Origin of the sequence: Microbacterium sp. HMH0099 (assembly GCF_049384025.1) — a bacterium.
Classification (GTDB): domain Bacteria; phylum Actinomycetota; class Actinomycetes; order Actinomycetales; family Microbacteriaceae; genus Microbacterium.
Map to the genome: position 1 here is coordinate 582,626 of NZ_JBMRJR010000001.1, position 113,603 is coordinate 696,228.

General features: G+C 71.6%; 106 protein-coding genes (2 of these 106 running past the window's edge). 60 read left to right on the top strand and 46 right to left on the bottom strand.

Translation table 11 applies throughout. The annotated features are described in order from the left end of the window. The 4 genes from ACO03V_RS02565 to ACO03V_RS02580 all read right to left on the bottom strand — a co-directional run. Positions 1 to 1,713, bottom strand: the 5' portion of a protein-coding gene (locus ACO03V_RS02565; protein ID WP_423136497.1) for a dipeptide ABC transporter ATP-binding protein. Its footprint begins 756 nt before the window's first position; 1,713 of the gene's 2,469 nt are visible here — the first part of the coding sequence; its start codon is at positions 1,711 to 1,713; the stop codon falls past the left edge of the window. Then, entirely contained in the window at positions 1,710 to 2,726 is a 1,017-nt protein-coding gene (locus tag ACO03V_RS02570; RefSeq protein WP_423136498.1) for an ABC transporter permease, read from the bottom strand. The genes ACO03V_RS02565 and ACO03V_RS02570 overlap by 4 nt, the downstream gene beginning before the upstream one ends. A 91-nt stretch (positions 2,727 to 2,817) precedes the next feature. Beyond that, positions 2,818 to 4,464: an ABC transporter substrate-binding protein gene (locus tag ACO03V_RS02575; protein WP_423136499.1), complete on the bottom strand. Its 1,647-nt coding sequence runs from the start codon at positions 4,462 to 4,464 to the stop codon at positions 2,818 to 2,820. Between the two features lie 21 nt (positions 4,465 to 4,485). Further along, positions 4,486 to 5,901, bottom strand: coding sequence for an FAD-binding oxidoreductase (locus ACO03V_RS02580; protein ID WP_423136500.1), 1,416 nt, complete (start codon positions 5,899 to 5,901; stop codon positions 4,486 to 4,488). A 310-nt stretch (positions 5,902 to 6,211) separates the two neighbouring features. Here ACO03V_RS02580 and ACO03V_RS02585 point away from each other — a divergent pair, with 310 nt between their 5' ends. From ACO03V_RS02585 to ACO03V_RS02595, 3 genes are read left to right on the top strand one after another with little or no spacing between them, the layout of a single operon-like run. Further along, the gene (locus tag ACO03V_RS02585; protein ID WP_423136501.1) at positions 6,212 to 7,393 is read left to right on the top strand and encodes an LLM class flavin-dependent oxidoreductase; all 1,182 of its coding nucleotides are present in this window, start codon (positions 6,212 to 6,214) and stop codon (positions 7,391 to 7,393) included. Further along, positions 7,390 to 8,742: an NtaA/DmoA family FMN-dependent monooxygenase gene (locus ACO03V_RS02590; RefSeq protein ID WP_423136502.1), complete on the top strand. Its 1,353-nt coding sequence runs from the start codon at positions 7,390 to 7,392 to the stop codon at positions 8,740 to 8,742. Before ACO03V_RS02585 ends, ACO03V_RS02590 begins: the two co-directional genes overlap by 4 nt. After that, a complete protein-coding gene (locus ACO03V_RS02595) occupies positions 8,739 to 10,622 on the top strand; it encodes an FAD/NAD(P)-binding protein (RefSeq protein WP_423136503.1) in 1,884 nt (627 codons plus the stop codon). Before ACO03V_RS02590 ends, ACO03V_RS02595 begins: the two co-directional genes overlap by 4 nt. 24 nt (positions 10,623 to 10,646) lie before the next feature. Here the strand turns inward: ACO03V_RS02595 and ACO03V_RS02600 are convergent, their stop codons facing one another. Then, on the bottom strand, positions 10,647 to 11,042 hold the full coding sequence (locus ACO03V_RS02600; RefSeq protein ID WP_423136504.1) for a hypothetical protein: 396 nt from the start codon (positions 11,040 to 11,042) through the stop codon (positions 10,647 to 10,649). 488 nt (positions 11,043 to 11,530) lie between these two features. Further along, complete coding sequence (locus tag ACO03V_RS02605; protein WP_423136505.1) at positions 11,531 to 12,052, bottom strand: adenine phosphoribosyltransferase; 522 nt, start codon at positions 12,050 to 12,052, stop codon at positions 11,531 to 11,533. A gap of 379 nt (positions 12,053 to 12,431) precedes the next feature. Here ACO03V_RS02605 and ACO03V_RS02610 point away from each other — a divergent pair, with 379 nt between their 5' ends. Together ACO03V_RS02610 and ACO03V_RS02615 are read left to right on the top strand one after the other, a co-directional pair. Further along, entirely contained in the window at positions 12,432 to 14,111 is a 1,680-nt protein-coding gene (locus ACO03V_RS02610) for a glycoside hydrolase family 13 protein (RefSeq protein ID WP_423136506.1), read from the top strand. A 34-nt stretch (positions 14,112 to 14,145) separates the two neighbouring features. Then, the gene (locus tag ACO03V_RS02615; RefSeq protein ID WP_423136507.1) at positions 14,146 to 15,141 is read left to right on the top strand and encodes a LacI family DNA-binding transcriptional regulator; all 996 of its coding nucleotides are present in this window, start codon (positions 14,146 to 14,148) and stop codon (positions 15,139 to 15,141) included. 102 nt (positions 15,142 to 15,243) lie between these two features. Here ACO03V_RS02615 and ACO03V_RS02620 read toward each other — a convergent pair whose 3' ends face one another. Continuing rightward, positions 15,244 to 16,446 carry an NAD(P)/FAD-dependent oxidoreductase gene (locus ACO03V_RS02620; protein ID WP_423136508.1) on the bottom strand — a complete coding sequence of 401 codons (1,203 nt, stop codon included), beginning with the start codon at positions 16,444 to 16,446 and terminating at the stop codon, positions 15,244 to 15,246. A gap of 182 nt (positions 16,447 to 16,628) precedes the next feature. Here ACO03V_RS02620 and ACO03V_RS02625 point away from each other — a divergent pair, with 182 nt between their 5' ends. After that, entirely contained in the window at positions 16,629 to 17,843 is a 1,215-nt protein-coding gene (locus ACO03V_RS02625) for an amidohydrolase (protein ID WP_423136509.1), read from the top strand. 453 nt (positions 17,844 to 18,296) lie between these two features. Here the strand turns inward: ACO03V_RS02625 and ACO03V_RS02630 are convergent, their stop codons facing one another. Beyond that, complete coding sequence (locus tag ACO03V_RS02630) at positions 18,297 to 19,394, bottom strand: hypothetical protein (protein WP_423136510.1); 1,098 nt, start codon at positions 19,392 to 19,394, stop codon at positions 18,297 to 18,299. A gap of 83 nt (positions 19,395 to 19,477) precedes the next feature. Then, on the bottom strand, positions 19,478 to 19,687 hold the full coding sequence (locus ACO03V_RS02635) for a hypothetical protein (protein WP_423136673.1): 210 nt from the start codon (positions 19,685 to 19,687) through the stop codon (positions 19,478 to 19,480). 146 nt (positions 19,688 to 19,833) lie between these two features. On the opposite strand from ACO03V_RS02635, the gene ACO03V_RS02640 reads away from it, so the two are divergent. From ACO03V_RS02640 to ACO03V_RS02650, 3 genes are all read left to right on the top strand, one after another. After that, positions 19,834 to 20,424, top strand: coding sequence for a hypothetical protein (locus ACO03V_RS02640; RefSeq protein ID WP_423136511.1), 591 nt, complete (start codon positions 19,834 to 19,836; stop codon positions 20,422 to 20,424). A gap of 481 nt (positions 20,425 to 20,905) precedes the next feature. Next, positions 20,906 to 21,541 carry a hypothetical protein gene (locus ACO03V_RS02645; protein ID WP_423136512.1) on the top strand — a complete coding sequence of 212 codons (636 nt, stop codon included), beginning with the start codon at positions 20,906 to 20,908 and terminating at the stop codon, positions 21,539 to 21,541. Positions 21,542 to 21,817: 276 nt separating this feature from the next. Beyond that, positions 21,818 to 22,315, top strand: a complete 498-nt coding sequence (locus ACO03V_RS02650) for a hypothetical protein (protein WP_423136513.1) — start codon at positions 21,818 to 21,820, stop codon at positions 22,313 to 22,315. A 33-nt stretch (positions 22,316 to 22,348) separates the two neighbouring features. Here the strand turns inward: ACO03V_RS02650 and ACO03V_RS02655 are convergent, their stop codons facing one another. From ACO03V_RS02655 to ACO03V_RS02665, 3 genes are read right to left on the bottom strand one after another with little or no spacing between them, the layout of a single operon-like run. Then, positions 22,349 to 23,254, bottom strand: coding sequence for a carbohydrate ABC transporter permease (locus ACO03V_RS02655; protein ID WP_367734060.1), 906 nt, complete (start codon positions 23,252 to 23,254; stop codon positions 22,349 to 22,351). Continuing rightward, positions 23,251 to 24,207: a carbohydrate ABC transporter permease gene (locus ACO03V_RS02660; protein WP_423136514.1), complete on the bottom strand. Its 957-nt coding sequence runs from the start codon at positions 24,205 to 24,207 to the stop codon at positions 23,251 to 23,253. Before ACO03V_RS02660 ends, ACO03V_RS02655 begins: the two co-directional genes overlap by 4 nt. Then, a complete protein-coding gene (locus ACO03V_RS02665; RefSeq protein WP_423136515.1) occupies positions 24,200 to 25,501 on the bottom strand; it encodes an ABC transporter substrate-binding protein in 1,302 nt (433 codons plus the stop codon). The genes ACO03V_RS02660 and ACO03V_RS02665 overlap by 8 nt, the downstream gene beginning before the upstream one ends. Before the next feature lie 175 nt (positions 25,502 to 25,676). Here ACO03V_RS02665 and ypfJ point away from each other — a divergent pair, with 175 nt between their 5' ends. Beyond that, positions 25,677 to 26,552, top strand: coding sequence for a KPN_02809 family neutral zinc metallopeptidase (gene ypfJ, locus ACO03V_RS02670; protein WP_423136516.1), 876 nt, complete (start codon positions 25,677 to 25,679; stop codon positions 26,550 to 26,552). Between the two features lie 54 nt (positions 26,553 to 26,606). On the opposite strand, the gene ACO03V_RS02675 is transcribed toward ypfJ, so the two are convergent. Continuing rightward, positions 26,607 to 27,674 (bottom strand): VanZ family protein, encoded by a 1,068-nt coding sequence (locus ACO03V_RS02675; protein WP_423136517.1) that lies wholly within the window; start codon positions 27,672 to 27,674, stop codon positions 26,607 to 26,609. Between the two features lie 118 nt (positions 27,675 to 27,792). Here ACO03V_RS02675 and ACO03V_RS02680 point away from each other — a divergent pair, with 118 nt between their 5' ends. From ACO03V_RS02680 to ACO03V_RS02690, 3 genes are all read left to right on the top strand, one after another. After that, positions 27,793 to 28,659, top strand: coding sequence for a serine hydrolase domain-containing protein (locus ACO03V_RS02680; RefSeq protein WP_423136518.1), 867 nt, complete (start codon positions 27,793 to 27,795; stop codon positions 28,657 to 28,659). A gap of 145 nt (positions 28,660 to 28,804) precedes the next feature. Further along, positions 28,805 to 30,904, top strand: a complete 2,100-nt coding sequence (locus tag ACO03V_RS02685; RefSeq protein WP_367734048.1) for an APC family permease — start codon at positions 28,805 to 28,807, stop codon at positions 30,902 to 30,904. A gap of 178 nt (positions 30,905 to 31,082) precedes the next feature. After that, on the top strand, positions 31,083 to 31,460 hold the full coding sequence (locus tag ACO03V_RS02690) for a hypothetical protein (RefSeq protein ID WP_367734046.1): 378 nt from the start codon (positions 31,083 to 31,085) through the stop codon (positions 31,458 to 31,460). An 82-nt stretch (positions 31,461 to 31,542) separates the two neighbouring features. Here the strand turns inward: ACO03V_RS02690 and ACO03V_RS02695 are convergent, their stop codons facing one another. Continuing rightward, positions 31,543 to 32,472, bottom strand: a complete 930-nt coding sequence (locus tag ACO03V_RS02695; protein WP_367734044.1) for an NADP-dependent oxidoreductase — start codon at positions 32,470 to 32,472, stop codon at positions 31,543 to 31,545. Positions 32,473 to 32,562: 90 nt separating this feature from the next. On the opposite strand from ACO03V_RS02695, the gene ACO03V_RS02700 reads away from it, so the two are divergent. The 9 genes from ACO03V_RS02700 (at position 32,563) to ACO03V_RS02740 (ending at position 42,663) form a co-directional block, all read left to right on the top strand. Next, positions 32,563 to 33,057 carry a MarR family winged helix-turn-helix transcriptional regulator gene (locus ACO03V_RS02700; protein ID WP_423136519.1) on the top strand — a complete coding sequence of 165 codons (495 nt, stop codon included), beginning with the start codon at positions 32,563 to 32,565 and terminating at the stop codon, positions 33,055 to 33,057. A gap of 154 nt (positions 33,058 to 33,211) precedes the next feature. After that, a complete protein-coding gene (locus ACO03V_RS02705; protein WP_423136520.1) occupies positions 33,212 to 34,471 on the top strand; it encodes an erythromycin esterase family protein in 1,260 nt (419 codons plus the stop codon). Between the two features lie 240 nt (positions 34,472 to 34,711). Continuing rightward, complete coding sequence (locus ACO03V_RS02710; RefSeq protein ID WP_367734038.1) at positions 34,712 to 34,843, top strand: hypothetical protein; 132 nt, start codon at positions 34,712 to 34,714, stop codon at positions 34,841 to 34,843. Further along, positions 34,843 to 34,929, top strand: a complete 87-nt coding sequence (locus ACO03V_RS02715) for a potassium-transporting ATPase subunit F (protein WP_423136674.1) — start codon at positions 34,843 to 34,845, stop codon at positions 34,927 to 34,929. The genes ACO03V_RS02710 and ACO03V_RS02715 overlap by 1 nt, the downstream gene beginning before the upstream one ends. Before the next feature lie 16 nt (positions 34,930 to 34,945). Further along, a complete protein-coding gene (gene kdpA / locus ACO03V_RS02720; RefSeq protein ID WP_423136675.1) occupies positions 34,946 to 36,613 on the top strand; it encodes a potassium-transporting ATPase subunit KdpA in 1,668 nt (555 codons plus the stop codon). Between the two features lie 2 nt (positions 36,614 to 36,615). Next, entirely contained in the window at positions 36,616 to 38,778 is a 2,163-nt protein-coding gene (kdpB, locus tag ACO03V_RS02725; protein ID WP_423136521.1) for a potassium-transporting ATPase subunit KdpB, read from the top strand. An 11-nt stretch (positions 38,779 to 38,789) separates the two neighbouring features. Next, positions 38,790 to 39,380: a K(+)-transporting ATPase subunit C gene (kdpC, locus tag ACO03V_RS02730; protein ID WP_423136522.1), complete on the top strand. Its 591-nt coding sequence runs from the start codon at positions 38,790 to 38,792 to the stop codon at positions 39,378 to 39,380. Positions 39,381 to 39,472: 92 nt separating this feature from the next. Beyond that, positions 39,473 to 41,995 (top strand): DUF4118 domain-containing protein, encoded by a 2,523-nt coding sequence (locus tag ACO03V_RS02735; RefSeq protein WP_387055108.1) that lies wholly within the window; start codon positions 39,473 to 39,475, stop codon positions 41,993 to 41,995. Next, positions 41,992 to 42,663: a response regulator gene (locus ACO03V_RS02740; protein ID WP_367734025.1), complete on the top strand. Its 672-nt coding sequence runs from the start codon at positions 41,992 to 41,994 to the stop codon at positions 42,661 to 42,663. The genes ACO03V_RS02735 and ACO03V_RS02740 overlap by 4 nt, the downstream gene beginning before the upstream one ends. 233 nt (positions 42,664 to 42,896) lie before the next feature. Here ACO03V_RS02740 and ACO03V_RS02745 read toward each other — a convergent pair whose 3' ends face one another. The 3 genes from ACO03V_RS02745 to ACO03V_RS02755 form a co-directional block, all read right to left on the bottom strand. Next, a complete protein-coding gene (locus tag ACO03V_RS02745) occupies positions 42,897 to 43,373 on the bottom strand; it encodes a hypothetical protein (protein WP_423136523.1) in 477 nt (158 codons plus the stop codon). Between the two features lie 106 nt (positions 43,374 to 43,479). Further along, positions 43,480 to 43,905, bottom strand: a complete 426-nt coding sequence (locus tag ACO03V_RS02750) for a cytidine deaminase (RefSeq protein WP_423136524.1) — start codon at positions 43,903 to 43,905, stop codon at positions 43,480 to 43,482. A 26-nt stretch (positions 43,906 to 43,931) separates the two neighbouring features. Next, complete coding sequence (locus ACO03V_RS02755) at positions 43,932 to 45,152, bottom strand: amidohydrolase family protein (RefSeq protein WP_423136525.1); 1,221 nt, start codon at positions 45,150 to 45,152, stop codon at positions 43,932 to 43,934. Between the two features lie 85 nt (positions 45,153 to 45,237). Between ACO03V_RS02755 and ACO03V_RS02760 the strand changes: the two genes are divergently transcribed. Next, complete coding sequence (locus tag ACO03V_RS02760) at positions 45,238 to 45,897, top strand: GntR family transcriptional regulator (RefSeq protein ID WP_367734017.1); 660 nt, start codon at positions 45,238 to 45,240, stop codon at positions 45,895 to 45,897. Positions 45,898 to 46,031: 134 nt separating this feature from the next. Continuing rightward, entirely contained in the window at positions 46,032 to 47,018 is a 987-nt protein-coding gene (locus ACO03V_RS02765) for an isopenicillin N synthase family dioxygenase (RefSeq protein WP_367734015.1), read from the top strand. Positions 47,019 to 47,065: 47 nt separating this feature from the next. Here ACO03V_RS02765 and ACO03V_RS02770 read toward each other — a convergent pair whose 3' ends face one another. Continuing rightward, positions 47,066 to 48,556 (bottom strand): GMC oxidoreductase, encoded by a 1,491-nt coding sequence (locus ACO03V_RS02770; protein ID WP_423136526.1) that lies wholly within the window; start codon positions 48,554 to 48,556, stop codon positions 47,066 to 47,068. Positions 48,557 to 48,808: 252 nt separating this feature from the next. On the opposite strand from ACO03V_RS02770, the gene ACO03V_RS02775 reads away from it, so the two are divergent. The 7 genes from ACO03V_RS02775 to ACO03V_RS02805 all read left to right on the top strand — a co-directional run bounded on the left by ACO03V_RS02775 (position 48,809) and on the right by ACO03V_RS02805 (position 55,254). Beyond that, positions 48,809 to 50,110: an extracellular solute-binding protein gene (locus ACO03V_RS02775; RefSeq protein WP_367734011.1), complete on the top strand. Its 1,302-nt coding sequence runs from the start codon at positions 48,809 to 48,811 to the stop codon at positions 50,108 to 50,110. A gap of 2 nt (positions 50,111 to 50,112) precedes the next feature. Then, entirely contained in the window at positions 50,113 to 51,078 is a 966-nt protein-coding gene (locus ACO03V_RS02780; protein ID WP_423136527.1) for a carbohydrate ABC transporter permease, read from the top strand. Continuing rightward, positions 51,078 to 51,902 carry a carbohydrate ABC transporter permease gene (locus ACO03V_RS02785; protein ID WP_423136528.1) on the top strand — a complete coding sequence of 275 codons (825 nt, stop codon included), beginning with the start codon at positions 51,078 to 51,080 and terminating at the stop codon, positions 51,900 to 51,902. Before ACO03V_RS02780 ends, ACO03V_RS02785 begins: the two co-directional genes overlap by 1 nt. A gap of 22 nt (positions 51,903 to 51,924) precedes the next feature. Then, positions 51,925 to 52,872 carry a sugar phosphate isomerase/epimerase family protein gene (locus ACO03V_RS02790; RefSeq protein WP_423136529.1) on the top strand — a complete coding sequence of 316 codons (948 nt, stop codon included), beginning with the start codon at positions 51,925 to 51,927 and terminating at the stop codon, positions 52,870 to 52,872. 63 nt (positions 52,873 to 52,935) lie between these two features. Continuing rightward, the gene (locus ACO03V_RS02795; RefSeq protein WP_423136530.1) at positions 52,936 to 54,183 is read left to right on the top strand and encodes an aminotransferase class V-fold PLP-dependent enzyme; all 1,248 of its coding nucleotides are present in this window, start codon (positions 52,936 to 52,938) and stop codon (positions 54,181 to 54,183) included. Further along, positions 54,180 to 54,635 carry a Fe-S cluster assembly sulfur transfer protein SufU gene (gene sufU, locus ACO03V_RS02800; protein WP_423136531.1) on the top strand — a complete coding sequence of 152 codons (456 nt, stop codon included), beginning with the start codon at positions 54,180 to 54,182 and terminating at the stop codon, positions 54,633 to 54,635. Before ACO03V_RS02795 ends, sufU begins: the two co-directional genes overlap by 4 nt. Before the next feature lie 175 nt (positions 54,636 to 54,810). After that, a complete protein-coding gene (locus ACO03V_RS02805) occupies positions 54,811 to 55,254 on the top strand; it encodes a hypothetical protein (RefSeq protein WP_367733993.1) in 444 nt (147 codons plus the stop codon). A gap of 58 nt (positions 55,255 to 55,312) precedes the next feature. Here the strand turns inward: ACO03V_RS02805 and ACO03V_RS02810 are convergent, their stop codons facing one another. From ACO03V_RS02810 to ACO03V_RS02820, 3 genes are all read right to left on the bottom strand, one after another. After that, positions 55,313 to 56,290, bottom strand: a complete 978-nt coding sequence (locus ACO03V_RS02810) for an SRPBCC family protein (protein ID WP_423136532.1) — start codon at positions 56,288 to 56,290, stop codon at positions 55,313 to 55,315. 80 nt (positions 56,291 to 56,370) lie between these two features. Next, complete coding sequence (locus tag ACO03V_RS02815; protein ID WP_423136533.1) at positions 56,371 to 56,730, bottom strand: ArsR/SmtB family transcription factor; 360 nt, start codon at positions 56,728 to 56,730, stop codon at positions 56,371 to 56,373. A gap of 47 nt (positions 56,731 to 56,777) precedes the next feature. Then, on the bottom strand, positions 56,778 to 57,587 hold the full coding sequence (locus ACO03V_RS02820) for an SDR family NAD(P)-dependent oxidoreductase (protein ID WP_423136534.1): 810 nt from the start codon (positions 57,585 to 57,587) through the stop codon (positions 56,778 to 56,780). A 106-nt stretch (positions 57,588 to 57,693) separates the two neighbouring features. On the opposite strand from ACO03V_RS02820, the gene ACO03V_RS02825 reads away from it, so the two are divergent. Further along, a complete protein-coding gene (locus tag ACO03V_RS02825) occupies positions 57,694 to 58,614 on the top strand; it encodes a LysR family transcriptional regulator (RefSeq protein ID WP_423136535.1) in 921 nt (306 codons plus the stop codon). A gap of 43 nt (positions 58,615 to 58,657) precedes the next feature. Here the strand turns inward: ACO03V_RS02825 and ACO03V_RS02830 are convergent, their stop codons facing one another. Next, a complete protein-coding gene (locus ACO03V_RS02830; RefSeq protein ID WP_423136536.1) occupies positions 58,658 to 59,038 on the bottom strand; it encodes a winged helix-turn-helix transcriptional regulator in 381 nt (126 codons plus the stop codon). Positions 59,039 to 59,108: 70 nt separating this feature from the next. Here ACO03V_RS02830 and ACO03V_RS02835 point away from each other — a divergent pair, with 70 nt between their 5' ends. The 3 genes from ACO03V_RS02835 to ACO03V_RS02845 all read left to right on the top strand — a co-directional run bounded on the left by ACO03V_RS02835 (position 59,109) and on the right by ACO03V_RS02845 (position 60,788). Beyond that, on the top strand, positions 59,109 to 59,519 hold the full coding sequence (locus tag ACO03V_RS02835; protein WP_423136537.1) for a Rid family hydrolase: 411 nt from the start codon (positions 59,109 to 59,111) through the stop codon (positions 59,517 to 59,519). Between the two features lie 109 nt (positions 59,520 to 59,628). Next, positions 59,629 to 59,937: a putative quinol monooxygenase gene (locus ACO03V_RS02840; protein ID WP_423136538.1), complete on the top strand. Its 309-nt coding sequence runs from the start codon at positions 59,629 to 59,631 to the stop codon at positions 59,935 to 59,937. An 11-nt stretch (positions 59,938 to 59,948) separates the two neighbouring features. Next, on the top strand, positions 59,949 to 60,788 hold the full coding sequence (locus tag ACO03V_RS02845) for an aldo/keto reductase (protein WP_423136539.1): 840 nt from the start codon (positions 59,949 to 59,951) through the stop codon (positions 60,786 to 60,788). A 400-nt stretch (positions 60,789 to 61,188) separates the two neighbouring features. On the opposite strand, the gene ACO03V_RS02850 is transcribed toward ACO03V_RS02845, so the two are convergent. From ACO03V_RS02850 to ACO03V_RS02860, 3 genes are all read right to left on the bottom strand, one after another. After that, a complete protein-coding gene (locus tag ACO03V_RS02850; protein ID WP_423136540.1) occupies positions 61,189 to 61,965 on the bottom strand; it encodes a DUF429 domain-containing protein in 777 nt (258 codons plus the stop codon). A gap of 179 nt (positions 61,966 to 62,144) precedes the next feature. Continuing rightward, positions 62,145 to 63,488, bottom strand: a complete 1,344-nt coding sequence (locus ACO03V_RS02855) for an SLC13 family permease (protein ID WP_423136541.1) — start codon at positions 63,486 to 63,488, stop codon at positions 62,145 to 62,147. Between the two features lie 82 nt (positions 63,489 to 63,570). Next, a complete protein-coding gene (locus ACO03V_RS02860; protein ID WP_423136542.1) occupies positions 63,571 to 64,932 on the bottom strand; it encodes a homoserine dehydrogenase in 1,362 nt (453 codons plus the stop codon). 170 nt (positions 64,933 to 65,102) lie between these two features. Here ACO03V_RS02860 and otnK point away from each other — a divergent pair, with 170 nt between their 5' ends. The 4 genes from otnK to ACO03V_RS02880 all read left to right on the top strand — a co-directional run bounded on the left by otnK (position 65,103) and on the right by ACO03V_RS02880 (position 68,278). Continuing rightward, complete coding sequence (gene otnK / locus ACO03V_RS02865) at positions 65,103 to 66,323, top strand: 3-oxo-tetronate kinase (protein WP_423136543.1); 1,221 nt, start codon at positions 65,103 to 65,105, stop codon at positions 66,321 to 66,323. Beyond that, on the top strand, positions 66,320 to 66,970 hold the full coding sequence (locus ACO03V_RS02870; RefSeq protein WP_423136544.1) for a class II aldolase/adducin family protein: 651 nt from the start codon (positions 66,320 to 66,322) through the stop codon (positions 66,968 to 66,970). Before otnK ends, ACO03V_RS02870 begins: the two co-directional genes overlap by 4 nt. A 19-nt stretch (positions 66,971 to 66,989) precedes the next feature. Then, positions 66,990 to 67,769: a DeoR/GlpR family DNA-binding transcription regulator gene (locus ACO03V_RS02875; RefSeq protein WP_367733975.1), complete on the top strand. Its 780-nt coding sequence runs from the start codon at positions 66,990 to 66,992 to the stop codon at positions 67,767 to 67,769. A 137-nt stretch (positions 67,770 to 67,906) separates the two neighbouring features. Continuing rightward, a complete protein-coding gene (locus ACO03V_RS02880; RefSeq protein ID WP_423136545.1) occupies positions 67,907 to 68,278 on the top strand; it encodes a hypothetical protein in 372 nt (123 codons plus the stop codon). Between the two features lie 134 nt (positions 68,279 to 68,412). Here ACO03V_RS02880 and ACO03V_RS02885 read toward each other — a convergent pair whose 3' ends face one another. Then, positions 68,413 to 69,375 (bottom strand): alpha/beta hydrolase, encoded by a 963-nt coding sequence (locus ACO03V_RS02885; protein WP_423136546.1) that lies wholly within the window; start codon positions 69,373 to 69,375, stop codon positions 68,413 to 68,415. A gap of 102 nt (positions 69,376 to 69,477) precedes the next feature. Here ACO03V_RS02885 and ACO03V_RS02890 point away from each other — a divergent pair, with 102 nt between their 5' ends. Continuing rightward, positions 69,478 to 70,038, top strand: a complete 561-nt coding sequence (locus ACO03V_RS02890; protein WP_423136547.1) for a TetR/AcrR family transcriptional regulator — start codon at positions 69,478 to 69,480, stop codon at positions 70,036 to 70,038. A 151-nt stretch (positions 70,039 to 70,189) separates the two neighbouring features. Here the strand turns inward: ACO03V_RS02890 and ACO03V_RS02895 are convergent, their stop codons facing one another. Together ACO03V_RS02895 and glp are read right to left on the bottom strand one after the other, a co-directional pair. Continuing rightward, a complete protein-coding gene (locus tag ACO03V_RS02895) occupies positions 70,190 to 71,029 on the bottom strand; it encodes a DUF6457 domain-containing protein (protein WP_423136548.1) in 840 nt (279 codons plus the stop codon). Positions 71,030 to 71,117: 88 nt separating this feature from the next. After that, positions 71,118 to 72,344: a gephyrin-like molybdotransferase Glp gene (glp, locus tag ACO03V_RS02900; protein WP_423136549.1), complete on the bottom strand. Its 1,227-nt coding sequence runs from the start codon at positions 72,342 to 72,344 to the stop codon at positions 71,118 to 71,120. Between the two features lie 134 nt (positions 72,345 to 72,478). On the opposite strand from glp, the gene ACO03V_RS02905 reads away from it, so the two are divergent. The 5 genes from ACO03V_RS02905 to ACO03V_RS02925 all read left to right on the top strand — a co-directional run bounded on the left by ACO03V_RS02905 (position 72,479) and on the right by ACO03V_RS02925 (position 79,034). Further along, the gene (locus ACO03V_RS02905; protein WP_423136550.1) at positions 72,479 to 72,967 is read left to right on the top strand and encodes a DUF1990 family protein; all 489 of its coding nucleotides are present in this window, start codon (positions 72,479 to 72,481) and stop codon (positions 72,965 to 72,967) included. A gap of 74 nt (positions 72,968 to 73,041) precedes the next feature. After that, the gene (gene fdhD / locus ACO03V_RS02910) at positions 73,042 to 73,929 is read left to right on the top strand and encodes a formate dehydrogenase accessory sulfurtransferase FdhD (RefSeq protein WP_367733954.1); all 888 of its coding nucleotides are present in this window, start codon (positions 73,042 to 73,044) and stop codon (positions 73,927 to 73,929) included. 58 nt (positions 73,930 to 73,987) lie between these two features. Next, on the top strand, positions 73,988 to 76,309 hold the full coding sequence (locus tag ACO03V_RS02915; protein ID WP_423136551.1) for an FdhF/YdeP family oxidoreductase: 2,322 nt from the start codon (positions 73,988 to 73,990) through the stop codon (positions 76,307 to 76,309). A gap of 201 nt (positions 76,310 to 76,510) precedes the next feature. Then, positions 76,511 to 78,862 carry a phosphoribosylformylglycinamidine synthase subunit PurL gene (purL, locus tag ACO03V_RS02920; protein ID WP_423136552.1) on the top strand — a complete coding sequence of 784 codons (2,352 nt, stop codon included), beginning with the start codon at positions 76,511 to 76,513 and terminating at the stop codon, positions 78,860 to 78,862. A gap of 31 nt (positions 78,863 to 78,893) precedes the next feature. After that, positions 78,894 to 79,034, top strand: a complete 141-nt coding sequence (locus ACO03V_RS02925) for a hypothetical protein (protein WP_367733950.1) — start codon at positions 78,894 to 78,896, stop codon at positions 79,032 to 79,034. Positions 79,035 to 79,171: 137 nt separating this feature from the next. Here ACO03V_RS02925 and ACO03V_RS02930 read toward each other — a convergent pair whose 3' ends face one another. Next, positions 79,172 to 79,492 carry a YciI family protein gene (locus tag ACO03V_RS02930; protein ID WP_423136553.1) on the bottom strand — a complete coding sequence of 107 codons (321 nt, stop codon included), beginning with the start codon at positions 79,490 to 79,492 and terminating at the stop codon, positions 79,172 to 79,174. Positions 79,493 to 79,616: 124 nt separating this feature from the next. Between ACO03V_RS02930 and ACO03V_RS02935 the strand changes: the two genes are divergently transcribed. Together ACO03V_RS02935 and ACO03V_RS02940 are read left to right on the top strand one after the other, a co-directional pair. Beyond that, on the top strand, positions 79,617 to 80,612 hold the full coding sequence (locus ACO03V_RS02935; RefSeq protein WP_423136554.1) for a hypothetical protein: 996 nt from the start codon (positions 79,617 to 79,619) through the stop codon (positions 80,610 to 80,612). A 23-nt stretch (positions 80,613 to 80,635) separates the two neighbouring features. Beyond that, on the top strand, positions 80,636 to 81,361 hold the full coding sequence (locus ACO03V_RS02940) for a hypothetical protein (RefSeq protein WP_367733946.1): 726 nt from the start codon (positions 80,636 to 80,638) through the stop codon (positions 81,359 to 81,361). A 184-nt stretch (positions 81,362 to 81,545) separates the two neighbouring features. Here the strand turns inward: ACO03V_RS02940 and ACO03V_RS02945 are convergent, their stop codons facing one another. Then, the gene (locus ACO03V_RS02945) at positions 81,546 to 81,806 is read right to left on the bottom strand and encodes a DUF3253 domain-containing protein (RefSeq protein WP_423136555.1); all 261 of its coding nucleotides are present in this window, start codon (positions 81,804 to 81,806) and stop codon (positions 81,546 to 81,548) included. A 47-nt stretch (positions 81,807 to 81,853) separates the two neighbouring features. On the opposite strand from ACO03V_RS02945, the gene ACO03V_RS02950 reads away from it, so the two are divergent. Beyond that, a complete protein-coding gene (locus ACO03V_RS02950) occupies positions 81,854 to 82,597 on the top strand; it encodes a YqjF family protein (RefSeq protein WP_423136556.1) in 744 nt (247 codons plus the stop codon). 65 nt (positions 82,598 to 82,662) lie between these two features. Here ACO03V_RS02950 and ACO03V_RS02955 read toward each other — a convergent pair whose 3' ends face one another. From ACO03V_RS02955 to ACO03V_RS02970, 4 genes are all read right to left on the bottom strand, one after another. Continuing rightward, entirely contained in the window at positions 82,663 to 83,568 is a 906-nt protein-coding gene (locus ACO03V_RS02955; protein WP_423136557.1) for a glycine betaine ABC transporter substrate-binding protein, read from the bottom strand. Positions 83,569 to 83,699: 131 nt separating this feature from the next. Next, positions 83,700 to 84,701, bottom strand: coding sequence for an ABC transporter permease (locus ACO03V_RS02960; RefSeq protein ID WP_423136558.1), 1,002 nt, complete (start codon positions 84,699 to 84,701; stop codon positions 83,700 to 83,702). Beyond that, a complete protein-coding gene (locus ACO03V_RS02965) occupies positions 84,701 to 85,990 on the bottom strand; it encodes a quaternary amine ABC transporter ATP-binding protein (protein ID WP_367733939.1) in 1,290 nt (429 codons plus the stop codon). The genes ACO03V_RS02960 and ACO03V_RS02965 overlap by 1 nt, the downstream gene beginning before the upstream one ends. A gap of 440 nt (positions 85,991 to 86,430) precedes the next feature. Continuing rightward, complete coding sequence (locus ACO03V_RS02970; RefSeq protein WP_367733938.1) at positions 86,431 to 86,736, bottom strand: chorismate mutase; 306 nt, start codon at positions 86,734 to 86,736, stop codon at positions 86,431 to 86,433. 82 nt (positions 86,737 to 86,818) lie between these two features. On the opposite strand from ACO03V_RS02970, the gene ACO03V_RS02975 reads away from it, so the two are divergent. Beyond that, a complete protein-coding gene (locus tag ACO03V_RS02975) occupies positions 86,819 to 87,943 on the top strand; it encodes an AI-2E family transporter (RefSeq protein ID WP_423136559.1) in 1,125 nt (374 codons plus the stop codon). A 15-nt stretch (positions 87,944 to 87,958) separates the two neighbouring features. On the opposite strand, the gene ACO03V_RS02980 is transcribed toward ACO03V_RS02975, so the two are convergent. Both ACO03V_RS02980 and ACO03V_RS02985 read right to left on the bottom strand, forming a co-directional pair. Continuing rightward, positions 87,959 to 89,161 (bottom strand): lactonase family protein, encoded by a 1,203-nt coding sequence (locus ACO03V_RS02980; RefSeq protein ID WP_423136560.1) that lies wholly within the window; start codon positions 89,159 to 89,161, stop codon positions 87,959 to 87,961. A gap of 1 nt (position 89,162) precedes the next feature. Continuing rightward, positions 89,163 to 90,449 carry an adenylosuccinate synthase gene (locus ACO03V_RS02985; protein ID WP_387055041.1) on the bottom strand — a complete coding sequence of 429 codons (1,287 nt, stop codon included), beginning with the start codon at positions 90,447 to 90,449 and terminating at the stop codon, positions 89,163 to 89,165. 109 nt (positions 90,450 to 90,558) lie between these two features. Here ACO03V_RS02985 and ACO03V_RS02990 point away from each other — a divergent pair, with 109 nt between their 5' ends. Beyond that, a complete protein-coding gene (locus tag ACO03V_RS02990; protein WP_423136561.1) occupies positions 90,559 to 91,275 on the top strand; it encodes a Pr6Pr family membrane protein in 717 nt (238 codons plus the stop codon). Positions 91,276 to 91,379: 104 nt separating this feature from the next. Next, the gene (locus tag ACO03V_RS02995; RefSeq protein ID WP_423136562.1) at positions 91,380 to 91,655 is read left to right on the top strand and encodes a hypothetical protein; all 276 of its coding nucleotides are present in this window, start codon (positions 91,380 to 91,382) and stop codon (positions 91,653 to 91,655) included. 46 nt (positions 91,656 to 91,701) lie between these two features. Here ACO03V_RS02995 and ACO03V_RS03000 read toward each other — a convergent pair whose 3' ends face one another. Then, a complete protein-coding gene (locus ACO03V_RS03000; protein ID WP_423136563.1) occupies positions 91,702 to 94,563 on the bottom strand; it encodes an immunoglobulin-like domain-containing protein in 2,862 nt (953 codons plus the stop codon). A 160-nt stretch (positions 94,564 to 94,723) separates the two neighbouring features. Between ACO03V_RS03000 and ACO03V_RS03005 the strand changes: the two genes are divergently transcribed. The 5 genes from ACO03V_RS03005 (at position 94,724) to ACO03V_RS03025 (ending at position 100,267) form a co-directional block, all read left to right on the top strand. Then, positions 94,724 to 95,392 carry a peptidylprolyl isomerase gene (locus ACO03V_RS03005; RefSeq protein WP_367733931.1) on the top strand — a complete coding sequence of 223 codons (669 nt, stop codon included), beginning with the start codon at positions 94,724 to 94,726 and terminating at the stop codon, positions 95,390 to 95,392. A gap of 71 nt (positions 95,393 to 95,463) precedes the next feature. Further along, positions 95,464 to 96,906: an argininosuccinate synthase gene (gene argG, locus ACO03V_RS03010; protein WP_367733930.1), complete on the top strand. Its 1,443-nt coding sequence runs from the start codon at positions 95,464 to 95,466 to the stop codon at positions 96,904 to 96,906. A gap of 213 nt (positions 96,907 to 97,119) precedes the next feature. Next, positions 97,120 to 97,722, top strand: a complete 603-nt coding sequence (locus ACO03V_RS03015; RefSeq protein WP_367733929.1) for a TetR/AcrR family transcriptional regulator — start codon at positions 97,120 to 97,122, stop codon at positions 97,720 to 97,722. Beyond that, positions 97,722 to 98,333 (top strand): hypothetical protein, encoded by a 612-nt coding sequence (locus ACO03V_RS03020; RefSeq protein ID WP_367734215.1) that lies wholly within the window; start codon positions 97,722 to 97,724, stop codon positions 98,331 to 98,333. Before ACO03V_RS03015 ends, ACO03V_RS03020 begins: the two co-directional genes overlap by 1 nt. After that, complete coding sequence (locus ACO03V_RS03025) at positions 98,330 to 100,267, top strand: YhgE/Pip family protein (RefSeq protein WP_423136564.1); 1,938 nt, start codon at positions 98,330 to 98,332, stop codon at positions 100,265 to 100,267. The genes ACO03V_RS03020 and ACO03V_RS03025 overlap by 4 nt, the downstream gene beginning before the upstream one ends. A gap of 124 nt (positions 100,268 to 100,391) precedes the next feature. On the opposite strand, the gene ACO03V_RS03030 is transcribed toward ACO03V_RS03025, so the two are convergent. Beyond that, complete coding sequence (locus tag ACO03V_RS03030; RefSeq protein WP_423136565.1) at positions 100,392 to 101,834, bottom strand: sensor histidine kinase; 1,443 nt, start codon at positions 101,832 to 101,834, stop codon at positions 100,392 to 100,394. Beyond that, entirely contained in the window at positions 101,831 to 102,553 is a 723-nt protein-coding gene (locus ACO03V_RS03035; RefSeq protein WP_367733926.1) for a response regulator transcription factor, read from the bottom strand. Before ACO03V_RS03035 ends, ACO03V_RS03030 begins: the two co-directional genes overlap by 4 nt. 133 nt (positions 102,554 to 102,686) lie before the next feature. Between ACO03V_RS03035 and ACO03V_RS03040 the strand changes: the two genes are divergently transcribed. The 3 genes from ACO03V_RS03040 to ACO03V_RS03050 all read left to right on the top strand — a co-directional run bounded on the left by ACO03V_RS03040 (position 102,687) and on the right by ACO03V_RS03050 (position 105,553). Next, entirely contained in the window at positions 102,687 to 104,156 is a 1,470-nt protein-coding gene (locus ACO03V_RS03040; RefSeq protein ID WP_423136566.1) for an ABC transporter permease, read from the top strand. A gap of 29 nt (positions 104,157 to 104,185) precedes the next feature. Further along, entirely contained in the window at positions 104,186 to 104,893 is a 708-nt protein-coding gene (locus ACO03V_RS03045; protein WP_423136567.1) for an ABC transporter ATP-binding protein, read from the top strand. Positions 104,894 to 105,010: 117 nt separating this feature from the next. After that, positions 105,011 to 105,553: an SRPBCC family protein gene (locus tag ACO03V_RS03050; protein ID WP_423136568.1), complete on the top strand. Its 543-nt coding sequence runs from the start codon at positions 105,011 to 105,013 to the stop codon at positions 105,551 to 105,553. Between the two features lie 206 nt (positions 105,554 to 105,759). Here ACO03V_RS03050 and mnhG read toward each other — a convergent pair whose 3' ends face one another. The 7 genes from mnhG to ACO03V_RS03085 all read right to left on the bottom strand — a co-directional run bounded on the left by mnhG (position 105,760) and on the right by ACO03V_RS03085 (position 113,264). Beyond that, positions 105,760 to 106,134 carry a monovalent cation/H(+) antiporter subunit G gene (gene mnhG, locus ACO03V_RS03055; RefSeq protein WP_387055265.1) on the bottom strand — a complete coding sequence of 125 codons (375 nt, stop codon included), beginning with the start codon at positions 106,132 to 106,134 and terminating at the stop codon, positions 105,760 to 105,762. Positions 106,135 to 106,139: 5 nt separating this feature from the next. Further along, on the bottom strand, positions 106,140 to 106,406 hold the full coding sequence (locus ACO03V_RS03060; protein WP_367733918.1) for a monovalent cation/H+ antiporter complex subunit F: 267 nt from the start codon (positions 106,404 to 106,406) through the stop codon (positions 106,140 to 106,142). Next, the gene (locus ACO03V_RS03065; RefSeq protein ID WP_423136569.1) at positions 106,403 to 107,017 is read right to left on the bottom strand and encodes a Na+/H+ antiporter subunit E; all 615 of its coding nucleotides are present in this window, start codon (positions 107,015 to 107,017) and stop codon (positions 106,403 to 106,405) included. Before ACO03V_RS03065 ends, ACO03V_RS03060 begins: the two co-directional genes overlap by 4 nt. Further along, positions 107,014 to 108,567, bottom strand: a complete 1,554-nt coding sequence (locus ACO03V_RS03070; protein WP_423136570.1) for a Na+/H+ antiporter subunit D — start codon at positions 108,565 to 108,567, stop codon at positions 107,014 to 107,016. The genes ACO03V_RS03065 and ACO03V_RS03070 overlap by 4 nt, the downstream gene beginning before the upstream one ends. After that, the gene (locus ACO03V_RS03075; protein ID WP_423136571.1) at positions 108,564 to 109,196 is read right to left on the bottom strand and encodes a Na(+)/H(+) antiporter subunit C; all 633 of its coding nucleotides are present in this window, start codon (positions 109,194 to 109,196) and stop codon (positions 108,564 to 108,566) included. The genes ACO03V_RS03070 and ACO03V_RS03075 overlap by 4 nt, the downstream gene beginning before the upstream one ends. Further along, positions 109,193 to 112,120: a Na+/H+ antiporter subunit A gene (locus ACO03V_RS03080; protein ID WP_423136572.1), complete on the bottom strand. Its 2,928-nt coding sequence runs from the start codon at positions 112,118 to 112,120 to the stop codon at positions 109,193 to 109,195. The genes ACO03V_RS03075 and ACO03V_RS03080 overlap by 4 nt, the downstream gene beginning before the upstream one ends. Positions 112,121 to 112,214: 94 nt before the next feature. Continuing rightward, positions 112,215 to 113,264: a LacI family DNA-binding transcriptional regulator gene (locus tag ACO03V_RS03085; protein ID WP_423136573.1), complete on the bottom strand. Its 1,050-nt coding sequence runs from the start codon at positions 113,262 to 113,264 to the stop codon at positions 112,215 to 112,217. A 77-nt stretch (positions 113,265 to 113,341) separates the two neighbouring features. Between ACO03V_RS03085 and ACO03V_RS03090 the strand changes: the two genes are divergently transcribed. Further along, positions 113,342 to 113,603 carry the 5' portion of an MFS transporter gene (locus ACO03V_RS03090; RefSeq protein ID WP_423136574.1) on the top strand. The gene runs 980 nt beyond the window's last position, so 262 of the gene's 1,242 nt are visible here — the first part of the coding sequence; its start codon is at positions 113,342 to 113,344; the stop codon falls past the right edge of the window.

Below are 113,603 nucleotides of genomic sequence, written 5' to 3' on the forward strand. Positions count from 1 at the left end.
CCCGCGGACCTCAACGCGGGCGGCGGTGGTGTCGGTGGTCCACGCGTCGACTCCGCGCTCGTCCAGGTCGCGGCGGTAGCGGTCGGGGTTCAGGGCGGGGGCGTCGGCCTGCAGCTGGACGGTGTACGCCGACGCGGGCGCGGCGAACACCTCGCGGGTGGGTCCCGCCTCCTGCACCCGCCCGTCCTTCAGCACGACGATCTCCTCGGTGCGCTCGGCCGCAATAGCCAGGTCGTGCGTGATGAGCAGCAGGCCGATCCCGAGGTCGCGACGCAGCTCGTCGAGCAGGTCGAGGATGCGCTTCTGGATCGTGACGTCGAGGGCGCTCGTCGGCTCGTCGGCGACGAGCAGCTCGGGCCGCGGGAGCACCGCCAACCCGATCAGCACCCGCTGGAGCATGCCGCCCGACAGCTGGTGCGGATACGAGTCGTACACGCGCCGCGGGTCCGGCAGCCCGACGCGCGCGAGCACGTCGAGCACGGCCGCGCGCGCGGCCGCGTCATCCGTGAGGCCGGCGAGCGCAGCGGCCTCGTGCGCCTGCGAGCCGATCGTGCGCACCGGGTTCAGAGCGTGGGCGGGGTCCTGCGGGACGAAACCGATCCGGCGTCCGCGGAAGGGGCGGAACCGCGCCTCGGCGAGGCCGAGCACCTCGGTGCCGTCCAGTTCGACGCGCCCGGTCGCCCGGCCCGCGGCGCGTGGCAGCAGCCGCAGCACGGACCGCGCGATCGTCGACTTGCCCGAACCCGATTCGCCGATGAGCGCGAGGCTCCCCCCGCGCGGGATCGCGAACGAGACGTCGTGCACCACCGGGGTGCGCCCGTAGGCGACCGGGAGGTCCTCGACGCGCAGAAGGGGGTGAGCGGTCATGACGTCCTCCGGAGCCAGCGGCTGATGCGGTTGATCGAGAGCACGGTGGCCACGGTGACGAGCGCGGGCCACACGACGAGCCAGGGCGCGCGCGGGTAGTCCTTGCCCCGCGGAGATGAGCAGGCCCCAGTCGGATGCCGGCGGCGGGTCCCCGTAGCCGAGGAACGCGAGCCCGGCGATGACGAGGATCGACAGCCCGAACTGCAGGACCGCCAGCGGGATGAGGGAGCGCGAAGCGTTGGGCAGCACGTGACGGAACAGCACGTGCAGGGTCGAGCCGCCCTGGAGGCGTGCGGCCTCGACGAACACCGACGACCGCACCCGGAGCACCTCGGACCGCATGACGCGGGCGAACACGGCCACGGCCGACACCCCGGTCGCGATCGCGGCGTTGATGGTCTGGAACCCGAGGGAGCTGACGATCACGACGGCGAGCAGGAACGCCGGGATGGCCAGCAGCACGTCGACGAACCGCGCCAGCACCACGTCGGTCCATGCGCCGAGGAAACCCGCGAGCAGTCCGATGAGACCGCCCACGACGACCCCGATGGCCACCGCCACCAGAGCGCTGGTCACCGAGGACTGCGAGCCGTACACGATGCGCGCGAACAGGTCGCGGCCGAGATGGTCCGTCCCCAGCAGGTGGGCCGCGCTGGGCGCCTGGAGCTTGTCGGCCGGCACTCCCTGAGCGGGGTCCTGGGCGGTGAACAGGCCCGGCGCGAGCGAGAACACCAGCACGACGCCCACGACGACGAACGACACGACGACGCCGACGGGGACGGACCACCGGATGCCGCGGACCCGCGCCCCCGCCGAGCGCGGCGCCGAGGTGAGCAGGGCGGTCATACGACGCTCACCTCCTCCCGCGCGAGAGGGACGGGGCGGGTCCGGGGGACAGCCGCCGCGGCCCGGCCGGTGCGCCCCACGGAGACCCGCGGGTCGAGCAGCGGGTAGGCGAGGTCGGCGAGGAGGTTCACGACGACGAAGACGATCGCGGCGAGCGAGACCACCGCCTGCAGCACCGGCAGGTCCTGGCTCGCAACGGCCGACTCGACCAGCGTGCCGATCCCCACTCGACCGAAGATGGCCTCGGTGATGAGCGCCCCGCCCAGCAGCTCCCCCACGATGAGGGCGAGCACCGTCACCGTCGGCAGCGCCGACGGCTTCACCAGGTGGCGGAGGAACAGCGCCCCCGATCGCAGGCCGCGCGAGCGGGCGACCGCGACGTACTCCTGGCGGGACTCGTGATCGAGCGACGAGATCAGCACCTCCGCCAGTTGAGCGGACACCGGGATGCCGAGGGCCACCGCCGCGAAGAAGGTGCCCCAGGGCGTCTCCGTGTCGATCATGCTGAACAGCCCGAGACCGAACGCGAAGACGTGGATGAGCAGCAGGCCGATCACGAAGTTGGGCACCGAGAGGAACAGCGACGGCAGCGCGCGCAGCACCCCCTGCCCGAACCGCGCCGGCAGGAACTGCGTGCCGTAGGCGATGGCGACGGCCAGCACCACGGCGACGGACAGGGCCGCGGCCGCGAGGCTCAGGGTGGACCCGAGCGCATCGAGAACGAGGGTGCCGACGGGGAGGTTCGACCGGAGCGAGACCCCGAGGTCGCCGGTGACGAAACGCCCGAGCGACGACCCGAGCTGCACCCACCAGGGCTGATCGAGACCGTAGTACGCCACGATGCGGGCGATGTCGTCCTCCGTGAAGCCGTTATCGGGGTTGCGCAGCGTGCTGGTGACGGGGTCGCCGGGCAGGATGCTGATCACGATGAACGTGAACAGGTACGCCAGCAGCACGACGACGGCCGCCTGGCCCGTGCGCCGCAGCGCGAACCGGCCGTAGGTCCGGAGCACGTCGTCCTCCTCTCGGTGCGGGAATGGAGGTCGCCCGCGGATGCGGCGACCGGGCCGGGGGAGGGAGGCCGTGGCATCCCTCCCCCGGTGTTCAGTCGTTGAGCCAGGCGTCCAGGTAGTACGCGTAGGCCAGGCCGTTGTAGCTGACACCGCTGACCTCCGGCGCCTGGACGTACACGCGCTGCACGATCTGCGTGAGGGGCACGAAGTAGCCCTGGTCGAGCACGTACCCCTGGAGCTCGTCGGCGACCTGCGCGCGGGAGTCGCGGTCGGTGGCCGTCGCGATCCTGGTCGACAGGTCGTTCAGGGTGGCGTCCGAGGTGCCGACCTTGAACCAGTCCTCGTCGCCCTTCTTCTGTGCAGTGAGCACACCCGCGACCGTTCCGACGTCGACGAAGCTGCGCGTGATCTCGGTCGCTGGGATCGCGGCGTTGCCGATGACCTTCTGCCCGTAGGTGGGCACGTCGTAGGTCTCGAGGTTCACCTCGAAGCCGAGGGCCGTCAGCTGCTGGTCGACGAGCTCATCGACCGCCTGGGAGGCCTGCAGATACGGGTTCGGATACAGCGTGAACGAGAGCTTCTCACCGTCCTTCGTGCGCACCCCGTCGGCGCCCGGCGTCCAGCCGGCCTCGTCGAGGAGGGATGCCGCCTCCTCGGGGTCGTAGGCGAACTCGGCGCTGTGGTCGGTCGCCTCGGGCACCGTGCTCTGGATGAACGACTCGGCCGCGTGCCAGTCCTCGGTGTAGACGGTCGAGAGGATCTCGTCGCGGTCGATGCCGTGCTGCACGGCCCGCCGCACCGCGATGTCGTCGAAGGGCGCGACGGTGGTGTTCAGGGCGTAGCCGTTCACGAAGCCGAGGTAGCGCGGCGTCTCGACGGTCAGCCCCTCCTCCTTCAGGGCTTCCAGGTCCTGGGGGCTGGCGTTGTAGGCGACCTGCGCCTGCCCCGACTCGACCGAGGCGGTGCGCAGCGACGGCTCGGCGACCTGCTTGTAGGTGATGGTGTCGAGGTAGGCGGCACCCTCGTGCCCGACCGCCTCCGGACCCCAGTCGTAGTCGTCGCGCTTCTTGAGCACGACGCTGTCGCCTTCGGCGACCTTCTCGACGACGAACGGGCCGCTGCCGATGTCCTGGGTGAGGTCGGCCTGCTGCTCGGCGGGCAGGGCGAGGGTCTCGGGCGACAGGAGGATCGACCCGTGGTACGCCAGCGTCGGGATGAAGCTGAGGGTGGGGGCCGAGAACGAGACCTTCACGGTCGTGGCATCCACCGCCTCCGCCCCGACGTAGTTCGCGGACGGGAACAGACCGATGCGGTTGATGCCCTCGTCGGGTCGTCCCTTCGCCCAGATCTCGATGTTCGCCACGACCGCCGCCGCGTCGAGCGCGCTGCCGTCCGAGAACGTCACACCCTCCATGAGGTGCAGGGTGAACTCCGTCTTGTCGGCGTTCTCGTCCCAGCTTTCCGCGATCCACGGGCTGAGGTTCCCCTCGGCGTCGACGTAGACGAGCTTGTCAGTGACATTGCCCCAGATGTGGCCCTGGTAGCTGGAGATCGAGCTGTTGTTGGGGATCCAGGTCGCCCCGAGCGAGTCGATGAGGAAGACGAGGTCCCCGCCGGGCTGCGGGACGGCGTCCACGGCCGGGGCGGAGGTCGCTCCGGCGCCGCACCCGCTGAGGAGGACGGCTCCGACGGTGAGGGCGGAGGCGGCACCGATGAGGCGCCGGAATCGAATGGTCATGAGGGTCCTTGGGAGGTCGGGTCAGAGGGCTTTGCCGGGGTTGAGGAGACCGGCGGGATCGAGGGCGTCCTTGACGGCGAGCTGAGCCGCGCGGACGCGGGCGGTCAGCTCCTCGGCGGCGAGCGCGCGCTTGACGGTGCCGATGCCGTGCTCGCCGCTGGCCGTGCCACCCAGTCCGAGTGCGAGACGCACGAGCTCGTCCGCGGCGTCGTGCAGGGCCGGGGGCACCGCGGACGGGTCGGCGCCGGCGGGGATCTCGCGCGTGATGACCGGGTGCAGGTTGCCGTCCCCGGCGTGGGCGACGGCGCTCACGGCCACGCCGTGCCGGGCCGCGATCGCGGGGAACCGGTCGAAGACCTCGGCGATGTGCGACTTGGGGACGGCGACGTCGCCGCCGGCGAACCACGACCCCTCGTCGAAGCGGCGGCCGGATCGCCGCAGCTCCCAGAGGGTCTCGGCATCCGTCTCGCTCTCCACCCGCACGTGCGCGCCGACGGCCTCCAGCGCCGCGGTCAGCTCGGTCGTCTGCTCCTCGATGCCGAAGCCGTCGAGCTCGATGAGAAGGAGCGAGGCGCCCCGGGCGCGCAGACCGGCGTCCTGAGCCGCGTCGATGCCCGCGAGCGTGGGTTCGTCGAGGAACTCGATGACGCTCGGGCGCACGCGCGATGCCGTGATCGCGCCGATCGCCGCGGCGCCCGCGGCGGTGGAGGCGAAGAACGCCGTCACGGTGCGGCGGGCGACCGGCAGCGGCCGGATGCGCACGGTGGCGCCGACGACGATGCCGAGCACCCCCTCGGATCCGACGAAGAGCGAGACGAGGTCGAGGCCGGTGACGCCCTTGATCGAGCGGTACCCGACCGAGACGAGGCTGCCGTCGGCGAGGACGACGTCGAGGGCGAGCACGGACTCGCGGGTCACGCCGTACTTCGCGCACCGCAGGCCCCCGGCGTTGGTGGCGATGTTGCCGCCGATGGTCGAGATACGCCAGCTCGCGGGGTCGGGGGCGTAGAAGAGACCGAGCGGGGCGAGACGCTCGTTCAGCGCCGCGTTCAGGACCCCGGGCTCGACGACGGCGACCTCGTCGGCGGGGGCGATCTCCACGATCCGGTCGAGGCGGTCCGTCGAGATAACGAGCTGGCCGGTGTGCGCCGTGGCGCCGCCCGACAGGCCCGTGCCCGCACCCCGCGGGACGACGCTCACGCCGTGCCGGGCGGCGAGGCGCACGAGACGCTGCACCTCGGCGACCGTGGCGGGGAAGGCCACCGCGGGACCGTCGGTCACCGCCGCCCCTCGACGCGGGGCGGTGCCGGCGTCGTGGGAGAACTCCGCCGTCGCGGCGGAGGGCGGGCGCACCTCGATGTCGGGCGCTTCGCGGCGCACGTCGTCGAGCAGGGCGGACAGCCCCGTCGTCGGGGCGATCGCGGTGGGAACGCTCATAGAGGGACCTCTCTCGGTCGGTCGGCGGATCGGATGGCGCTCCGGCCGAACGTAGGCGGGCCGGTCGCCGCCCTCACCTCGGGCGACACGGTCCGTAGCGACGGGTCACGGTCGGACACGGTGCGTCGCGGAGCGTCATATCGGAGGACGAGGCGTGCATCCGGGCGGCGTCGGCGCTCGGTTCCGCGCCGTCCCCTCCGTCGGCACGCTTCGAGGCGCTGCGTTACGCCGGGGATTGAGACCGCCGGGACACCCGACGACAGTGATCAGCACGTCGCCCGACGGACGTGCCCGGAGAGAAGGAGTCCCGATGCCCGACCGCATCCCCCTCGCTGTCGCCCTGGACGGCGCCGGTTGGCACCCGGCCGCCTGGCGCGAGCCCTCGGCCCGGCCGACCGCGCTGACCTCGGCCGCCTACTGGCGCGGTCTCGCCCGCACCGCCGACCAGGCCGGCCTGCTCTTCGCGACGATCGAGGACGCCCTGAGCCTCGGCGGCCGATCCCCGGAACCGGATGCCGAGACCCGACGCGACCGTGTCCGCGGACGCCTCGACGCGGTGCTGCTCGCCTCGTTCCTGGCCCCGGCGACGCGTCGCCTGGGTCTCATCCCGACGGCGACGACGACGCACCCCGAGCCCTTCCATCTCGCGACCGGCCTGCAGACCCTCGACCACGTGAGCCGCGGTCGCGCGGGGGTGCGCCTGGTCGCGGGGTCCACGGCGCAGGAACGCGCCAACTTCGGACGCCGCCTCGAGGGGCCGGACGGACTCCCGGCATCCGGTCGCGTCGAGGACGACCCCGCCCTGCTGGCCGCGTTCCGGGAGGCCGGGGAAGTGGCCGACGTCATCCGTCTCCTTGCGGACTCGTGGGAGGACGACGCGATCGTGCGCGACCTCGAGACGGGGAAGTTCCTCGACCGCGACCGCGTGCACAACGTCGAGTTCGCGGGCGAGTTCTTCTCGATCACCGGGGCGTCGATCGTGCCGCGGTCCCCGCAGGGCGCGCCGCTCATCACGGCCCTCGCGCACCAGACGGTGCCCTACCGCTTCGCCGCGGAGCACGCCGACCTCGTGTTCGTCACTCCTCGTGATGCGGCCGCGGTCCGCGGCATCCTGAGCGAACTCGACGGCAGCGATGACCTCCGCGTGTTCGCCGATCTGCTCGTGCTCGTCGAGGACACCGCTCCCGCCGCCCGGGCGACCTGGGAACGGCTCCAGGAGCGCGCCCTCCTCACCACCGACGCCCGCGTCGTCGTGGGGACCGCCGACGACGTCGTCGAGGAGATCCGCGCGCTCGCGGAGGCCGGAGTCGACGGCATCCGCCTGCGCCCCGCCCGACTCCCCGCCGACCTCGACGCGATCGCCGCGCACGTCGTGCCCCGCGCGGCGGCCGCCGGACTGCTGCGCCCCGACGACGGTGCGCCCACACTCCGCGAGCGCGTCGGACTCCCCCGCCTCGCCAGCCGTTACGCCCGTCAGGAGGTCGGCGCATGACCCGCCGTCGGATCCATCTCGCCGCGCACTTCCCCGGGGTGAACAACACCACCGTGTGGACCGATCCGAGCGCGGGTAGCCAGATCGACTTCTCGTCGTTCGAGTACTTCGCCCGCACGGCCGAACGCGGCCTGTTCGACTACCTCTTCCTCGCCGAGGGACTGCGGCTGCGCGAGCACCGCGGGCAGCTGCACGACCTCGACGTCGCCGGGCGGCCGAACACCCTTGCGATCCTCACCGCCCTGGCTGCGGTCACCGAGCACATCGGCCTCGTCGGCACGCTCAACACCACCTTCAACGAGCCCTACGAGCTCGCCCGCCAGCTCGGCACCCTCGACCTGCTGTCGAACGGCCGCGCCGGGTGGAACGCCGTGACGAGCTCCGACGCGTTCCACGGCGCGAACTTCCGCCGCGGCGGCTATCTCGACCACGCCGACCGCTACGTGCGGGCGTCCGAGTTCGCCGCCCTGTCGAAGGCGCTGTGGTCGTCGTGGCGGGAGGACGCGATCGAGGCGGATGCCGAGACCGGCGCGTTCCTGCGCGACGATGCCGTCGCGCGCGTGCGGCACGAAACCCGCCTCTTCGATGTCGACGCGGTGTTCGACGTGCCGCGCTCCCCCCAGGGCCGGCCCGTGATCGTGCAGGCCGGCGACTCCCCCGACGGCCGCGACTTCGCCACGCAGCACGCCGACGTGATCTTCTCGCTGCACACCGCCTTCGACGACGCGCAGCAGTTCTACCGCGACGTGAAGGGACGCCTCGCCGCGAACGGCCGCGACGAGGACTCGCTCAAGATCCTCCCGGCGGCCACTTTCGTGCTCGGCGACACCGCGAGCGAGGCGCGGGAGCGCTCGCGCGAGATCGCCCTGGCCCAGGTGCGCCCGCAGACGGCCATCACCTACCTCGAGCAGATCTGGAACCGCGACCTCAGCGGATACGACGCGGACGGCCCGCTCCCCGACATCGAGCCCGACACCGGCGTCGAGACCGCGCAGGGCTTCGCCGGACGCCACGCCGCGATCCGCGCCCGCGTCGGCCAGCTCCGCGCGCAGGCCACCGCCGAGAACCTCAGCATCCGCGAGCTCGTCATCCGCCTCACCGCGAACCACACCTTCGTCGGGACCCCGGAGCACGTGGCATCCGAGATCGACCGGTACGTGCAGGAGCGGGCCACGGACGGGTTCACCGTCGTGGGCCACGTCACCCCGCACGGCCTCGACGAGTTCGCCGACCGGGTCGTCCCGTTGCTGCAGGAGCGCGGCTCGTACCGGCGGTTCTACGACGAGGGCGCGACCCTGCACGACCTGCTGGGCCTTCCGCCCGTCCTCCCGAGCGTCGCGGTGCGATGACCGATCTCGTCGTCGTCGGGGCGGGCCCGCGCGCGGTGATGCTCGTCGAGCGTCTCCTCGCCCGGCGCACCCCCGCGTCGGTGACCCCGCTGCGCCTCACCCTCGTCGACCCTTACCCGCCGGGGGCCGGACGGATCTGGCGCCGCGAGCAGTCGTCCCTCCTGAAGCTGAACTCGATAGCCCGCGACGTGACCGTCTTCACCGACGAGACCTCCACCATCGCGGGGCCGGTGCGCTCCGGTCCGTCGCTCATCGAGTGGGCCGAGCGGGTCCGCGTCGGAGCGATCCCCGACGCGCGCATCGACGATCCCGATCTGGATGCCGAGCTCCGCGCGCTGCGCGGAGACAGCTTCCCCACCCGGCGGCTGCAGAGCGCCTACCTGGACTGGTTCTGGCGCCGCACGGTCGCCATCGCCCCGCCCGGGGTGGAGGTGCGCTGGCAGGAGGGGACGGTGCAGTGGGTCGACGAGTCGCTCGACGGCTACGAGGTGGCCCTGGCCGACGGCATCCGTCTGCCCGCCGACGTCGTCGTGTACGCGCTCGGCCACAACGGGCGCGACCCGGAGGGCGAGACCCGCGAGCTGCTCGCCGCGGCCGCCCGCCACGACCTGGTCTACATCCCCCCGGCGTTCACCGCCGACGCGGACCTCCGCGGGCTGACCCCGGGCGCGGACGTCATCGTGCGCGGCATGGGACTGGCCTCGGTGGATGCCGTCGTGCTCCTCACCCACGGGCGGGGAGGACGCTTCGAGCGGCTCCCCGACGGCGGCCTCCGCTACGTCCCGTCAGGAGACGAGCCGCGGCTGCACCTGGGGTCGCGGCGCGGCGTGCCGTACCGGTCGAAGGTGTCCTCCGTCCTGCGCGGTGCGCCCGTCGCGCGCGAAGTGCTCACCCCCGCGGCGATCGCGGACCTGCTGGCGCGACCGGGGGCGGTCGACTTCGTCGACGACGTCTGGCCCCTCATCGCGCGCGAGCTCGTGTGGGGCCACTACCGCGAGCTGTTCACCGCCTTCCCCGAGCGCGTGCGGACCTCCTGGGACGACTTCCGGTCCACGCTGCGCGCCGTCGACGGCGACACCGAGGCCCTCCGCCGCGAGGTCGCCGCGGTCGTGCCCGATCCGCTGGACCGGTTCGACGTGGCATCCCTCGACCTGCCCCTCGGCGCGGAGACCTTCGCCGACGCGACCGCGGTGCACGAGCGCGTGCGCCGGCACATCGGCGAGGACCTGCATCTGCGGACCGCCCCGGAGCGCAGCACGGCGCAGGCGCTGTTCCTGACTGTGCTGGGGTCGTTCCTCGCGCTGGCCGACATCCCCACGCAGCGCTGGAGCGCCCGCTCGCGCGCCGTCGACTTGCCCGTCACGTGGCACACCTTCTTCAGCTACGTCGCGTCGGGTCCGCCCGGGCACCGGCTCGAGGAGCTGTTGGCCCTCGCCGACGCCGGCGTGGTCCGCTTCGCCGGTCCGGAGCTGTCCGTCCGCGTGGAGGCGGGGCGGTTCGTCGCGTCATCGCCCCGGGTCGGCGGGGAGATCGCGGCCGACGCGCTCGTGGACGCCTGGCTGCCGCGCACCGCCGCGGCATCCAGCGACAATCCCGCGTTGCGCGAGCTCGCCACCCGGCACGGGCGAGAAGTCAGCGTCAGCGACGCGACCTTCAGCGGCTCGCTGGGCCGCGTCGAGGTCGACGCCGACGGGCGGGTCGTCGCCCGCGACGGCGTCCCGCACTCCCGCCTGTTCGCCCTCGGGCCGTTCACGTCGAGCACCGAGGCGGGAGCGTTCACCCGCCCGAAGTCGGACTCGCTCTCGCTGCGCCAGACCGACCGCGTCGCCGAGGCCGTCGCCGCGGCTCTGGCGCAGACGGCCGCCCGCCTCCGCCTCTGACCCGCGGTGACCGACCGTCCGGCGTCACGGGTGCAGCCCGGCGATTTGCGCGTTCACGACGGCGGGGATACTGAACAAGGCGAGCGCGAAGACCACGGAAGTGACGGCCAGAACCATCGCCCCCGAGCGACCGCCTCGATACGCCCGGTTCGCGGCGAAAAAGGCCATGACGAGCAGCGCGACAGGAGCGACGAGCCACAGCAGCAGAAGCCAAGGAGCGAAGAGGCCGATCCAGAAGAGAAACCAGAGCGGCACCGCCCCCAACAGGACGCCGAAGATGACCAGGACCGACAGCCCGATGCCGAGGATTGTGCTGTCGGCGCGCTGCTCCGGAGTCAATGACTCGGCTCGCCGAGAGCTTCGGTCCACCTGCACATAGCGGCCGGGGACCGACGAGTTGACCGGTGCGTCATCGTCCACGCCGCCACGCTAGGGGCACGTCTCGCGGGTGTGGCGGGCATTCACCCGTCCGACCGCGGCATTTCATACGTCCCGCCACAGACGGCCCCGGCCGCCCGTCCCGCTCTCGCGCAACTCCTGAGTCTCGAGCGGCGGGGGTTCGGCGCTTCGGCGGAAGAGCGGCCGTTGCGCGCTGAGGCCGGTGCGGCAGCGCAGAACTCAGGAGTTGCGCGAGCGCCCCGCCGCCGCCCGCGTCGCGCTCCGGAGAAAAGCATCCAGGTGGGCGTTCCGGCCGCCGATCGGGCCGGTTCCGCGGGCGGAGCGCCGGAGCCCGGCACACCCGGCCGGGCACCCGCCGTCGGTCCGAGCACGGGAGCACGGCACACCCGGCGTCCGTCCGAGCGCCGGAGCACGAAACACCCGGCATCGGTCCGAGCACGGGAGCACGGCACACCCGGCGTCGGTCCGAGCGCCGGAGCCCGGCACACCCGGCCGGCGCACCCGCGGGGTCAGACGTGGAAGACCGTGTGCACGTCGCCGCCGAGCACCGCGCGCCCGCCGAGCGCGTCGATCTCCAACAGCACCGCCGTGCCCGTGACCTCGCCGCCGAGCTGCGCGACGAGCTCGCGCCCCGCCTCGAGCGTGCCGCCGGTCGCGAGCACGTCGTCGAGCAGCAGCACGCGCGTGCCGCGGGGGATGTCGTCGTGCATCTCGATCTCGGCGGTGCCGTACTCGAGCGCGTACGACACCGCGGCGGCGGGGCGGGGGAGCTTTCCGGCCTTGCGGATCGGGACGAGTCCCACCCCGGCGGCGATCGCCGCGGCCCCGGCCAGGAGGAAGCCACGCGCCTCGATCCCCGCCACGACGTCGAACCGGCCGGCGAACGGCTCGATCAGCGCATCGATGGTCGCGCGCAGCGCGGCGGCATCCGCCAGCAACGGTGAGATGTCGCGGAACACCACCCCCGCCTCGGGGTAGTCGGGGATGCTGCCGATGAGCGATTCGGCACGGTCGAGCGCGGGGTTCGTCACCGCCCCACCCTAATCGCGCGCCCTCGCGGCCCGCGAAGGGAGGAGATGTCGCGAACGGAGGACCCCCGCGGCATCCCTCCTCCTCCCCCGGCCACATCCCCTCCCCCCGCCACATCACCTCCGCGGCCCGCGAAGGGAGGAGATGTCGCGAACGGAGGACCCCCGCGGCATCCCTCCTCCTCCCCCGGCCACATCCCCTCCCCCCGCCACATCACCTCCGCCGCCCGCGAGGGAGGAGACCCGCGAAGGGAGGAGATGTCGCGAAGGGAGGACCCCCGCGGCATCCCTCCTCCTCCCCCGGCCACATCCCCTCCCCCCGCCGACGCCCCACCGCCCCGGGGGTTGACCGCACTGCAAGCGCTTGCACTAGCGTGGGCGCATGACTTTCACGCAGCAGGACGCGCGCGCCGACCTCGAGTCCGCGCCCGGCTCGGAGTGGTGGCGCACCGCCGTCATCTACCAGATCTATCCCCGCTCCTTCGCGGACGCCTCCGGCGACGGCCTCGGCGACCTCGCGGGCGTCACCGCGCACCTCGACGACCTGCAGGACCTGGGAGTGGATGCCATCTGGCTGAGCCCCTTCCAGACGTCGCCGCAGAAGGACGCGGGGTACGACGTCGCCGACTACCGCGACGTGGACCCGATCTTCGGCACCCTCGACGACTTCGACGAGATGCTGTCCGCGGCCCACGACCGCGGCATCCGGGTCATCGTCGACCTCGTCCCGAACCACTCTAGCGACCAGCACGTCTGGTTCCAGGAGGCGCTGAAGGCCGCGCCCGGGAGCCCGGAGCGGGCGCGCTACATCTTCCGCGACGGCAAGGGCGAGAACGGCGAGCTCCCGCCGAACAACTGGGAGTCCGTCTTCGGCGGCGGCATGTGGAAGCGCGTCACCGAGGCCGACGGCACCCCCGGGCAGTGGTACCTGCACATCTTCGACGAGAGCCAGCCGGACTTCGACTGGACCAACGAGGAGGTGCGCGCGGAGTTCCGCGACATCCTGCGCTTCTGGCTCGACCGCGGCGTCGACGGTTTCCGCGTCGACGTTGCGCACGGCCTCATCAAGGCCGACGGGCTGCCCGACTTCACGCCCGACCCCGAGGGCGGCTCCATGGGCGGCGACGCGGCGGAGGTCCCGTACTGGGGTCAGCCCGGCGTCCACGACGTGTGGCGCGAGTGGCACGAGGTGCTCGCCGCGTACGACGGCGACCGCGCGCTGTGCGCCGAGGCGTGGCTTCCGACCGTCGAGCAGACGGCCCTCTGGGTCCGCCCCGACGAGATGCACCAGGCCTTCAACTTCCACTACCTGGAGACGAAATGGGATGCCGCGGCCCTGCGCGACGTCATCACCGACTCGCTCGAGGAGTACGGTGCCGTCGGCGCTCCGAGCACCTGGGTCCTGTCGAACCACGACGTCGTCCGCCACGCCTCGCGGCTCGCGCTCACGGCGGAGAACCCGCAGGGCGCCGGCATCGGCCCGAAGTCGCCCGGCCAGCCCGACCCGGTCGTGGGCCTGCGCCGCGCCCGCGCCGCGACGTCGATGATGCTGGCGCTGCCCGGCTCGTCGTACCTCTACCAGGGCGAGGAGCTCGGACTCCCCGAGGTCATCGACCTGCCCGACGACGCCCGCCAGGACCCGACCTGGTTCCGCACCGAGGGCGAGCGCTACGGGCGGGACGGATGCCGCGTGCCCATTCCGTGGACGGCTGACGCGCCCGCGTACGGCTTCAACACCACGGGCGAGTCATGGCTGCCGCAGCCGGCGGAGTGGGCCGAGCTGGCGCACGACGTCCAGGTCGACGACCCGTCGTCGACGCTGACGCTGTACCGGTCGCTCCTCGCCGAGCGCCGCGCGCGCGACCTCGGCGCGGGGCACCTCGAGTGGCTCGACGGGTACGGCGACGACGTGGTGGCGTTCCGCAACGGCTCCCTGCTCGTGGTCGCCAACCTCGGCGCGGACGCCGTCGAGCTGCCTGCGGGCGAGGTGCTCATCACGAGCGGCCCGCTCGACGGCGATCGGCTGCCGACCGACACGACCGTGTGGATCGCCGCGGCCTGAGCCGTGGCATCCCTCCCCCGCTGAGAACGAGACCGTGGCCGGAATCGACGACGTCGCCCAGCGCGCGGGCGTCTCGACGGCCACGGTCTCGCGGGCGTTGAGCGGGCGCGGCCCGGTGTCGGCGCGCACCCGAGAACGTGTCGTCGCGGCGGCCGACGAGCTCGGTTACGTCGTCTCGGCGGCGGCATCCAGTCTGGCCACCGGACGCACGCGCGCCATCGGCGTGGTCGTGCCGTTCCTCGACCGCTGGTTCTTCAGCACGGTGCTGGCCGGGATCTCCGACGGTCTCGTCCGGCACGGCTACGACATCACCCTCTACAGCGTGACGTCCGACCGCGACGAGCGTCGACGCGTCTTCGGTGACAACCTGCGGCGGCGGCGCATCGACGCGGTCATCACGATCGCGCTGGACCTGGATGCCGAGGAGTCCGCGCTCGTTCGCGGTCTCGGCATCCCGGTGGTGTCGATCGGCGGCCCGAACCCCCTGCTGACGACCCTCACCGTGGACGACCGGGCCGTCGGGCGCCTCGCCACGACGCACCTGCTCGACCTCGGTCACCGGCGCATCGCGCACATCGGCGCGGATCTCGCGTCCGACGCGTCCGTCCCCGCGCTCCGTCGGCGCGGCTTCGACGAGGTGATGAGGGATGCCGCCGGCGCCGAGCCCCGTTTCGAGCCGGCCGACTTCACGATCGAGGGCGGTTCGGCCGCGGCGACACGACTGCTGACGGGGCGGACGCGCCCCACGGCCGTGTTCGCCGCGTCGGACGAGATGGCGATCGGCGCGATCCTCGCCGCACGGGAGGCCGGTCTGCGGGTGCCCGAGGACGTGTCGGTGATCGGCGTCGACGGGCACGAGCTGGGGCGCTGGTTCGGGCTGACGACGGTCGACCAGTTCGCGCGCGGGCAGGGCGGGCGGGCCGCCGAGGCCGTCCTCGCGGAGATCGACGGCGCCGAGCCCAAACGCCGGCGCGGCACCCTCCCGTTCGAGCTGCACGATCGCGGCTCGACGGCGCCGCCCCCGGTCTGACCGGCCGTCGGTGCGCGGGCGGGAGCCCGGCGGACCGGGGCCCGGGCACGCAGAGGGGCCGGGGCCCGGACGGGCAGGCGGGCAGGCGAGAGGCCGCTGACGTCAGGCCGGGCGGATGCGGCCGATCAGGTCGTCGCGCGTGAGCGTGTCGCCCTCGGCGAGGACGGCGCGCGCCGCGTCGCGGGCGTCCTCGACGGCCCACAGCAGGACGCCGACGACTCGTCCGTCGTCGAGGTAGTAGACGACGCCGCGGTCGGCGTCGGCCCAGTCCTCGACGGTCTCGAGCGACGAGTCGAGCGTGCCGACCGCCTCGTACCGGACCCCGAAGACGGCCGAGTAGTAGTAAGGAGTGTGCGTGTAGGGCTCCCGCGCACCGGCGAGGTTGCGGCCGGCGGCCTTGCCCATCTCGTTCGCGTTGTCGACGTGCTCCACGCGCCGGCGCCCGAGGACCCGGTCGGGGTAGCTCGCGACGTCCCCCGCGGCGAAGACGTCGTCGACCGAGGTGCGCAGCTGCGCGTCCACGACCACGCCGTCCCCGACGTCGAGTCCGGCGTGCTCCGCGAGGTCGCTGGCGACCTGGATGCCGAGACCGCTGACGACCGCGTCGGCCCGCACCTCGTCGCCGTTCTCCAGCTCGAGCCGTGCGCCGGTGGCATCCACCTCTCCCCCGGTCACCTTGGAGCCCGCCACGATCTCGACGCCGTGGTCGCGGAAGAGGGCCTCGAAACGTTCAGCGAGAGCGGGCGGGAAGACCGCGTCGCCGAGCACCGAACCGGTGTGGATGAGCACGGTGTGCACATCGTTCTGGGTGAGGGCGGCCGCCAGCTCGGAGCCGATGTATCCGCCGCCGACGACGGCGATGCGGTCGACGTCCTTCGCGAGCGCGCGCAGGCGGCGGTAGTCCTCGGCGGTGCGGAAGCTCAGCGCCCGCTCGCCGTCGGTCCGGTCGTCCACGGGGAGCGGGATCGGGGTGCCACCGGTCGCGAGGAGCAGGCGCGTGTAGGTGATCGTGTCGCCGGCGTCGGTGTCGACCTCGTGCGCGTCCGGTCGCACGGCCATGACCCGGGTGCGGAGCATGATCTGCGCGCCGGTGTCGTCCGCGGTGCCCAGCGGGACCTGGTCCCAGGTGAACTCGTCGTCGGTCCACAGCTTCTTGCTGAGCGCGGGACGCGTGTACGGCTCGTCGACGTCGTCGCTGACGATGCCGATGGTCCCGGCGGCATCCACCTCCCGGATCCCCCGAGCGGCGGTGTCGGCGACCATTCCGCCGCCGACGATGAGGTAGTCGAAGTGTGTGCTGGACATGGCGTCAGCCTCCCGGCCGAGCCTGAACACGAAGGACGGCTTTACAGCGGCGGCCCCATCCGGTAGTCGGAGGGAAGTTCGCTCTCGGGGCGCGGATCCTGCGCCCCGGCCGCGGGAACGCGTCCCGGACCGCCCACCGGCGACCCCGGACGCCACCCGCCCGGGCGAACTAGGCTCGGAGTATGAGCGTCGATCTCGAGAGCCTGTACACCGACCTCCACAAGCACCCCGAGCTGTCCTTCCAGGAGACACGGACGGCCGGCGTCGTCGCCCGCCACCTGACCGACCTCGGACTCGAGGTCGAGGAGGGTGTGGGCCGCACGGGCCTCGTCACGACGATCCGCAACGGCGACGGGCCCGTCGTCTGGCTGCGCGCCGACATGGACGGCCTCCCCGTCGAGGAGCAGACCGGCCTGGAGTACGCCAGCACCGCCCGCGGCGTCGACCCCGCCGGCAATGCCGTCCCGGTCATGCACGCGTGCGGGCACGACATGCACGTGACCGCCCTCATCGGCGCCCTCGAGCGCCTCGCCGCCACGACCGACGAGTGGTCGGGCACGATCGTCGCGGTCTTCCAGCCCGCGGAGGAGTACGGCGCCGGGTCGCAGGCGATGATCGCGGACGGCGTGCTGGACCGCTACCCGCGTCCCGACATCGTCCTCGGCCAGCACGTCACCCCGCTGCCGACCGGCACGATCGGCGTCCGGCCCGGGACGCAGATGGCCGCGTCGGACGGGCTGACCGTCGTCCTCCACGGTCGCGGCGGCCACGGCTCGCGCCCGCACTCGACGATCGACCCGGTCGTCATGGCCGCGGCCACCGTCATGCGCCTGCAGACCGTCGTCTCGCGCGAGGTCGACCCCCGCGACGTCGCCGTCGTCACGGTCGGCTCCATTCACGCCGGCCTGAAGAACAACATCATCCCCGCCGAGGCCAAGCTCGAGCTCAGCCTCCGCTACCCCGACGACGCCGCCCGCGAGCGCGTGATGGCCAAGGTCGAGCGCATCGTCCGCGCCGAGGCGCAGGCCTCGGGCGCCGAGCAGACCCCGACGATCTCGACCGACCACACCCTGCCGCCGACGATCAACGACCCCGACGCCACCGCCCGCCTCACCGGGGCCTTCCGCCGGGCGTTCGGCGAGACCAGCGTGGTCGACCCCGGCATGTTCACCGGCAGCGAGGACGTCTCGTGGTTCGCCCGCGAGTCCGGCGCCCCGCTGGTGTTCTGGTTCTGGGGCGGGGTCGACCCGCAGACGTTCGCGGCCGCGATGGCCGGAGGGACGATCGAGCGGGACATCCCGACCAACCACTCCCCCTACTTCGCGCCGGTGATGCAGCCCACCCTCGACCGCGGTGTCGAGAACCTCGTCGTCGCCGCCCGGGAGTTCCTCGCCTGATCGGCCCGGATGGATGCCACCCCGTGGCATCCACCCCTCCCCCCGTCCTGGAGGCCGGTTCGCCGCCGCCGTCCGGCGGAGTCTGGGGCCGACACGACGCCTCGATGGCCCCACCACCCGGCGTGTCGACCGAAACTCCGCACGACGGCAATGACCCACCCTTCCCGGCGACGCCCCGGGCGGATGCCACCCTGTGGCATCCCCCCTCCCCCGTCCTGCGACGTGGGCGCGCGTAGAGGGGCAGACGTCGGGTGCGTTCGCGGCATGGTCCAACGCGGTCGAGGTCGTTCCCGGGACGCCGACGAGTAGCTGATGGCGCTCGAGAGTTGACTACGTTACGAACAAACTGACATAACGTAGAGTAGCGTCAAGACCCAGCTCGTCAGCCCCAGCGCAGATGCAACGAGCCTCGGGCCGGGGTCTCGCGGCACAATCGAGCCCAGCTAGCTCAATCTAGGGCGCTGAGACGACGACCGGAATCAATACGAGTCGCGCTAGGCGGTGATCGTCGTCACCTGCGAGCACCTCGAAGTCGCTACGTTCAGTCGCGTTCCTCACGTCGCGAACATGCTGCGTACGTGAATGGTGGGCCAACGCATCCGTAGCCGTCTGAATGATGCGCGTGCCGTCATTGGGTTCGCGAATGAACAAGATCAGAGCCAAACGGGTGTGTCGCCACAGCGCGTACCGCGACAGGAGCTGTTCGACTCCGTTTTCGAAGGCGGCACGACCTTTCCAGATCTTGCACTCAGCAACGAAGGCGTCCCGGTCCTTCCAACGAAGTAAGACGTCAGCCTTGCCGCGTCCGATGAAGGTTTCGCCCGTGACTTGACCCTGGAAGTTCGCGTTGAGGACGAAGAGCAGGGTGTCCCTCATGGCCTCTTCATCGTGGTCGAGCATGCTGTTTGCTGTAGCGGGCAGCCGTTCCAGTGCCCGCGAGAAGGCCGTAATTGTCTCGATGATCATTTCAGCCATCGAATCGGCCAATATCCAGTCCTCAGTTCGTTGCTGTGACGCTCCGGCAGCGAGCGATCGCACGGAAAGCGGAGAGGGTGTCAATGGGACGTGCACCCGGTCGGAATCACGCGGCCCAAGCGGCACATGGAGACGATGCAGGGAGCCGCGCATCAACCTCGTCAAACGCGACCTGGGCGCGAGTGCGGCCCTTAGGGCAGACCCCATCTCATCCCGTCGCTTCGCGATCGCAAGGTTCGACTTACGAACCCCCTCCAACATGGCCGTGTCGACCTCTTCGAGGGCAGCCTCTAGGTTCTGATCCCAATCCGTCTCGGAGTCAGAGAGCTGGTTGAGGTCCGGTGTAATGCGGAGCTCTACGAATCCGGAGCTACCGGACCACTGCCCGCCCAGCCGCGTGATGTGGAGGAAAGTGTCGATGTCGCCCGACAGGGGATAGCGGAGCATGAAGTGCTCGCCCTGCTGCTCTACATAACGATCACCGGGATCGAGGGTGACGAATTTGGCCGCGTGTGCATCTACGAGAGAAGCGACCACTTCATCAAGCGTGAATGTCGCCAATGAGTCGTCGGGCACTGACTCCGCGAGGGTCCTTATCCGTCTAGCAAGCGGGTTCTCGTCTGCCTCCGAACCCACAGTCATGACGGGGAGCATATCCGTTATCCTCTCGGATCGCGGTGGAGAACTACCGGGTCCCAAGACCGCGGCTCATAGGTCGACAGCCATGGGCCGGCCGTCTCCGTCGACGGCGACGAAGACGAGGATGCAGTGCATGGTGTCGCCGGGCTGGCGGTGTGGACGTCGCCGGCGTGGACAGTACCGTGCACGTGCATGCTCGAGCGGCCTGTGAGGACGATGCGAGCGTGCACCTCGACCAGGGCGCCGGGGCGAATGGGGCGGGTGAAGTGGACGTTGCCGACGCGCTCGCGCAAAGCGAGGACACAGGGGAAGCTTGAGACTGCTCTGAAGGTCGGCGGCTCCGGGGAACGTCCGTCCCTCAACGTAATGTTGAAAGGTGCCGCTGAGTCCTTTCCGAGCGTTTGTCGACGAGTCGTCAGCAGTTCGTTCCACGACGCGGCAGGAGTACCTCATCGGCGCTGCCCTCATTCCGCTCGAGGCGTGTGATGAAATCCGGGAGCAGCTTCGTTCCCTTGCTCTGCCCGGTCAGGTCAAGCTGCACTGGACCGACGAGAGCGAATCGCGGCGCCGCGCCATCGTCTCGCGCATCTCAGAACTCGCCCCAATGACCGTCGTGGTCACGCACCTCAGCGAGAGGGTGAAGAAGAACGAGCGCTGCCGACGCAAATGTCTCGAAGCTCTCTACTACGACATGGTCGAGATGGAGGTGTTCGATCTCCTACTCGAGGACCGCTCCCCCAGCCAGAACAGCCGGGATCGCGCACACATCGTGTCACTGCAAGGTCAGGGCCTCGACCGTCGCGTCCGGATCGCCCACCAACGCGGTGGCGACGAACCGCTCCTGTGGATTGCCGACGTCCTTCTGGGAGCGATCAACTCCGCGAAGCTCGGCCAGCCGGCCCACCTAGAGACGCTGCAGGATACTCTCATGCTCCGGCACCGCACCGTGGAGTCGTTGGAGTCCTGAAAAGCGAAGGGCCCCAGATCCAGTCGTCCGGCTGGGGTTCTGAGGCCTTCTTCCGATCCCGTCGTAACGGGTGGCAGGTTCTATTGTGACACGTATTTGGTCGGCAAGCCACGGCCGCTCAGCCTCAGCCCCGCCAGGATGATCGAGCCAAGCCGCTGGGCGGCCTCGTCACCGTAGTCGCACGGGGACCCATCGAGCGTGCGGCCGAGTCCGCACGCGCCGAGGCCGGCCCTGAGTGCGACTCAGTAGCGCCGCGACGCCGACGCGAACAAGCTCGAAGCCAGGGGCATCGACAGCTGTGAGCGCCAAGATGAGCGCTGACGTCGGCAACGCCAAGCCGGCCACCGAGGCCGTCAAGGGCTCGCCGGCGGCGGCAACCGGGACGAAGCCGGCACGCTCAGCCGAGATGCGTGTGCACCGTTCCGAGTTGGGACGCTAAGCGTCCCTCTCCTGGGTATTTGACCCCGATATCGTCGGGCATATGTCACAGCCCGAAGATGAACCGCCCTTTCCCACAATGGCCACCGGTTCCTTGAACCCCGCGGAAGCCGACCAGGAAGGTGCTGCACTCGGAGGGGCCACCAAGTCCCCTAACCCAGCAGGAAAGCCGAAAAGGTTCGAAAAAGGCGGCAGCGGGTGGACTATCTTCGCGGCAGCTCTGGGAATCGTTGTGATGCTGATCGCGACGTGCGCGGTGGCAGCGAACGGCGGTGTGAGAGGTGATGCCTTCCTCAACGCCCTCGCGGTGACCTCAGTCTCTATCGCTGGCGTCGGGACCGTGCTTCGAGCAATGGCACACGGGGCAAACACCCCGTTCGAAAGACAAGTCGACCATGCCGGCAAGCTGTTGACAGTAGTCGCGCTCTCATCGGGGTTCACAGGTGCGATTGCGCGCTTGAACGCCACACCGGAAACGCTGTCGGGAGGCATGGTTGTGGCGCTCATTGTGAGCGGCTTGGTTGTGGCCGCGGGCATCGTCCTCGAAGTGCACAAGCGGCGTTCGCATCGCCATCAAATTGCAAAGGCGGCGTCCGCACCGTTAAACGTCGATGGAACGGCGCGAGTCGAAGTGGGAGTCGCTGACGAAGCTAAGCCCGACGCGACATCGAACGCGTGACCGCAAGTATGGCGAAAATCTCGCCCTTGCGGGTGCTCAGCGCCCCTCCTGGCGCACGAGAGAGGGACCGGGCCAGTCAGCTCTCGTCGTGTGGTGGCGGCTGCGTACCGTAGCCGGCGAGCCCGGTCGCCATGCGAGCGACTGCCGTGGACGGCACCCCACCACCCGGCGCGTCGGCCGAAACTCCGCACGACGCCCCGGCCCAGGCGCTCTCGACGTGAACCGCGAACCGTGTGAGGGTGGAGGTTCGCCCGCCCCCTTCCCCCGGAGGACGCCGTGACCACCACCACCGAGAGCACCACACCGCTCCTGCCCGGTTCGGCGATCATCGTCGGCATCCGCTCGCTCCTGGTCTGGGCCATCGTCGCCTCGGCCCTGCTGGCGACCTTCCTGCGCGGCACGCACTCGAGCTGCTCCGGCGGCCTGTCGTCCGACGGCCGCGGCTTCCTCGGCCCCGACGGCGCCCCGACCGACGTCGAGCCGCGCTGCGGCACGGTGACCCTCAGCCCCAGCCCGCTCCTGTTCCTGCTGCTCGCGCTGATCGTGATCGGCACGATCACGCGCATCCTCCGCCGGGCCGAGGACGAGGACCACGCCTTCCGCATCCTCAACAACGCCCGGATGGCGATCGTCGTCCTCAGCCTGGTCGCGCTGGCCGTCGGCTGGATCGCGATCATGACGCTCCGCGTCGACGACTGGAGCTCGTTCTCGGTGTTCTCGCCGATGCCGTTCGGCCAGTTCGACGTCGAGACCTCGCTCTTCACCGAGAGATGAGGGATGGATGCCACCCGGTGGCATCCACCGCCCCTACTTGATCCCGCTGCGCGCGAACCCGGCCACGAAGTACCGCTGGAACACCAGGAAGACGATCGCGATCGGCACGACGTTCAGCAGGGCGTAGGCCATCGTGGCGCCGTAGTCGCTGCCGAACTGGCCCTGCAGGTAGAGCAGGCCGATCGGCAGTGTGAACAGCCGGTTCTCGCGCAGGGCGATGAGCGGCCAGGCGAAGTCGTTCCACGACGACAGCAGGCTCATGAAGACGAGCACCGCGATGAGCGGCTTCGACAGGGGCAGCACGACGCGGGTGAAGGTCTGCAGGTGACCGGCCCCGTCGAGGCGGGCGGCCTCGATGAGCTCGCGCGGGATGCCGAGCATGAACTGCCGCGCGAGGAACAGACCGAACGCCGACGCCGACACCGGGAGGATCACGGCCCAGTACGTGCCGTAGAGCCCGGTCATCGTGACGATGCGGAACAGCGACACCATGATCACCTGGACCGGCAGCACGAGGGTCGCCAGCGCCAGGAAGAACAACGTCGTCGACCCGCGGAACCGCAGCTGCGCGAAGGCGTAGCCGGCGAGGAGGCTCGTCGTCACCGAGATCAGCGTCACGACCACGGCGATCGCGACGGAGTTGCCGAACCAGGTCGCGACAGGGAACGAGGCGAACACCCGCGCGAAGTTCTCGAACGTCACCTCGCGGGGCCACAGCCGCAGATCGCGTCCGCCGAGCAGCTCCGCACGCGTCGAGAAGGCCACGGCGAGCATCCAGTAGAGCGGCGACACCGCGGCGAGGCCGATGACGGCCACGATGATCGTCCGCACGAGGACTCCCCCGCGCCGCGACCGGTCGCGGGCCCGTCGACCCGGGCTCGGCGCCGGCGGGGCGAGGGGCGCCGCCCGAGCGGCATCCCGTCGTTCGTCGATGCTCACTCGACCACGTCCTTCGTCCGGGAGGCACGGTACTGCGCCGCGGCGAACACGAGGGCGAAGAGGAACAGCACCATGCCGATCGCCGCGGCGTACCCCTGGTCGCGCGTGACGAAGCCGGTCTCGTACGCGTACGTCACCAGCACCGACGTCGCCCCCGCGGGGCCGCCCCCGGTGAGGACGAAGACGATGTCGAACACCTGGAACGAGAAGATGACGTTCAGCACGACCAGGAAGAACGTCGTCGGCCCGAGCAGCGGCACGGTCACGTGCCGGAACCGTTGGGGGCGGTTCGCCCCGTCGAGGGTGGCCGCCTCGTACAGGTCGGGGCCGATGCCCTGCAGCCCCGCCAGGTAGATGAGCATGTTGAAGCCCGTCCGCCACCAGACCGTCGCCAGCACGATCGTCGCGAAGGCGGGCACCGCGTCGGACTGCCACGTGACCGGCGACAGGCCGACCGCGGTGAGGATGCGATTCAGGATGCCGCTGTTCTGGTCGAACACGAGCACCCCGATGAGCGCGGTGGCCACGCCCGACACCGCCATGGGCAGGATGAGCAGCGACCGCCACAGCGGGCGCGCGGGCAGCGCCGCGTTCAGCAGGGTGGCCGCGACGAGACCGAGCAGCATCGACAGGGGTGTGACGAGAACGGTGAAGAGCACCGTGTTGCCGAGCGCCCGCCAGAACAGCGGGTCGCTCGCGAGCCGCGCGTAGTTGTCGAGACCGGCGAAGGTGCCGTCGCCGAAGCCGTCCGTCCGCTGCAGGCTCACGACGAAGGCGCCGACCAGCGGCACGAGCACGAACACCAGCAGCAGCAGGTAATTCGGTGCGAGGAACCCGTACGCCGCGATGGTCTCGCGGCGGGCGCCCGGGCGGCGGCTGCGCAGACGCTCCCCCGACGCCGGACGATCGGGCCGGACGGCGGTCCGCGCCGGCGCCACCGCGGTGTCAGGCACCGGTGGCTGCCCCGATGCCGGACTGCAGGTTGGTCACGGTGGTGGCCGTGTCCTGGGCGCCGGTGAAGGCGAGGTCGAGCTGCTCCTTCAGCACCGGGATGATCGCCGACATCGACGGGCTGGCCACCTGGGCCACGTCCTGCGGCTGCACGACGGACGCCTGCGCGGCGAACACCGGCGCGAGGTCCGACCGCACGTCGAACTCGAGGTCGTCGTTGAGGAGGTCCGCGCGGGTGGGGAGGAGGGATGCCGCGCGGCAGAAGTCGCGCATCGGCTGTGCGTCCGTGACGAACTCGAGGAACGCGGCGGCCAGCTCGGGCTGCGTCGTGTTCGCGGTGGCCACGAGCGCGTTCCCGCCGAAGTCGCCGCCCGCCCGGACGTTGCGGGGGGCGTAGGTCGCCGTCCACTCGAAGTCCGCGGTGCTGTCCGCGTCGGGAAGCTGGAACGCGCCCGACCACACCATGGCGACGGACTGCGAGAACCACGACTCGGCTGCGTAGCTCGACGAGGCGATGGTGTTGTTGGCGGGCACGTAGTCCTTGGTGAAGAACGAGCGGGAGAACTCCACGGCCTCGCGGGCGGCGTCGGAGTCGATCGCGGGGGTCCGCTGGTCGGACTCGAGGAACGCCCCGTCGGACTGGAACAGCAGGCTGAGCCAGCGCGTGACGCCGTTGCCCTGCCAGTTGTACGCCCACGGCCACCGGTCGGCGGGCAGCCCGGCACGCAGCCGCTCGCCGAGGGCGTCCAACTCCTCCCACGTCCAGGCGTCGTCCGGCGAGGTCGGGATCTCGGAGGCGTCGATCCCCGCCTGCCGGAGCAGGTCGAGGTTGACGAGGATCGCCGAGGTGTCGGTGTGGTGCGGCAGGCCGAACGTGCCGTCGCCGTTCTGGACGGCCGCCCACGCCTGGGGCGTGAACTGACTCTCCCGGTCGGCCGACAGCAGCGGACCGAGGTCGAGCAGCTGCCCGCGCCCGGCATAGGCGCCGAACGTGTAGTACGGCACGCGGAAGATGTCCGGCGGGTTCCCCGCCTGCAGCTGCGCGTCGATGTTCGTGAACATCTGCTCGTAGGGCACGGCGTTGAGCTCGACGGTGACGCCGTCGTTCTCGGCCTCGAAGGCGGCGATCGCGGCGCGGAAGCCGGCGAGCTCCGCGTCCGTGCCCCACGTGGTGAAGGTGAGCGTGCCGGTGCGCCGTTCGGCCGGCGCGGACTGCACGAAACCGCAGCCGGCGAGGACGACGGGCAGAGCGAGGGCCCCCGCTCCGACGAGGAAGGTACGACGAGTGACGGGCATAGCGGACTCCGATCGTTTTTCAACGAAAGCGGACGCCGGGGCATGCGTTGCTCTCCCCGCGCACGATACCGAGCAGTCAAGCGGCGACGGGGGGCTTGCGCGGAAACGGTGGAGTGGATCCGCGGCGGATTTCCACCCCCTCGTCGCCCCGTTTCGACGGCCCTACGGTGAGTCCGTGACGTTCAACGACAATGCCCGCGTCGGCGGGAACTCCGCACGCCGCCGGGGCGGCACCGTCGCCGCCGTCGGCGGTGGCGCCATCGGCCTCGGCGGGATCGCGGTCCTGCTCATCTCCCTCTTCACCGGCACCGACCTCACGGGCCTCCTCGGCGACGGCGGAGGGCAGGCGGGCCCGCAGAGCGGGGGCGAGGCGATCGCGAACTGCGACACCGGCAGCGACGCGAACCGCAGCGACGACTGCCGGCTCGCCGCGGCCTCGCTCAACATCGACCAGTTCTGGCAGCAGCGTCTCGAGGGGTACCGCGAACCGCAGCTGATCATCGTCGACGGCGCCACGTCGACATCGTGCGGCACGGCCTCGAACGCGACCGGTCCGTTCTACTGCCCGCCCGACGAGACCGTGTACGTCGACCCGACGTTCTTCGCCCTCCTGCGCGAGCAGTACGACACCACGGCGGGGCCGCTGGCCCAGCTCTACGTCCTCGCCCACGAGTACGGTCATCACGTCCAGCAGCTGACGGGCGTCTTCGACCAGTACCCGCGCGACGGCAGCGGCCCGGCCAGCAACGGCGTGCGGACCGAGCTGCAGGCCGACTGCTTCGCCGGCGCGTGGGTGGCCGCCGCCGAGGAGCAGGTCGACGAGGCCGGCACACCGTACCTGCAGACCCCGACCGCGCAGCAGATCAGCGACGCCCTCGGCGCCGCCGCCGCCGTGGGCGACGACCACATCCAGGAGGAGGCGGGCCGCCCGATCACCCCGGAGAGCTGGACCCACGGTTCCAGCGAGCAGCGTCAGCGCTGGTTCGACGAGGGACGCGCGGGCGGCGTGAACGCCTGCGACACGCTGACGATCCCGGCCACGAGCCTCTGACCGCGGCCGTCTCGGGAGGATGGATGCCACCCCGGTGGCATCCATCCCCCGGGCTCACACGCGACTCGGGGAGTCCACCGTCGCGGCGCGGTCGTCGACGAGCCGGCGGCCGCCGATCCAGCCCAGCAGCCCTCGGCCGTCGGGCCAGACGGGCAGCAGCACGAGGAGCGCGAGCGCGAGCGTGAAGCCGAGCACGGCGATCGGCAGCCCCAGTGCCAGGAGGAGGCTGACCCCGCCCACCCCCAGCACGAACCTCAGCGGGCGGGCGAGCCAGGCCGGCAGGAGACCGTCGGTGTACCGGACGCGGGTGGCGAGGTCGCCGATCGATCGTCCCGTCGCGAGGACGACGAGGAGCCAGAGCACGACGGGGGCGCTGATGCTGAGGATCCCCGCCACGGCGTGCCCACGACCGGACTCCGGGAACACCGTCCTGAAGACCATCTCGGCGGTGACCCACGCGGCCAGCGACACGAGCGAGAAGCCGAGCACGTCGCACGCGATGCCGAGGAAGCGCCGACGGCGGGTGACCGGGCGGGGCTTGTCGGCATCGGCGGGGCGCTCGGCCCCGCGGTGCTCGGGCGGGACGATGAGGGCGATGGCCGACCCGATCACGGCGCCGGCGGTGTTGGCCATCAGGTCGTCGACGTCGAAGACGCGGTACGGGCAGGGGAAGACGCCCCACACGGCCGTGAGCTGCGACATCTCGACGACGCCGCTCACGGCGAGCCCGGTCAGACCGGCCACCACCACGCCGCGGCCGCCGAGCACGCGGAGGAGGAAGCCGAGGGGCAGGAACAGCACGATGTTGAAGACCACCTGCAGCACCGCGGCGAGTCCCCGGTTCGGGGATTTCGCGAGCTCGGTGACGATGTCGTCGATGAAGTGGAAGGGCTGGAGGTTGAGCCCGGCGCAGGCGTACTGGTCCTCGAGGGGGAACGGCCACAGCGTGTAGCTCCAGATCGCCCAAAGGTACACGGCCGCCGCGACCCAGAGCAGGGTGCGCGGCACCGACAGCCCGCCCCGCCGGCGGTAGCTGACGGCGACGAAGGGGACGAAGGCGAAAACCGCCACGACGCCGCCCGCGACGACGGCGATGAGGCCGGAGCCCAGGATGTTGTTCACGCCGCGATGCTAGGGAGCGGCCGAGCTCCTCACCTTCTCAGCGGCCCATAAATCACCCGATCTCTCACCCATTCCGCTGCCCAGAGTCCTTGCGGAGGGCGGCGCGTAGCCTGGAGGGATGCCACGCGCCGCCGACCTCCGCGACCGACTCGCGGACGAGATCGACCGCACCGGGTTCGGAGCCCACGGCATCCATGTCCGGGTCGGCGACGAGACCGCGCAGCGACGGTGGACGCCGGACGTCCGGGAGGAGATCCACTCGGTCGCCAAGGCGGTGTGCGTCCTCGCCGCCGGCATCGCGGTGGACGAGGGCGCGGTGTCGCTCGACGAGCCGATGCGCGACATCCTCGGCGACGCTCCCCTCGGACCGGGGGTGGAGCGGATCACCCTGCGGCATCTGCTGTCGATGACGAGCGGGATCGACCTGCCCTGGTCGCCCACGATGATGACCGACTGGCCGGATCTCGCGGCCGAGTTCCTGTCCCGTCCCACCCGCGGACGCGTCTTCCAATACTCCAACGCGAGCACGTACACCGCCATGCACGTGCTCGCCCGTCGGGTGGGCGACATCGAGGAGTACATCCGTCCGCGGCTGCTCGACCACCTGGGCCTCGGGGACGTGACATGGGCCCGCTGCCCCAACGGGCGCGTGCTCGCCGGGGAGGGACTGGCTCTGCGCACCGAGGAGATGGCCCGTCTCGGGCACCTCGTCCGCGACGGGGGCGTCGTCGACGGTCGGCGGCTGGTGTCGGCCGCCGGTGCGGCCGCGCTGCACTCCGGGTGGGTCGAGACGGGCAGCACCGGCGAGGGCTACCGCCGCTACGCGATGGCCGGCTGGGACGGTCCCGGCGACGCCTGGCGGCTCCACGGCGCCCACGGCCAGCTGGTCGTCTTCGCGGCGGGCGCCGTCGTCACGGTCACCGCGGACGACCACGCCGGGGCGGACGCCGTGGCGGCGTTCGCCGCGCGAGCGGCCTGCGCCTGAGGCGGCGTTCGCCGCGCGAGCAGCCCGCGCCGGAGCCGGGGACGCGGGCCGCGGAGACCTGCGCGCGGGGGCCGGGAGGTCTCGATCCGTCAACCGTGGAGTGAACGCCGGGGCGTCACGTTGCGCCGAACGTCCCGCAGGCGTAATGTCGCGCGCCGTGACTGACGAAAGTCGCGAGCCCGGCGTGGAGACGCCGATGGCCAAGCGCATCCTCCTCGGCGAGCCGTTGACGTCGGAGAAACTCGACGAACAGCTCCTCCCCAAGAAGATGGCGCTCCCCATCTTCGCGTCCGACGCCCTCTCCTCCGTGGCCTATGCGCCACAGGAGCTGCTGATGATCCTGCTGATCGGCGGGACGGCGCTGCTGACGCTGAGCCCCTGGGTGGCGGTGGCCGTCGTGGTCCTCCTGATCGTCGTGGTGCTGAGCTACCGTCAGCTGATCAAGGCGTACCCGTCCGGCGGCGGCGACTACGAGGTCGCGAGCAAGAACCTCGGCGAGGTGCCGGGCGTCGTGGTGGCCGCCGCGCTGCTGGTCGACTACGTCCTCACGGTCGCGGTGTCGGTGGCATCCGGAGTCGACAACATCATCTCGGCCATCCCCGAGCTGAACCCGCTCCGGGTGGAGCTCGCCGTCGGGTTCGTCATCCTCATCGTCATCGTGAACCTCCGTGGCGTGCGCGAGGCGTCGTCGGTGTTCGCGATCCCGACGTACGTCTTCATCGGCTCGGTCGCACTGATGATCGTCGTGGGTCTCGGGCGCACCCTGCTCGGCGACGCGCCCGTCGCATCGAGCGCCGGGTTCGGCGTGGAGGCCGAGTCGCTGACCCAGGTGGCGCTGATCCTGCTCGTGCTCCGCGCGTTCTCGAGCGGCTGCTCCGCGCTCACCGGTGTCGAGGCCGTCTCGAACGGCGTGCCCGCGTTCCGCAAGCCGAAGATCCGCAACGCGCAGACCACGCTCACGCTCATGGGCACCATCGCGATCCTGCTGTTCTCGGGTCTGACCGCGCTCGCGCTCATCGCGAACGTGCACTACGCCGAGAACCCCTGCAACCTCATCGGCTTCGACTGCGCCAACAACCCGCAGCCGAGCCTCATGGCGCAGGTCGCGGCGGCCACCTTCGGGTCGGGCAGCATCATGTTCTTCGTCATCCAGGCGGCCACCGCGTGCGTGCTGCTCCTGGCGGCCAACACGGCCTTCAACGGGTTCCCCCTGCTGGGCTCGGTCCTGGCGCGCGACGGATACGCGCCGAAGGCGCTGAACACCCGCGGCGACCGGCTCGTGTACTCCAACGGAATGGTCATCCTCGGCATCGTCGCCATCGGCGTGCTGATCGTCTACCAGGCCAACCTCACGACGCTGATCCAGCTGTACATCATCGGCGTCTTCGTCTCCTTCTCGCTCGGGCAGATCGGGATGGTCCGTCACTGGCGCCGGGCGCTCCGCGACATGCAGAAGCTCCCGGAGGAGGCCCGCCGGCAGCAGTCGGCGCAGTACGAGCGCCGTTCGGCGATCTCCGGCCTGTGGATCAACTCGGTCGGCGCGAGCCTCACGGTCGTGGTGCTGCTGATCGTCACGGTGACGAAGTTCGTCCACGGGGCCTGGCTGATCTTCATCGCCATCCCGATCCTCGCCGTCCTCATGATCGGCGTGAACCGGTACTACCGCGACGTCGAGCACGAGATCCGCATGGATGACAGCGTGCACTTCGGCTCGTCGGGCGACGTGGCGATCATCCTCGTGAACCGCCTGCAGAAGCCCGTCATGAAGGCCATCGACTACGCCCTCGCCGCCAACCACGAGAAGACGCTCGCCGTCCATGTGGCGATCACGGAGGAGGAGTCGACGGCGCTGCAGAAGGACTGGGCGGCGCGCGACATGCCCATTCCGCTCGTCATCATCGAGTCGCCGTACCGCGCCTACACGTCGCCGGTGACCGCCTTCATCAAGAAGTACCGCGAGAAGCACGGCGCCTCGGTCGTCACCGTCTACCTGCCGCAGTACATCGTGGGCCACTGGTGGGAGTCGATCCTGCACAACCGCCGCTCGCGGCGCCTCGCCCACCAGCTGATGCTCGTGCACGGCGTCTCGATCACGCTCGTCCCGTGGCTGCTGGACTCGTCCGAGCTCATCTACGGCCGTCGCTCCCGCCCGCTCCCGGGCCAGCAGCGCGGAGGACAGCCGGTCGCCGAGGTGCCGGCGCATCGTCCGCGGAAGTCCGCGGGGAGCGAGTCGCCCTCGTCCTAGGCCTCGAGCGATGCCCCCGCCCCGCCTGCGGGGGCATCGCTGCGTGCGCAGGAGCCGCCGCACGGGGGTGGCCGTCAGGCCGGCGCACGGGGGTGTCCGTCAGGCCGGCGCACGGGTGATGCGCAGGTCCGTCCGTGCGACAATTCATCGCTGCACCCGAACGCCGTGAGGACCCCCGATGCCTTTCCACAGCAAGCGCACACTCGAGCACTGGATCGCCGAGTTCGTCGACGCCCGTAGCGGCGGCGAGGAGATCCGCGTGGCCGTGCAGGACGGCGATGGCGGGCAGGACACCGGTCTGGTGGTGGTCCCCCTCGAGAACGCGCCCAACACCGTGTGGATCGAGCCGCGCGCCACGGGCGACGACCTCACCTGGCACGTGCTCATCGAGCCGTCGACCGAGACGCTGGAGCTCACGAGCTTCGAGCTCAACGGGCTCACGCACGAGCTGCAGATCGCGGCCGAGGTGTGCGCGTTCCTGCAGGAGAAGTCGCTCGGGCATTTCGAGCCCACGAGCTCGCCCGAGTCCTCCCCCGAGGCGTCCGCCGCCGGCTGAGCCGCGGATCATGCGGCTCAGCCGGGTTCGCTGCGCTGACGCGCAGGCGCGGGACACACGCGGCTCCGTGTGAACGGTGCACTCACGGGAGGACGATGACCTTCCCCGCGATGCGGCCCGCCGCGGCTTCGGCGTGGAGCGCCGGCAGGTCGATGAGCGAGATGCGCCGACCGACCTCAACCGTGAGACTCCCGTCGTCGACGAGGGAGACGAGCTCGGACAGACGCTCGCGGTTCGGAAGAACGAAGACGGTCGCCGCACGCACTCCGCGGGAGTCATCGCCGGGAGTGGCGATGAACGCCGTGGTGCTGACGACGGCCCCGCCGTCGCGCACCGCGGCGACGTACGACGCGAACTGATCGGGATCGAGGGGGGCCAGATTCAGGAGCACGTCGACCCGCGCGTCGAGGGTTGTCAGGAGGTCCGTCTCGGTGTGGTCGATGATCTCGTCGGCTCCGGCGTCACGGACGGCGTCCCTGCTGCGGGGACTGGCCGTCGCGATGACGTGGCTGCCGGCGCGCTTCGCGAGTTGGATCGCGTACTTGCCGACGACCCCGCCCGCACCGACGATGAGGACCCGCTGGCCGGCTTCGAGCCGCCCCTCGTCGAAGAGCGCCTGCCAGGCGGTCAGAGCGACCGACGGCAGAGCGGCCGCGTCGGCGAGAGGAATCGTCGTCGGAGCGGCGACGACGGCGTCGGCGGGAGCCAGCACGTACTCGGCGGCGCCCCCGTCGCGCACCATGGGCAGGAACGCGACGATGGCATCACCGATGGCGAGCCCGTCGACCCCCTCACCCACCGCGTCGATCGTGCCGGAGACGTCGTAGCCCGGAATGTGAGGGAGCTCGACCGGGATCGGGATCGTCCCGCCCCTCATACCGGCGTCGGCCGCGTTGAACGCGGACGCCGCGACGCGCACCCGCACCTGCCCTGCCGCCGGAACGGGCTTCTCGACGTCGCGGTAGTGGAGGACCTCGGGTCCGCCGATCTCGGAGTACTGCACAGCCTTCATGGTCTCGCCTTTCGTCATTGCTTCAAATTCGAAGCATCTGCGGTGACGGTAGCACTGCTTCGAACTCGAAGCAACTGATATGGTCGGAGCATGTCCGATGCACCCGCGGCTCTGACGCCGACGCAGCTCAGCGCCTACCTCTCTTTCACGGAGGTGGGCAGCCTGCTGCGTCCCGCGGTCGAGAAGCAGCTGCGCGACGCCGGAGACCTCAGCTACATCCAGTTCCAGCTCCTCGCCCGCCTCGGCGACACCCCTGATGGCCGTCTCCGAATGACCGACCTCGCCGACGGCGTCGTCTACAGCCGCAGCGGACTCACCTATCAGGCGCAGCTGCTCGAGCAACGCGGCCTCATCACCCGTTCACCGTCACCGGACGACGAGCGCAGCACCGTCGCGTCGATCACCGACGCCGGTCGCGGCATCCTCCGGACCGTGTTCCCCGGCCACATCGCCACGGTTCACGGGCTCCTCTTCGCGACCCTCGACGACGAGGACGCAGACGACCTCGCCCGCATCCTCGGACGCGTCACCACCCACCTCCGCGCATCCCCGCCGCGGTCGGCGACCCGTCGACGCGCGACGTGACGGCCGACGCGCCGTCCGGCCCGGCCGGAGAACGAGTGGCTACGATCGAGGGGTGATCGCAAGCATCCTTCTCTGACTCGGCATCGCGTCGTCCTCGACCGGCTCGTCCGGTCTTCTTCGCATGCCGTTTCTGTTTTGAAGGAGTGCTTTCCGCATGTCTCACCACGTTCACCCCGCCGCGCCCGCGGCACCACATTCCACCGTCGCGGTCTGGGACGCGCGACACCGAAGCGCAGACACGACGCTGCGCGAGATCGTTTCCCGCGCCCGCGTCATCGCCGTCGGCGAGTCGGCTCATTTCATCGCCGAGCTCAACGCCGGTCGCGCCACCCTCGTCGAAGCCCTCATCCGCGATGCCGATGTCCGCAGTCTCGCTCTCGAGATCGGCCACGACGAGGCGCCTCTCGTCGAGCAATGGCTCGCGGGACGGCGGCCCGGGGCGCTGCGGGCGGTCGTCGGACCGCTCACCGCGGCGCTGTACGGAACCTTCCTCGAGGATCTTCGAGCTCGACTGGCCCCCGACCACCACATCCGCGTGCTGGGCGTGGATCTGCCGAACTCCCTCACGATCGAACCGAGCATCGCCCCGCTGGCCGACGTGCTCGCCGTGGTCGACCCCGCGGCCGCCGAGCTCGTGCAGTCGGCGAGAGAGCTGGCACGACGGATCGTCGGGGGCTCCGCTGCGGCCAGCGCCGCGTCGTGGCTCGCCCTCGACCGCTCGGACCAGGACTCTCTCACGGTGGCGATGACTCGCCTCCGAGCCCGCGTCGACGCACTCCGTGCCGTTCACGAACGGGGCGGTGACGCGGAGCTATGGCGAGAAGCCGGCGCGCTGGTCGATGCGGCTGTCACGACCGACGTCATGCTCCGAGCGATGGCCGACCTGTTCTCCGGCGTCGGGCGCATCGACGATACGACGATCCGCGAGGCCTTCGTGGCTCGGCGGATCGTCGACGAAGTCCGCGCGCTTCCCGCCGGCGGGCGGATCGCGTACGTCGCGCACAACAACCACATCCAGAAGACGCCGGTCGTGTTCGACGGGGTGCTGACCGCGTACCCTGCCGGCAGTCTTCTGGCCGGATCTCTCGGCTCCGACTATCGAGCCGTGGCCCTGACGCACGTCGACGGTCAGGTGCCCGAGATGATCTTTCCCGCCACCACGGACGTCGGATTCCGGGTGGAGCGCGTGACGGCCGCGGACGTCGACGAGTGCTGTGTCGAGGCCGCGGCCGGCGGCGTGCTGCGGTCGGCCGACGCGGCCATCGTGCGCTGGGAGGCGGAGGAGGACACCGCAACGCTCCGCATCCGATCGCGGAGTGCGCTCACGGACGTCGGGACGGCGGCGTTCGACGCCGCCCTTGTCTTCGCCTCCGCGACGACCGATGCGGCAGTGACCGCCCTCGGCCTGGACTGACTCCCCTCCGACGCGTGCTGACCGTCGTCCACCCGACGGCGGTCAGCACGTCGGCGCATGGTCGACGATCGGGGTGCCTCCACCGCCGTCGGCCTGCGTAAGGGCACCGTATGCGTCCGTCAGGGAGCCGTAGGGAAAGCGTGAGGACGCCGCAGCGAAGACCTCCCCGGGAGTTGGATCGACAGACGTGCCGCCCCGCGGCGCCCGCCCCGTGCGGACCGTTCCGAATCTGGAGTCGTCGTGCTCGATGTCGTCTTCCTCGCCGCGATCGGCGCGCTGTTCGCGCTCATCGTCCTCGTCGCCAAGGGAGTGGAGAAGCTGGACGTCCAGCCCTCCGCCACCCGTGAGAGCGCCGGGAGGAACCGCCCGTGATGGTCCTCTCCGTCGTCGCCGCGATCCTCGCGATCGCCGCCGTGGCCTACCTCGTCGTCGCGCTCGTCCGACCCGAGAAGTTCTGACGTGGACGCGGCATCCATCTGGTCCATCGTCCTGACCAGCCTCACGCTCGTCGCCGCCCTCGCGCTGGCGCACCGCCCGCTCGGCGACTACATCGCCCGCATCTACACCGGCGAGCGCGACCTCGCCCTGGAGCGGGGCGTCTACCGTCTCATCGGCGTCGACCCGCGGGGCGCGCAGACCTGGCAGGCCTACCTGCGCTCGGTCCTGCTCTTCTCGGTCGTGGGGGTCGTGTTCGTCTACGCGATCATGCGCCTGCAGCCCCTGCTGCCGTTCTCGCTCGGCCTGACCGCCCCGGGTGAGGCGCTGTCGTTCAACACCGCCGTCTCGTTCGTCACGAACACCAACTGGCAGTCCTACTCGGGTGAGACCACGCTCGGCTACACCGTGCAGTTCCTCGCACTGACGGTGCAGAACTTCGTCTCCGCCGCGGTGGGCATCGCCATCGCGATCGCCCTGGTCCGGGGCTTCGCGTACCGCCGCAGCGGTGTCATCGGCAACTTCTGGGTCGACCTCGTCCGGGGCACGTTCCGCCTGCTCCTGCCGTTCGCCGTGGTCGTGGCCGTGGTCCTCGTCGCCGGCGGCGTCATCCAGAACCTGAACGGATTCACGGATGCCACCACCCTGGCCGGCGCGACCCAGTCGCTGCCCGGCGGGCCGGTCGCCTCGCAGGAGGCGATCAAGATGATCGGCACCAATGGCGGCGGCTTCTTCAACACGAACTCGGCACACCCGTTCGAGAACCCCGCTCCCTGGACGAACCTGCTCTCGATCTTCCTGATGCTGGCGATCCCGTTCTCTCTGCCCCGCACCTTCGGCCGCATCGTCGGCGACACCCGTCAGGGGTACACGATCCTCGCCGTCATGGCCGTGATCTTCGTGGCATCCACTGCCCTTCTCACCTGGGCGGAGCTCGCCGGCGCCGGGACCGCGCCGCAGCTGGCCGGCGCGTCGATGGAGGGCAAGGAGGTCCGGTTCGGGATCTTCGGCTCCACTCTCTTCGGGTCGACCAGCACGCTGACCTCGACGGGCGCGGTCAACTCGATGCACGACAGCTACACGGCGCTCGGCGGCATGATGCCGATGATCAACATGATGCTCGGCGAGGTGGCGCCCGGCGGTGTCGGCTCGGGCTTGTACGGCATGCTGATCCTCGCGATCATCGCCGTCTTCGTCGGCGGGCTGCTCATCGGCCGGACGCCGGAGTACCTGGGCAAGAAGATCGGTCCGCGCGAGATCAAACTCGCGAGCCTGTACATCCTCGTCACGCCCACGCTGGTGCTCGCGGGGACCGCGCTGAGCTTCGCGCTCCCCGGCATCCGGGAGGACGTGGAGTCCACCTCGATCTGGAACCCGGGCGTGCATGGCCTGAGCGAGGTGCTGTACGCGTTCACGTCGGCCGCGAACAACAACGGCTCCGCCTTCGCGGGCCTGACCGCCAACACCCCGTGGTTCAACACCGCGCTCGGCGTGGCGATGCTGCTCGGACGCTTCCTGCCGATCGTGTTCGTGCTCGCCCTGGCCGGCTCGCTCGCCGCGCAGGACGCGGTGCCCGCCACCTCCGGGACCCTGCCGACGCACCGCCCGCAGTTCGCGGGCCTGCTCGCCGGCGTCGCCGTGATCGTCACGGCTCTCACCTATTTCCCGGTCCTCACCCTGGGACCCCTTGCCGAAGGACTCGTCTGACCATGTCCACGCTGACCCACGCCCCGGCCGCCGCCGAGGAGGCCCCCGCCGCCCCCCGCCGCGCGTTCAGCACCGCGCAGATCGTCGCGGCCCTGCCCGGCGCCGCGAAGAAGCTGAACCCCGCCGCGCAGTGGCGGAACCCCGTCATGTTCCTCGTCTGGATCGGCGCCGCCCTGACCACGGTCATCGCGATCGCCGAGCCGTTCCTGGAGACGACCGAGACCGCCACCCCGCTCCCCTTCGGCTTCACCTGGGCCATTGCGGCCTGGCTGTGGCTGACGGTGTTCTTCGCGAACATCGCCGAGGCGGTGGCAGAAGGCCGCGGCAAGGCGCAGGCCGCGACCCTGCGGCAGACGCGCTCGACGACGACGGCCCGCCGGGTGGGCGGATACGACGAGAAGACGGATGCCGCCGCCCACGGCGCCGCGATCGAGGAGGTGTCCTCCGGTGATCTGCGTCTGGGCGACGTGGTCCTCGTCGAGGCCGGGGAGCTGATCCCGGGCGACGGCGACATCGTCCACGGCATCGCGACCGTCGACGAGTCGGCGATCACGGGCGAGTCCGCCCCGGTCGTCCGCGAGTCGGGCGGCGACCGCAGCGCCGTCACCGGCGGGACGCGCGTGCTGAGCGACCGCATCGTGGTGAAGATCACGTCCAAGCCCGGCGAGACGTTCGTCGACCGCATGATCGCGCTCGTCGAGGGTGCGGCGCGGCAGCGCACGCCGAACGAGATCGCGCTGAACATCCTGCTCGCGAGCCTGTCGATCGTGTTCGTGGTCGTCGTGCTGGCGCTGAACCCCATCGCCTCGTACGCCGCGACCCCGGTGTCTATCCCCGTGCTGATCGCGTTGCTCGTGTGCCTCATCCCCACGACGATCGGCGCACTGCTGAGCGCGATCGGCATCGCGGGCATGGACCGTCTCGTGCAGCGGAACGTCCTCGCGATGTCGGGCCGCGCGGTGGAGGCCGCGGGAGACGTCACCACCCTGCTGCTCGACAAGACCGGCACCATCACCTACGGCAACCGCCGTGCGTCGGCGTTCGTCGCGATGCCCGGGGTCGGTGCCCCGCTGCTCGCCGAGGCGGCGTCGATGTCGTCGCAGGCCGACCCCACACCCGAGGGCACCTCGGTGGTCGAGCTGGCCGCCGCCCAGGGCATCGTGGCCGAGATGCCCCGTGGTGCGGAGCCGGTGCCGTTCACGGCGCAGACCCGCATGAGCGGGCTCGACCTCGCCGACGGCACCCAGGTGCGCAAGGGAGCGGCATCCGCCATCCTGGCCTGGCTCGACGACTCCCGCGCGGCGGTGCCCGAGGCCACCCGCGCCGAACTCCTGCGTTCCGCGAACGCGATCGCCGAGTCCGGCGGAACTCCGCTGGTCGTCGCGACGTCGACCCCCGATCCCTCCGGAGTTACGCGAGGGACGGCACAGGTGCTCGGCGTCATCCACCTCAAGGACATCGTCAAGGACGGACTGCGCGAACGCTTCGGCGAGCTGCGAGCCATGGGCATCCGCACGGTCATGATCACCGGCGACAACCCCCTGACGGCCAAGGCCATCGCCGCCGAGGCCGGCGTCGACGACTTCCTCGCCGAGGCCACGCCGGAGGACAAGCTCGCGCTCATCCAGCGGGAGCAGCAGGGCGGCAACCTCGTCGCCATGACCGGCGACGGCACGAACGACGCCCCGGCGCTGGCCCAGGCCGATGTGGGCGTGGCGATGAACACGGGCACGTCGGCGGCGAAGGAGGCCGGCAACATGGTCGACCTCGACTCCGACCCGACCAAGCTCATCGACATCGTCCGCATCGGCAAGCAGCTGCTCATCACGCGCGGCGCCCTCACGACGTTCTCGCTCGCCAACGACATCGCGAAGTACTTCGCGATCATCCCGGCGATGTTCATGGGGGTGTTCCCGGGGCTGGCGGTGCTGAACATCATGCAGCTGTCGTCGCCGGCCTCGGCCGTGCTCAGCGCGATCATCTTCAACGCGATCGTGATCATCGTGCTCATCCCCCTCGCCCTGCGCGGGGTGAAGTACCGCGCGGCGAGCGCGTCGAGCATCCTCAGCCGCAACCTGCTCGTCTACGGGCTCGGCGGCGTCCTCGTCCCCTTCATCGGCATCAAGCTCATCGACCTCGTCGTGAGCCTGCTCCCCGGCTTCTGAAAGGCCCCGTCATGCGCACCACCCTGCGTACCGCCGGCGTCGCCGTCCGCGCGATGCTCGTCTTCACCGCCGTCCTCGGCGTCGGCTACATGCTGCTCATCACGGCCATCGGGCAGGTGGCGATGCCATTCCAGGCGGACGGGTCGCTGATCCGGTCCTCCGACGGCGAGGTCGTCGGGTCCGAGCTGGTCGGCCAGTCGTTCCAGGACGCGTCCGGCGCGGCGCTGCCCGAGTACTTCCAGTCCCGGCCGTCCGCGGCCGGCGACGGGTACGACGCCGCCGCGTCCAGCGGCTCCAACCTCGGTCCCGAGAACGGGGACCTCGTCGCCGCCATCGAGGAGCGCCAGGCCGCGTCGCGCGAGCTCGACGGCACGGGGGACATCCCCGCGGACGCCGTCACGGCCTCGGGCTCGGGCCTGGACCCGGACATCTCCGTCGCGAACGCGGAGCGCCAGGCGGCGCGGGTCGCGGAGGCCCGCGGCATCCCGGTGTCCGACGTCGACGCGCTGATCGTGGAGCACGCCGTGCCGCGCGACCTCGGCTTCCTCGGGGAGCCGCGGGTGAACGTCCTCGAGCTCAACCGCGCGCTCGACGCGTCATGAGCGACGAGAATCGCTGACATGCACTTCGTCCGCTCCTCCGCCGCCGTGCCCCGTGCGCGGCGGCGGTCGGCCGAGTCGGCGGGAGCCCTCTCGTGAGGCGTGGGCGCCTGCGGGTGCTGCTCGGAGCCGCACCCGGTGTGGGCAAGACGTACGAGATGCTCGAGGAGGGCCGGCGCCTCTCCGCCGAGGGCCGCGACGTCGTCATCGCCGTCGTCGAGACGCACGGGCGGGCCGCGACCGCCGCGCAGGCCGAGGGCCTCGAGGTGGTCCCCCGCCGCGCGATCGCGCACCGTGGGGTGGCGCTCGACGAGATGGACCTGGATGCCGTCCTCTCGCGGCATCCGCGGATCGCCCTCGTCGACGAGCTCGCGCACACCAACGCGCCCGGCTCGCGCCACGACAAGCGGTGGCAGGACGTCGAGGAGCTCCTCGCGGCCGGGATCGACGTCATCACGACGGTCAACGTGCAGCACATCGCGTCGCTCAACGACGTGGTCGAGAAGATCACCGGCGTCGTCCAGCGCGAGACCGTGCCCGACGCGGTCGTCCGCGCCGCCGACCAGATCGAGGTCGTCGACCTCGCCCCTCAGTCGCTGCGGGACCGCCTGTCGGCCGGCTTCGTCTACCCGGCGGAACGCATCGACGCCGCCCTGTCGAACTACTTCCGGCTCGGGAACCTCACCGCGTTGCGCGAGCTGGCCCTGCTGTGGCTGGCCGACGAGGTGGACTCGGCACTGCGCACCTACCGGACCGAGCACGGGATCGAGGGGTCGTGGCAGGCGCGCGAGCGCGTCGTCGTCGCCTTGACCGGCGGCGCCGAGGGCGAGACGCTGCTGCGCCGCGGGGCGCGCATCGCCGCGCGCTCGGCCGGCGGCGAGCTGCTGGCGGTGCACGTGTCCAGCCAGGACGGGCTGCGGGCGACCGCGCCGGGTGCCCTGGCCGAACAGCGCGCCCTCGTCGACCAGCTCGGCGGCAGCTACCACCAGGTGGTCGGCGACGACGTCGGCACCGCCCTCGTCGACTTCGCCCGGTCCGTCAACGCCTCGCAGCTCGTCATCGGCGTCAGCCGCCGCGGCCGCGTCGCCGCGGCCCTCACCGGCCCCGGCATCGGCGCGACCGTGATCCGCGCGTCCGGCGACATCGACGTGCACATCGTGAACCACGCTCGCGCGGGCGGGCGTTTCGCCCTGCCCCGCCTCGCCGGCCCCGCGCTGAGCGCGAAGCGGCGCATCCTCGGCTTCGTCACGGCGCTCACGGGCGGACCGCTGCTGTCGTGGCTGCTCTTCGCGACGAGCTCCGCCGACTCGATCACCACCGACGTCCTCGCGTACCAGCTGCTCGTGGTCGTGGTGGCGCTCATCGGCGGCATCTGGCCGGCGGTGTTCGCCGCCGTCCTGTCGGGGCTCACCCTCGACTTCCTCTTCATCGACCCGCTCTTCACCGTCACGATCGACGATCCGGACCACGCCCTGTCGCTCGTCCTGTACGTCGTCATCGCCGTGCTCGTGAGCGTCGTCGTCGACCAGGCGGCCCGCCGCGCTCGGGCCGGTCGCCGCGCCGCCGCCGAGTCCGAGCTGCTGGCCACGGTCGCGGGCAGCATCCTGCGCGGCGAGACCGCTGTCCCCGCCCTCGTCAGCCGCGCGCGGGAGGCGTTCGGCCTGGCCGGCGTCCGGCTCGTCGCCGCCGACGGCTCGGTGCTCGCGACCGACGGCGAACCGGTCCGCGACGACCGGCGCGTCTCCATCCCGGTCGGCGACGGACGCGCGGTCCTCGAGCTGCACGGGAGCGACCTGGACGCCTCCGAGCGTCGCCTCCTCGACGTCGTCGTGACGCAGCTCGCGGCCGCCCTCGAACGCACCGACCTCGTCGAGACGGCCGCCGAGGCGGGGGCGCTGGCCGAGACCGACCAGGTGCGCTCCGCCCTGCTCTCGGCGGTCAGCCATGACCTGCGCCGTCCCCTCGCCGCGGCCGTCGCCGCCCTCGGCGGGCTGCGCGCGGCGGGCGACCAGCTGTCGGCGGACGACCGCCGCGAGCTGCTCGAGACCGCCGACGAGAGCCTCGCGACGCTGTCCGTGCTCGTCACCGACCTGCTCGACGTCAGCCGGGTGCAGGCCGGGGTGCTGGCCGTCTCCCTCGCCCCGGTGGACGCCGCGGGCGTCGTGCTCGCCGCGCTCGACGAGCTGTCGCTCGGGCCGGACGACGTCGAGCTGGCCCTCGACCCGGACCTGCCGGCGCTCAGCGCGGACCCCGTCCTGCTGCAGCGCGTGCTGGTGAACGTGCTCACCAACGCGGAGCGGTACACCCCCGACGGGGTGCGGGTCCGCGTCGCGACGAGCCGCCTGGGCGGTACGGCCGAGATCCGCGTCATCGACCACGGCCCCGGGATCGCGCCCGAGCGGCGGGTCGACATGTTCTCGCCGTTCCAGCGTCTCGGCGACACCGACAACACCGCGGGGCTCGGCCTCGGGCTCGCTCTGTCGCGCGGCTTCGCGGAGGGCATGGGCGGGACCCTCACCCCCGAGGACACCCCCGGCGGCGGGCTCACGATGGTGATCGCGCTCCCCGTCGTCGGCAGTGAGGCCGTGGCATCCGGAATCGACAGGAGGACGACGTGAAGGTCCTGATCGCCGACGACGACCCGCAGCTGGTGCGGGCGCTGCGGATCACCCTCGCCGCGCACGGCTACGACGTGGTGGCCGCGGCCGACGGCGCCGCCGCCATCACGCTCGCCGCGCAGGCCCACCCGGACATCGTGCTGCTCGACCTCGGGATGCCGCACCTCGACGGCGTGCAGGTGATCGAGGCGCTGCGCGGGTGGACGTCGGCGCCCATCATCGTCGTGTCCGGTCGCACCGGATCGGCCGACAAGGTCGAGGCCCTCGACGCGGGAGCCGACGACTACGTCACCAAGCCGTTCCAGATCGACGAGCTGCTCGCACGCCTGCGGGTGCACGCGCGCCGGTCCGTCCCCGCCTCGGGCGACGTCGTCGTGCGCTTCGGCGACGTCGAGGTCGACCTGGCGGCCAAGGCCGTCTCGCGCGACGGCGCCCGCGTGCACCTCACGCCGACGGAGTGGCGGATGCTGGAATTCCTCGCCCGCAACCCCGGCTCGCTCGTGACGCGGCAGACGCTGCTGAAGGAGATCTGGGCCAGCGAGCAGGTGGCCGACAGCGGCTACCTGCGGCTGTACATGTCGCAGCTGCGGAAGAAGCTCGAGGCCGACCCCTCCGCCCCGGTGCACCTGCTGACCGAGCAGGGAATGGGCTACCGGCTGGTGGTCTAACCCCCGGGGCCCCCTGCGGGCCTGACTTGCCGCAAACCCGTGGGCCGATCTCTCTGCGCTGACTTGCCGCAAACGTACGCGCGAGGGCACCTGCGCTGTACGTTTGCGGCAAGTCAGCGCCCGAGGCCGGGGTCAGGACGGGCCGCGGGGTCAGGACTCCTCGTCGGCGCAGGCGTCGACCTCGGCCTGTACCCGGGCGCAGCGGCCGGCGAAGACGATCGAGTGCAGGAGCATCAGCGGACCTCCCCGACCGTGTGGCATCCGGGGCACGGCACGGCGATCCGGTCCCCCGGTCGCACGTCGCCGGGCAGCACCACCCGGCCGCACACCTCGGCCCCGTGCGCGTCGAGGACGGCGAACGGCTCGTCGTACGCGTGCGACACCCGGCCGAGCAGCCGCGCCTCCCGCCACAGCACGCCCAGGTCGCCGAGGCTCGCGTCGATCCGGAGCGCGTCGGGGGTGGCATCCATCACCGTCGTCACCACCACGGTGGTCGAGAGGACTCCGGATGCCACCCCGCCCGACGCCGGGATCACGGCCGGGCCCGTGCAGACGCAGGGCGTGCCGCAGAGGTCGGCGTATCGGCCGATCGACATCGCGCGCACGGTGACGTCGTCGAGAGTGGGGACCGAGCCGGCGGGCCAGGCCGTCGCGTCGAAGGGCGCGGGGATGCTGGCGCGCAGTGTCGGGAGGAGTGCGGTGAGGGTCATGCGTCCGGTCTACGCCGCGGGGCGAGGCGGATGCGGTCCGCTCACGGTTCCCGTACGGCGGCGAACGCGTTCCTCACGGAACCGCGGCGGGCGGACGCGGCGGCGCTCAGTTCCAGAGCTCGGGCAGCAGCTCCTCGAGGAGGACGGTGCGGTCGGCGCCGAGGACGATCTCGGTGCGACGGTTGCGGTGGTCGATCTGGTACAGGAACTCGCGACACCGGCCGCACGGCGGATACACGACGACCTCGCCGTCGGCGCCGAAGGCGACTGCGACCGCCTGGGCGATCTCGGACTGCCGAGCCGTGATCATCGCCCCGATGGCCCCCGCCTCGGCGCAGAAGCCCATGCTGCAGGGCACGTCGATGCTGAGCCCGAAGAAGTGCGTGCCCTCCGCGGTGACGAGGAGAGCGGCGACGTCGCCCGAGCCGCGGGAGTCGCGGCGCTCGGGGTTCAGGTACGGCGTCGCGAGATCGATGAGGGTCTGAGCGCTCAGACGCGCGGGGGATGAGGTGGTGGCGTTTTCCTGGGTCATGAGGGGCCTTTCATGGGGGGAGGCGGTCAGGAGAGGACGGAGTGCTCGGTGACGACGCGGCGCGAGACGACGCGCCCGCGCGAGAGGACCGTCCGGTCGTAGGGGCCGCCCGCGACGGCCGCGGCGAGGGAGGGGGCGCGGATCGCGAGCAGGTCCGCGACCCGCCCCGGCTCGACCCCGGCGGGTTCGAGTCCCATGGCCGCGCGGGCGTCATCGGTCACGGCGATGTGGGCTTCCTCGATGGTGAGGTGCGAGGCGGCGACGAGCAGCCCCGCGGTGACGAGATGGTCCGCCGCGCCGAGCGGGTTGAGCGGGTCGCGCACGTTGTCCCCGGCCGCGCACACGCGGACACCGGCGGCCCGGAGCGCGCGCACCGGGGCGATCGCCCGCGGAACGGGTCCGGTGAGGCGGTCCTTCGCCTGCAGGTAGAGGTTCGTCAGCGGGGCAGCGGCGACGGACACACCGGCCTCGCGCAGGTCGTCCGCGACGGGCCCCAGGGCCGTGGCATCCAGGAGTCCCAGGCTCACGCAGTGCCCCGCCATGGCCGTGGCGCCCGCCGCGAGGGGCTGTGCCCGCAGCGCCTTCGCCATCCGCCACATCGTCAGCGACGACGCGTCGAGCCGTTCGTCTGCATGGATGTCGATTCCCACGCCACGGCGCCGCGCGAGAGCGAGCAGACGGTCGAGCTCGGCATCGGGGTCGGGTGCGGTGTGGGGCGAGCCCCCGACGATGTCCGCGCCGGCGTCGAGGGCGGCCTCCACCACGTCGTCGCCGATGTCGCCCTTCGGCAGGACCACCACCTGAAGATCCATGACGTCGGCGAGACGCGCGCGGACCCGGGCGAGCGCCCGCACGCACCGCAGCGGATCGCCGGACGGGAAGATCTCCGCGTGCGTACGCACCGCGGTCACGCCGTTGCCGAGGAACATGCGCGAGAGCGCCATCGCCCGGTCGACGAAGTCGTCCTCGGCCAGGTCGCGTGCGTGCTCCTGCCACTGCCGCATGCCGGACAGGAGGTCGCCGTACGCGGGTCGGAGACGGTCGAAGACGAGCGCCTTGTCCAGGTGCGTGTGCGGTTCGGCGCCCGCGGTCACGAGGAGGGCTCCCTCGAGGTCGAGTTCTCCTCGGCCCGCGCGACCGGCCGCCGGCGAGACGTCGTCCACCCGTCCCTGCTCCAGTCGGACGTCGACGGCCCTCCCGTCCGCGAGGGTCGCGTTCCTCAAGACCGTGGGCGAGTTCTCCGACATGTCAGCCTCCGACGGGGGATTCCGGCGCCCCGGCGGGGGCGGTTAGCGTATCGTTCGAGCGGCCGCCGCCGTCGAGAGGGGACACGTGACGACGACCGAGGATCCGCTGCTCGCGGAGCAGGTGTACCAGCGACTTCAGGAGCGCGTCCTGACCGGCAGCATCCCGCCGGGAGCCGCCCTGAGCGTCCCCCGGCTGGCGACCGATCTGGGCGTGAGCCGCAGCCCCGTGCGAGAAGCCGTGCAGCAGCTCATCGCGATGGGACTGGCCGTGCATGTGCCGTACGCCGGCGCACGGGTCCGCGCCCTCGACGAGGACCTCGTCGACGACGTCTTCGAACTGCGCGAGAGCCTCGACGCCCTCGCCGCGCGCCGTGCGACGACGCGTGTGAGTCCCACCGTCATGGACGACCTCGAACGCGCAGTCGCCGACGCGCACCGTGCCCGTGAGGAGGGAGCGGATGCCGCGCGCATGGCCGCGCTCGACGTACGGTTCCATGCGCTTCTGCGCGACACCGCCGGCAGCGAGCCGTTGACGATGGCGCTGGTGCGCCTCGAGGCTCTGGGGCATCTCATCTCCGCGGACATGTGGGGGAAGCCGGAGAACAGCGCCCCGGCGATCGAGGAACACGAGCAGATCCTCGCCGCGGTGCGGCGGGGTGACGCGCAGGCTGCCGGGGAGCTGGCCGCGGCCCATGTCCGCTCGCTGGCAGTCCGACGTCGGCGCTCGGTTCAAATTAACATGTAATTCACGCAGCAGAAGCTCAAATTCACCTCTGACCGACGAAGATCGTCCATGCGGGCGTCGAATTACATGCATTCGCGCCGGGCGCGCTCGAGGAGCGCGTCGATTCCTCCGCCTTCGGGCAGAAACGGATCATCATGAGCGAGACCTCTTCCCTCATCGAGCTGGACAAAGAGCGCCGCATGGGCGGCGACGGCACGATCGACCGCACGCGCGAACTGCGCCGTATTGACCTCGGCGACTTCGACGCGCGCCGTGACGAGATCACCGACCAGCTCTGGGCCGCCGCCACCGACATCGGCTTCTTCCAGATCGTCAACCACGACATCCCCACCGACGTCATCGATCGGGCGTTCGAGATGTCGCAGCGGTTCTTCGCGCTTCCTCGCGAGGTCAAGGACCAGTACCCGCTCCGGAAGCAGGACAATGCCGGCTACGAGTTCCGCTCCCAGGTGCGCCCCTCCATCGGCGTTCCCGACCAGAAGGAGTCGTATCAGGTGACCCTCCCCCACATGGGGGACCTGTGGCCGACGGAGGAAGAGCTCCCCGGCTTCCGCGACGCCATCCTCGACTTCGAGCGGCGGTCCTGGGCGCTCGCGATGAAGGTGCTCTCGTGCTTCGCGCAGAAGCTCGCGTTCGACACCGACTTCTTCGAGCGCGCGCACGACCCCGCGTCGCCGAACTACCAGAGCACGCTCCGACTGCTGCACTACTTCGCTGTCCCGCCGGAGGCGCGCAGCGAGGACGCCCCCTGGCGTGCGGGCGCGCACACCGATTTCGACGTGCTCACGCTGCTGTATCAGCGCGACGGTCAGGGCGGGCTCGAAGTGCTGCCCGGCCGGGAGATGTCGACCGAGTCGTGGACCCCGGTCGAGCCGACCAGCGACTCGATCACGTGCAACATCGGCGACATGCTCATGCGCTGGAGCGACGACGCGCTGCCGTCGAACTTCCATCGCGTGCGCGGTCCGCGCGCCGGCGACAACCAGGACGCCCGGTACAGCATCGCCTACTTCGCGCAGGCGAACCGCGACGTGATGATGGAGAGCCCCAGCGGGGCCTGGGAGCCGATCACGGCTCGCGATTACCTGCTGGAGCGCATCCGCGCCAATTACGGCAGGTGAGCTGACGCCCCTCGGCGCCCCCGCACCTCGTGCGGGGGCGCCGTCGTTCACGCGTCCAGATCGCGGACGAGGGCACGGGCCGCCCGCACCGCGGTCACCGCGCCCGCGGACGTGACGTTCCCCACGACCGCGGTCGGCAGCACCCCGTTGCCCGCGACGTACACGCCGTCGACGCCCCGGACCCGACCGTCCGGGTCGACCACCGCGGTCTCGTCGTCCGCGGCGCCCGACCGGACGGTACCGGAGTAGTGCAGCGAGGAGCCCGGCGGGAGCAGCAAGGTGTTGCCCACGGCATCCGGTCCGGCGATCGCCTCGAAGGCCGCGCGCTGCGCCCGGGTCGCCTGCTCGATGAGCGCACGGTCTGCGTCCGTGTAGTCGTAGTGGATGGTCGCCCGCGGCATCCCCAGGGCGTCCGCGTCGGCGTCGGAGAAGCTGATGCGCGAGGCGGCCCGCACCTCGGTGGGGACGTAGACGCTGATCCCCACCGACATCGCCTCGGCGCGGGAGAGGTCTTCGGAGTACATCGGGCCGATGCCGATCTGCCAGTGGAACGGCTGCGCGTCTCCGCTGTGCGGGATCCACAGGGAATCGCTCATCCACTCCCCCTCGCCCGGTATCGGCACCTCGACGTCGCCGAGGCGCTGCGGCTCGACGAACACGCGGCCCGTCACGAACGCATGCTCGTTCAGGTAGCGGCCGAGGGCGGGCGGACGGATGCCGGAGGCGAAGAGCAGCTGCGGCGAGCGCAGGGCGTCCGCGGCCACGACGACACGATCAGCGAGGACGACACGTCGTTCGCCGGTGCGCAGATCCTCCGTCTCCACCCCGGACGCCCGTCCGTCCTCGTGCACGATGCGACGGACGAGCGTGTCCGCGAGAAGGGTGACGGGGCTCTCCGGCGTGCCGAGCCCCGGGAGGATCGTCGAGGGATCGGTGCGCCGCCGGTCGGCGTCATGAGAGGCGAAGACCCCCATCGGCATGACCTGCGGGTGGCGCCCCGGTGCGCAGACCGGACCGAAGGCCTCGTCGAGCGCCTCCAGGACCGCCGTGCCCGCCGGGGTGGGGCCGAACCGGTCGGTCGTGATGTGCAGGAGCTCGCGGACGCGGCTGTAGTCGGCATCCCAGTCCTCCGCGGCGGCCGCGGGGATCTCCGTCCCCCACGGCGTCGGGCAGGCGGCGGTCCAGTGCGATCCCATCCCGCCGACGTTCCATGCGCTGGCCGCAGCGGGCATCTCGGCAGCGTCGTTACCGAGCGCGGAGAAGGTGTACAGCCCCGGGGTGGCGGAGGCGGCACTCTCGAACGCCCCCGCGGTGGCCGCCCCCACGTACATCGACTGCACGCCCGCGGCGACATGTTCTCGATAGGAGTTCCGCGTGCCGGGATCACTGGCGCTGTGCAGGTGGCGGCCGGGCTCCTCCCCGCCGAGAGGGCCGGCCTCGATCACGGTGACGCGCGTTCCCGGTCGCCGCCGCAGGACCTCCCGGGCGACGATCGCCCCCATGATTCCGCTTCCGACGATGGCTACTTCGGTGCGCATGCGCCTCTCCTGTACGTGTCGATTCCGGACTGCGATCGACATTGTCACGGACGCCACCGGGGCTCGCGGCACCGAGGTTTCCGAGGTGTAACGGATGCCGCGCCGCGATGTCGTGAATGTAAATTCTATCAACAATCGAGGTTTTGCCTCTGAGTTGCATGCATACCCTGGTCACGCACGGCGCTCTGCCGCTGCCGACCCGACTGAGCTCCACCCGGCCCGCCCCCTCTTGCCCCGCTGGAAAGGTTCCTCATGCCCCCTGCTCTCCGCGCACGACGCGCACTGCTGACGACCGGCGCCGTCCTCACGGCCGCCGTCGTCCTCGCCGGCTGCGGCCGCTCCGCCGACACCGGATCCGCCGCTGCCGCCGACGTGACGATCGACGACTCCCCCGCGACCGGAACCATCGAGTTCTGGGCCGGTGGGGCCGACGGCGAGGCCCTCAAGGGCTTCCTCACCGCCTTCACCGACGACAACCCCGACGTGACCGTCAACATCACCTCGGTGCCCGACTCCGAGATCGACACCAAGATCACGGCGGCCATCGCCTCCGGCAGCGTCCCGGACATGACCTTCCTGTACTCGCAGACCCAGGCGAGCATGCTGGCGACGGACGCGTTCGCGGCCGTCCCGAGCGACCTGGTGGACGGCGACGACTTCTTCGACAACATGTGGGAGGCCGCCCAGTACGACGGCGCCGCGCACGCCGTGCCGTGGTACACGTACGCGCAGGCCCTCTACTACCGCAAGGATCTCGCCGAGGCCGCCGGCATCGAGGCGCCCGCCACGTGGGCGGACTACGCCGCGTTCTCCCAGGGCGTCCAGGGGCAGGGCGCCACCTGGGGCATCGGCCTGTCGGCCGAGTGGAACCAGTACAGCGCACAGCAGTTCAACGACTTCAGCATCCAGGGAGGCGGCGCTCTCATCTCGGACGACCAGAAGAGCTGGACGCTGGACACCCCCGAGAACGTCGAAGCGATGGAGACCCTGATGGGGCTCGTCGCCGACGGGTACGCCTCGGCCGACGGCCCCACCTTCCTCGACACCACGCCGTGGTTCAGCTCCGGTCAGATGGCGTCGTACGTCACCGGACCCTGGTTCCCGGGCTGGCTCGACGAGGCCAACGGCGAGGGCTGGTCGGCCGACCACGTGGGCGTCGCCCTCCTGCCCGCCGGCCCCGGCGGCTCCACGTCCGCGCTCGGCGGTGGCAGCCTCGTGGTCCTCGACGACGCCGAGAACGCGGATGCCGCCTGGAAGCTCGTCCGCTGGATGTCCGAGCCCGAGACGCAGCTGGCCTGGTACGACACCTTCGGCAACCTCCCCGCCGTGGAGTCCGCCTGGGAGGACCCGGCGATCGCGGACGACCCGCTGCTGACGACCATCAAGGAGGCCATCCCGCTGGCATCCTCCGTTCCGGCCGTCCCCGGCTGGAGCCAGGTCGCCGCGATGCTCGGCGCCGAGATGGAGCGGGTCGCGCGCGGCCAGGCGACCGCCGCAGAGGTGCTCGCCGACGCGCAGGCCAAGGCCGATCAGATCGGGACGGGCGTGGAGTAGGAATGGTCACCGCCCTTCCGGTGCGGGTCGAGGCGGTCACCGGCCGCCTCGACCCGGACCCCGGTCCCCCCGTCACCCGTCGCAGCCGTCGCCTCGGGGCGGCCAAGGAGTCGCTCACAGCGTGGGCGTTCCTCACGCCGACCCTCGTCGTCGTCGCTCTCTTCACCGTCATCCCGGTGATCGCGGCCCTCGCCTTCAGCTTCACCGACGTCGGGTTGCGCGACCTGCGCGACCCTCTCGGCGTCGACGTCGTCGGCTTCGACAACTTCGCCGCGGTCCTCGCCGCCCCCGACTTCCAGCGTTCGGTCCTGAACACCGCGCTCTTCGTCGTCATCGGCGTCCCGGCGACGATGGCCTGCGGCCTCGCCCTGGCGATCCTGCTCAACACCGGCATCCGGCGCCTGCGACCCGTCTTCCGCGCGGCAATCTACCTCCCGGTGATCGCGAACATCGTCGCCGCGTCCATCATCTGGAAGTACGCCCTCTCGCTGGACGGGCCCATAAACGAGGCCCTGTCGAGCATCGGGCTGGCCGGCCCCAACTGGCTGGGCGACCCCGCCTGGGGGGTCACGAGCGTCATGCTGCTGACGGTGTGGCGCAACGTGGGAACGGCGATGGTCCTCTTCCTCGCCGGACTGCAGGCGATCCCGGAGGAGGTCTACGAGGCCGCGGCGATCGACGGGGCCGGAGCCTGGCGGCGTATCGTCCACATGACGCTGCCGCTGCTGCGCCCGACGACCCTGCTCGTCTCGGTGCTCATCACCGTCATGTACATGAACATCTTCGAGGAGCCGTACCTCCTCACCGGCGGCGGTCCGCTCGGGTCCACCCGATCGATCTCGCTCTGGGTGTACCAGCAGTTCGGGTTCGGCAACATCGCGGCCAGCATGGCCGGGTCGTTCGTCCTGATCCTCCTGGTGGCCGTGGTGAGCGTCGTGCAGTTCCGGATCCTGAGGCCGAAGCACTGATGCGTACCCGACACCTCACCAGCGCGCTCCTCTACACGGCGATCTCGATCGTCTGCGCGCTCATGCTCATCCCGTTCGCCCTGGTGCTCTTCGGCGCGTTCAAGAGCCAGGGCGAGTTCACCTCCGACCCGGGGGCCTGGCTGCCGCGCTCCTTCGGCAACGTCGACAACTTCGTCGCGCTCTTCGACCGCGGCTTCGGCACGTACCTGGCGAACGGCGTCATCGTCGCGGTGATCGTCGTCCTCGCCAACCTGCTGTTCGGCTCGATGGCCGGCTACGCCCTCGCGAAGCTGCGCTTCCGCGGACGCGGGTTCGTGTTCGTGATGGTGCTGGCGACGATGATGGTGCCGATCGTCGCGGTGTTCGTGCCGCAGTTCCTCGTCGCGGTGCAGCTCGGACTCGTGGACACCCTCATCGGGATCGCCTTCCCGATGCTGGTCCTGCCCATCTCGGTGTTCATCATCCGCCAGTTCGCCCACTCCATCCCCGAGGAGCTCTTCGAGGCGGCCCGGCTGGACGGCGCGGGGGACGTCCGCGTCTTCGCGACGATCTTCCTCCCGCTCCTCACCCCCGCCCTGGCGACCGTCAGCGTGCTCACCTTCCTCAGCGCATGGAACGCGTTCGTCTGGCCGCTCGTGATCGCGCAGTCCCAGTCGACGTACACACTGCCCGTGGGGCTCGCCATCGCCGCGCAGGCGAATCAGACGACCGAGTACGGAGTGCTGCTGGCCGGCGCGGTGGTCGTTCTCCTGCCGGTTCTCGTCCTCTTCCTGTTCCTGCAGAAGTACTTCGTCCAGGGCATCGCCGCGACCGGCATCAAGTGACCCCTCCCCCGAAAGGACCCGCATGATCTCCCGCTCCCGCGTCGCCCTCAACCCCATCCAGTGGACGAGCCTCCCGCCCGACCCCGCCGTGCCGGGCAGCAAGAGCCGCTGGCGCTACGGCGAGCCCTCGTTCCGCTCGGAGTACCCGGACGTGCTGCGGGCGGTCGCGGCAGCCGGCTTCGACGCGACCATGATGGAGGTCCTGGACACCCAGACCCTCCAGGAGTACGCGCGCATGATCGCCGACGCCGGACTGCGACCGGCCCCGGGATACGCATCGATCGGCCTGCCCGAGGACCACGGCCTCGATCTCCGGCCGGGCACGGCGGAATGGATCCGCTGGTTCACCCCCATCCGCCGGAAGGCCGAGGAGTCGAACTTCTTCGGGCTCGACTCCGTCTTCCTCGCGCCGGAGGTGAACTACGTCCTGCCGCGATGGTCGGAGCGGGCGGCGGTCGGACACCGGTCGGACCCCGATCGTCTCAAGCGGCAGATCGACGTCCTCGCCGAGGCCGCCGGCATCCTGCAGGAGGAGGGCGTGCGCGCCGGCCTCCACAATCACGTGGGCACGTGGATCGAGACGGAGGACGAGATCGAGACCGTGCTCGACGCGATCGGGCCCGACCTGCTCGGCGCGTCCTTCGACATCGGGCACCTCGCCTGGGCGGGAATGGATGCCGTCGAGATGACGCGCCGTCACGCCGATCGCATCCTCGACCTGCACGTGAAGGACCTGCCCGCCGAGGCCGTGGAGCGGTGGCGGCGGGAGCCCCGGCCCTACACCGACGTGGCCCTGGAGGACTTCTTCCGCGAGCCGGGCCGCGGCGACCTCGACGTCGACGGCGTCATCGCCGCGCTTCCCGAGGATTTCGGCGGCTGGATCATCATCGAGGTCGACCAGGTGCACGGGGATCCGGATGCCAGTGCTCGCGCCAGCCGCGAATGGGTCGGACGCACGTTCGGTCCCTGAGCGACGCCCGGCGGCCGGCCCACCCCGGGCGCCACCCCTCCCGCCGCGCCGTAGCCTGGGAGGGTGACACTCCCCTTCGACGTCGACGCCGTCCGCGCCGACTTCCCGATCCTCGAGACCGAGGTCGACGGCCACCCGCTCGTCTACCTCGACTCCGGCGCGACGAGCCAGAAGCCCCGCGCCGTCCTCGATGCCGAGCGCGACTTCCTGTCCCGGGCGAATGCGGCGGTCCACCGGGGCGCGCACACCCTCGCGGCCGAGGCGACGGAGCTGTTCGAAGACGCCCGCGTCACCGTCGCCGAGTTCGTCGGCGCCGAGCCGGAGCAGATCGTCTGGACCTCGGGTGCCACCGGCGGTCTCAACCTCGTCGCCGGGTCGCTCGGGTACGCCGGTCGCCTGCGCGAGGGCGACGAGATCGTCGTGACCGAGGCGGAGCACCACGCGAACCTCATCCCTTGGCAGGAGCTGGCCCGCCGCACCGGCGCGCGCCTGCGTCACATCCCCGTCCGCGAGGACGGCACCCTCGACATGGATGCCGCCGACTCCCTCATCGGCGCTCGGACCAAGGTCCTCGCCTTCCCGCACGTCTCGAACGTCCTCGGCATCGTGAACCCCGTCGCCGATCTGGCCGCGCGGGCACAGGCGGTCGGCGCGCTGACCGTGCTCGACGCCTGCCAGTCCGCACCTCACCTGGCCCTCGACCTTCCGGCATCCGGAGTCGACCTCGCCGTGTTCTCGGGCCACAAGGTCTACGGGCCGTACGGCATCGGCGCGCTGTGGGGCCGCGACGAGGTCCTCGACGCCCTGCCGCCGTTCACGACCGGCGGCTCGATGATCACGACGGTCACCCTGGACGAGGCCGAGTACCTGCCGCCGCCGCAGCGCTTCGAGGCCGGCACGCAGCCGGTGTCGCAGGCCGTCGGGTTCGCCGCCGCCCTCCGCTGGCTCGGCGCGCAGGACCTCGCCGCCGCGCACGCGCACGAGGCCGCGCTCGAGAGGCGCATGCGGGAGGGGCTGCGGTCGATCCCCGGCATCCGTCTCCTCGGAGACACGGATGCCGCCGAGCGCGTCGCCCTGCAGGCCTTCGCCGTCGACGGGGTGCATGCCCACGACGTGGGGCAGTTCCTCGACAGCCGCGGCGTCGCCGTGCGAGTCGGACACCACTGCGCGCAGCCGCTGCACCGCCGGTTCGGCCTCACGGCGTCGGTCCGCGCGAGCGCGGCGATCCACACCACGGCGGACGAGGTCGACACGTTCCTCGACGCGGTCTCCGGCGTGCGGTCCTTCTTCGGGGCGGAGGTCGCCGCATGAGCGGGCTCGACGCGCTGTATCAGGAGCTCATCCTCGACCACGCCAAGAACCGGCGCGGCTTCGGCCTCGACGAGCCCGGCGCGCACAGCGCGACCGTTCACCAGCGCAACCCGATCTGCGGCGACGAGATCACCCTCCGCGTCACCACCGAGGACGACCGTGTCGCCTCCGTCACCTGGGAGGGCGCCGGCTGCTCGATCTCGCAGGCGTCGGCGTCGATGCTCGTCGCGCTGCTCCGCGAGGACGGAGGGGACGACGGGATGCCGCTCCCCGACGCCCAGGCGCTGATCGACCGGTTCCGCGAGGCGCTGCGTTCCCGCGGGAAGATCCCGCTCGACGAGGAGACGTTCGGCGACGCGTCCGCGCTGTCGGGCGTCTCGAAGTACACCGCGCGGGTGAAGTGCGCGATGCTCGCGTGGGTCGCGCTCGAAGAGGGCCTCCGCCAGGCCTGACCCGCGAGCCCCCGCCGCACCGCTTCGGTCCCCGTCCGCCGCGCGCCGGAATCGGACGGCCGCGCCGCATTCGGAGCAGAATGCCCGTGGCATCCGATTCCGCCGCTCGCATCCGATTCCGCGACAGGCCTGCCGCGCAGCACTAGCCTCTCGTCAGACGACACGGAGGGATGCCATGGCCACCGGCGGAGCAGGATTCAGCGACCAGGAACGCGCGGCGATGAGACAGCGCGCCGAAGAGCTCGCGGCGATGAAGGGCCTCAAGGGCCTGGCGAAGCTGCAGAAGGAGAACGAGGCCTGCCTCGACGCGATCGAGAAGCTCGAGGGCACCGACCGCGCGATCGCCGAGCGCGTGCACGTGATCGTGCTCGAGGAGGCGCCGCACCTGAACCCGAAGACGTTCTACGGTTTCCCGGCCTACGCGAAGGACGGCAAGGTCGTCGTCTTCTATCAGCCGGCGTCGAAGTTCTCGACGCGCTACGGAACGGTCAGCTTCGACGAGACCGCGCAGCTGGACGACGGCCCGATGTGGCCCGTGTCCTTCGCCGTCCTCGAGGTCACGCCCGAGGTGGAGCAGCGCATCCGCGACCAGGTGCGCCGGGCCGCGCCCGCGGCCTGACCCGACCCGCGAGGGAAGGGGAGAAGGGATGCCACGAGCTCGCGGCATCCCTCCCGCCTCAGTGCACCAGCTCGCGCTCCAGACGCTGGAAGCTCTTCTCCATGCCGTCGACCATGCCCGTGGCCAGGACCATGTCGCGGGTCGCGGCGTCGGGGTACGCGATGAGCAGGGTGAGGAGCGTCGCGCCGTCCTCCTCGTACAGCGACAGGTCGTTGGTGGTCGAGGGGTAGTCGGTTCCGGTCATGTGCTCGGTCTGGACGATGCGGCGCGGCTCGTCGATCAGCAGCGTCTCACCGTCGAAGCCGAAGGCCTCCCCCTCGGTGCCCGCCTCCGGCTCCCAGGCGAGGCGATAGCGGCCGCCGACGGAGACGTCGACCTCGCTCACCGTCATACGCCAGCCGTCGGGTCCGAGCATCCAGCGCCGCATCAGGTCGGGGTCGGTGTGCGCGCGCCAGACGAGCTCGCGCGGCCCGTCGATGAGGCGGGTGATGCGCACGTGCTGGTCGCTGAGCACCTCGATCCGCGTGCCCTTGCCCTGGGCGTAGTCGCGCAGGTCCTGCAGCACGGCGTCGAGCTGGTTGAGCGCGAGGGTCGAGCCTTCGACGGCGCCCATCGCGATGATCTGCTCCAGGTCCTCGGCGGACGCGAAGTGACTGACGCTCGTCAGCCGTGAGCCCTCCGGTGTGGCCTCGAACGCGAAGGTCATCCGCGAGCCGGGGAGGTCCTCGAGGATGGCGCCGTCGGCGTCCGCGAAGGAGTCGATGACCGTGAAGCCCCGCGGGGCGTCGATGTCCGTGAACTGCCAGATCCCGCCGGCGTTCTCCCCCTGCGGGGAGGTCATGTGGTACCTCGCCCAGCCGCCCGGGGAGAAGTCGAAGGTGTCGAACGTGGCGGGCCACCCGGGAGGGCCCCAGAACCGCTCGAGCTGCCGCGGGTCGGTGAAGACGCTCCACAGCCGCTCGGGTCCGACCGGGAAGTCGGCGATGAGGGTCATCGTGAGCGACTCGACGTCGCTGGTGACGGAGGTGACGGGCATGACGTACTCCTTCTTCGGAGGTCGGTGTGTCTGCTACTTCGGAAATCGGTGATGCCGGAGGGATGCCGCTCCGCCGGCGGTCAGCTGTCGGATGCGGGGTCGCGGGTTTCTTCGGCCAGAAGGGCGTCGAGCCGGTCGATCCGGCTGCGCCAGAGGTCCTCGTACGACCGCAGCAGTCGCTGCGCCCGCTCCAGGCCCGCGGGGTCGGCGCGCACGAGTCGGGTCCTCCCCTCCGCTCGCTTGGTGATGAGGCGCGCCGCGGCGAGCACCGCGACGTGCTTGGACACGGCCGCGAACGACATGGCGTAGCCCGCGGCGAGATCGGACACCGACTGCTCGGCGACCAGCGTGCGTCGCACGATGTCGCGTCGCGTCGCATCGGCGAGCGCGTGGAACACGCAATCGATCTCCGCGTCATCGACTGTCCGTTGTTCAACCATTTGGTTGCACGTTAGCACCGCCGCCGCACCCCGGCAAGAGGTGCGTCTTACTGCGGCGGCTCGCCGAAAGCCCGCACGGAGACGTCCTCCCACTCGCGCCACGTCCGGATGCGCTCCTCGTAGATGTCGATGATCGGCGCCACGGACTCGCCGAGGACGAGGCGCCGCGGCGGACGGGGCGCGTCGACGAGGGCGAATACCGCGGGGATCGTCGCGATCGGATCCCCGAGGCGGAACGACGACGGGTCGGCCGCGCGGACCGGCACGTAGGCCGGGAGCTCCTCGCTGGAGCGGACCGCGCCGCCGAAGCCGGTCTCGTAAGGACCGGGCTCGAGGCAGGTCACATGGATGCCGAAGGCCCCGACTTCTTGAGCGAGGGATTCGCTCAGGCCCTCCAGCGCCCACTTCGACGCGTGATAGGCGCCGATCCCGGGGAACGCCCGAATGCCGCCTTCGCTGGTCACCTGGACGATGTGCCCCGCGCGCTGGTCGCGCAGGACGGGAAGCACCGCCTGCGTCACCCACACCGCGCCGAAGAAATTCGTGTCCATCTGCTCCCGCAAATCCTGCTCGGTGAGCTCCTCGACCATTCCCCACTGGCCGTAGCCGGCGTTGTTGAGCACCACGTCGATGCGACCGAAACGACCGACTGCGTCGGCGACGGCGCCGAACACCGCCCGCCGATCGGTGACGTCCAGGTCGAGCGCGAGCACCGCGTCGCCGAACTCCTCGGCCAACGGCGCGAGCCGCTCCGCACGTCGGGCGGTCGCGACCACCCGGTCGCCGCGCCGCAGCGCCGCCTCCGCCCACAGGGCGCCGAACCCGCCGGCCGCGCCGGTGATGAACCAGACCTTCATCCGAGCCTCCTTCGTCGATGAGAACTCCTCCACTCTCATCTCTGCAGGGATACGCCACCAGCGAATGGTGCGCGTATCAGATAGTCCGGAACGGAATACTAAGGAAATGCCGTTCGACGTCCACCCGCAGCTCTTGCGGGCCCTGTGCGCCGTGATCGAGCAGGGGTCCTTCACCGCCGCCGCCGAGCGTCTGGGGTTCACGCAGTCGGCGCTGTCGAAGCAGATCGCCAGCCTCGAGACGATCGCCGGCGCACCCCTCGTCGAACGCCATGCGCGGGGCGTCCGCCCCACCGAGAGCGGACGGCGCATCGCCGCCCGCGCGGCGACGGTCCTCGATCAGCTGGACGCCATCTCTTTCGACCTCGAGCGCGAAGAACGTCTCCTCCAGGGCACGGTGACCCTTGGAGCGTTCCCCGCGGCGGCGGTCCAGCTCGTCCCGCGCGCTCTCGCGCGACTGCGGGCGGAACATCCGCATCTGCACGTCGACTTCCACGAGTCGTCCACCGAGACCCACCTGCGCCGGCTGCGCGCCGGCCGACTCGACCTCGCCATCGTCGCCGTGGGCGCGGATGCGACGAACGAGACCAGCGAGGGGATCGACCTCGAACCCCTCCCCGCGGGGCGGCTCCGCGTCGCCGTCGCCGCCCACCACGAGCTCGCCGCCGCCGGAACCGTCACCCCCGACATGCTCGCCGAACAGGACTGGGTCGTCGGCCGACCCCGAGCGGCGGAGGCGCACTTCGGCGCTTGGCCGACGCTCCCGTCGCCGCGGATCGTGGCCTCGCTGACCGACTGGTCCGCACGCCTCGGCTTCGTCGCCGCCGGACTCGGCGTGACCACCGTCCCCTCACTCATGGCGGGATCCCTCCCCGCCGGCGTCGTCACGATCGCCGTCGACGACCCCGCACTGACGATGGGCGCGCTCTCCCTGGCGTCCCCCACGGCGAATGCGACACCGGCCGTCGAGGCCCTGCGCCGGGTGCTGCGCCAGGAGGCGGCATCCATCGCCCTTCCCCGGGAGGCCTAGGACCGCGACGGTTCCCCGGAATGCCGGCGTCGGGCTGAAGGAGTCAGGATGCCGCGCCCTCGATCGCGTCGTACCGGGCTCGGGCCGCCTCCACCTCGGGGAGCTTCTCCGTCGTCCACGACAGCAGCGACTCGATGAGGCGGTTCAGCGACGTGCCCGGCGGCGCGATGCGGTACTCGACGGCGATGGGCCGCGTGTCGAGGATCACGCGCGTGATCATGCCGTTGCGCTCGAGGCGTCGAAGGGTCGTGGTCAGCGACTTCTGGCCGATGGCGGGGACCTCCCGGCGCAGGTCGTTGAACCGGTGCGGTCGTTCGCACAGACGGTCCAGTACCTGCAGTGACCACTTGTCGAGGATCTCGTCGAGAAGCTGCCGATGCGGAGCCTCGACGTACAGCAGGTCGGCGGACGCGGTGTCGTTCACGGAACCTAGTCTCGTTGAAGTGCTCTTCCTACACCAGGTAGACCAGAGGAACTACCTACGAGGAGGACCCGTGTCCGTCGATCGACTCACCCCGCCGGGGATGTTCCAGCCCGTCCCGTACCACCACGTCGCCGTCGGGACCGGCACCCGTCACATCCATGTCGCGGGTCAGATCTCGCGCAACGAGGAGGCCGACCGCCTGTTCCCCGACGACCTCGTCGGGCAGGTCGGGCAGGCCTTCCGGAACGCGGCGAAGGGACTGGCCGCCGCCGGAGCGAGCTTCGACGACGTCGTGCGGATGCGGTTCTTCCTCACCCGTTCCCGCCCCGAGATGTTCGAGGACTTCATGGCCGGCATCGAGGCGGTCCGTGCCGAGCTGCAGCTGCCCTCCCCGCTCCCGCCGTTGTCGGCTATCGGCGTGGACTTCCTCTTCGAGCCCGACGTCCTGGTCGAGCTGGAGGTCTACGCCGTGTTGCCGTGAATCGGGGCGGCGCTAACAGGCGCCCGGTCCGCCGTCAAGACAGGTGGCGTCCGCCGCGGTCCGGGGAGCAAGCTCGGCGGATCACCTCCACCGAGCACGGGAGAACATCATGGCGACACCGGTCCGCACCGCACTCCTCGTCCGTCTCGAGGCCCTGCCCGGCAAGGAGGACGACGTGAGGGCCTTCTTGAACCAGGGGCTGTCCATCGTCGAAGGCGAGCCCAAGACCGTGCGATGGTTCGGCCTGCAGTTCGGGCCGACGTCGTTCGGCATCTTCGACGCCTTCCCCGACGAGGACGGGCGCCAGGCGCACCTGTCCGGCAAGGTCGCCGCCGCGCTCGGCGAGAACACAGGCGTGCTGTTCGAGGTGCGCTCACTCGAACAGGTGGACGTCGTCGCCGAGAAGCAGCCCGCGTAGGGGGGGCGACCATGGAGCACCGCCCGTTCGGGCCCCTTCCCTCCGATGTCGCGGTGATCGGCCAGGGCACCTGGTACATCGACGACGCCCACCGGCCGACCGCCGTGGATGCGCTGCGACGAGGACTGGACCGCGGCATGACGCACATCGACACCGCCGAGATGTACGGCGACGCCGAGATCGTGGTCGGAGAGGCCATCTCCGGCCGGCGGGAGGAGGTCTTCCTCGTCTCGAAGGTCCTCCCGAGCAACGCCTCCCGGGACGGGGTGATCGCCGCGTGCGAGCGATCCCTCCGCCGCCTGCGGACCGACCGGCTCGACAGCTATCTGCTGCATTGGCGCGGCTCCCATCCGCTGGAGGAGACCTTCGCCGGCTTCGAGCGCCTGCGCGAGCAGGGGAAGATCCGGTCGTGGGGCGTCAGCAACTTCGACGACGCCGACCTCGACGAGGCCTGGGGAGCGGGCGGGGAGGGCCGGCTGGCCTGCAACCAGGTGCTTTACCATCTCGGCGAACGCGCGATCGAGCACGCGGTGCTGCCGTGGTGTGCGGAGCACGACGTCGCAGTGGTGGCGTACAGCCCCTTCGGGCACGGCGACTTCCCGGGTCCGCAGACGCCGGGCGGCCGGGTGCTCGAAGACATCGCCGCAGCGCACGGGGCGACTCCGCGTCAGGTGGCGCTGCGCTTCCTCGTCCGGCATCCGTCGGTCTTCGCGATCCCCAAGGCGTCCAACCCCGCCCACGCCGACGACAACGCGGGAGCCGGAACCCTGCATCTCACCGATGCCGAGATCGCACGCATCGATGCGGCCTTTCCGCGGGGATCCCGGCCACGCCGCCTTCCCATGCTCTAGCCGTCGTCGGGCACGAACCTGGGATCACGGGCGTAATCCGACCGGCGCAGGTCGAGCGCCGCCCGCACCTGCGCCGGGCACGCCGCCCGCGCAACTCCTGAACCCGGCGACGAGAGCGACGAGGTCACGCCGCGATCCGCCGAGATCCCGCGGCGCCGGCGCCCGCGCAACTCCTGAGTCCTGCCATGAGCGCGACGAGGTCACGCGGCGATCCGCCGGAATTCCGCGGCGCGGGCGTCACGGCGCGCGGCCCGGGCGCCGGAACTCAGGAGTTCGGCCACACCGCCCCGTCGCACACGCGGGCGTCCCCGCGCGCAGCCCGCGCCCCACAACTCAGGAGTTCGGCGACACCACCGCGCCGCACACGCAGCACACCGGCGCGCGGCCCGCCAGCCAGGTCTCAGGAGTTCGGCGACACCCTCCCGACGACCCCCGGCGCCAGATCCTCCACCGCCCCGTCCGGCAGGACGACCCACCCCTCCCGGCGGGCGACGTCGAGAGCACCGGATGCCGGACGCGCGAACATCCCGAGCGCTCCCGCGCGGGTGGACAACGCGGCGACGAGCGCGTCGAAGGCGTCCGCCTTCGCGATCGCCAGCGGCGCGAACCCGCCGAGGTCGAGCCAGGGAGCCCGCGCGGCCAGCACGTCGAGCAGAGCGCGGCGGCGGGCGGCATCCACCCGGTATCCCTTCGTCTCGAAGCCCCACAGGCGCAACGATCCGCCGGGGTACACCTCGAACAGGCGCCCCTCGGCCGCACGGTCCACGGGGAAGCCGGCCTCCGCCAGCCGTCGCAGCAGCCCCGCCCCGCGCAGGGCGGTGACGCCGAGACGGTCGGTCGAGACGCTCAGCGGCCACCGGCCGATGCGCTCGAACACCACGTGGTCGGTGCGGCGGTAGACGAGCGGGCGACGCCAGTCCGGGCCGCCGTCGACGGGCCCGAGCGACGGCGTCGTGTCGGCGTGGTGCGCGCCGACGAAGTCGACGAACGCGTCCGGCCAGCCGAGCGGGCAGTCGATCCCGAGCCACGCGTCGCCGGCGGAGACGGATGCCACGATGTCGGCATCCTGGATCCCGATCTCGAGCCGGGCGAGCCGGGCTGCGCTGCCGGTCCAGAGGATCTCGGCGAGCGCCGTCCCGGGGGTCCCGGCCGCGAGGTCGACTCCGACGGTTCTCATCCCCACGAGCCTAGGCCGATCAGCCTCGGCTCTCGGCGCTGACTTGTCACAGGTGTACGCGCGAGGTCCCACCGCGCGTGCATCTGCGCCACGTCAGCGGACTTGGAGCGCGCCGGGAACGAGAGCGGCCCGGACCGCCGAGGCGATCCGGGCCGTCTCCCGCGGAGGCTGTGGGGGGATCAACCTCCGAGGAACGGGACGACCAGCACGGCGATCGTGATCACCGGGCCGATCACGACCATCGACAGCCCCCAGATCGTCAGGTGACGGTAGAGGCGGGGCCGGTCGTCCTCGTGAGCCGACGCGACGATGGTCGCACCGGTCGTTCCGAACGGCGCGCAGTCGACGAGGGACGCCGAGATCGCGAGCGCGTAGATGAAGCCGGTCATCTCCAGTCCGCCGCCGGGCAGCAGCAGCGGCACCGCGAGGGGGACGAGAGCGCCGATGATGCCGATCGTCGAGGCGAAGGCCGAGACGAGGCCGGCGATGATGCAGAGGACGAGCGCGGCGACGAGCGGCTCGTTCACCGAGCGGGCGAACTCGCCGAGCTGGTCGATGGCGCCGAGGCGGGTGAGGACGCCGACGTAGGTGATGATGCCGCCGAGCAGCAGGATCGTGTTCCAGTCGACCTTGCCCAGGCCCTCGCGGCCGGCCTTCGGGTTGATGAAGGCGAGCAGCACGGCGAGGGTCAGCGCGACGGCGCCGAGGTTGAGGTCGACGTCGTTCAGCGTGAGCGTGAAGAACGCGATGACGAGCACGGGGATCGAGACGAGGGTCATCAGCTGGTAGCCGGTGAGCTTCTGCGCCGCGGTCTGCGTCAGCACGCCGGTGACGCCGGAGCCGCCGCCGGTGCCGCCGCCGGTGCCGCCCGGGCCGCCGCCGGTGCCGAGCTCGGTCGACGCGGCCTTGGCGGCACGGCCGCGGGCGATGAGCTCGCGTCCGCCGAACATGAGGAACGCGACCGCGACGATGAGCGTGTTGATGCCGACCGACAGACCGAACATGAGTGCGGCGTTGTAGGGGATGCCGGCGGTCGTGGCGACCGTCAGCACGGTGATGCCGACGATGCTCGTGGGGGCGAGGGCGCCGCCGACGATCGCGGAGCTCATCGCGATGCCCATCATCGTGGAGTGGATGCGGTGCTTGTGCGCGAGGCTCATCGCGATCGGGACGAGCGTGAAGGCGGCGTGGGAGGTGCCGAGGCACGCGACGAGCGTCCCGACGGCGAACATCGCCCACGGGATGAGGGCGACGCGGTCCCCGATCAGCCGCACCGACCGGTCGACCAGCCAGTCGATGGTCCCGACGGCGCGGGCGATGCCGAAGAGGTAGGTGATGCCCAGCAGGATGAGCAGCGCGTCGACGGGGAAGCCGCCGAGCACGTCGTCGAGCGACTCGCCGACGACGAGGACGCCGATGATGCACGCGGCGACGAGGGCGAGCGCGCCCATGTGCACGTTGCGGATGGCCGAGATCGCGAAGACCGCGACGAGGACGATGAGGGCGATGACCTCCACGTTCATGCCGTCACCCCGCAGGGCCGGGTCGGGGGGTTCTGTTCACGGTGCATCGTCGTCGATCTCCTGAAGGTCGAGAGGGAAGGGGTCAGGCACCCAGCGCGAGGCCGGTGCGGTAGGCCGCCTCGACGGCGTCGGGCACGCCCTCGAGGTCGTGGAAGCGGACGAGGGCGCCCGCGGGGACGTCGGCGCGCAGGCGCGCACCGGACAGCAGGTAGTACGGGGCGATGTCGCCCGCGTCGGGCGCGACGATGACGGGCGCCACGCCGGAGATCTCGTGGTGGTGCCCCTCGACGCGGAACGCCGTGCCGGCGGGCAGATCGCCGGACGCTCGTGCGGCGAGCACGGTGTGCTGGCGCGGCTCGGCCGTCGTGGCCGTGCCGTCGACGGCCGCGGCGATGGTCAGCGGCGTCTCGACCCCCATGAAGTGGTACGGCCAGTAGATGCAGGCGTATCGGCCGTCGCGGCTCACGACGTGCCCCTTGCCGCGGAGGATCTCCCACGTGGTGTCGTCGCCCGTGCGGACGATGGCGAACACGCCGCCCGCGAAGCTGGCCTCGCCCGGCAGACGGAGCATCGAGAACACGTCGACGACGCCGGTGGCATCCAGGATCCCTCCGTCGGCGCGCTCGGCGTAGACGTCGGCGAGCTCGTCGGGACGGACGACGGGGTAGTGCATGGTCTCGACGTCGGCGACGGCGCCGGTGTAGAGCGAGACGACGTTCATCTCGCACGAGTCGGCGGCGGCGGCGCGCTTGAGCCCCGCGACCGCGGCGGCGCGCGCGTCGAGGGTGGCGCGCAGGTCGTCTCCGCGCTCGAGCAGACCCGACAGCGCCGGCGCCTGCTGCTCGACGCCGTTCTGGTTCACGATCCCGGTGGCCGGGTCGAAGACGAGGTCGTACTCGCTGGACTTGCCGAGCGCGACGATGTCGAAGCCGGTCGCGAGGACCCACTCGACTAGGCGCAGCAGGTTCGCCGGCTGGTCGCCGTCGCCGGGCAGGTAGCGGAGGCCCCGCTCGCGCGCCTTCGCGCTGAGGGCGACACCGGCGACGGTCTCGACCTCCTTGCTGACCATGACGACGTGCACCCCGGCCTCGAGGGCGGCGTCGGCGTACGCGTGACCCGCGTCGATCCGGCCGGTCGCCTCGACGAGGACGTCCACGTGCGACCAGGCGACCTGGGATGCCGCCGACACGAGCGCGATCCGCCCGCCCTCCACCGCTTTGACGGTGTCGGCCGCGTCGGCGACGACGACGATCCGTTCGGGGGCGACCTCGAGATCGGTCAGCATGCGCCGGACGCCGTCGACGTCGGGGTCCACGAGCTGCACCGCGACCATGTCGGGGAGACGGCGCAACTGGTCGAGGAGCGTCCGGCCGTACCCGCCGTTCGCGCCGGTCAGGGCGATGCGGATCGGGGCCGGGCGGCGGGGGGCCGAGCTGTGGATCACCGTTGTTCCTCTTACGTCGTCGAAAGTCGTGGCGTGCGCGCCGGGCGCACCTCGGGTGCTCCGCAACTGTAACGCTGTCTCACAGATTTTCAAAGTATCGTCTCAAATAATCACATACACTGTCGTCGGGCTCGCGCCGCGCGAGCATGACACCAATGAAGAGGTCCTGCATGTACATCGGCGCCATCGCTGACGACTTCACCGGAGCGACCGACGTCGCCACCGCGCTGCGCGATCGCGGACTGCGCACGACGGTCGTCATCGGCGACCACGACATCCCGTCCGACGCCGACGCCGTCGTGGTCGCGCTGAAGTCGCGCACGGCCCCGGTCGACGAGGCGGTGGCCGCGTCCGTCCGCGCCGCCGACCGGCTGACCGCGGCCGGCGCGGAGCGCCTGTATGTGAAGTACTGCTCCACCTTTGACTCGACGGACGAGGGCAACATCGGCCCCGTGCTCGACGCCGTCCTCGAGCGCGTCGCCGCGGACCGCACGGTCGTCGTGCCCTCGTTCCCGGGCAACGGCCGGACCGTCCGCGACGGACGCCTCTTCGTCGGCGGGACGCTCCTGGAGGACTCCTCGATGCGCCACCACCCGCTCACGCCGATGACGAAGTCCCGTCTCCGCGACATCCTCGCGCCGCAGACGCGCGCCGCCCTCACCGAGATCGACCTGCCGACGGTCCGCTCCGGCCCCGTCGCGCTGCGCTCCGCGATCGACGCCGCCCCCGCCGGATACCTGATCATGGATGCCGTCACCGACGACGACCTCGCGGCGATCGCCGCCGCCACCGCCCACCTGCGGGTCCTCTCCGGGGGTGCCGCCCTGGCCGCCGCCCTCGACGCCCCCGCCGGGACCTCGCCCGGCGCCCTGCCCGACGTCGGCGCGGGCCGCCTCGTCGTCTGCGGCTCGGCGTCCGCGGCCACGCGGGCGCAGATCCGCGACGCGATCGACCGCGGTGCCGCCGCGCGGCAGGTGGACGTGGATGCCGCCCTCGCCGACCCCCGCGTGGAGGCGGCGGTCCTCGCCGACTGGGTGCGCCGGCTGCCCGACGACGCCCTCCCCCTCGTGTACTCCGTCGGCGTCCTGACCGACGTGCGCGTCGGCTCGGCGGACGCCTCCGCCGCGGTCGAGCACGTGCTGTCCGCGCTGGTCGCCGACCTCGTCGGAGCGGGGGACGTCCACCGCGTCATCGTCGCGGGCGGCGAGACGAGCGGGGCCGTGGTCCAGGCGCTCGGCGTCACCGCGCTCCACATCGGCCCGCAACTCGCGCCGGGGGTGTGCTGGAGCGTCGGGACGGCGGCATCCGGAGTCTCCGTCGCCCTCGTTCTGAAGAGCGGGAACTTCGGCGCCGTCGACCTGTTCTCCGCCGCCTGGAAGGAGCTCGCATGAGCGCCATCGACGACCTCGTGTCCGCGGGGCGCGCCCTCGTCGAGGCGGGTCTCAGCCCGGGCAGCTCGGGCAACGTGAGCGTGCGGGAGGGTGACCGCATCCTCATGTCCGGCACCGGTACGCGCCTGGGAGCCCTCGGACCCGACGACATCGCCGTCCTCGACCTGGACGGACACCCGCTGAGCGGTTCGCGGCCGTCGAAGGAGGTGCCGCTGCACGTCGCCATGTACGCGCGCACGCCCGAGCACACCGCGGTGGTGCACGTGCACTCGCCCTCGACGGTCGCGGTCTCGTGCCTCGAGCCGTGGGCTCCGCACAGCGCGGTGCCGCCCCTCACGCCCTACTCGCTCATGCGCGTCGGCCAGGTTCCGCTCCTGGAGTTCGCCCCTCCCGGCGATCCCGCGATGGGCGATCTCGTTCGCGACTGCCCCTTCCCGTTCCGCGGTGCGCTGCTCGCCAACCACGGCGCCGTCGTCAGCGGCGTCGACCTGCCCTCCGCCGTCGACAGCACGATCGAGCTCGAGGAGGCCTGCCGCATCACCCTCCTCACGGACGGACGGGAGCGACGGCTGATCGCCCCCGCGCAGGTGCGTGCGCTGACGGAGCGCTGGGGCACGCCGTGGTCCGAGACCGCTTCAGTAAGCTGACCGGGACCGAGAGGCCCCGATGACCGACGCAGCTCCGATGATCCCCGAACAGCGCCGCGCGAGCATCGTCCAGAGCCTGCACCGCGAGCGCGTGCTGAGCTTCCGACAGCTCAGCAGCCTGCTCGGGGTCAGCCAGATGACCGTCCGACGCGACGTCGCGGTCCTCGAGGAGCAGGGCCTCGTGCACTCGACGGCCGGTGGGGCCAAGCTCGCCCCGCGGCTCGTCCTGGAGCCCACGCGCGCCGAGAAGGCCGCGAGCGAGGTCGCGGAGAAGAGCGCGATCGCGCAGGCGGCGGCATCCCTCGTCCACGACACGATGACGGTCTACCTCGACGCCGGCACGACCGCGCAGGCCATGCGGCCGTTCCTGGAGCAGGTGAGCGACCTGACCGTCGTGACCAACGACCTCGCCACGGTGCAGTCCTTCATCGACCACCCGAGCGCCGACCTCATCTGCGTCGGCGGCCGGGTCGACCGGACCAACCTCTCCACGATCGGGCGCCTCACGCGGCTCTCGCTCGCGGAGCTGTCGCTCGATCTCGCGTTCATCTCGTCGAGCTCCTGGGACCTCGGCCACGGCATCACGACGCCCGTCGAAGCGAAGATCGAGGCCAAGCGCGCCGCGGTCGAGGCGGCCGAGCGGTCGGTCCTCATCGCCGACAGCTCGAAGTACGGGCGCTTCGCGAAGTACCGGGCGCTCCGCCTGTCGGAGCTGCAGACGGTCATCACCGACGCCGCCCTCCCAGACGCTGCGGCGGCCGCGATCGGCGAGGCGGGCATCGAGGTCGTCCGCGCCTGAGGAGGGCGGCCGTCGCGCCGGACGACGCGGTCGCCTCCGTCGTGCCCGAGGGCGCCCGGGCCGTCGCGCCGTGGGCCGTCCGTCCGCCACGGGTCAAGCCGGTGCGGCGGATGCCGCGCGGCTGCCAAGATCGACCCATGGCAGACGACGACCTCCCGGACTCCCTCGAGCCCGGTATGCGCGTCGCCCCGCGCCCGCAGCCGCCCGCACCGCCGACGCCGAAGGGCGATCTCCGCGCGGCGTCGATCGTCGCCATCGTCACCGGCTCGACCGTGGTCCTCTGGTACGTCTTCCTGGTGTCGGTCAGCGCCGTCGCCGACCTCGATCAGCTCTTCTGGATTCAGATCAGCATGTGGGTCCTCGCCGGCGTCTCGTTCGTCGCCGGCATCCTGAGCCTGAATGCCCGCATGGCCCGCGAGCTGGCCGCGGCCGGCTTCATCTCGGGGGTCGCCGCGTTCCTGCTGTCGATCTCGATCGGCTTCTTCAGCGGCGTCGACCTCCTGAACTGATCCACCGCGGAATCGGACACGGACCCCGGAATCGGATGCCCATGGCATCCTGATCCGATTCCGGCGTCGCCATCCGATTCCGCGGGCCCGGTCGGACCGGGGCCCCCACCCCGCCGACCGGCGCCCTGCGGCTCTTACTCGGCGAACGCCCCGGAGAGGAACGCGACCGCCTGCGCCACCGCCGCCTTCGCCGCGTACGTGTCGTGCAGCGAGTTCACCATCACGAAGTCGTGGGTGATGCCCTGGTAGCGCACGGCGGTGGTGGGCACCCCGGCCTGACGCAGCTTGGCGGCGTAGGCCTCGCCCTCGTCGCGCAGCACATCGGCCTCGGCGGTGATGACGAGCGCCTGCGGGAGGCCCGACAGCTGGTCGAGGCTCGCCCGCAGCGGCGAGGCCGTGATCTGCGCGCGGTCGTCCTCACTCGTCGTGTACTGGTCCCAGAACCACTTCATCCCGTCGCGCGAGAGGAAGTAGCCTTCCGCGAACCGGTGGTACGACTCGGTGTCGAAGGCCGCGTCGGTCACCGGGTAGAACAGCACCTGCGCGGTCAGGTCGAGGCCACCCCGCTCCTTCGCCAGCAGGGTGATCGCGGCCGACATGTTGCCGCCGACGGAGTCGCCCGCGACGGCGATACGCGTGGCATCCAGGTCCTTCGTCGCCCCCTCGGCGACGATCCACTGCGCGGTCGCCCAGACCTGCTCGATCGCGTGCGGATAGCGCACCTCGGGCGAACGGTCGTACTCGGGGAAGACGACGGCCGCGCCGGTCCCGACCGCGATGTCGCGCACGAGGCGGTCGTGCGTGTGGGCGTCGCCGAAGACCCAGCCGGCGCCGTGGATGTAGATCACGACGGGGAGCGCGCCGGTGGCCCCCTGCGGGCGGACGATGCGGACCTTCACCGATCCGCTCGGGCCGCCGGGCACCTCGATCCACTCCTCGTCGACGTCCGGCTTGAAGATCGGCGCGTCCTGGACGCCGTCGACCGCGGCACGCCCCTCGGCGGGCGGCAGCTGGTACAGGAACGGCGGTTCGCTGGTGGCATCCACGAACTCCTGGGCGGCGGGTTCGAGGGCGATGCCGTGGGGGTTACCGGACATGATCGTGACCTTTCTCGTGGATCGAGGGGCGAGAACGGTCGTTCTCGTCGGTAAGGCCGACTGTAGAGAACGATCGTTCTCACGTCAAGTAGACTTCACCCCATGACGGACGACCCTCGCCAGCGCATCGTCGATGCCGCAGACACCCTGTTCTACGGGCGCGGCATCGGACAAGTCGGAATGGATGCCGTTCGCGACGCGGCCGGCGTCTCCCTCCGGGCGCTCTACAAGGCGTTCCCCTCGAAGGACGATCTCGTGATGGCGGTGCTCGAGAAGCGGCACGCGCTGTGGACGTCGGGTGTGACGGCCGCGGTGGAAGCCATCGACGACGATCGGGGCAGGCTGCTCGCGGTGTACGACTACCTCGCCGGGTGGTTCGAGGAAGCGGACTTCCGGGGATGCGGCTTCATCAACGCCTTCGGTGAGCTGGGGGCGGCCAACGCGGACGTCGCGCGGACCGTCCGCGAACACAAGGCGGAGTTCCAGCGCTACGTCGCGCGGCTCGTGAACGACGCGGGGGCGCCCGGGACCCTCGCTCCGCAGCTCGCCATCCTCGCGGAGGGCGCGCAGACCACCGCCGCCATCGCGGGGACCCCGGATGCCGCCCGGCACGCGCGCGCCGCCGCCGTCACGCTCATCGACGCCGCTGTGCCCGCCGCCTGACGCGGTGGCCCGCGGACCCCGCACCATGCGCGGCGCCCAGCCCACCGCCCAGAATCGGATCCAGTCCCCAGAATCGGATGCCACCGGCCGATTCATCCGAATCCGCGGCCGTCATCCGATTCCGCGCACACCCGGCCGCGGCGCGCCGGCCTCAGCGACCGGTCGTGCCGCCGTCCCAGGAGCGTGCGAGCTCGACGACCGCCGCGACCGCGGCCTCGGTGTCCGCGGGCGACCCGCCCGCGCGACCCGCGACGAGTCCGGCCACGAACGCGCTGAGGGGGGCGGCCGGGCGGGCGACGCCGTTCGCGACGTCTCGGGCGAGGTCGAGCACGAGCGAGATCGGGATGTCCCCGTCGGCGAGGCCGAAGCGCTCGGCGAGCGCCGCGCTCCAGTCGTTCAGCGCCTCGGGCGGCAGCGTGCGGGAATCGGTCATCGTTCCTCCTCGGACGTCGTTCAGATCGTCCCACGTGTCGATGTCCCGCGTCAGCGCGGCTCCCACGGGGACCACCTCGACCTCGAGCCGTCCGAGGAGCGCCCGCATCGAGGCATCCCGTCCCCGGTCGGGAAGGAGGGATGCCGCCTGCCTCAGGGCGTCCGTGCGATAACGGCCGATCAGCCACTGCGCACTCTCTCCGTCGCCGAGGCAGACGCCGTCGCCCGGGATCTCGACCGCGGCGAGCGCCGTCACGGCGGCGCCCGGGTCGGCCAGGTCGCAGGCGAGGAGCCACACCTCCGCCGCCCCCACCCGCGGAAGGGCGGCGACGATCCCCGCGACGGGGCCGCCGAACGGAGGGTCCTCGCGGACCCAGTCCACGGCGAGGCCGGCGTCGAGCACCGGCGCCGCAACCACGACCCGGTCCACCCCGACGGCCCGGACGGCGGCGACCGCGGCCGCGAGCAGCGTCGTGCCCCCGACGGTGAGGAGCGGCTTGACCGCGCCGCCGAGGCGAGACCCGCGCCCGCCCGCGAGCAGGATCGCGTCGGCGCTCACCGGGGCATCCCCGCTTCGCCGAGGCGGGACCCGCGCCCGCCCGCGAGCAGGATCGCGTCGGCGCTCACCGCGGCATCCCCGCCGGAGGTCACCACAGCATCACGTCCACGGCGTCTCCCGCCTCGCGGTCGCGGCCGTCGGGCGGGATGACGGCCAGTCCCCCCGCCGCCGCGAACCCGCGCGTGGAGCCGCCGGCACCGGGGGCGGGCGGAACGGCCCGCCAGGTCGCCGGGTCGGTGCGGTCGATCGCCACCGGCACGTACTGCGTCCGGCCGGAGCGCCCGCGCCACGATCCCGCCAGCGTCAACGCGAGGGTGGGCCGTCCGAGATCGCTCGCCCCCTCGAGCGCCGACAGCGCCGGACGGACGAACAGCTCGAACGACACCGCGGCGGCCGTCGGGTTCCCCGGCAGCCCGAGCAGCAGCATTCCGTCTGGGGAATATCCAAATCCCTGGGGTCTCCCGGGCTGCATACGCACCTGCGAGAAGCGCATCACCCCGCCGAGACTCATCCGCACGACCTCGTACGCGCCCGCGCTCACTCCTCCCGACAGGACCACCGCGTCGGCGCCCGCGGCCGCCGCGTCCGCGATCGCGCGTCGCAGTCCGTCGCCCTGGTCGTCGACGCTGCCCCGCAGGACGACCTCGGCACCGGCCTCCTCCGCGAGCCCGGCGAGCAGCAGGCTGTTCGACTCCGGGATCCGCCCGCGCTGCAGCGGCTCCCCCGGCGGGACGAGCTCGGACCCCGTCGACACGACCGCGACGCGCGGCGCACGGCTGACCGGGACCGACGGGATGCCGGCCGCGGCGAGCGCGGCGACACGTCCCGCGGTGAGCCGCAGCCCGGCGGCGACCACCACATCCCCCGCGCGCACGTCGGACCCCCGCCGACGGATGTGGGCGCCGTCGGCGCGGGGCGGACGCTCGACGGTCACCGTCTCGAGCCCACCCGCCAGACCGGCGCGCGTGTCCTCGAAGGGCACCACGGCGGTGGCGTCGGTCGGCAGCGGCGCACCGGTCATGATGCGCGCGGCCTCAGCGGCATCCATCCGGGGGTCCTCGGCGGTGCCGGCGGGCAGGTCGGCGACCACGCGCAGGGTGACGGGGGTGTCCTGGACGTCGGCGAAGCGCACCGCGAAGCCGTCCATCGCGGAGTTGTCGAAGGCGGGCACGTCGACGGCGGCGAGCGCCGGCGCGCGGAGGATGCGACCGCGCACCTCGGCGATCGGTCGGTCCTCCGGGGCGAACGGCTCGACCACGGCGAGGATCGACGCCAGGTGCTCCGCGACGTCGACGGTTCCGTCCTGCGCACCCATGCCCCCAGCGTAGGTGCGGGCGCGGAGCGGGACGGGAGGGGATGCCGCCAGGGGAGGACGTCGGGCCGGTGAGAAGTCCTCCCTTCCCGACATGTCCTCCCCGCGACCCCCGACCCCGCGCTACCGTGAGCGCCATGAGCGACCTGACGTACAGCGAGGTCGGCGCGACCGCCGGCGAGCTGCCGTCCGGGTATCACCACCTCCGCCGGGCCCGCACGATCGGCCGCGGCCGCGTCGTCTTCGAGCAGGCGGCGGATGCGCTGTTCCACGGAGCGGTGCAGCGTCGCGCGGGGGCGGAGATCACGCTGTCGCAGACGCCGCTGCGCGTCGGGACCCGCGTCGACATGCGCCTGCGTCTCGGACCGCTGCGCTTCACCGCCCCGTGCATGGTCGTCTGGGCCGAGCGCACGGACCACCACGCCGGCTTCGCGTACGGCACGCTCCCCGGTCACCCCGAACGGGGCGAGGAGCGCTTCGAACTGACCCTCCACGAGAACGGCGACGTGACCTTCCTCATCGTCGCCTTCTCGGCGCCCGGCCGCTGGTTCACGCGGATCGGCGCCCCCGTCGGCCGCCTCGTCCAGGCCTGGGCGACCCGGCGGTACCTCGAGACCCTCCCCTGACCCGCGGCACCGGCAGACCCCCCTCCCGGCGGGGCTAAGGTCGGGACCATGGATGCCACCAGGACGGCACGCTCATGGGACGCCTGACCGCCTCCCGCCGCGTCACCCGCATCACGCTCTCCGGCGCGAACCGGCAGCGACCGGATGCCGTCGCCGTCGAGGAACCGCTCGAGATCCGGGTCCATGGCTCGCCGCTGGCCGTGACGATGCGCACCCCGGGCCACGACGTCGAGCTCGCGGCGGGCTTCCTCGTCTCGGAGGGCGTCATCAGCCGCGGCGAAGAGTTCTCCCGCGCCATCCACTGCGGCGGACCGGGCACCGGCGGGGCCGACGGCAACACGTACAACGTGCTGGACCTCACCCTGGCCCCGGGTGTCGCCCTCCCCTCCCCCGATATCGCCCGCAACTTCTACACGACCAGCTCCTGTGGCGTGTGCGGCACGGCCTCGATCGACGCGGTCGAGAAGGTCTCGTCCCACGATGTCGCGAGTGACGGCATCCAGGTGTCCGCCTTCGACATCGCAGCCTTCCCGGACCGCCTGCGCGAGGGGCAGAAGGTCTTCGACAAGACCGGCGGACTGCACGGGGCCGCGCTGTTCGACGTCGCCACGGGCGAGATGCTCGTGGTGCGCGAGGACGTCGGACGTCACAACGCCGTCGACAAGGTCGTCGGCTGGGCGGTGCTCAACGACCGCCTCCCCCTCCGCGGGACGGTCCTGCAGGTCTCGGGCCGCGTCAGCTTCGAGCTCGTGCAGAAGGCCGTGATGGCCGGCATCCCGGTCCTGTCGGCCGTCTCGGCGCCGTCGTCGCTCGCCATCGAGCTCGCCGAGCGTGCCGGCCTCACCGTCGCCGCGTTCGTCCGCAACGGCAGCATGAACGTCTACACCCGGGCCGACCGCGTGGACACGACCGGCATCGGTTCCGCAACCCGGGCCGAGGCGGACCTCCCGGGCGTACGCTGACCCGGGATGCGGGGGATGGATGCCACCACCCCGGCGCCGTGACCAGCGGAGGGTGAGCATGGGTGACGCGTTCGGTCTGATGAAGGACGTTCCGCGACAGGGCGGTCTCGGACCGCGGTCGTCCGGGGCCTGGACGAGCAGCGGGACCTACGACCACCCGGCCGCCGGCTGGGGTGCGGCCATCACGGTCGGAGAGGTGCTGGTCAAGCAACGCCTGCCGCTGGCGGGAACGCGCGCGATGTTCACGATGAACCAGCGCAAGAGCGGCTTCGACTGCCCCGGATGCGCGTGGCCCGACGACCGCGGCGTCGCCCTCGACATCTGCGAGAACGGCATCAAGCACGTCACGTGGGAGATGACGCACAAGCGCGTCGGCAAGGAGTTCTTCGCCGCGCACTCGGTGTCGGAGCTCGCCGAGTGGACCGACTTCGACCTCGAGGACGCCGGCCGCCTGGTGGGCCCGATGGCCTACGACGCCGACACCGACCACTACGTGCCCATCTCGTGGAACGACGCGTTCCGCACCATCGCGCACCACATCCAGGCGCTGGACTCCCCCGACCAGGCGGCGTTCTACACCTCCGGACGCCTCAGCAACGAGGCATCCTTCCTGTACCAGCTGTTCGCCCGCGAGCTCGGCACCAACAACCTGCCTGACTGCTCGAACATGTGCCACGAGGGCTCCGGTCGCGGCCTCACCGCGTCGCTCGCCACGGGCAAGGGCACCGCCGACCTCGAGGACTGGCAGACCTGCGACGCGCTGTTCGTGCTGGGCGTCAACGCCGCCTCGAACGCCCCCCGCATGCTCACGACCATCGCCGAGGCGATCGACCGCGGCGCCCAGGTCGTGCACGTCAACACGCTGCGCGAGGCCGCGTCCGGCAGCACGATCGTCCCCCACGAGATCGTCGACATGGCGACCTTCCACGCGACGCCGACGAGCACGATGGACCTCCAGGTGCGGCCCGGCGGCGACCTCGCGCTCGTCCGCGGCATGGCGAAGGTCGTGTTCGAGACGTCCGAGACCGATCCGACCGCGCTGGACCGCGACTTCCTCGCCCGCTACACGGACGGGCTCGACGAGTACCGCGCCCTGGTCGAGGCGACGTCGTGGGACGAGCTCGTGGAGCAGTCGGGACTGACCGAGGCCGAGATCCGCGGCGCCGCCGACGTGTACCTCTCCGCCGAGCGCACGGTCATCAGCTGGTGCCTCGGCGTGAGCCAGCATCGGCACGGCGTGGACACCGTCCGCGAGATCGTCAACCTCCTGCTGCTGCGCGGGAACGTCGGCCGGAAGGGCACCGGTCCGTCGCCGGTGCGCGGCCACAGCAACGTGCAGGGCAACCGCACGTGCGGTATCAACCACAAGCCGACCGAGGACTGGCTCGCGAAGCTCGACGAGGTCTGCGGCATCGTCTCGCCGCGCGAGCCGGGTCTGGACACCGTGCACACGGTGGCGGCGCTGCACCGCGGCGACCTGAAGGTGTTCGTCGGCATGGGCGGCAACTTCGTCCGCGCGGCTCCCGACACCGCGCTGACGGCCGAGGGCATGTCGCGCACCGACCTCACCGTCCACGTCAGCACGAAGCTGAACCGCAGCCACATCGTCCACGGCAAGGCCGCGCTCATCCTGCCGTGCCTCGGGCGCACGGAGCGCGACGAGCAGGAGTCGGGTCTGCAGTCCATCTCGACCGAGGACGCGATGAGCTCCGTCATGCTCTCGCTCGGGTCCCGGCGGCCGGCGTCGCCGCACCTGCTCAGCGAGCCCGCGATCATCGCCGGGATCGCCCGCGCGACGATGCCCGCGTCGCGGACGCCGTGGGAGGAGTACGTCGCCGACTACGACCGCATCCGCGACACGATGGCGGAGGTGCTCCCCGGCTTCGAGGGCTTCAACGAGCTCGTGCGCCAGCGCTACGGCTTCCGCATCCCGCAGCCGGCGCGCGAGCGCGACTTCCGCACCCCGTCCGGCAAGGCGGAGTTCTCCCGGGCGGAGCTGCCGAACGTGATCCCCGAGGAGGCCGACGTCCTCGTCCTCCAGACGATGCGCTCCCACGACCAGTGGAACACCACGATCTACTCGGCGGACGACCGCTACCGCGGCATCCGGAACATCCGGGAGCTCGTCTTCATGAACCGCCGCGACATGCGCGAACGCGGGATCGCCGAGGGCGACCTCGTCGACATCGTCGCGACCTCGCTCGACGGGTCGGTGCGCAGCGTCACCGCGTTCCGCGCACTCGAGTACGACACCCCGCGCGGCAGCGCGGCCGGGTACTTCCCCGAGATGAACGTGCTCCTCGGGCCGGATGACTACAGCCGCCAGAGCGACCAGCCGCTGATGAAGGACATCCGCGTGCGCATCGCGAAGACGGCCTGACCCGCGCGCGCCGCGGATTCGGAGCCGCGCCGCGGATTCGGACCGTTTCGGCCACGGCATCCGATTCCGACGCCCCTATCCGAATCCGGCGACGGCCGACGCCCCTACTCCGGCGACGGCCGAGCCCGCGGGCACGGACCCGGACGACCGCCCAACTAGACTGATGCCGTCCGGCCCCCGCGATTCTTGGAGCTCAGCCGCGTGACCAACTCACCCGAATCCGCCGCACCCGCCCACCGCACGGCCCTCGCCGACACGGTCGACAACGCGATCGCCACGCCGGAGAAGGACCAGCCGTACGGCGCCCTCGGTCTGAAGGACGACGAGTACGCCAAGATCCGCGAGATCCTGGGCCGCCGCCCCACCAGCGGCGAGCTGGCGATGTACTCGGTCATGTGGAGCGAGCACTGCTCCTACAAGTCGAGCAAGATCTACCTGCGCCAGTTCGGGCAGAAGGTCAGCGACGAGATGAAGACCCGCCTCATGGTGGGCATGGGCCAGAACGCCGGCGTCGTCGACGTGGGCGACGGCTGGGCGGTCACCTTCAAGGTCGAGTCGCACAACCACCCCAGCTACATCGAGCCGTTCCAGGGCGCCGCGACCGGCGTCGGCGGCATCGTCCGCGACATCATCTCGATGGGCGCGCGCCCCGTCGCGGTCATGGACCAGCTGCGCTTCGGCGCGATCGACCACCCCGACACCCCGCGCGTCGTGCACGGTGTCACGAGCGGCATCTCGTTCTACGGCAACTGCCTCGGCCTGCCCAACATCGGCGGCGAGACGGTGTTCGACGCCGTCTACCAGGGCAACCCGCTCGTCAACGCGCTCGCGGTCGGCGTCCTCCGCCACGAGGACCTCAAGCTCGCCAACGCGAGCGGTGCGGGGAACAAGGTCGTGCTGTTCGGCGCCCGCACGGGCGGCGACGGCATCGGCGGCGCCAGCATCCTGGCATCCGACACCTTCGCCGACGGCGGCCCCACCAAGCGTCCCGCCGTCCAGGTGGGCGACCCCTTCGCCGAGAAGGTGCTCATCGAGTGCTGCCTCGAGCTGTACCGCGACGACCTCGTCGAGGCCATCCAGGACCTCGGGGCCGCGGGCATCTCCTGCGCCACGAGCGAGCTGGCCGCGAACGGCGACAGCGGCATGAAGGTGGAGCTGTCGAAGGTCCTGCTGCGCGACCCCTCGCTCACGCCCGAGGAGATCCTCATGAGCGAGAGCCAGGAGCGCATGATGGCGATCGTCGCGCCCGAGAAGCTCGACGCGTTCCTCGCCGTGGTCGGCAAGTGGGACGTCGAGACCAGCGTCCTCGGCGAGGTCACCGGCGACGGCCGTCTCGTCATCGACTGGTACGGCGAGCGCATCGTCGACGTCGACCCGTCCACCGTCGCGGTCGACGGCCCCGTCTACGAGCGCCCCGTCGCCTATCCCACGTGGATCGACGCCCTCAACGACGACACCGCCGCGGCCCTGGAGCGGACCACGGATGCCGCGGCCCTCCGCGACCAGTTCACGACCCTCGTCGCGAGCCCCAACCTCGCCGACACCTCCTGGATCACGAACCAGTACGACTACTACGTCCTCGGCAACACCGCGCTGAGCTTCCCCGACGACGCGGGCATGATCCGCGTGGACGAGGAGACCGGCCTCGGCTTCGCCATCGCGACCGACTGCAACGGCCGCTACTGCCAGCTCGACCCGTACACCGGCGCCAAGCTCGCCCTCGCCGAGGCGTACCGCAACGTCGCCGTGACCGGCGCGGTGCCCACCGCCGTCACCGACTGCCTGAACTTCGGCAGCCCCGAGAACCCCGAGGTCATGTGGCAGTTCAGCCAGGCCGTCGAGGGCCTGAGCGATGGCTGCCTCGAGCTCGGCATCCCGGTCACGGGCGGCAACGTGTCGTTCTACAACCAGACCGGCGACCAGCCGATCCACCCCACCCCGGTCGTGGGCGTGATGGGCATCATCGACGACGTCGCCGCCCGCATCCCGAGCGGCTGGCAGGATGCCGGCGAGAACCTGTACCTCCTCGGCACCACCGCCGACGAGCTCGACGGCTCGCAGTGGGCGGGCACGATCCACGGCCACCTCGGCGGGCGCCCGCCGAAGGTCGACCTGGCGCAGGAGCGCAAGCTCGCCGAGCTGCTGCAGGCCGCCGGCTCCCAGTCCCTCGTCTCGAGCGCGCACGACCTGTCGGCCGGCGGTCTGGCGCAGACCCTCGCCGAGGGCGTGCTGCGCTTCGGCGTCGGCGCCCGCGTCTGGCTCACCGAGCTCATGGAGCGGGACGGCGTGGATGCCACTGCCGCCCTGTTCAGCGAGTCCACCGGCCGCGTGCTCGTGAGCGTGCCGCGCGAGGAGGACGTGAAGTTCCGCGGCCTGTGCGACGGTCGCGGCTACCCGGTGCTGCGCATCGGCGTCACCGACATCGAGCCGGGCGTGGAGGCCTCCCTCGAGATCCAGGACGTGTTCACCGTCCCGGTGTCGGAGCTGCGCCGCCTGTCGACCGAGACGCTGCCCGCCGTGTTCGGGCCGACCGTGTCGGAGCCCGTCGCCTGACCTTCCGGGGCAGCGGCAGAGAGGACGCGGAGTGAGCATCGACGACGACGACGACATGACCGTCTTCAGCGACCGGCGCCAGCGCCGGGTGAAGATCACGGCGTGGGTCGTGATCGCCGCGCTCATCATCACCGGCGGCGGCGCCACGGTGTTCGCCCTCATCTTCGGCTGACCGGGGAGGGATGCCACCCCGTGGCATCCCTGGTCCCGTCCGACCCCGCGCGGATCTCGCAGGACCGCGCGAACCTCGCCGTTCGGGCGCGAATCCCGGCGAGTTCCGTGGCCTTCTGCGAGGTCCCGCGCCGGACGTCAGTACTCGGCGATCGGCCGGACCTCGACGTACCCGTACAGCGGCGCCCGGCGGGCGTAGTCCTCCGCGGCGTCGGCGTCGGCCACGTCGACCAGGTAGTAGCCCGACAGCCCCGCGGCGGGGCGGGGCGGATCCGCCAACGGCGTGGAGATCGTCGTCGTGGTCGCGCGGACCTCGTCGGTCTCCGCGAACTGCCCCGCGCCCGCGAACACCCCGTCGTCGCGCAGCGTCTTCTCGTACTCCATCCACGCCGCGTAGTCCTCGTCGGCGTCCCCGCCCGCATAGCTGCCGTCGGACCACATCAGGAGCATGACCTTCATGACGACCTCCCCCGTCGCTTCCGGCCCAGCCTGGCACCCGGCACCCGGCCGCGGAAGGAGCCGTCGCTACGGGTTCCGGCCGGACTCCCGGCGCCGTGTCGGGGGCGGCGCTTAGCATGGAGGGGTGGAACCGCTCCTGGTGATGCTCGCCGAGTGGTGGTGGATCGGACCCGCAGCGGCCGGTGCCGGCACACTCGGCTGGGTCGGAGTGCGCGCATCGCAGCGTCGCCTCGCTCTCCCGGCCGGTCGAAGCACGACCGCCCGGGTCGCCCGCGCCGCCCAGACGCGACCGCTCGGCAAGAACGCGGCGCGGCGCCTCGAGCTCGACGCCGCGACCCTCGACCTGCAGATGACACGGCAGGCGATCGTCCGCGGACGCGCCGAGGTCAAGGCGGCCGAGGCCGAGGTGGTCCGCGCGCAGGCCGACGCGGCCGCCGCGCGCACCGGGACCAGTACGGTCGCCGCGGCCCGGCGCCGGCTGCAGGACGCCCAGCGCGAGCTGCGGGCCACGGCCGCCGAGGTCCGCGCCCGGCGGGCGGGGGTCCGCGCCGCCAAGGCGATGCTGCCGGCCATCCGCACGGGCACGGCGCCGCTCCCCGTCGCGCGTTTGCTCGCGGAGCACGACGCGGTGCTGGCCCGGTGGATGCAGTACGAGACGGACCCGGCCCTCGCGATCGCCCACCCGGAGATGACCGACGCCCGCTCGCCGCTTCTCGCGGAGTTCCTCCGGGCGCACGAGCACGCGCAGTGGCTGCGCCCCGCCTCGGTGACCGTACGCCTCACGCCCCGCGACTTCCTCGCCTACCGCGACGCCGTCCGGCGGGTGTCGCACACCTTCGCACACGCCGAGGGCGTGGCCCGCGGCCGGCGGCCCCACGACCCGGCAGGGCCGACCCCCGACGCCTGGAGCCAGGTGGCATCCGACCTCGCCGAGACGGCGCAGCGTGCATTGGCCCGCTCGATGGAGTCGATGGGACGGGTCGCCGCCGAGAAGTGGCAGGAGCGCTCGACCCGCCGGGGCAAGAAGGCGACTCCGGATGCCACCCCCTCGGCATCCACCCCCGAAGACCCCGTGTGGCCGGTGCCCGGCCGCGACCGTCCGGAGCCGCCGACCACCTGACCGTTCCGGACCCGGCGCGTAGCATGAGGCCCGTGAGCGAGTTCTGGATGTTCGTCGCCGACAAATGGTGGCTCGCCTTCCCGCTGTTCGGGATGGTCATGGGAGGGTTGGGCGCCGCGCACAATCGCAAGGAGATCCGGGCCCGCCGCCGTCATCGCGAGAAGCTCGAGCTGCTGCGCGCCCAGGGCGGACAGCTCCCGCCGGCCGCAGCTCCGCCGAGCGCGATCGCACCGCAGCCCGTCGACCGGCTCACCGCGGCCCACGACGACGTCACGCACCGCTGGCTCGACTACGAGCTCGACGTGTCCAAGCTCATCGCCTATCCCGCCATGAGCGACGGGAGGCAGCCGCTGACGGCCGCGTTCCTGCGGGCGAAGAAGGTGGCCGACAACCTGCGTCCGGCGCCGGGCGAGACCGTCACCGCGGAGCAGCTGAAGGAGTACCGCGACGCGGTCACCGACTACGAGGTGGCCTTCGACGTCGCCGAGCGCGACGCCCGCCGGATGAAGGACACCGCGTTCTCGGATGCCGAGCGCAAGCGCCTCGACACCGCGAAGCAGTTGCTCGGGGTCGCGATCGACCAGGCCGCCACCCCGCACGAGCGGCAGCTGGCCTACAAGCGCGTGCGTGAGGAGCTCGACGGCCTGATCTGGCTGTCGGATGCCGCGGTCGACGAGCTGGAGAAGAAGGTCGCCCTCGAGCTCCCGCGCGAGCGCAGCACCCCCGCGGGCCCCGAGCCCGCCGTCTGACCTCGGGCCGGCGCGCGCCGCGCCGCGCCGCCCGGCTCGCTCCAGAATCGGACCAACGCGGCGGATTCGGACCGTATCCGCTCCCGCGTCCGATTCCGACGCCCCGATCCGATTCCAGCGCGACGCGGCGCCAGCGCGACGCGGCGACGCGGCGACGGCGCGACGCGGCGACGGCGGCAAGCGGCTACCGCGCGCGGCGGATCCGCACGGGCCCGCGCGCCGTCTCGACGTCGACGACCTCGCCCCGCTGCGTCACCTCGACCTCGCCGAGGTCGACGAGGGCCCGGGCCGCGTCGCGCGCCGGCTGCATGAGGTCGCGCCAGTCCTCGCCGCCGACGGCGCGCGCCGCCTCCGACGGGCAGATCGTCTTGCCGGCGTCGCGCGCGGCCAGCAGCTCGCGGATAAATGCCACGAGCCGGGGGTCCGCATCAGACGTCGCGCTCACCTGTCCAGTCTCCCTCCGCACCGGACCGCCCGGGCCAGAATGACCCGGTGATCACCGAACGCCACGCCCCCGACCTGCCCGGCCGCGCCGTCATCGCGCAGCGGTGGAACCGCGCGGTGTTCGCGCATTGGCGCGTCGACCCCGCCCACGTGGCTCCGCTGCTGCCGCCCGGGACCCGCCCCGACGTCCACGACGGCTCGGCGTGGGTCGGCCTGGTGCCGTTCGTGCTGAGCGAGTTCCGCTTCCTGCCGCTGCCGCCGGTGCCCTTCGTCGGCTCGTTCACGGAGATCAACGTCCGCACGTACGCGGTCGACGACGACGGGCGCCGCGGCGTCGTCTTCCGCACGCTCGAGGCCGAGCACCTCGCCCCGGTCCTGGCTGCGCACGCGCTGTTCGGCCTCCCGTACCGCTGGGCGCGGGCGGGGGTGCGCACGGAGGGACGGCGCATCGAGTACCGGTCGCGCCGCCACGGCGGGACGCGTGCGGGCACGCGACTCCGGGCCACCCTCGGCACGGAGACGGTCGACACGCCCCTCTCCCGTTTCCTCACGGCGCGGTGGGGCTTCCACGAGCGGCACCTGGGCCGGACCATCTGGGCCGCCAACAGCCACGAGCCGTGGCCGCTCGTCGCGGCCGACATCGACGTGCTCGACGACGACCTGCTCGCCGACGCCGGCTTCCCGGGGCTCGCGGGTCGGGCCCCCGACTCGGTGCTGGCGATGCCCGCGGGCCACCCCGGCTTCATCACGCGGTTCTCGGCCGCCCGCGGCATCCATCCCTCCGTCCGCTGACAGGACGAGACCCTCCGCGCCGGGCCCGGGGGCGGACGGCGGGGAGGGTCTCGGTGACGCGACGGTCAGCTGCGCTGCGTGGAGAACGCGTCGGGGTACTGCTCGAGCCAGGCGTCGACGGCCTCGGCCTCGCGGCCCTCGCCGTACTCGTTGACGACGAGGTCCTCGAGGGCGCCGTACTGCTCGTCGTCGAGCTGGATGCCGGCGATGAGCTCGGCGGCATCCGGGTACTGCTCGGCGAAGCCGGCCGTGCCGAGGAAGTGCAGCGCCTCGGGGTCGCCCATGAGGCCCTGCGGGTCCTCGAGGTCCTTGACGTCGTAGGCGTCGTTCGCCCAGAACGGCCGCCAGAGGGTCACCGCGATGTCCTCCTGCGCCGCGATCGCGTTATCGAGCTCGGTCAGCATGGCCGCCGTCGACGACGTCACGAGCTCGAACTGCCCGTCCAGGCCGTAGCCGGGGAGCATGCTGTCCTGCGTCTGCGCAGTGAGGCCCGCCCCGGGCTCGATGCCGTAGATGCGCCCCTCGAAGCGGTCGACGTTCGCCGCGAGGTCCTCGATGGAGTCGATGTCGACGTAGCTCGGCACCGCGATCGTGAGCTTCGCGTTGTCGTAGTACGCACCGAGGTCCTCGATGTCGTCGCCGTAGGCGTCCATGTAGGACTTGTGCGTGAGCTCGGGCCAGGCCGACGGGTAGATGTCGACGTCGCCCTGGGCGAGACCGGTGTAGAGCGGGCCGGCCTCGGTGAGGGTCTGCATCTCGACGGAGTAGCCGAGCTTCTCGAGCTGGTCCTCGAGCAGGTACGCGGTGCTCAGGCCGTCGGTCCACGAGGGCAGGAAGCCGAGCGTGATCGTGCCGCGGTCGCCGCCGTCGCCCGAGCCGCCGTCGGCCTGGTTGCCGCTGGCGCAGCCCGCGAGGGTGAGCGCGCCGACGGCGCCGAGGGCGAGGGTCGCGGTGAGGTGTCGCTTCTGCATGCTGTGTTCTCTTCCGTTTCGTGTGTGATTCCGGATGCCTCCGCGCGGGAGGGATCGTCCCGCGTCACGGGAGCGGGTCCGGCGGGCGGGACCGACCCCGCCACGGGAGGGAGGGGCGGGATGCCGGGGGGTCAGCGCCCCGTCGACACCGGCGCCCGACGCGGCGCGGCCTTCTCGCGCTCGGCCTCGCGGGCGGCATCCGCCGACGCGCTGTCGACGTGCGGCGCCGAGGGGGCCGCGGCCGCGGTGGTCGTGGCGCGCGCGGCACGGCGACGCCCGATCGTCCCGAGCAGCGACGACCGGTGCTCCGCGGGACTACCGAGGGCCGCGGTGAGACGGTCCAGGTAGACGGCGAGGATGACCACGCTGAGGCCCGCCTCGACGCCCTTGGGCAGGTTGACGGTGGAGATCGACTGCACGACCTCCTTGCCCAGGCCGTCGGCGCCGACGATTCCGGCGACGACCGCCATCGACAGCGCTAGCATGATGACCTGGTTGACGCCGGCCATGATCGTCGGCATGGCGAGCGGCAGCTGGATGCGGCGGAGGATCTGCCCGGGCGTGGCCCCGAACGCATGTCCCGCTTCGACCGTCTCGGAGTCGACACCGCGGATGCCGAGCTCGGTCAGACGCACGCCCGGGGGCAGCGCGAAGATGACCGTGGAGACGACACCGGGCACGACGCCGATGCTGAAGAACGTGATCGCGGGGATCAGGTAGACGAACGCGGGCATCGTCTGCATGAAGTCGAGCACGGGCTTGAGGACCGCGCGCACGGTGCTGTTGCGGGCCGACCAGATGCCGAGGGGCACCGAGATGGCCACGGCGACGATGGTCGCGACGAGCACGAGGGCGAGGGTCTGCAGCGCGGTCACCCACTGCCCCATCGCGAGGATCAGTGCGAAGCCGACCACCGTGCCCACGGCGAGCTTCCAGGAGCGGACGAGCCACGCCAGCAGCGCGGCGACGACGATCACGACGATGATCGGCGCGGCGAGCAGCACGTCGCTGAGGCCGCCGACCAGGAAGCGGACCACCACGGCGACGGCGTCGAGCACGCCGGAGAGGTTGTCGCGGACCCAGTCCACGCCGGCGTCGACCCAGGTGCCGACCGGGATGCGGAACCCGTCCATCAGCGCACCGCCTCGGTCTCGGGTGCCGCGGCTTCGCCGGCGAGCACCGCGTCGATCTCGGCCTGCGGCACGGGCTGGGGCAGCACGGTGATCTCCTCGGTCGCGTTCGGTCCGGGGCCGAGCGCGGCGAGCAGCGTGACGCGCGGGATGACGCCGGTCAGGCGTCCGTCGGCGTCCAGCACGGCGAGCGGCAGCGGGGACTCGACGGACGGGACGAACAGGTTCATGAGCACGTCGTCCTCGCGGACGCTCTGCGGGATCGGCTTGAGCCTGCTCACGAGGGAGCTCTCCCCGGCGCGGACCAGCTTCACGGCGTCGCGGTCGGTGACGATCCCGAGCGGCCGGCGGTCGCGGTCCGTGACGTAGACGGCCGACATGTAGGCGTCGCGCATCTGGCGGAGCGCGGTGCGCGGTCCGGCCGAGGCGTCGACGCGGGGGCGCGGGCGCTCCATGACGTTCGCGGCGGTGAGCACGCGGGCGCGGTCGACGTCCTGCACGAACTGCTCGACGTAGTCGTTCGCCGGGTCGGTCAGGATGTCCTCGGGCGTGCCGATCTGGACGATCCGGCCGTCGCGCATGACCGCGATCCGATCGCCGAGGAACATCGCCTCGTTGAGGTCGTGGGTGATGAAGACGATGGTCTTCTTCAGGGTGCGCTGCAGTTCGAGGAGCTGCTCCTGCATCTCCCGACGGATGAGAGGGTCGAGGGCGCTGAAGGCCTCGTCCATGAGCAGGATGTCGGTGTCCGCGGCGAGCGCCCGGGCGATGCCGACGCGCTGCTGCATACCGCCCGAGAGGGCGGAGGGCAGCTTGTCGCCCCATCCCTCCAGTCCGACGAGCGACAGGATCTCGTGCGCCTTCGCCAGGCGCTCCGTCTTGCCGACGCCGCGGATCTCGAGCGGGTAGGCGACGTTCGCGGCGACCGTGCGGTGCGGAAGCAGGGCGAAGTGCTGGAAGACCATGGCGATGCGGTCGCGGCGCAGCGAGCGGAGACGGCCCGGGGCGACGTCCGTGATGGGATCGCCCTGCACCTCGACGGTGCCGGCGGTCGCGTCGTGCAGGCCGTTGAGCATGCGGATGATGGTGGACTTGCCCGAGCCGGACAGGCCCATGATGACGAAGATCTCGCCCGGCTGGACGGAGAAGCTCGCGTCGATGACAGCGGCGGTCCCGGCGTCGGCGATCTCGTCGCGCGAGGCGCCCGCGCGGAGCTTCTCGACGGCGGCCTGGGGGTTCCGGCCGAAGACCTTGTAGAGGTTCTTCGCCTCGAGGGCAGGCGGATGGGTCACTGTGCGTACCTCGGCGGCCGCTGGAGGAGCCGCATCGGTCACGCCCGGGTGGCGGCCGTCGGCGCACGATCGGGGGCGTGCGCGTCGGCGCAGGATGTCGGATCCGGCGCCCAGGCCACCGACCGTACGCCCGCCGCGTCGACTCCCCCGAGTCGGCACCGGCGACCGCGGACTGGTCGGGTGAACGGCCCGAAAGGGCCTCATCCAGCATTGCCGCCCATGGATCGGCTGGCAAATCGCACCTCGGCTTGCAGAAGCGCGGCGATCGTGGCACGCGCGCCCGCGTGCCATGCGCCCGGCGGGCGGCTCCGTCGGGCATCGCAGATGTCGGCTCGGGCGTGTCGTGGTGACCCGGACGATGGATGCCACCCCACCGAGCCGCGCCCCCGTCGCGCCATCGCGGTCGACGGGACGGCGGTCGACGCCGGGCGGCGGCGGGCTCAGCCGGCCGCGGTGTCGCCCGCGGCCGTGCGGTGGTGCCGGATCACCTCGGCGACGACGAAGTTGAACCACTTCTCGGCGAACTCCGGATCGAGGTCGGCCTCGGCGGCCAGACGCTTCAGCCGGGCGATCTGCTGCTCCTCGCGGACGGGGTCCGAGGCGGGCATCTCGTGCTGCGCCTTCAGCACACCCACCTGCTTGGTGCAGCGGAAGCGCTCGGCGAGCAGGAAGATGAGGGCCGCGTCGATGTTGTCGATGCTGCCGCGGAGACCCTGAAGGATCGTCGTGGGGTCGGCGTCGGTCATGAGTCCTCCCGAGATCGGTCCGACATTACCGTGCGCGCGCCAGGGGGCCGGACCGGCGGAGGGCGCGCCCTACAGTGTGACCATGAGTCGAACGACGCGCCCCGATCCCACCGCCGAGGGCGCGACCGCCGGGGAGACCACCACCCGCGACCGGCCGATGTGGTCGGCGCTGTCGCGACCCTACGCCGCGGGGTTCTTCCTGACCCTGGGCGGCCTCACCGCGATCCTGCTCGGCCTGGCGTTGAGCAACCTCTCGACGGTGCTCATCTACATCACGATCGCGCTGTTCGTCGCTCTGGCGCTGGACCCGGTCGTGCGCTTCCTCGTGCGGCACGGCGTCAAGCGCGCCTGGGGCATCGTGATCGTCTTCGGCGGGTTGGCCCTCATCCTCGCCGGGTCCCTCTACATCCTCATCCCGCCCGTCGTGCGGCAGATCGAGCAGTTCGTCAGCGACATCCCGAGCTTCGTCAACGACGTCATCGACAGCGACGCCGTCCGGTTCGTCGAGACGAACTTCGGCGACAGCCTCGGCGACATGCTCACCGAGATCCAGGGGTTCGTCACCAACCCGGCCAACATCGCCGCGATCGGCGGCGGGCTGCTGCAGGTCGGCGTCGACATCGCGACGGGCATCTCGGGCGCGATCATCGTGCTGGTGCTGAGCCTGTACTTCCTGGCATCCCTCCCCCGCATCAAGAACTCGCTCGTGCGCCTCACGCCCGCGCGCAGTCGCGCGACGGTGGCGGACATGACCGGTCAGATCGCGGACTCCGTCGGCGGATATCTGGCCGGGATGGTCGTCCTCGCCCTGTGCAACGCGGTGTTCGCCTTCATCGTGCTGACGATCCTGCAGCAGCCGTTCGCCGCGCTCCTCGCGGCACTGGCGTTCGGCATCACGCTCATCCCGCTCGTGGGCTCGGTGCTCTTCTGGATCACCGCGACCCTGTTCACCCTCATCGTCAGCCCGGTGTCGGGACTGATCTTCGCGGGCGTCTACCTCGTCTATATGCAGGTCGAGGCATACCTCCTCACGCCGCGGGTGATGAACCGCACGATCTCGATCCCCGGCTCGCTCGTCGTCATCGGCGCCCTCGTCGGCGGCACGCTGCTCGGTCTGCTGGGGGCGCTCGTCGCCATCCCGGTGACCGCGTCCCTCCTGCTGATCGTCACGCAGATCATCATCCCGCGGCAGGACGCCAAGAAGTAGGGCTCGCCCGCCCGGTCAGCGCATCGGGAGCAGCCGCGTCGGCGACGGCGACGGCGTGCGGTGGCGCACGCGACCGGGGACGCCGGTGCGGGGGTCCAGCGGCAGCGAGACGATCTCGTGCGCGAGCTGGCCCGCCACCAGGAGCGTGTCGTCGACGACGACGTGGTGACGGGGCCAGTGCGTGCCCGCCTCGGCGAGCGCGGTGAGCTGCAGCGCCTCCCCGGCGCCGCGGACGGCGAGGACGCCGACCGTGTCGCTGCCGCGCACCCCGGCGTACAGCACCGACCCGTCGCGGCTCGCGCAGAGCTCGGCCGCCGTGTCGTCCTCCAGCGTCCCGAGCAGGGGAACGCCCGAGATCACGCGCCAGGAGCCGGCGGCATCCGGAGCCAGCACGAACACCTCGCGACTGAGCTCGGTCACGACGTAGAGGTGACCGGAGGGATGCCACAGCCCGTGGCGCGGGCCGCTGCCGCGGGGCAGCGCCACCTCCTGCCGGAGCCGCAGGCCGCCCCCGCCGGGTCGCCAGAACCGCACGAGGTCGTAGCCCATGTCGGTCGTGGCGACGACGCCGCCGGGGAGGAAGATCGCCTCGTGCGCACGGGAGACGCGGACGCCGGCACGCGCCTCCTCGGTCTCGGCGTCGGTCTCGGGGACGGCGTCGTAGGCGGGGACGAGGTGGGAGAACTCCTCTCCCGCGGCCTCGCGGAGGGCGCGGGCGGCCGCGGCGAGATCGGGGACGGCCGCCCCCGACACCGTCGCTCCCGTCGCGATCTCGTCGCCGTTCGACGTCGACCCGAAGGGGTCGGTGGCCGCCGGGGCCACGACGGGCGTGGACGACGGACGCCCGGAGGCGTCGAGGTCGATGCGGACGACGCGGCCGTCACCCCAGCAGCTCGCGATGAGGAACGACGCGTCCGGCGAAACCGCGATGTGGCAGACCGCATCTCCGACGGGCACCGCGGAGCCGATCGGCCCCAGCCGCGCCTCGCCGGTGCGCCGGTATGCCTGCACGGTGCCGTCGGACTCCAGCGCGGCGTAGAGGATGTCGTGCACCGGGTGCGCTGCGACCCAGGACGGGGATCCCGGTGCAGCCACCGCGGTGCCGACCATGCCGAGCGGGCCGGACGCCCACGCGGAGTCGACGTCCCCCGCTTGCAGCACGCCGATGCCCTCGGCGGAGCCGGTCGCGGGCGCGTACGCGCCGACCCAGAAGCGCACGTCAGTCGATGAGGTCGTGGCGCACGATGACCTGGTCGCGCGCCGGACCGACGCCGATGACCGAGATCCGCGTGCCGCTCATCTCCTCGAGTGCCAGCACGTAGTCCTGCGCGGTCTGCGGCAGGTCCGCGAAAGTGCGCGCGTTCGAGATGTCCTCGCTCCACCCGGGCAGGTACTCGAGGATCGGCTTCGCGTGGTGGAAGTCCGTCTGGTTGACGGGCAGGTCGTCGTACCGCTCCCCGTCGACGTCGTACGCGACGCAGACGGGGATCTGCTCCAGGCCGCCGAGGATGTCGAGCTTGGTGAGCACGAGGTCGGTGATGCCGTTGATGCGGGTCGCATAGCGCGTGATCGGGGCGTCGTACCAGCCGACGCGGCGCGGACGGCCGGTGGTCGTGCCGAACTCGAAGCCGCGCGAGCGCAGCCAGTCGCCCTTCTCGTCGAAGAGCTCGGTCGGGAACGGACCGGAGCCGACACGGGTCGTGTACGCCTTCACGATGCCGACGATGCGGTCGAGGCGGTTGGGGCCGACGCCCGAGCCCGTCGACGCGCCACCCGCGGTGGCCGACGACGACGTGACGAACGGGTAGGTGCCGTGGTCGACGTCGAGCATGGTGGCCTGCCCGCCCTCGAACACGACGACGTCGCCGGCGTCCAGGGCGTCGTTCAGGAGAAGTCCGGTGTCGGCGACCATCGGCCGCACGCGCTCGGCGTAGGAGAGCAGGTCCTCGACGATCTCGTCGACGGTGATGGACCGGCGGTTGAAGACCTTGACCAGCAGGTGGTTCTTCTGGTCGAGGGCGCCCTCGACCTTCTGGCGCAGGATGTTCTCGTCGAACAGGTCCTGGATCCGGATGCCGACGCGGTTGATCTTGTCGGCGTAGGCGGGGCCGATGCCGCGGCCGGTCGTACCGATCTGCCGCTTGCCCAGGAACCGCTCGGTCACCTTGTCGAGCGTGCGGTGGTACTGCGTGATGATGTGCGCGTTGGCGCTGATCTTCAGTCGCGAGGTGTCCAGACCGCGCGCGTTGAGCGCCTCGAGCTCGTTGAAGAGCACCTCGAGGTCGACGACGACGCCGTTGCCGATGACGGGGGTCACCCCGGGCGACAGGATGCCGCTCGGCAGCAGGTGCAGCGCGTACTTCTCGTCACCGATGACGACGGTGTGGCCGGCGTTGTTGCCGCCGTTGAACTTGACGACCCAATCGGTGCGCTCCCCGAGGAGGTCGGTGGCTTTGCCCTTGCCCTCGTCTCCCCATTGGACGCCGACGATCACGATTCCGGGCATGTGCGCTCCTCGCGTGTGTTCCGGGCGGTACACCCCATCCTATCGAGAGGCGCCGACACCCCCGCCGCAACCCCTCGGATCCGGGATGCCGCCTCCCTACCCTGGTGAAATGTATAAGTCCCGTGGGTGGGCGACCGGGTGGAGTGTCGCCCGCCTCGCGATCGCCGCGCTCATCGTCGCCGCCATCGTCGCGCAGTTCCTGTCCACGACGACCAACGCGGCCGCCGAGGGGCGGGACATGCCCACGACGGTCGCCAACTTCTTCAGCTACTTCACGATCCTGTCCAACACCGCCTCGGCCGCGGTGCTCGTCGCGGCGGCCGTCTGGTTCCTGCGTCGCGGACGGCGCGTCGCCCCCGAGCCGCCGGCGATCGCGTCCGCCCTCGCCTGGGTCACGACGTACATGGTCATCACCGGGGTCGTGTACAACACCCTCCTCCGCGCCATCTCGATCGGCCCCGACACGGTGGGCTGGTCGAACGAGGTGATGCACGTCTGGGCGCCCCTCTTCCTGCTGATCGACCTGTTCGTCGGCCCGAACCGCCGCCGTCTGCCGTGGGGCGCCGCCGTCGGCGCGGCCGCCTTCCCCCTCGTCTGGATCGCCTACACCCTCCTGCGCGCACCCCTCATCACGAACCCGACGAACGGCCTGCCGTACTGGTACCCGTACCCGTTCCTCGACCCGAACGACGGTGGCTGGGGCAGCGTGATCCCCTACATCGTCGGCATCGCCGTGGGCATCGTCGTGGTGGCCGTCGGCGTGGTCGCGGTCGGCCGGAGGCGTGGCATCCGGGTCTCCCCCTCCCCCCGTGCACGGGCGGCCTGACCGGGGAACCGTCGTCCCTCGGCGGACCGCGGATCATTCCCCGGGCGCAGGGGATCAGCCGGGGGCCGGACGATGTCGTCCCGCAGACGTCCTACGTTGCCGGGATGACCAATCGAAACCCCTCCGTCACCGGCCGCACCACCTACGCGACCGCCAGCTTCGTCCTCGGCATCTGCTCGTTGATCGCCGGGTGGATCTTCATCGCCCCGCTCGTGGGCCTCATCCTCGGCGTGAAGTCACGCGGTCGCGAGCCGCAGGCGCGCACGATGTCCGGCTGGGGCATCGCCCTCAACGCGATCGCCCTCTTCGGCTGGATCGTCGTGCTGATCCTCATCGCCGGCGGCTACATCCTCTCGGGCTGGTGGTGGGGCGGCATGTGATCGCCGACGGACCTCCGGGGGACCGCCCCCGGATGCCACGGCTCCCTCAGCACGTCCTCCCGGCGTAGGCCACCGTGCCCGTCGTGACCGTGCCGCCGCCCCCCGCGGGGGACACCGACACGGCGGCGTCTCCCGCCGCGATGCTCCCCATCCGGGTCGTCGAGGCGACGGACGAACGGGCCCCCGGCGCGACGGTGAGACTGCGCGCGCCGGCGGGGGTGACGACCTCGACGGTCACGGGTGCGTCCTCCCCGTTGCGCACCTGGGTCACGAGCGAGACCTTGCGGGCGACGCAGCGCGACGTCACGCTGACCGTCACGTCGCGCACGTCCACCCTCGCCTCGACGAATCCGTGCCCGGCCAGCGTTCCGCGCACGGTGACCGTCGCGCCGGCCGTCAGGGACGCGGCATCCAGGCCCTCCCACGCCACCGCCGTCGGACCGAGATCGCGCTCGGACGCGGTGCCCCGGCCCTGGACCGCGGACACGGTCTCCGGCAGGGTCGGGACGACGCCGGGGAGGGTGCTCACGGCGACGTCGGCCGCGGAGATGAGGCGGTCGGGCTGATAACGCTCGAGGATGGCCTCGTACTCGCCGACGGTGATCGGCAGCACGGTTCCATGGCGTGCCGAGCGGGGCAGGTTGCGGTCCTGGACGATCGTCCAGTCGCCGGCCGCGAGGCTGCTGGCCTTGAACGGCACGTAGCCGTCGCCGCCGTAGTACGGAGCCTGGTCGATGAAGGCGTACACGCCGTCATCGCCGTTGACGTCGCCGGTGTTGGGACGGAACAGCGACGTACCCTCGCCCTCGTCGAAGAAGATGGACCGTCCCGAGGTCCCGACGTAGGTCTGCCCGAAGCCGACGGCGGACTGCCGGGGTTCCCAGGCGCTCCCCTGAGCGCCCTTCCAGGGGTTGTTGCTCGGGGTGATGGGGGACGTGAGGTCCTTCGTCCGATCCACTCGCGGGATGTTCGACGACTCGGTCACCGTGAACCGGTAGAGCCAGCCGTCCTCGGCCATGACGGTCGAGTCGATCGTGCCGTTGCCCGCGCCGGGCTGCTGTTCGTCGATCCACACCCGGGGCTTGCTGAAGGTGACGAAATCGCGCGTCGTGGCGTACATCATGCGGTTGTAGTTCGACCACGGGTCGCGCGGGACGTCGGCGCTGCCGCTCGGGTACAGGTTCGACGCCCAGAAGACCACGTACTCGCCGCGTCTCTCGTCGTAGTACGCCTCCGGCGCCCAGGTGTTGCCGGCCTCGGCGTCCGAGACCAGCACGTGGCGCTGCTCGCTCCAGGTGACCAGGTCCGTCGACTCCCACACCTCGATGTGGCGGCTGCCGAAGACCTGCGAGCCGTCCAAACCGGTGCGATAGGCGTTCAGGTCGGTCGCCAGCATGTAGAAGCGGTCGCCCTCGTGCGAACGAATGACGAACGGATCACGCAGACCCTTCTCCCCCAGGTTCGATTCGAGCACGGGCTCGTCATCGTTGACCGTGACCCAGTCCAGGGCGTTGTTCCCCTTCGACACCGCGTACCGGATCTTCTCGTCCTCGGGCGAGCCCTCTCCGGTGAAGTAGGGGAAGAGGTAGGCGCGGGTCTCATCGGCGGGCGGCGCGGGGATGACCGTGGCGGGGAAGGAGCGCGTCGCGGTCGCCGCACCCACGCGGGCCGTCGCCGTCAGGGTCACCGCGACCGGTGCGGCGCCGTTCGCGGGTCGGGTCACCACGCCGTCGACGGCGATGACGTCAGGCATCGAGGACGCCCAGCTCACCGTCGCCGTACCGCTCCGGGTGGGCAGCGTGATGTTCTCGCGGATGTCGTCGAGACGGGGCACCGCGATCGCCTGGACGGCCTGGCGGGCGTCGGCCGCATCGTCCCGCGGACTGACGGTGACCAGGAACGTGCGCTGGGTCATCTGCCCGCCACGCTCCACGGTCGCGGTCAGGGTCGCGCTCGCGGGGGCGGCGCCTTCGGCCCCGCGTGTCACGTCTCCCGCGGCGGAGACGACCGCCGCGTTCGACGTCGCCCAGGTGATCGTCGTCGCATTCGCGCCCCGGACCGGCAGCGTGAGCCGCTGCGTGACCGCCGACAGATCGCCGAGATCGATCGCCGCGGCATCCAGGGTCGTCGCCTCGGTCAGCACGTCGGTGGAGAGCGTCGTCACCTCGGTGGCGGTGAGCGCGCGATCGTAGATGCGGAAGTCGCGCAGCTTGCCCTGGAAGGACGGATCCCACGCGTAGACGCTGCGCCCGAGGTAGTTGAGCACGGTCGAGCCGAGGTCGGCAGGAGTGGTCGTCACGCGGGTGTTCCGCGTGCGCTCCACCCCGTCCTCGTACAGGACGCCGGTCGTGCCGGTCTGGGTGTAGGTCATGTGCTTCCACACGCCGCGAGCGAGCGTGGGGTTTCCCGGCGGCTGGATATTGATCTCCTGCGACTGGCCGCCGGGGGTGATCACCGTGTGGAACGAGTCACCCGATCCGAAGAGGTATCGCTCGCCCGCACCGCTGGGTGCGCGATTGCCGATGGCGTAGATCATGTAGTAGTTCATCTGCTCGGGCGAGATCCACACGTCGAAGTCGACCGAGATCGACGTCAGCCCCCGGTTGATGTCGTTCGGCAGGCGGATGGCGTTGCCGCTGCCGTTCGGCCCGCCCGAGAAGACGAAGCCGCCGGAGACCGTGTCCCACTGAGGAGTGCCCTCGACCACGCCCGCACCGATCGTGCTGCCGGGAGCGGAGTTGGCCGCCGTGCTGCCGCGCGTCTCGTCGAGCGCGTAACGGGCGATGAGTCCGTCGGGGACCGACACCGTCTCGTCCGCGTTCGCGGGAACGGTCGCGAACGAGGACAGCAGGGCGGCGAGAGCGAGCGCGGTGCCGGCGAACAGGCGCCGGCGATGGCGGGATGGCATGACGGCTTCTTCCCCAAACGACGTTGTCACGGGTTTTGTTCTCGCTAACATACTGGCCGGGCCGTCCGACGTCCAGAGGTCGCCGAACGCGCCGCGGAGCGACGGAACACCCATCCGCGAAGGGGTGGTGGATGCCGCCTGACGTCGTACATTGGACGACGTGCGCCCCCGTCTGCTCTCCGCGGCCCTGACCGCCTCCGCCCTTCTCGCGCTCGCCGGCTGCGCCGGCGCCTCCCCCGACGCCGCCGCGCCGAACGGCGGAGGTGCGGGCACACCGGCGTCGACGTGCGCGTACCCGGCGTCGGGCCAGGCCTCCGTCGAGGTGACGCCACCCGCGGAGGACGACCTTCCCGCGGGCGACGTCGCCGTCACGCTCGACACCTCCGCCGGGGAGATCGCGATGACCCTCGACGCGGACCGCACGCCGTGCACGGTGGGCAGCTTCGTCTCCCTCGCGGAGCAGCAGTACTTCGACGACACCCAGTGCCACCGCCTGACGACGCAGGGCATCTTCGTCCTGCAGTGCGGCGACCCCACCGCCACCGGCACCGGCGGACCCGGCTACCGGTTCGACGACGAGCTCGACGGATCCGAGACCTACCCCGCGGGGACGGTCGCGATGGCCAACGCCGGTCCGGGGACCAACGGCTCGCAGTTCTTCCTCGTCTACGAGGACACGCAGCTGGACCCGAACTACACCGTGTTCGGGCAGCTCTCGCCCGAGGGTCTCGCGGTGGTGCAGGGCATCGCCGCCGCGGGCACGAGCACGGGCGGCCCCGACGGTCCGCCGGCCGACGCGGTGACGATCACGGGCGTGACGATCGGCTGACGCCGGCCCGTCGCGCCTTGTCCCGTCCGGCGGGTCGGGGGGCGGCATCCCTCCCCAATAGAATCGAGGGCATGTCCAAGGTCTTGCAGTCCCTTCCCGTCGGCGAGCGCGTCGGCATCGCGTTCTCGGGTGGTCTCGACACCTCGGTGGCCGTCGCGTGGATGCGCGACAAGGGCGCCGTGCCGTGCACCTACACCGGCGACCTGGGACAGTACGACGAGGACGACATCGCCTCCATCCCCGGCCGCGCCACGCAGTACGGCGCCGAGATCTCCCGGCTGGTCGACTGCAAGACGGCCCTGGTCGAGGAGGGCTTCGTCGCCCTCGCCTGCGGCGCGTTCCACATCCGCTCCGGCGGTCGCACCTACTTCAACACCACGCCCCTCGGCCGCGCCGTCACCGGCACGCTGCTCGTGCGCGCCATGAAGGAGGACGGCGTCGACATCTGGGGCGACGGCTCCACCTACAAGGGCAACGACATCGAGCGGTTCTACCGCTACGGGCTGCTCGCCAACCCGGCCCTGCGCATCTACAAGCCGTGGCTCGACGCCGACTTCGTCACCGAGCTCGGCGGGCGCAAGGAGATGAGCGAGTGGCTCGTCGCCCACGACTTCCCGTACCGCGACAGCACCGAGAAGGCGTACTCGACGGACGCCAACATCTGGGGCGCCACCCACGAGGCCAAGACGCTCGAGCACCTCGACGTCTCGCTCGAGATCGTCGAGCCCATCATGGGCGTCCGGTTCTGGGACCCCGCCGTCGAGATCGAGACCGAGGACGTCACCGTCGAGTTCGAGGCCGGCCGCCCCGTCGCCGTCAACGGCACACGCTACGACGACCCGGTCGAGCTGGTCCGCGAGGTCAACGCCATCGGCGGTCGCCACGGCCTCGGCATGAGCGACCAGATCGAGAACCGCATCATCGAGGCCAAGTCGCGCGGCGTCTACGAGGCCCCCGGCATGGCGCTGCTCTTCCTGACCTACGAGCGCCTCGTCAACAGCATCCTCAACGAGGACACCCTCGCCACCTACCACGAGCAGGGTCGCCGTCTCGGTCGCCTCATGTACGAGGGCCGCTGGCTCGAGCCGCAGTCGCTCATGCTGCGCGAGTCCATCCAGAAGTGGGTCGGGTCGACGATCACCGGCTCCGTCACCGTGCGCCTGCGCCGCGGGGAGGACTACACGATCCTCGACACCGTGGCATCCGGGATGTCCTACTCGCCCGAGAAGCTGTCGATGGAGCGCGTCGGCGACGCCGCCTTCGGCCCCGTCGACCGCATCGGCCAGCTCACCATGCGCAACCTCGACATCGCCGACTCGCGCGCGCGTCTCGAGCAGTACGCCTCGCTCGGCCTCATCGGCGGTCCGACCGGCGAGCTCGTCGGCGACGTCGCCGCCGGCGGCGCGCGCGAGATCATCGAGCCTGCCGCTCCCCTCGACGCCGCCGGCGAGCGCCTGGCGGAGAAGACGGATGCCGCGGGCGAGGCCGCCGCGTTCGACACCGGCACCGACTGACCCGTACCCGCGAAGCCGGTGGTCCTTCGGGGCCGCCGGCTTCGTCGTTTCCGCGGTCCGCTGCGGCGGGGACAGGCGATGGTTCGGGAACAGGCGGATCGTCGGCGGAACGGCATGTCTCGGAGCACCTTCCTGTCCTGGGGACGGGGCGCCAGGACGAGCCCGACCGGAAGTTGCACACCCCTGTGCACTTTCGGCGTACACTGGACCTCCGTGACCACCTCCTCCCGCCGCGACGCCGTCGAGAACCGCGCCGGCATCCTGACCGCCGCCACCGCGGCCATCGGGCACGACCCGCGCGCCTCGATCGACACGATCGCCCGTCGCGCCGGCCTCTCCCGCCGCGCCCTGTACGGCCACTTCGACGACCGCAACGCGATCGTGCGCGAGGTCATCGCCGCCGGAGCCGTCCGCTTCAACGCCATCGCCGAGACCGTCGACGACCGCGACTCCCGCGTGGCGCTCGCCCGCCTGGCATCCGAGCTCTGGCGCGAAGCCGCCCACGTGCAGGCCGCCGCCGCGCTCGCCCTCGACGACGCCCACCTCGCCGAGACCTCCGCCGCCCTCGCGCCGCTGCGCCGCCGCATCGACGAGATCGTGCGACGCGGCCAGGAGGCCGGTGAGCTCCGCACGGACGTCCCCGCTCCCACGCTCGCCCGGCTGCTCGAGGAGACCGGCCGCACCGTCGTCGCCCGCGTCGACGCCGGCTCGCCCACGGCGCGCTCCCTCGCGGTGTGCGCGGTGCTGGGCATCGCCGGACTGTCGTGGACCGAGGCGCGCGCGCTGCTCGCCCAGAACCCGGACCTGGAGGCGTGATGCGGATCGTCCTCGACGCGGTGGCCAAGGGCCGCGCGCAGCGCGCCCTCCCCGAGACCACCGCCTCCGTCGAGACCGGTCGCGCGACCCTGGTCGTCGCCGAGACGGAGCAACGTCCGACGGTGCTCGGGCTCGTGGCATCCGGTCGCATGAAGGTCGACAGCGGGACGGTCACGATCGACGGACGGACGGATGCCGCGGCGATCCGCCGGCGCGTCGCACTCGTCGACGCACCGGTGGTCTCGGAGCCGGAGCCGAACGTCTCCGTCACGGGGGTCGTCGCCGAGGAGCTCATGTTCGCCGGCCGAGCTCCCACGCCGTTCGCCGCCGCACGTTGGCTGGAGGAGATCGGTCTGGCCGGGATCGGGACGCTGCCCGTGGGCAACGTCGACCCCGCCGCCCGGGTCCGTCTTCTGCTGGAGCTCGCCGTCCTGCGGAAGGGCGTCGAGGGGCTCGTCCTGGTCGCCCCCGACCGTCACGGCGGACAGCCCGACGCCTGGTGGCGCATCGCGCGGGAGTTCGCCGACCGCGGGTACGCCGTACTCGTCATCGCCGGTCAGGCGTCCCGCACGGCCGTCGACGCGCTCGAGCTGGCGGAGGTGGACCGGTGAGGATCCCGCAGATGATCGCGGCGGAGCTGCGTCGCCTGACCGCGACCCGCATGTCCGTCATCGCCCTCGTGGCGCTGCTCGCCGTCCCGATCCTCTACGGCGGCCTGTACCTCTGGGCCAACCAGGACCCGTACGGCAACCTGTCGAGCGTCCCGGTCGCCCTCGTGGTCGACGACGACGGCGGCGAGGTGAACGGTCAGGACCGCAACCTCGGCGACGAGGCCGCCACGCAGCTTCTGGACGACGGCACCTTCGAGTGGCACCGGGTGTCATCCGACGCGGCCGACGCGGGACTGTCGGCCGGCGACTTCGACTTCGTCGTCACCCTTCCCGCCGACTTCACCGACGCCGTCGCCTCGCTCGCGACCGACGCCCCGCGGCAGGCCGACATCGAGCTCCGCACGAACGACGCGAACAATTACCTCGCCTCGACGATCGGGACGCAGGCCGTCGCCCGCATCCAGTCCTCCGTCGCGCAGAAGGTCATCGACGAGGCGGGACTAACCCTGCTCGACGCCCTCCACACCATCCGGGTGAACCTCGTGGATGCCACGGACGGCGCGACCCGGCTCGTCGACGGACTCGCGACCGCGGCGGACGGGTCCGCACAGCTCGTCGACGGATCGACGACCCTCGCGGACGGCTCGGCGCAGCTGGCGGACGGAACCGCCCAGCTGGCGGACGGCGCCGCGCGGCTGCACGAGGGGACGTCGCAGCTGCGCGACGGGTCCGCCCAGGTGGCGGACGGAGCGCAGCAGGTCGCCGCCGGCGTGGACAGGATCGACGCCGCGGCACAGCAAGTCGGGACCGTCGCCGGCGACGCCGCCGCCCAGCTGCCGCAGGCGCGGGCCGACATCGCCGCCGCCCTGACCGACGCGGGGCTCGACCAGGCCCGTGTCGACGACATCCTCGCGCGCCTCGATCCCGTCGGCGAGCGGCTCAGCGCGGCCGACACGCGCGTGCAGGACACCGTCGCCCAGATCGACCAGCTCGACGCCGGCGCGCGTCAGGTCGCCTCCGGCAGCGCCGCCCTCGCCACGGGGGCGGCCTCCGCCGACGACGGGGCCGCGAGCCTCGCCGCCGGCGCCGCCTCCGCGGCATCCGGGGCCGCTCAGCTCCGCGACGGCTCCGCGCGGCTGCGCGACGGCGCGGCCGCTCTCGACGACGGGATCGGACAGCTCTCCGCGGGCGCCGTGCAGCTCCGCGACGGTCTCGCCGCGGGCGTGGACCAGATCCCCGACTCCGACGACGCCACGCGGCAGGCCCAGGCCGACGCGATCTCCGACCCGGTCGCGGTCGGCACGAGCGCCGTCACGAAGGCGCAGAACTACGGCGCCGGACTGGCCCCGTTCTTCGCGGCGCTGGCCGGCTGGATCGGGATCTATGCGCTCTTCCTCATCGTGAAGCCCGTGTCCAAGCGGGCGGTGACCGCCCTGCGCTCCCCCGTGCGCGTCACCCTCGCCGGGTGGCTCACTCCCGCCGGCCTCGGTGCCCTGCAGATGGTGGGACTCTTCACGGTGCTCGCTGTCGCGTTGCAGTTCTCGTTCGCCAACCCGTGGGCGGCGCTCGGCATCCTGTTGTTCGCCTCGGCGACGTACGCCGCGATCGTCCTGGCACTGAACGTCTGGCTCGGATCGGTCGGGCAGTTCCTGGGTCTCGTGCTCATGGTGCTGCAGCTCGTCACCGCCGGCGGCACGTTCCCTTGGCAGACCCTTCCCGGCCCGCTCGCCGCCCTGCACCACGTGCTCCCCATGGGATACGTCGTGGATGCCATGCGGCAGGTCATGTACGGGGGCGACGTCTCGCGGGTCGCACCGGACCTGCTGGTGCTCGGTGCGTGGATGGTGGGCGGCGTCCTCGTCGCCGCGATCGGGGTCACCCGGATGACGCACCACCGCACGCTGCGGGATCTGCAGCCGAGCCTCATCGGCTGACGGCGGCGGGCGGGGCGGGGCGCTACGGCGCAGCGTCGGGGCGCGCCCGCGGAGGCAGTCAGGCGGCCGCCGCGGCGTGCGGCCGGGCCGTCACCGCGCCCGGGGTCAGCCGCCGCGGCGCGGGTCAGGCGGGCAGCCGCACCTCGAAGACCGTCCGGCCGGGGACGCTGTCGACGGCGATGCGTCCGCCGTGCGCCTCGGTGATGGCCCGGGCGATCGACAGGCCGAGGCCGGTGCTGCCGGCGTCGCGGTTGCGGGCGTCGTCGCCGCGGGCGAAACGGTCGAACAGCCGCGCCGCGAGCGCCGGGTCGATGCCGGGCCCCGTGTCCGCGACGCGCAGCACGGCCTCCCCGCCCTCCCGCGCGAGCGACAGCGTGACCACCGTGCCCGGCGGCGTGTGCGTCTGCGCATTCCGCAGCAGGTTCGCGACGACCTGACGCAGGCGGTTCTCATCACCCGTCACGGCGATGAGGTCGTCCGTCATGTCGAGGCGCCAGTCGTGGGTCGCGTCGGCTGCCTGCGCGTCGCTCACGGCGTCGATCGCGAGCAGCGTCAGCTCCACCTCGTCGTGGCGCAGCGGCTGACCGGCATCCAGGCGGGCGAGCAGAAGGAGGTCCTCGACGAGGGATGCCATGCGCCGGGCCTCCGACTCGATGCGATCGAGCGAGCGGGCCTGCGTGGGCGTCATCGGGGCGCCCTCGCCGAGGGAGAGCTGCGCATAGCCGCGCACGCTGGCGAGCGGCGTGCGGAGCTCGTGACTGGCGTCCGCGATGAAGCGGCGCAGCTGGTCCTCGCTGTGCTGCCGCGCCTCGAGGGAGGCCTGGACGTGACCGAGCAGGTCGTTCAGCGACGCCCCCACGCGTCCCACCTCGGTGTCGCCGTCGGTGTCGGCCGGGGCGACCCGGTCGGGGATGTCGACGGCCCCCTCCGCGAGCGAGAGCGTCGACACCCGCTGGGCGACCTCCGCCACGCGGTCGAGCGGCCGGAGGCTGCGCCGCACGAGCCACGATAGCCCGACGACCGCGATCAGCAGCGTCACCGCCGAGACCGCGACGAGGATGACGGTGAGCGCGGTCGTCGTCGCCGTGACGTCGGCCTGCGACGTCCCCGCGTAGACCGTGGTGCCGTCGCGGTCGGCCGCGGCCACGCGGAACGAGCCCAGATCGCCGCCGAGGTCCACGGTCTCGACGGTGCCGTCCGCCGGAACCGCCGCCTCCAGCTGCGCTAGCTGGGTCTCGCTCAGGTCGACCTGGGTGCCGTCCGAGCGGGTGTAGCCCGACATGCGGACGCTCCCGTCGGCATCGACCACCGCTTGCAGAGACCCGATCCGGGGCGCCGGGTCGCCGGCATCCATCCCGGGAGGCCGTCCGGCGTCGGAGGGCGGCTCGCCCGATCCGCGACCGGCGACGAACGAGAGCCCTTCGGTCACCTGCTGGTCGAGGCGGTCGAGCACGAATGACCGCAGCGAAAGGATCGTCGCAAGGCTCATCACCACGAAGGCCAGCGCGACGAGGGCGCTGGTCCCGACGACGAGCGTGCGCCGGAGGGTCCACCGGCGCCGGCTCATGAGGCCTTGATCGTGTAGCCGACGCCGCGCACCGTGTGGATGAGGGGCTCGCCGAGCGTGTCGATCTTCTTCCGCAGGTACGAAACGTAGATCTCGACGACGCTGCCGGTGCCGCCGAAGTCGTAGCTCCACACCTGGTCGAGGATCTGCGCCTTGCTCAGCACCCGCCGCGGGTTCTGCATCAGGTACCGCAGGAGCTCGAACTCCTTGGCGGTGAGCTTGATCGGGACGCCGCCCCGCTCCACCTCGTAGGACTCCTCGTCGAGGGTGAGATCGCCCACCCGCAGCCGCGTCTCCGCCTCGGCGGCGGCGGCGACGTGGCGGCGGGCCATCCCGCGCAGGCGCACCACGACCTCCTCGAGGTTGAACGGCTTCGTCACGTAGTCGTCGGCTCCGGCCGAGATCCCGGCGATGCGGTCCTCCACGGCGTCCTTGGCCGTGAGGAACAGCACGGGCGCGTCGTTCCCCGCCGCGCGGACCCGACGGAGCAGCTCCATCCCGTCCAGGCCCGGCATCATGATGTCGAGGACGAGCAGATCCGGCCCGAACTCACGGATCACGTTCAGCGCCTCCTGGCCGTTCGCCGCGGTGCGCGTGTCCCACCCCTCGTTCTGCAGCGCCATGCGCAGCAACTCGCTGAGGTTCGCCTCGTCATCGACGACGACGGCGCGGATCGGCGACCCGTCGGGGCGGGTGAGCGGCAGGGGGCGTGAGGACATGGATGCCAGCATGCACGCTGTCACGCCGCCGCGCCACGCGGCATAAGTGCTTCATAGAAACGGTGAGGGAGCGGTGAGGGTCCCGTTCCTACCGTCTCCCTGACGGCCGCACTCCGCGTCCGGAAGGAGAACCATGTACGGCACCTACCTGCGGCGCGAACTCGCCGGCCGCACCAAGCAGACGGTCATCGTCGCGGTCGGGCTGGCGATCGCCATCGCGCTCGTGATCGTCGTGAACGCCCTGTCGGCGGGCGTGCGGGACGCGCAGACGCAGGCGCTGTCGACGGTCTACGGCGTCGGCACCGACCTGACCGTCACCGGCGCGCAGACGCAGCCGGGAGAGGGCGGGGGCGGTCCCCGCTTCGACTTCGGCGCCGACGACGGGGCGACCAGCGACGGCACGACGACCCTCAGCCAGTCGCGCCTCATGACCGACATGATGCGGGGGACCCTGGATGCCGCCACCGTCTCGACCGTCACCGGTCTGGACGGCGTGTCCGGCGCCACGGGAGCCCTCGCCCTGACCAACACGACCTTCTCGGGGCAGATCCCCGAGCGCAGCACGGACACGGGCACCGAGGGCACCGCCCCGGACGGGCAGGGCATGGGCCAGCCCCCCGCCGGCGGTCCCGGCGGTGACGGCGGCAGCGCCTTCGGCGTCGACTCGTTCAGCGTGCTCGGGGTCGACCCGGCGGCATCCATCGGTCCGCTCTCTTCCGTGACCGTCTCCGAAGGCCGGGCCCTCGCGGCGAGCGACGCCGGCGCGAACGTCGCGGTGGCGGACGCCACCTACGCGGCGAGCGCCGGACTCACCGTCGGCGGCACGGTCGACGTGGGCGGCACGGCGATGGAGATCGTCGGGATCGTCTCCTCCGCCTCCGCCGACGCGGACACCGCGGCGAACGTCTACCTCCCCCTCGATGTCGCGCAGACCCTCGCGGGCGTGGGTGATGTGGTGTCGACCGTGTACGTGCAGGCCGCCTCGGCGGACGCCATCGACGCGGTCCAGAGCGAGATCTCGACCGCCCTTCCGGACGCCACCGTGAGCTCGCAGTCCGAGCTGGCGTCGACCGTGTCCGGCTCGCTGTCCAGCGCGTCGTCGCTCATCACGAACCTCGGCACCTGGCTGTCGATCGTCGTCCTGGTCGTCGCGCTCGCCCTCGCGGTCCTCTTCACCATCTCCGGCGTCGCCCGCCGCACCCGCGAGTTCGGGACGCTCAAGGCGATCGGCTGGTCGAACGGCCGCATCGTCCGGCAGGTGGCCGGCGAGTCCCTGGCGCAGGGGCTGCTCGGCGGCGTGGCCGGCCTGATCCTCGGGCTCGGCGGCATCCTGCTCGTCAACGTCATCTCCCCCACGGTGTCCGTGGCCGCCGAGACCACCGGCGGACCGGAGGGCATGGGCGGTCCCGGCGGCGGCGCTCCCGGCGGCTTCGGCCAGGCGGCGGCCCAGGCGACCGACATCGTCCTCAGCGCCCCGGTGACCCCCGTCGTCGTCCTCGCCGCGGTCGGCATCGCCGTCCTCGGAGGCGTGCTCGCCGGCGCCTTCGGCGGATGGCGCGCCGCTCGCCTCAGCCCCGCCGCCGCCCTCCGCTCGGTCGCGTGAGCGGCCCCCTCGTCCTCGAAGGAGACATCATGACCCTCACCGCCCCCACTCTCACCGCCACCGCGTACCGCCTCCGGGGCGTCACCCGCACCTACCGCCAGCGCGACCGCACCGTCCAGGCCCTGGCCGGCATCGACCTGGAGATCGCCGCGGGCGACTTCGTCACCATCCAGGGCCCCACCGGCGGCGGCAAGTCGACGCTGCTGCAGATGCTCGGCGCGCTCGACCGTCCCAGCACCGGATCAGTGATGCTGGGCGAGCTCGACATCGCCCGCGCCGGCAACCGCGAGCTGGGACGCGTGCGCGCCGAGCAGATCGGTTTCGTGTTCCAGGGCTTCAACCTGATCCCCACGCTCACCGCGGCCGAGAACGTCGACATGGGCCTCGAGCCGCTCGGACTCGATCGGGACGAGCGCGCCCGGCGCGTCACCGAGTCGCTCGCGCGGGTCGGCCTGGCCGATCGCGCCGATCACCGGCCCGGCGAGCTGTCCGGCGGTCAGCAGCAGCGCGTCGCGATCGCCCGCGCGGTCGCCAAGAGGCCGCGGGTCCTGCTGGCGGACGAGCCCACCGGCAACCTCGACGAGCGGATGCGCGACGAAATCCTCGACGTGCTCGAGACGCTCAACGCCGAGGGGCTGACGCTCGTCGTCGTCACCCACGATTCCGCCGTCGCCCGTCGCGCCCGTCGCCGCCTCCGTCTGGCGAAGGGCGTCGTCGCCGACATCACGCACGCGTGACCTCACGAGGCGCGGGGGACGGGCGTTCGCTGCCGTCCCCCGCGCCCGCGCGTCAAGTCCCGGCCCCCCGCGAAATGGGGCGCTACAGTCGGTCCACAACGACCGCGAGGAGACCCGATGGCCGCCCGCAACACCCGGCTGATGCAGTGCACGCCCGACGATGTCTTCGCCGTCCTCTCAGACGGCTGGCTCTACCCGGTGTGGGTGGTGGGGGCCACGCGCATGCGGGACGTCGACCCCGGTTTCCCCCGGGTCGGGACGCAGATCCATCACTCCCTCGGAGTCTGGCCGATCATGCTGCACGACGAGACCGAGGTCGTCGAGTGGGCGCCGCCGCAGCGGCTCCGTCTCCGCCCGAGCGCGAGCGTCCTGGGCCGCGGCGTCATCCGCATCGACGTCCGGCCGCATGACGTCGGTGCAGCGGTGACGATGGTCGAGGAGCCGGTGTCCGGTGTCGCCGCGCGGCTCCCCCGCCAGCTGTGGGCACCGCTGCTGCGCCTCCGCAACCACGAATGCCTGAACCGCCTGGCGTTCCTCGCCGAAGGTCGGGCCGCCGAGCGCGCCGCCGGCGAACTGGTGCAGCGGCCGGAGGTGCCGGAGCCCGTGGGCGGGACGCCGTCGCCCGAGGCGCTCGAGGACGTCCGCAGCACCGGACTCTGACCCGCGGGCGGGTTTCCTCGCCGTGACTTGCCCCATATGTACGCGAGGTGCGGGGTCCGGCGTACATCTGCGCCAACTCAGCGCCGAAGCCCGTAGCCGTGACTTGTCCCGTATGTACGCAAAGCGCGGAGTCCGGCGTACATCTGCGCCAACTCACCGCCGAAGCCCTTCGCCGTGGCTCACCGCGGCGGGAACGACCCGCAGGGTCAGCGCTCGGGACGGGACTCCGGCCCGATCGAGCCGCCCTCCTCCGTGCGGTGCTGGAGCTCGTCGACGTAGAGGGACCCCTCGTCGGTCGTGCGGTTGCGATACGCGGCCCGTCCGACCATGTGCGCGGCGAGCGGCGCCGTCGCGAACTGGATGAGGATCACCGGGATGCCGAAGGCGAGCGCCTCCCACGTGCGGAGCGAGAGCACCACGGCGACGACGATGAGCAGCACCCCGAGCACCTGCGGCTTGGTCGCCGCGTGCAGGCGGGTGGGCACGTCGCGCCACCGCAGCAGACCGAGCGTCGCGGTCAGGCAGAGGAGAGCGCCGATCAGCACCAGGACGAGGGCGATCGTGTCGAACACGGCATCCAGTCCGGTCATCTCGGGTTCTCCTTCCGGGCGACGAACCGGGCGACGGCGATCGAGCCGAAGACGCCCACGGCGGCGATGATGAGCATCGCCGGCAGCGACCGGGTGTGGTGGTTGATGACCATGTCCGCCCCGAGGATGCAGAGCACCTCGGTCAGCAGCACGTCCGCGGCGACGGCGCGGTCCAGGATCGACGGTCCGAGGACCATGCGGATGAGCGCCAGCACCGCGGCGACGGCGAAGACGACGAGGATGACGATGGTGAGCGCGGTCATAGGAGCGTCCGTCCGTCGCGAGGGGACTGCGCCGCGTGGTGGGCGTCGGCGTCGGCCGCGGCGATGTCGGCACGGAGGGTCGCCAACTGCTCCCTCGACCCGACGGCACGGGTGATGCGGGCCTCCCAGCCGAGCACGATCCGCCGCTGGTGGTCGGCGTCCTCCGCGGAGCGCACCCCGATCGTGTGCAGGTAGAGGGTGCGGGCCTCGCGGTCCACGTCGACGATGAGGGACCCCGGGATGAGGGATGCCGTGACGGCCGTGTGCGCCATGATGACGTCGTCGTTCACCCGCAGGGGCACGGCGATGATCGCCGCTCCGGGCTGCCGGCGGAAGTCGAGCACCTGCAGCGCGACGATGAGCGAGCCGCGGACGACCGCCCCGAGGAACGTGACCACGAAGATCAGCCCGTACCAGAAGTTGACCCGCCCCGACAGCTCGACGGGCGGCAGGCGGAAGACGCGCGTCACGAAGATCGCGGCCACGAGACCGGTGAGGAACGCGAGCCAGGTGAACTGCCCCCACAGGAGCATCCACAGGGCGACAAGCCACACGAGGAACGGCAGCTGGTGCAGGAACAGCGACATCTGAGACCGGCGCGACGGGCTCATTCGGCCCCCTCGTCCTGCAGCTGCACGAGGGTGACGCCCTCGGCGATGCGCTCACCCGCGCGCAGGCACGCGTCGAGGAGCGGCCCGGCGAACACCGTCAGCGCGATCGTCACCGTGACCATGCCGGCCGTGGCGAGCGTCATGATGCGCGGGATCGTGCGCTTCTCGGTCGAGATGCCGGCCGCCGGGGCGTTGCCGAGGTAGGCGATGCGCTCGACGGTCTCGGGCGAGTCCTCCTGCTCGCGCCAGAACGACAGGTTCCAGGCCCGCATGAGCGCGTACAGCGTGAGGATGGAGGTCACGACGCCGCCGACGATGAGCACCATCATCACCGGCGTCCCGATCTGGGCCGCCGCGTCGAAGAGCGCGTACTTGCCGATGAAGCCGGAGAACGGCGGCAGACCCCCGAGGTTGATCGCCGGGATGAAGTACAGCACCGCCAGCAGCGGCGCGCCCCGCATGAGGCCCTTCACCTTGAGGATCGAGGTGCTCCCCGCCCGGCGCTCGATGAGGCCGACCGCCAGGAACAGCGTCGTCTGCACGATGATGTGGTGGACGATGTAGTAGATCGTCGCCCCGACCGCGAGCGGCGTGTTGATGGCCAGGCCGAAGATCATGTAGCCGATGTGGCTGACGAGGGTGAACGACAGGATCCGTTTGAGCTCGGCCTGGGCCACCGCTCCGAGGATCCCGACGATCATCGTCGCCAGCGCGACCATCATCAGCAGGAAGTTCAGGTCGTTCGAGACGAACAGCTGCGTCTCGGTGCGGATGATGGCGTAGACGCCGACCTTGGTGAGCAGGCCGGCGAAGACGGCGGTCACCGGCGCCGGAGCGGTCGGGTACGAGTCCGGCAGCCAGAACGACAGCGGGAAGACGGCCGCCTTGATGGCGAAGGCGAGCAGCAGCATGAGGTGCAGGATCGTCTGCGTGTCCTGCGGCAGCTGCGCCATGCGCTCGGAGATCTGCACCATGTTGACGGTGCCGAGTGCGCCGTAGACCATCGCGATCGCGGCGAGGAACAGGATCGACGACACCAGCGACACGACGATGTACACGACGCCGGCGCGGATGCGCTGCTCGGTGCTGCCGAGGGTGATCAGCACGTACGACGCGACGAGCAGGATCTCGAACCCGACGTACAGGTTGAACAGGTCGCCCGCGATGAAGGCGTTGAAGATGCCCGCGCCGAGGATGAGGTACGCCGGATAGAAGATCGAGACCGGGGTGTCCTCGTCGTTGTCGGCGGCGCCCTGCCCGATGGAGAAGAGGAGGACCGCCAGCAGGACCACGGCGGTCACGACCACCAGCAGCGCCGCGAGCACGTCGACGTACAGCACGATGCCGAGCGGGATGTCCCATCCCGCGAGCGCGACCGCGATGGGCCCGCTCGTGTCGACGGTCACGAGCAGGACGGCGCCCAGCACGAGCACCGCGGACAGCGACGCGACCGACACGACGATCTGCGTCTTCTTGCGCCGGCCGAAGATGAGGTTGATGGCAGCGCCGAGCAGCGGGATGCCGACGAGCAGGGGCACGAGCGCGCTCATGAGCGGTCACCGTCCTCTCGTCCGTCCGCGGACCCGGCGCCGTCGTCGGTCTCGGAGGGGGTGGATGCCGCCCCGTCCGAGCCGCGGCGGACGCCCGGGCCGTCGCGGCGCACGGCCACGCGGTCGACGGGTGCGTCGTCGACCAGCGACGACAGGTCGCCCTGGTGGAGCACGCGGATGGGCGAGGCGACGTCCCCGACGAAGTCGGTCGTCACGTCCTCGTCGTCGGAACGGGACTCCTCGTCCATGGCGTCCTCAGGCTCGCCGGCCGTGCGCTCGCGCAGGGCGACGTCCTCGGCGTCGTCGACGACGGTGTCGGCCTGGCCCAGCTGCCAGGAGCGGTAGATCAGCGCGAGCAGGAACGCCGAGATGCCGAACGTGATGACGATGGCCGTGAGCGTCAGCGCCTGCGGCAGTGCGTCCGACATCTCCGCGGCATCCGTCTCCCCTCCGTCGTAGAAGGGGGCGATGCCCGGTCGACCCATGACGATGAGAAGCAGGAGGTTGGCGGCGTTGCCGAGCAGCAGGAAGCCGATGAGGACGCGCGTGAGGCTGCGCTCGAGCATGGCGTAGACGCCGCAGGCGAACAGCACGCCCATCACGATGACGAGGACCAGGGAGATGCTCATGGGGCGGCCATCTCCGCATCCTCGGGCAGCTGCGACTGCCGGTCGACCTCGGCGCCCAGGCTGCGGAGCACGTCGAGCACGAGCCCGATCACGACGAGGTACACCCCGACGTCGAAGATGGTGCTGGTGACGAACTCCCAATGACCGATGAGCGGCAGCTCCCCTTCGAAGGTAAAGCTCTGCAGCGGGGCGTAGCCGAAGAAGATCGGCACGATGGCGCAGAGGACGGCGATGGACATGCCGGCACCCAGGAGGCGTCCGGCATCCGTGGGCGCGGCGGCGCCGAGCTCCCAGCGCCCGCCCGCGATGTAGCGCATGACGAGGGCCATGCCCGCGACGAGACCGCCCGCGAAGCCGCCGCCGGGGAGGTTGTGGCCGGCGAAGAGCAGGTAGAGCGACACGACCATGATCGAGTGGAAGAGCACCCGGATGATCATCTCGAGGAGGATCGAGCGGTTCTCCGGCTGCACCTTCGAGCCCGACACCAGCCAGGCCCGGGGGGCGTCGGACTCGCCTTCGCGCGGTGCCCGCACCCCGCTGTCGGTCTCGATCAGGGGGCGGCGGCGCGCGAGTCCCACCACGCTCCGGGCGGTTCCCGAACGGCGGGCGAGGTTGTCGCTGCGGTCGGTGATGAAGACGAGGGACGCCACTCCGGTCGCGGCCAGGATGAGGACCGACAGCTCGCCCATCGTGTCCCACCCGCGCAGGTCGACGAGCGCGACGTTGACCACGTTCCGTCCGTGGCCGATCTCATAGGCGAGCGGCGGCCATTCGAGCGAGATCGGGAGCTCCTGTCGCGCGCCGGTCGCGACGATCGCCACGAGGGCCATGGTCGCGCCCACGCCGACACCGAGGGCCGCGCGCGCGATCGGGTTGACGGAGGCGTTGTGCTCCCCCATCCGCGCGGGCAGACGGCGCAGGACGAGCGCGAACACGACGAGGGTGACCGTCTCGATGAGCACCTGCGTGAGCGCGAGATCGGGGGCGCCGCTCGTCCCGAAGAGGGCGACCATGCCGAGTCCGGTGACCGAGACGAGCACGACGCCCGTGAAGCGCTTGCGCGCCCGGACCGCGAGAATGCCGGCGGCGATCATCACGGGAGCGGCGAGCAGCTGCGTCGGCGACTGCCAGGCGTCCAGCTGCGCGCGCCACTCGCGGGAGGCGAGCAGCGCCGTCCCCTCGGCGACGACGAGGACGATGAAGATCGTCCCGACGTAGAACGGCAGCGAACCACGCTGGAATCGCGCGGTCGTCCATTCCGAGGAGTGGTCGATGGCGCGCAGGACCGCGTTGTACGCGTCGTTGGCCGTGAACGGCAGCACGCGGCGGCGACGGTGCAGCTGCGTGCGTCGGACGATCCAGAAGACGAGCGCGCCGAGGGCGAGCGTGCCGAGGGAGATGAACAGCGCGGGCTCGAGTCCGTGCCAGAGAGCCAGGTGGTACGGGTACTCCGGCTCGGGCACCCCGGCCGTCGCGGCGGGCAGGCCGTCGGCGTAGGGGGTGAGCCACCCGTCGACGATCGGCGCGAGGAAGCCGAGGGCGAGGGATGCCGCGGCGAGCAGCACCGGCGAGGCGAGGAAGCCGATCGGCGGGTCCGGCCAGTCCGTCCGCTCGACCCCGCGCTTGGTCCAGTAGGCGCCCCAGAGGAAGCGGATGCCGTAGGCGGCGGTGAGCGCCGAGCCCGCCACGATGCCGAAGAGGGCGACGAGACCCCAGGCGGACCCCGCCGTCGCCTCGTGCCAGAGCGCGGTCAGCGCCGTCTCCTTCGCCACGAATCCGAGGGTGGGGATGACACCGGCCATCGAGGCGATCGCGATGAAGGACGCCGTCGCCATGACGGGCGCCTGGCGGCCGAGGCCGGAGAGCTCGCCGATGTCGCGCGTGGACAGCTGACGGTCGATGACGCCGACGACGAGGAACAGGCACGACTTGAACAGCGCGTGGCTGAGGAGGAGGGCGACGCCGGCGAGGGCGGCATCCCGGGTCCCGTACCCGAGCATCACGGTCAGGAATCCGAGCTGGCTCACCGTGCCGAACGCGAGGATGCGCTTGAGGTCGCGCTCGCGCAGCGCCTGGAACCCGCCGAGCAGCATCGTGAAGACGCCGAGCGAGATGAGCACGGGTCGCCAGAACGGCGTGTCGGCGAACGCCGGCGACAGTCGCGCGACGAGGTAGATGCCGGCCTTCACCATGGCCGCGGCGTGGAGGTAGGCGCTGACCGGGGTCGGAGCCGCCATCGCGCCGGGGAGCCAGAAGTGGAAGGGGAAGATGGCCGACTTGCTCAGCGCGCCGACGAGCAGCAGCAGCACCGCGATGTCGACGACCGCGCCGGTCGGCGGGTCCGCGAGGACTGCGGAGATGCTCGAGGTCCCCGCCTGCACGACGAGCAGCACGACGCCGATCAGCATGACGAGCCCGCCGAGGGTCGTGACCAGGAGAGCCTGCAGGGCGGCACGGCGACTGGCGGCACGCGCGTGGTAGTAGCCGATGAGCAGATAGGAGAGGACGCTCGTGGCCTCCCACAGCATCACGAGGACCACGAGGTCGTCGGTCAGCACGAGCCCGTACATCGCCCCCGCGAAGGCGAGCAGGACGGCCGAGAACTGCCCGACCCCGTTCGTCTTGCCGCGGAAGTACCAGCGGCAGTAGAGCATGACCAGGGCGCCGACGCCGGTGACCACCAGGGTCAGCAGCCACCCGAGGACGTCCATCCGCATCGAGAGCGAGACGCCGATGGCCGGGATCCACTCGTATTCCTCGAACGGAATCGACCCGCCGAAGACCGCCGGTGCCAGGACGATGGCGTGGGCGAACGCGAGCAGGGGCAGGATCGCGGCGACGTAGAAGGCGCGAGCGCCGATCTTCGCGACGAGGATCGGCAGGAGGAGGGGGACGAGCGCGAACGCGCCGAGGAACGCCAGCAAGGTGGGGCCTCCTCGGGGTCGACGGGCGGATGCCCGGGCTCTCGGGGTGTCGTTCTATTCTACGGGAGGCATCCGTCGCCCATGACGCCGTATCTCACGTGGTAGAGGGCGGGGCGCTCGTCGTCCCGGCCCGGAACGTGCAGACGAGGTCGAGACCGGAGGGCTCGCCGTCCTCGAGCATGGCGGCGACCGCATCACCCGCGGCACGCCCCTTCGCCGTCGCCGGCTGGACCAGCGTCGTCAGCACGTGCGGGGCGAGGCCGTCCACCACAACCCCGTCGAAGCCGGTGACGCTGACGTCCCGGGGGACCTCGAGGCCCGCCTCCTCGGCCGCGCGGATGACGCCGGCCGCGAGGAGGTCGCTCTGCGCGATGACCGCGGTGGGACGCCGCTCCGCGTCGGCGAAGAGCGTGCGGCCCGCGATGGCGCCCTCGTCGATCGAGCTCGTCGCCGCGGCGAGCGCGGGGGCGTCGGGGAAGACGTCGCGCGCTCCCGCGAGCCGGTCGGCCGTCACGTCGACCCGGACCTCCGCGTCGTCGGCGATCCAGCCCCGGCGGCGTTCGGCGTCGGCGGGGAGCGTGACCAGGGCGACGTCGCGGTGGCCGAGCTCGGCGATGTGGCGGGCGGCCTCGCGCTGGGCCTCGCGGTTGTCCAGCAGGACCCGCGGGATCCCCTCACCGGCATCCCCTTCGACAACGACGACCGGGATGCCGCGGGCCCGCACGACCGCGAGGGAGTCGCGCATCCGCGGACTGCAGCCGATCAGCACCGCCGCGTCGATCGGCGCGGTGTGGAGGGAGGGCTCGCTGACGGTCTCGCCGTCGTCGCGCAGCAGGAGCAGGGCGGCGCCGAGGCGGGACACGCCGTCGGCGAGGCCGTCCATCATGTGCGTCGTGACCGGGTCGAGGAAGGCCGTCCCGAGGTGCTGGTCGAAGACGACGCCGACGATGCCGGAGCGTCCCCGGCGGAGCGAGGCGGCCCGGGGGTCCGGCCCGGTGTAGCCGAGCGCCTGGGCGGCAGCGAGCACTCGGGTGCGGGTGGCCTCGGACGTCGGTGTCTTGCCGCTGAACACCACCGAGGCGGTCGACAACGAGACGCCGGCCTCGCGGGCCACGTCCGAGATGGTCGCTCGGCGGGTGCTCACCCCCCGAGGGTACCCCGCGGCACGCCGCGGAACGAATCGATTCGATCGACGCCGAAACGATTCGGTACCATGGCCGCATGGACACCACCCTGACGCGCTCCCAGCTCATCCGCTGGCACGTCGCCATCTGCGCGATCTTCCTCGCCAGCGGGCTGAGCATCGCCACCTGGGCGTCGCGCGTGCCCGCCATCCGCGGGTCCCTCGGCATCGAGAACTCGGGCGTCGGACTGCTGCTGCTCGGCATGGGGGTGGCATCCATCACCGGTCTCTCCATCGCGCCCGCCGTGATGGCGCGGATCGGCGTGCGTCGCGGCATGCTCGCCGCACTCGTCCTCGTCG

Bases quoted from the DNA above. Each gene is read 5' to 3' on its own strand.
- ACO03V_RS03000 (WP_423136563.1), bottom strand. From the start codon at position 94,563: ATGCCATCCCGCCATCGCCGGCGCCTGTTCGCCGGCACCGCGCTCGCT.
- ACO03V_RS02990 (WP_423136561.1), top strand. From the start codon at position 90,559: ATGTATAAGTCCCGTGGGTGGGCGACCGGGTGGAGTGTCGCCCGCCTC.
- ACO03V_RS02705 (WP_423136520.1), top strand. From the start codon at position 33,212: ATGTCTCACCACGTTCACCCCGCCGCGCCCGCGGCACCACATTCCACC.
- ACO03V_RS02805 (WP_367733993.1), top strand. From the start codon at position 54,811: ATGGCCACCGGCGGAGCAGGATTCAGCGACCAGGAACGCGCGGCGATG.
- ACO03V_RS02810 (WP_423136532.1), bottom strand. From the start codon at position 56,290: ATGCCCGTCACCTCCGTCACCAGCGACGTCGAGTCGCTCACGATGACC.
- ACO03V_RS02960 (WP_423136558.1), bottom strand. From the start codon at position 84,701: ATGGACGGGTTCCGCATCCCGGTCGGCACCTGGGTCGACGCCGGCGTG.
- ACO03V_RS02590 (WP_423136502.1), top strand. From the start codon at position 7,390: ATGACCCGCCGTCGGATCCATCTCGCCGCGCACTTCCCCGGGGTGAAC.
- ACO03V_RS02780 (WP_423136527.1), top strand. From the start codon at position 50,113: ATGGTCACCGCCCTTCCGGTGCGGGTCGAGGCGGTCACCGGCCGCCTC.
- sufU (WP_423136531.1), top strand. From the start codon at position 54,180: ATGAGCGGGCTCGACGCGCTGTATCAGGAGCTCATCCTCGACCACGCC.
- ACO03V_RS02940 (WP_367733946.1), top strand. From the start codon at position 80,636: ATGAGGCCCGTGAGCGAGTTCTGGATGTTCGTCGCCGACAAATGGTGG.
- ACO03V_RS03050 (WP_423136568.1), top strand. From the start codon at position 105,011: ATGGCCGCCCGCAACACCCGGCTGATGCAGTGCACGCCCGACGATGTC.
- fdhD (WP_367733954.1), top strand. From the start codon at position 73,042: ATGGGACGCCTGACCGCCTCCCGCCGCGTCACCCGCATCACGCTCTCC.
- ACO03V_RS02680 (WP_423136518.1), top strand. From the start codon at position 27,793: ATGCCACGCGCCGCCGACCTCCGCGACCGACTCGCGGACGAGATCGAC.
- ACO03V_RS02850 (WP_423136540.1), bottom strand. From the start codon at position 61,965: ATGAGAACCGTCGGAGTCGACCTCGCGGCCGGGACCCCCGGGACGGCG.
- ACO03V_RS02770 (WP_423136526.1), bottom strand. From the start codon at position 48,556: ATGCGCACCGAAGTAGCCATCGTCGGAAGCGGAATCATGGGGGCGATC.
- glp (WP_423136549.1), bottom strand. From the start codon at position 72,344: ATGGGTGCGCAGGACGGAACCGTCGACGTCGCGGAGCACCTGGCGTCG.
- ACO03V_RS02790 (WP_423136529.1), top strand. From the start codon at position 51,925: ATGATCTCCCGCTCCCGCGTCGCCCTCAACCCCATCCAGTGGACGAGC.
- ACO03V_RS02970 (WP_367733938.1), bottom strand. From the start codon at position 86,736: ATGACCGACGCCGACCCCACGACGATCCTTCAGGGTCTCCGCGGCAGC.
- kdpC (WP_423136522.1), top strand. From the start codon at position 38,790: ATGCGCACCACCCTGCGTACCGCCGGCGTCGCCGTCCGCGCGATGCTC.
- ACO03V_RS02985 (WP_387055041.1), bottom strand. From the start codon at position 90,449: ATGCCCGGAATCGTGATCGTCGGCGTCCAATGGGGAGACGAGGGCAAG.
- ACO03V_RS02955 (WP_423136557.1), bottom strand. From the start codon at position 83,568: ATGCAGAAGCGACACCTCACCGCGACCCTCGCCCTCGGCGCCGTCGGC.
- ACO03V_RS02690 (WP_367734046.1), top strand. From the start codon at position 31,083: ATGCCTTTCCACAGCAAGCGCACACTCGAGCACTGGATCGCCGAGTTC.
- ACO03V_RS02915 (WP_423136551.1), top strand. From the start codon at position 73,988: ATGGGTGACGCGTTCGGTCTGATGAAGGACGTTCCGCGACAGGGCGGT.
- ACO03V_RS02875 (WP_367733975.1), top strand. From the start codon at position 66,990: ATGACCGACGCAGCTCCGATGATCCCCGAACAGCGCCGCGCGAGCATC.
- ACO03V_RS03070 (WP_423136570.1), bottom strand. From the start codon at position 108,567: ATGAGCGCGCTCGTGCCCCTGCTCGTCGGCATCCCGCTGCTCGGCGCT.
- argG (WP_367733930.1), top strand. From the start codon at position 95,464: ATGTCCAAGGTCTTGCAGTCCCTTCCCGTCGGCGAGCGCGTCGGCATC.
- ACO03V_RS02665 (WP_423136515.1), bottom strand. From the start codon at position 25,501: ATGCCCGTCACTCGTCGTACCTTCCTCGTCGGAGCGGGGGCCCTCGCT.
- ACO03V_RS03040 (WP_423136566.1), top strand. From the start codon at position 102,687: ATGTACGGCACCTACCTGCGGCGCGAACTCGCCGGCCGCACCAAGCAG.
- ACO03V_RS03060 (WP_367733918.1), bottom strand. From the start codon at position 106,406: ATGACCGCGCTCACCATCGTCATCCTCGTCGTCTTCGCCGTCGCCGCG.
- ACO03V_RS02975 (WP_423136559.1), top strand. From the start codon at position 86,819: ATGAGTCGAACGACGCGCCCCGATCCCACCGCCGAGGGCGCGACCGCC.
- ACO03V_RS02695 (WP_367734044.1), bottom strand. From the start codon at position 32,472: ATGAAGGCTGTGCAGTACTCCGAGATCGGCGGACCCGAGGTCCTCCAC.
- ACO03V_RS02775 (WP_367734011.1), top strand. From the start codon at position 48,809: ATGCCCCCTGCTCTCCGCGCACGACGCGCACTGCTGACGACCGGCGCC.
- ACO03V_RS02580 (WP_423136500.1), bottom strand. From the start codon at position 5,901: ATGAGCGTTCCCACCGCGATCGCCCCGACGACGGGGCTGTCCGCCCTG.
- ACO03V_RS02880 (WP_423136545.1), top strand. From the start codon at position 67,907: ATGGCAGACGACGACCTCCCGGACTCCCTCGAGCCCGGTATGCGCGTC.
- ACO03V_RS02610 (WP_423136506.1), top strand. From the start codon at position 12,432: ATGACTTTCACGCAGCAGGACGCGCGCGCCGACCTCGAGTCCGCGCCC.
- ACO03V_RS02755 (WP_423136525.1), bottom strand. From the start codon at position 45,152: ATGTCGGAGAACTCGCCCACGGTCTTGAGGAACGCGACCCTCGCGGAC.
- ACO03V_RS02820 (WP_423136534.1), bottom strand. From the start codon at position 57,587: ATGAAGGTCTGGTTCATCACCGGCGCGGCCGGCGGGTTCGGCGCCCTG.
- ACO03V_RS02870 (WP_423136544.1), top strand. From the start codon at position 66,320: ATGAGCGCCATCGACGACCTCGTGTCCGCGGGGCGCGCCCTCGTCGAG.
- ACO03V_RS02815 (WP_423136533.1), bottom strand. From the start codon at position 56,730: ATGGTTGAACAACGGACAGTCGATGACGCGGAGATCGATTGCGTGTTC.
- ACO03V_RS02685 (WP_367734048.1), top strand. From the start codon at position 28,805: ATGTCGCGCGCCGTGACTGACGAAAGTCGCGAGCCCGGCGTGGAGACG.
- ACO03V_RS02855 (WP_423136541.1), bottom strand. From the start codon at position 63,488: ATGAACGTGGAGGTCATCGCCCTCATCGTCCTCGTCGCGGTCTTCGCG.
- ACO03V_RS03035 (WP_367733926.1), bottom strand. From the start codon at position 102,553: ATGTCCTCACGCCCCCTGCCGCTCACCCGCCCCGACGGGTCGCCGATC.
- ACO03V_RS02585 (WP_423136501.1), top strand. From the start codon at position 6,212: ATGCCCGACCGCATCCCCCTCGCTGTCGCCCTGGACGGCGCCGGTTGG.
- ACO03V_RS02745 (WP_423136523.1), bottom strand. From the start codon at position 43,373: ATGACCCTCACCGCACTCCTCCCGACACTGCGCGCCAGCATCCCCGCG.
- ACO03V_RS02620 (WP_423136508.1), bottom strand. From the start codon at position 16,446: ATGTCCAGCACACACTTCGACTACCTCATCGTCGGCGGCGGAATGGTC.
- ACO03V_RS02890 (WP_423136547.1), top strand. From the start codon at position 69,478: ATGACGGACGACCCTCGCCAGCGCATCGTCGATGCCGCAGACACCCTG.
- ACO03V_RS02840 (WP_423136538.1), top strand. From the start codon at position 59,629: ATGGCGACACCGGTCCGCACCGCACTCCTCGTCCGTCTCGAGGCCCTG.
- kdpB (WP_423136521.1), top strand. From the start codon at position 36,616: ATGTCCACGCTGACCCACGCCCCGGCCGCCGCCGAGGAGGCCCCCGCC.
- ACO03V_RS02885 (WP_423136546.1), bottom strand. From the start codon at position 69,375: ATGTCCGGTAACCCCCACGGCATCGCCCTCGAACCCGCCGCCCAGGAG.
- otnK (WP_423136543.1), top strand. From the start codon at position 65,103: ATGTACATCGGCGCCATCGCTGACGACTTCACCGGAGCGACCGACGTC.
- ACO03V_RS02905 (WP_423136550.1), top strand. From the start codon at position 72,479: ATGAGCGACCTGACGTACAGCGAGGTCGGCGCGACCGCCGGCGAGCTG.
- ACO03V_RS03065 (WP_423136569.1), bottom strand. From the start codon at position 107,017: ATGAGCCCGTCGCGCCGGTCTCAGATGTCGCTGTTCCTGCACCAGCTG.
- ACO03V_RS02700 (WP_423136519.1), top strand. From the start codon at position 32,563: ATGTCCGATGCACCCGCGGCTCTGACGCCGACGCAGCTCAGCGCCTAC.
- ACO03V_RS02930 (WP_423136553.1), bottom strand. From the start codon at position 79,492: ATGAAGGTCATGCTCCTGATGTGGTCCGACGGCAGCTATGCGGGCGGG.
- ACO03V_RS02575 (WP_423136499.1), bottom strand. From the start codon at position 4,464: ATGACCATTCGATTCCGGCGCCTCATCGGTGCCGCCTCCGCCCTCACC.
- ACO03V_RS03045 (WP_423136567.1), top strand. From the start codon at position 104,186: ATGACCCTCACCGCCCCCACTCTCACCGCCACCGCGTACCGCCTCCGG.
- ACO03V_RS02625 (WP_423136509.1), top strand. From the start codon at position 16,629: ATGAGCGTCGATCTCGAGAGCCTGTACACCGACCTCCACAAGCACCCC.
- ACO03V_RS03030 (WP_423136565.1), bottom strand. From the start codon at position 101,834: ATGAGCCGGCGCCGGTGGACCCTCCGGCGCACGCTCGTCGTCGGGACC.
- ACO03V_RS02825 (WP_423136535.1), top strand. From the start codon at position 57,694: ATGCCGTTCGACGTCCACCCGCAGCTCTTGCGGGCCCTGTGCGCCGTG.
- ACO03V_RS02765 (WP_367734015.1), top strand. From the start codon at position 46,032: ATGAGCGAGACCTCTTCCCTCATCGAGCTGGACAAAGAGCGCCGCATG.
- ACO03V_RS03075 (WP_423136571.1), bottom strand. From the start codon at position 109,196: ATGAGCATCTCCCTGGTCCTCGTCATCGTGATGGGCGTGCTGTTCGCC.
- ACO03V_RS02750 (WP_423136524.1), bottom strand. From the start codon at position 43,905: ATGACCCAGGAAAACGCCACCACCTCATCCCCCGCGCGTCTGAGCGCT.
- ACO03V_RS02995 (WP_423136562.1), top strand. From the start codon at position 91,380: ATGACCAATCGAAACCCCTCCGTCACCGGCCGCACCACCTACGCGACC.
- ACO03V_RS02845 (WP_423136539.1), top strand. From the start codon at position 59,949: ATGGAGCACCGCCCGTTCGGGCCCCTTCCCTCCGATGTCGCGGTGATC.
- ACO03V_RS02715 (WP_423136674.1), top strand. From the start codon at position 34,843: ATGGTCCTCTCCGTCGTCGCCGCGATCCTCGCGATCGCCGCCGTGGCC.
- ACO03V_RS02785 (WP_423136528.1), top strand. From the start codon at position 51,078: ATGCGTACCCGACACCTCACCAGCGCGCTCCTCTACACGGCGATCTCG.
- ACO03V_RS02645 (WP_423136512.1), top strand. From the start codon at position 20,906: ATGTCACAGCCCGAAGATGAACCGCCCTTTCCCACAATGGCCACCGGT.
- ACO03V_RS03020 (WP_367734215.1), top strand. From the start codon at position 97,722: ATGCGGATCGTCCTCGACGCGGTGGCCAAGGGCCGCGCGCAGCGCGCC.
- ACO03V_RS02595 (WP_423136503.1), top strand. From the start codon at position 8,739: ATGACCGATCTCGTCGTCGTCGGGGCGGGCCCGCGCGCGGTGATGCTC.